Consider the following 111,479-nt stretch of genomic DNA (forward strand, 5'->3'; position numbering starts at 1 on the left):
GCCCCGCGCCGCCGCCGCCCGCGCCCGGCTGGGGGCCGCCCAGGCCCTGCCCGCCGCCCTGGCCGCCGCCGATACCGAAGCGCCCCTGCCGCCCCGCGCCCGCGAAGACCAGCGGGGCCAGCTCACGCTGCTGCTCCACCACGCCCGCGCCGAATGGGACGAGCGCAGCGGCCCCGTTCCCCTGGCGCTGCTCCGGGCCCGACTGGCCGGTTTATTGGTCGAAATTGAAGCATTGACCGTTGAGCTTGCAAAAATTACCGACGAACGCGTTTATTAGTAATAATCTCATACCTTGCCGGCTCACTAGTCAACCCCACTTTTTCTTACGATTATGGCCGGAACCTACTCCCTCACCGCCCTCGAAACCAAGGCCGACTGTGCCGCGGCCCTCACCCCGCTGCGCCTGCGCCGCGACGAAGCCGCCGCCGAAACCAGCGCCCTCGCCTTCGCCCTGCAAACCTACGGCGACCCCGCCGCCCGCAAGGCCGAAATCACCCGCCTCAACGCCAAGCTCACCGCCGTGCAGGCCGACCTGGGCACCCTGCCCGAAGGCAAGGAAAAGCGCGACTCCGAAAACGAGATGGCCAGCTACCTGCGCCGCCGCAACCAGCTGGTAGGGCAGAGCGAAACCCACGGCGGCGACGACAAAATCGTGCTCGAATTCAAGCTCGAAATGGCCCGCCAAACCAACACCGAGGCCACGGCCCTGGTCGCAGCCATCGAAACCCACGCCGACACGCTGGCCAGCTAAAGCAGCGGCCCTGCGCGCCAAAACGCCCCGACTGCCTTGCGCGGCCGGGGCGTTTTTTTTAAAAGAAACGGGAATACGGCCGGCGCTGCCCCCGCCCCTACCCGGCCGTGGGCTGGGCGCCGGGAGCCAGCATCACCCACAGGTGCAGGCGCACGAGGTCGCCCATCGAGTCGCAGCCGTCGAAGGCCCGGGTGTGGTGGTAGCGGTTGAGCTCGGCTTTGAGCTGCGCCACCTTGTCGGGCGGGGCCAGCTCGTGGGCGCGCATCACGTCGAGCAGGGCCTTGAGGCGGTGGCGCTCGGCGCGGGCGCGGCCGGCCATGAGGGCGCGCTCCTCGGTTTGGTACTGGCGCACGGTTTCGGGCTTGAGCAGGTGGGCGCACATCTCCACCACCGGGGCGTTGTCCTTGAAGGAGCGGGGCAGGTACATGCTGCGGCGGCCCTCGTAGCTCTGCTGGTCGAAGTCGATGGCCCGGACGCGGTACTGCTCGTCCTCGAAGTCGGGCGTGACGGCGATGACGTAGTTGTAGGCGCGCATGTCGCCGAGCAGCCGCACGAAGCAGCGCTCGTTGAACTTCACGAACTCCTTGGCAATGCGCACCTGATTCAGGTGCGGCCGGGTGAGGTGCCGGGCAATGAAATCGTCGCCGGGAATGCCCACGATGTGCTCCTCAATGAGCGTGTCGCCGCTCACCAGAAAGTTGATGGAATTCGGCGACAGCAGGTGCTCCAGCTCCAGCCCGTAGAGGCGCGAGGCATCGGCCTGCTTCACGTAGAAGTAGTCGTAGTTGTCGTTGAAGCGGTTGACGATGCGCACCCGAAACGGCTGCGAGTTGCCGAACTCGCAGTAGTCGATGCGGTCGGCCACCAGGTGCTTCGTAAACGACAAGTCCCCGGCCGTTTTCAGCTGCGCGTACACCTCCGTGAGGCCCGTGCCGAGCTCCTGCATCTCGGGGCCCTCGAAGTAGACGGTTTGCCAGAGGGTGTCCTTGCCGGTGCGGTCAATCAGCGGAAAGGCGTTGCTGTAGCGGCGCAGGTCGGCGTAGGCCACGGGCAGGTCCACGGCGCGGTCGTAGGCGCGCAGGTACTCGCGCAGGGCCGGCGTGAGCGGGTAGGCGGGCTTTTTGCGGGAGATGTCCATGGCACGAGTGGCTGAGTAAACTGAGAAAAAAGAACGTCATGCAGAGCGGAGCGAAGCATCTTTACCGCAGTAGCAATTCTTTTTCTTGACGATTGAGTTAGTATCGAGGTAAAGATGCTTCGCTGCGCTCGGCATGACGGTCTTCTTTACACCTGTCCTTACCCCGCCAGCTCGTTCACCAGCTCCACGTACTGCTGGCGGGCGGCGTCTTTGCTGGTGCCCTTCAGGCCGTTCCAGGCGTCGTACTTGGCAATGGCTTTGAAATCGAAGCCGCCGGGGCGGTCGCCGCTGAGGTCGCCTTCGGTGGCTTGCTTGTAGAGGGCGTAGAGCTGGAGCAGCACCATGTTGGAGGGCTTGGCGGGCAGCTGCTGGGCGCGCTGGCTGGCGGCCTCGAATTCTTCTTGCGTGGTCATGTGTGGTGGGTTGGTGGAGTGGTGGGTTGGTGAAATGGTCAGAACGATGCAAAGAACGTCATGCCGAGCGCAGCGAAGCAGCTTTACCGCAGCAGTAATCAATTTCACTATTGCGGTAAAGATGCTTCGCTGCGCTCGGCATGACGGTTCCTGCTTCCTGGCCAGGCGCTGCGGAAGTAAGCTCGGCCGCAACCCCGGCCGCGGGCCGCGGCGTATGCGGAGCCCCCCTTCTCCCCTTTCCACGCCATGAAAAAACCCAATGTCGAAGCCCTCGTGCAGGAGTTTCTGAAACACAAGCTCACCCTGGCCCTGGCCGAAAGCTGCACCTGCGGGCTGGCCGCCGCGCAGCTGGCCCCGGCCACCGGCGTGAGCGAGGTGCTGCTGGGCTCGGTGGTCACCTACCACACCGACGCCAAGCAGAAGCTGCTGGGCGTGAAAAAGGAAACCCTGGCCACCTACTCGGCCGAAAGCCAGCAAACCACCAACGAAATGGCCCTGGGCCTGCAAAAGCACCTGCCCGGCGCCGACGTGTACGTGGCCGTGACGGGCCTGTGCGGCCCCGGCGCCTCGGCCACCCCCGACAAGCCGGTGGGCACCACCTTCGTGACGATACTGCTCGACGGCCACGCCCACGAGTACCGCGCCGAACTCACGGGCACCTCCGACGAGCTTCGCCAGCAAGCAGCCGCCCTCATCTACGCCAAGCTGCTGGAGCTACTGGAGCGCCGGCAGATTGGGGCCGTGGCGGCCCAGCCCAGCACCACGCGCCCCGGCCAGAAGGCCGCTTAGCGCCCGCCCGCCGCGCGGTAGAGCGTAGTGATGCGGAAAAGCCCGGTTTTGCGGTCGAAATCGGTCAGGCTTTGGTCGGCGCGCAGCTTGCTCAAAGACGACACAAAAACGGGGTTGCTGGCCGCGTAGGCTTCGCGCAGGTAGCGCGGCGTGAGCGGAAAGATAAGCCCGGTGAGGCCCCGGCTGAAAAAATAGCGCGGGGCCGAGTACGGCCCCAGGGCATTGGCCCCGGGCGTGAGCGCCGCTGGGCCATTGCCTCCGCCCCCACCACCCGGCAAGGTGCTGCTGGTGTAGATGGCCAGGGTGTCGGCGGCTTCGAGTTGATATTCCCCTCCTTGGTACAGCCGGCGGGTGCGGCCCTTGCTCGACACGTAACCCCACAGGCTGTCGGGGTCCACGCGCAGCTTCACGGTTTGGGGGCCGCGCGGCACCACTACCACCACCATGCCGTGCTTGTCGGGGTAGAAGGCATCAACGCCTGCGGGCTGGGCCACGCGGCGGTGGAAAGCGGCGGCCGTGCGGTAGGCCCCCGGCTGAATGCTGAACACCTGCGCCCCGGCCGGCCCCGCCAAAAGCGCCCCCCACACGACCAACGACCAACGAATAGATTGCATAAACGAACGAAAAAGCAGCCACTGAAGAAGCCAAAGATACACGGCTGCGCAGGCCCGGGTTCCCGGCCCGGGGCCCCGGGCCTGCGCGGCCGCAATCGTTTGAGACGCCGCTGCTGCCGCCTGGCAGGCTTCTCCAGCGGTAGAAAACCCGGCTTAAAGGGGCCTTGCTGCAAATGTGCCGGGTATTGCCGAACTTTGGGCGGGGCCCGGATGCCCGGTGCCGACATCTTTCCCTTTTCCATGAAAAAAACCATCTTGCCGCTGCTGCTTGCGGCCCTTCTGCTCGCCCACGGCACTGCCGGCGCCTGGGGTTTCTTTGGTCACCGCACCATCACGCAGGTGGCGGTCTACGAGGTGCCGTCGTCGCTGCAGGCCTTTTACTTCCGGCACATGGCCGAACTGGTGCGCCAGAGCACCGCCCCCGACGAGCGCCGCAACGACGACCCCACCGAGGCGCCCAAGCACTTCATCGACCTGGACCATTTTTCGGAAGACAACCCCTTCGGCAAAATGCCCCGGCAGTACGACAAGGCCACGGAAAAATTCACGGCCGACACGCTCAAGAAGTACGGCACCGTGCCGTGGGTGGTGATGGAAACCAAGGACAACCTCACCGAGGCCTTCCGGCAGCGCGACACGCTGGGCATCATCAAGTACTCGGCCGAGCTGAGCCACTACGTGGCCGACGCCTTTGTGCCGCTGCACACCACCATCAACTACGACGGCCAGCTCACCGACCAGAAAGGCCTGCACGGCCTCTGGGAAAGCCAATTGCCGGAGCGGTTCATCAACGACTACAAGCTGGACGGGCAGCCGGCCAAGTACGTGAAAGACCCGCTGGCCGCCATCTGGGAGGTGCTGCAGCAGAGCTACGGCTTCCTGGGCGAAACCTTCGACCGGGCTACCAAGATTGAGAAAACGATGAAGCCGGAGGTGCGCTTCACGTTCTCGCACCGCTACGGCAAAACCTCGCGCCGCTACTCCGACGCCTTCGCCGATGCCTACGAGAAGGAAGTGGGCGGCATGGTGGACTACCGCCTCAAGGGCGCGCCCACGCTGGTGTCGTCGCTCTGGCTCACGGCCTGGCAGGATGCCGGCAAGCCCGACCTCAACGCCCTGATGACGCCCAGCAAGCCCACCAAGGAAGAAAAAGAAAAGCTGAACACCGAGCTGGCGGCCTGGAAAAAAAATACCCTGGCCCAGGACCAGCTCCTGCTGGCCCAGCAAAAAGTGAAACGGGTGGAAGCCGCCGACGAAATCAAGTCGGCCAAGGAAATGGCCGACCCGGCCGCCACCGACGCCGCCCCGGCCCCCGAAACTCCGGTGGCGGCCCCGGCCGCCGCGCCCGCCACCGACAAGGTGAAAATCAAGACCAAGGACAAGGATGGCAGCGAAAAAGTTAAGCTGAAGGGCGACGCGCCCAAGTAGGCAAGGCGCTTGGCAGTTGGGGCCAAAAAGGCCTTTTGCTACGGTTCAGGCAATAAAAAAGAGCTTGGCTTTCCTTAAAAAGCGGCCGTACTTAAAGCCGATTCCGCACGCCGCGGGGTCGGCTTTTTCCTTTCCACCACTTTTTAGTACTGCTTATGATACTGCGCCTCGATGAGCTGGCCCTCGACCTGCCGAAGCCCAAAAACCCCTCCGCCAACGACGCCGCCGCGGTGCAGGAACTGCTGGGCGGCAAGTTTGGCGAAATGAGCACCCTGATGAACTACACGTTCCAGTCGTTCAACTTCCGGGGGCGCGACCGGCTTCGGCCGTTTTACTCCCTCACGGCGGCCATTGCGGCCGAAGAGTACTCGCACATCGAAGCCGTGAGCTACGCCATCAACCTGCTGCTGACCGGCGTGAGCAAGCGCAACCCCGACCCGGTGTCGGCCCCGCTGGCCGGCGCCGCCGACGCCCGCAACACCCACCACTTCATTGCCAGCGGCCAGGCCGCCCTGCCGCAAGACTCGCTGGGCCGCCCCTGGACCGGCGACAACGTGTTCAGCTCTGGCAACCTGCGCCTGGACTTGCTGCACAACTTTTTCCTGGAATGCGGCGCCCGCGCCAACAAGATGCGGGTATACGAAATGGTATCGGACCCCTGCGCCCGCACTATGGTGGGCTACCTGCTGGTGCGCGGCGGCCTGCACGTGTACGCCTACGCCCTGGCCCTGGAAAAGCTCACCGGCGTGGACGTGAAGAAGCTCATGCCCGTGCCCAACCTCTCGAACAAGATGTTCCCGGAGGCCCGCGAGTTCATGAAGCACGGCTTGCACCGCGAACTGTACACCTTCTCGCCGAATGCTTACATGGAAGCCGGCGTGATTTGGAACGGCAAGCACCCCGAGGACGGCTCCGAGCTGCAAGTCATTCAGGGCGCGAAAAAAGGCGTCCCCTACCCCGTACTCGAAGAAGAGCCGCAGCTCAACTCGCCCGGCGAGGACAACTTCGACCCCGAGATGTTTGCCGACATCGCCAAGAAGCTGGGCCTGGGCAAAGACCTGCAATCGTACCGGCCGTCGTAGAGACGCAATATGTTGCGTCTCATCGTTGAACGACCCCGCCTGCACCGCACTTCCCCAACGGCGCGGAGTAGAGACGCAAAATGTTGCGTCTCTACTCCGTTTCAGCCCGGCTCCGCCATTGCGCGTGGCCGGGCTTATTTTGTGCCATGAACCGCTTCCTTTTCGCCGGGCTGGTGCTGCTGGCCGCCTGCAACCAGACGCCGCCTCCCACGGCCGCGCCCAAAGCCAAGCCCGTCATCCCCGGCCCCGACCTGGCCACCCTGGCCGACAGCACCGCGCCGGCCGCGCTACTGGCTTATGGCAAGCAGTACCCCGGCTCCGAAGTGCTGATTAAGACGCGCCTGGGCAACATTCGGGTGAAGCTCTACGACGACACGCCCATTCACAAGGCCAACTTCCTGCTGCTGGCCCGCAAGGGCGTGTTCGACGAAACCATGTTCAACCGCGTGGTGAAGGACTTTGCCGTGCAGGGCGGCCAGACCTATAACGCCCGCACCATCCGGCTGAAGCGCTACCGCCTGCCGCCCGAGTTTCGGGCAGAGCATTTCCACCGCAAAGGCGCCCTGGGCATGGCCCGCTACGACGACGAGCAGAACCCCGGCCACCTGTCTTCCAACACTGACTTCTACTTCGTGGTGGGCGAAAAAATGGCGCCGTTTCAGTCGCAGGCCATGGCCGGCCGCAAGCTCACGCCCGCGCAGGTAAACGCCTACGCCACCGTGGGCGGCGTGCCCTCGCTCGATGGCAAGTACACGGTTTTCGGCGAAGTCATCGAAGGCCAGGACGTGGTGGATAAAATTGCCAACGAGCCCGTGGAGTCGGATAAATGGCCGGTGACGGACATTCCGATGAAGGTGGAAGTGGTGAAGTAAGGGGCCGTTGCAATCGGGCAATAAAGCCCGTCATGTCGAGCTTGTCGAGGATTCTCGCGTGGGGGAGTGTTTATTACTGCTGCACGCGAGATGTCTCGACAAGCTCGACATGACGGCCTGGTAAGCTCAACATATCCAAATAAAAAGGCCCGCCCCCAGCGGGAGCGGACCTTCTCGTATCGGGAGGGAGAACAGTTTCTCACTCTCGGTTCAGGAACACCTTTGCAAAGAGCTTACCAAATTTTGGCGCGCACGGCCGCGGGGCGCACCATGGCGTCGCCGTCCTTGCAGCCAAAGGCCTGGTGAAACTCCGGCATGTTTTGCAGCGGGCCGTTGGTGCGGTACTGCTCGGGCGAGTGCGGGTCGGTCTGGATTTGCTGGCGCAACGCCTCTGGGCGCTTGTGGCCGCGCCAGATTTGGGCGTAGCCCAAGAAAAAGCGCTGCTGGGGCGTGAAGCCGTCAATCGACTTGCCGGCCTTGGCCTGCGGCGTTTTCATAAAGGCCTGGTAGGCAATGGTAAGACCGCCGAGGTCGGCCAGGTTTTCGCCCATGGTCAGGGCGCCGTTCACGTGCACCGAATCCAGGGGCGAGAAGGCGTCGAACTGCTTGCCCACCACCGCGGCGCGCTGCGTGAACTTCTCAGCATCTTCCTTGGTCCACCAGTCGCGCAGGTTGCCCTGTGAGTCCGATTTGCGGCCCTGGTCGTCGAAGCCGTGGGTCATTTCGTGGCCAATCACGGCGCCGATGCCGCCGTAGTTCACCGCGTCGTCGGCCTTGGGGTCGTAGAACGGCGGCTGCAGAATGCCGGCCGGGAACACAATCTCGTTCAGGCTCGAATTGTAGTAGGCGTTCACCGTGGGCGGCGTCATGCCCCACTCGCCCCGGTCAATGGGCTTGCCGAACCGGCTCAGGTTGTCCTTCGATTCCCATTCGGCCGTGGCAAACAAGTTGTTCAGCGCGCTTTCGCGGCTGATTTTCAGGTCCGAATAATCCTTCCACTTGTCGGGGTAGCCAATTTTCACGGTGAAGGCGTTCAGCTTCTTGGTGGCCTCGGCCTTGGTGGCGGCGCTCATCCAGTCGGTGGCCTGAATGCGCTCGGCGTAGGCCTGGCGCAGGTTTTCCACCATCACCTTGGCGCGGGCCTTGGCTTCGGGCGAGAAAGCCTCGTCCACGTACAGCTGGCCAAAGGCTTCGCCCAGGGCGCCGTCGGTGGCGCGCAGGGCGCGCTTCCAGCGGGGCTGCTGCTGCTTGGCGCCACTGGTCACCTGCGAGAATTTGAAGGCTTCGTCGCCGTAGGCCTTGGGCAGGGCCGAGGTTACGGCCGACACCAGGTGCCAGCGCAGGTACTGCTTCTGGTCGGCCAGCGGCTCTTCCTTGAACATGGTGCTCACTTCCTTCAGGAATTCGGGCTGGCCCACGATGACTTCCTTGGCCGCGCCCAAGCCGCCGGCCTTGAGCACCAGCGGCAGGTTCAGGTTGGGGTAGTCGGCCGCGGCTTGCGTCACGGTCATCTTGTTGTAGTTTTTCTCGCGGTCGCGCAGGTCCACGCGGCTGCGGCTGGCTTTGGCCAGGCGCGTTTCGATGCGCGTGACGGTGGCGGCGTTTTTCTCGGCCGTGGCCAGGTCGTCGCCCAGCATCTTAAACAGGTTCACCTGGTAGGTCTGGTAGGCGGCCCGAATGGTTTTCGAGCGGGCGTCGTCCTTCAGATAGTAGTCGCGGTCCGACAGCGAAAGGCCGCCCTGGCCCATGCGCACCACGTACTGCGTGCTGTTTTTGGGGTCCTGGCTCACGCCGAAGCCGTACCAGCCCGTGGCAAACGACTTGGGGTCGGCCAGGTACTGCTGCATTTCGCCCAGGTCTTTGATGGCGGCAATGCGGTCGAGGCGCGGCTGCAGGTACTTGAGGCCGGCTTTCTCGATGGCCACGCTGTCCATGGAAGCGGCGTAGAAGTCGCCCACTTTCTGCAGGTTCGAGCCGGGCTTGGCCGAACGGTCGGCGGCGGCTTTCTCCAGAATGCGGCGCTCCACGTCCTGGTTGTGGTTGATGAGCTGGTTGAAGGCACCCCAGCGGGTTTCAGCCGGCGGAATGGGGTTGTTTTTCAGCCAGGAGCCCGACGCGAATTGGAAGAAGTCGGTGCAGGGCGCCACCGAGCGGTCCAGGCTGGCCAGCGAGATGCCGGTGCCGCCTTGGGCCGTGCCAGCGGGCACAGTCGTTTTCACCTTGCCCGCGCCGGACTTGGTTTTAATCTTGGTGTCCTGGGCCTGAACGGCGCCGGCCGCCAGTCCCAGCACCGCCGCGGAAACGGCCGCGCGTCGCAATAAAGAGAAATGAGTCATGTTGAAAATTTTTGGGCAAAACGTTAGAAAGTGCAAGGTATGAAGGCGGCCTGGCGTTGAAAAATTCAAAAAATTAAAACAACAGGTAAAGGATTGGCAATGACGTCTTCTACCAAAAAGGGCCGCCATGCCGAACGAAGTCGAAGCATGACGGCCCTTTTTTAAACTGCTGGCTTACGCCTTAACCGATTACCAGATTTTGGAGCGTTCGGCGGCGGGGCGCATCATCTTGTTGCCGTCCTGGCAGCCGAAGGCCTTGTAGAACTCCGGCATGTTCATCAGCGGGCCGTTGGTGCGGTACATGGCCGGCGAGTGCGGGTCGGTCTGCACCTGCTGGCGGATGTACTCGTCGCGGGTGTTGGTGCGCCAGATTTGGGCGTAGGCCAAGAAAAAGCGCTGCTCCGGCGTGAAGCCGTCAATCTTGGCCTGGGCCTTGGCCTGCGGGGTTTTTTCGAAGGCCTGGTAGGCGATGGTGAGCCCGCCGAGGTCGGCCAGATTCTCGCCCATCGTGAGCTTGCCGTTCACGTGCACCGAGTCCAGGGGCGAGAAGGCGTCGAACTGCTTGCCCACGATGTCGGCTTTGGCGTTGAATTTGTCGGCGTCTTCCTTGGTCCACCAGTCTTTCAGGTTGCCTTCGGCGTTGTACTGCCGGCCCTGGTCGTCGAAGCCGTGGGTCATTTCGTGGCCAATCACGGCGCCCACGCCGCCGTAGTTCACCGCGTCGTCGGCCTTGGGGTCGTAGAACGGCGGCTGCAGAATGCCGGCCGGGAACACAATCTCGTTCATCGGCGGGTTGTAGTAGGCGTTCACCGTGGGCGGCGTCATGCCCCACTCGTTGCGGTCAATCGGCTTGCCGAAGTGGCTCACTTCCTCTTTGTTGGCCCACTCCTGGGCGGCAAACAGGTTGTTCAGGTAGCTCTCGCGCGAGATGCTCAGGGCCGAATAGTCCTTCCACTTGTCGGGGTAGCCGATTTTCACGGTGAAGGCGTTGAGCTTTTTCAGGGCCTCGGCTTTGGTGGCGGCGCTCATCCAGTCGGTGGCCTTGATGCGTTCGGCGTAGGCCACGCGCAGGTTTTCAATCATCTGCTTCACCTTGGCTTTGGAAGCGGCCGAGAAGGCTTTGTCCACATACAGCTGGCCGAAGGCTTCGCCCAGGGCGCGGTCCGTCGAGCCCAGCATGCGCTTCCAGCGCGGCTGCTGCTTCTTGGCGCCGCTGGTCACCTGCGAAAACTTGAAGGCTTCGTCGCCATACGCTTTGGGCAGGGCCGAGGTAACCGACGAGACGAGGTGCCAGCGCAGGTACTGCTTCTGGTCGGCGATGGGCTCCTCCTTCAGCATGGCGCTCACTTCTTTCATGAAGTCCGGCTGGCCCACGATGACTTCCTTGGCGGCGCCCAGGCCATTCTCTTTCAGCGTGAGGGGCAGGGCCAGGCTGGGGTAGGCGGCGTCGGCCTGCGCCACGGTCATCTTGTTGTAGTTGGCGTAGGGGTCGCGCAGGTCCACGCGGCTTTTGCTGGCCTTGGCCAGGCGCGTTTCGATGCGCTGCACGGCGGCGGCGTTGGCTTTGGCCGTGGCCTCGTTGTCGCCCAGCATCTTAAAGATGTTCACCATGTAGGTCTGGTACGCCGCCCGAATGGTTTTCGAGCGCGAGTCGTCCTTCAGGTAGTAGTCGCGGTCGGCGAGGGTGAGGCCGCCCTGGCCAAACTGCACGGCGTACTGCGAGCTGATTTTTTCGTCTGGCCCCACGTACGAGCCGTACCACACGCCGCCCGCGTGGGCTTTGGGGTCGGCCAGAAAGCGCTGCATTTCGCCCAGGTCCTTGATGGCCGCAATGCGGTTGAGGTGGGGCTGCAGGTACTTGAGGCCAGCCGCTTCGATGGCCGCCGAGTCCATGGCCGAGGCGTAGAAGTCGCCCACTTTCTGCAGGTTCGAGCCTTTGGGGGCCTTCGCCGCGTTTTTGGCCGCATCGTTGAGGATGGTGCGCAGGGTGGCGTTGTTGTTGTTGGCCAGCTCCTGGAACGAGCCCCAGCGCGTTTCGGCCGGCGGAATGGGATTGTTTTTCAGCCAGTTGCCCGAAGCGTAGTGAAAGAAGTCCTCGCAGGGCTTCACCGACGGGTCGATGTTGGCGATGTTGATGCCGACGCCTTTCTGGGGCGGCGTGGTGGGCGGGCCAGCGGCCACGGCGGCAGCCAGGCCGCCGAGTCCGAGCACGGCCAGGCCAAGCCGGCGTGCAATCGAAGTTGAAATCATGAAAAAAAGATTGGAATGGGAATGATGCCGTGAAGGTAAAGACTGGCAAGCGTTAGCTGGGTTGCCTCAACACGCCGGATTTTGTTCCGGGTTCCGCGGGGCGGCCCGCCGGAACCGCTGATTAACCCGGAAAAGCCGGCTGCTTTCGCATTTGGGGCCCCGGGGCCCCGTAACTTGCGCCCATGCCGCTCTACAACCGCCGCCCCGAACTTCCGCCCATTTTGCCCCCGCCCCCGCTGGGGCTGGCCGATTTGCTGGCCCGGGTGCGGCAGGCCCTGCAGCAGCAGCTGGCCGACTCGTACTGGGTGGTGGCCGAAGTGGCCGAGCTCACCGCGCCGCGCTTCGTGGGCGCGCACTGCTACCTCACCCTCACCGAGCAAACCACCGACGGCCGCGGCACACCCCTGAAGGCCCAGGCCCGCGCCACGCTCTGGAGCCAGCGCTACCAGCAGCTGGCGCCCGCCTTCGAGCGCGCCACCGGCCAGCCCCTGCGGCCCGGCCTCAAGCTGCTGCTGCGGGTGCAGGTGCGCTTTCACGAGCAGTACGGCCTCAGCCTCGACGTGGTGGCCATCGACCCGAGCTACACCGTGGGCGAGCTGGCCCTGCTGCGCCTGAAAACCCTGCGCCAGCTGGAGGAAAAAGGCCTGCTGGAGCGCCAGAAACTGCTGGCACTGCCCCTGGCGCCGCAGCGGCTGGCGGTCATCTCCTCGCCCACCGCTGCCGGCTTTCAGGACTTTGTGCAGCAGCTGCGGGAAGCACCTTACGATTTTGCCCTCACCCTGTTCCCGGCCGCCATGCAGGGCGACGAGGCCCCGGCCAGCATCCGGGCGGCGCTGGACGGGGTGCGGGCGCGGCGCGGCCAGTTCGACGCTGTGGTCATCATCCGGGGCGGCGGCAGCCGGACAGATTTGCTGGCCTTTGACGAATACGGCCTGGCGGCGGCCATTGGCGCGTTTCCGCTGCCGGTGCTCACGGGCATTGGCCACGAGCGCGACGAAGCCGTGGCGGACCTCGCCGCCCACCGCGCCCTGAAAACGCCCACCGCCGTGGCCGCCTTCCTGGTAGACCGCCTGGCCCGCCTCGAAGCCGCGCTGCTGGGCTACGGCGAGCAGGTGGTGGCGCTGGCCCGGCACCAGCTCAGCCAGCGCCACGCCCGCCTCGACCACCTCGGCGGGCGCAGCCGCTACGCGGCCCACCGCCAACTCGACGCGGCCCGCGATGCCCTGCGCGAGCGCGCCCGCCAAGCCACCCTAGGCCCGCGCGAGCAGCTGCGGCAGCTAGGCACGAGTCTGGCGCGCTTCCGGCACCAGCTGCCACGGGCGGCGCGCCGGCGGCTGGCCCGCGAGCAGCGCGGCCTGCGCCAGCGCGGCCGGGCCCTGCTCAGCCGTTTCATTCGCCACCACCGGCGGCGGCGCGAAGACGTGCTGCGCCGCCGCTTCCGGCTGCAGCTGGCCCTGGAGCGGCACCTGCACCGCGCCGAGCTGCGCCTGGCCCGCGCCGCGGCCGTGTCGGAATACCTCACTGCCCGCCCCGCCCCCCCCACCATTACGAACCCCTCCCCTGCCCCATGACTTACCGCGAAGCCATCGAAGAACTAGAAACCATATTACGTGCCCTCGAAACCGATGCCGTAGACGTCGACGACCTCACGGCCCGCGTCGAGCGGTCGGCCGAGCTTATCCGGCTGTGCCGCCACAAGCTGCGCCACGCCGAGGCGTCGCTCGACCGCGTGTTCGACACGCTGGACACCGAAGACGAAGCTGACGAAACCGCTGACGAAGAAGAGCTTGGCGACGAAGACGCCGAGAATGAGGACGACGACGACGACGACGAACACGACCACCTGGCCGGCGGCCCCGGCCGGGCGTGGTAAAGATTTTTTAATCTGGATATCGTTTACCACTAGTGCGTCCTATATTTGGCTCACACATCCAACCCAAACTTCTTTTTATTCAATTTTTTCCACAAAGTTTATGGCATTTGACGGCAGCGAAGGCACGGCCATTTCCGATTCCCAGGCAGCAGAGCTCACGGCGGCATACCGCGAGGCCAACCCCGGCCAGATTATTTCCTGCTTCTTCGGACGCACCATTTTGCAGAACCTGCTGAACCAGGGCGGCAAAGGGCTCCGGTTTTACTACGGCCTCAACGGCGGCACGCCGCACCTGGTAGTGGTGGGCGCCGACGAAAACGAAAACGACCAGTTGGGCGAAGGCTTTCTCATTGCCGACGACGGCATGCTGGGCCCGCCCCGCTCCGGCCGTCAAAATTTCCTGAACAGCTAACCGGCCCTCGCCGCCCCGCCCGATGATATCCAAAGAGCAACTCCACGTAATCAGCAGCTGGATGGTGGCCATCATGCAGGCCAGCATCGTGGTACCGATGCTGGTTGTGATTTGGCGCCGAAAACGTCATTTTTCGCCGGCCGTCAAGCTGCTGAGCAATTACGTGTACCTCTCGGCTATTTTCGTGGTGGCCGCGTGGATTTTGTACCCGGCCTATCTGCCGAGCAACATCTGGTTTCTGGCCGGGTTCAACTTCTGCAAAATCATCTTGTTCTGGGCGGTCTACAACAAAGTGCTGCAATCGGGGCAAACGCGCCGGGTGCTGGACATTGCGACGGTGGCGGCCCTGGTCAGCATCATCGGCGTGTATTGGTACGATGACCAGCTGGGCATTGCCTACTGCCGCATTATGCAGTGCGCCGTGCTGGCGGCTTTCGCCATGGCTTACATGGAACAAACCCTGAACGGGCCGCCGACGCAACGGGCCTTCCACGACCCGCTGTGGCTGGTGAGCGTGGGCCAGCTGGTGTATTCGGCGGGCACCGTCACGGCCTTCAGCCAGGACTACCTGTCGATTACCATCTACGACAAGAGCTGGAAGTACGTGATGGTGGCCTGCGCGGGCCTGGCGTTCAACTGGTTTCTGACGCTGGCCTTCCTGCGGGCGAAGCAGCAAAAGGTTGCGCCCGCACCGCCGGCTCCGGTCCCTTCCCACCTGGCTACTCCTACGCTGATTTGACCGGCCCGGCGACCGGGTTCACCCTTGCAATTCACCTTTCCCACTTGCGGCCGGCAACCCGCGCCGCGCCGCCTGCGCTACAACGCCAATGCCCTGAAGCTACCCGGCGATGAACCGGCTTTTTTTCTACTTCTTTGCGCCGCCCGCCCGTCGGGGGCCCTCATGTGAATAACCTCCTGCCGTTGTTTCTCCTCACGCCGACATTGCTCCTGCTTGTGCTTGGGCTGGTGTGGTTTGTGGTACGCTACCAACGGGGACAATTGCGCCAGCAGCAGGAGCTGGCGCAGCTGCAGGAGGCCGCCCAGCAGCAGGCCCTGGCCGCCGCCCTGGTGGCGCAGGAAGACGAGCGGCAGCGCATTGCCGCCGAGCTGCACGACGGTGTGGGCACCATTCTGGCCCTGGCCAAGCTGCACCTGTTTGCGCCGGGCAGCCCGCCCTCGCCCGAAGCCAGCGCCCTCATTGACCAGGCCGTGGCCGAGGTGCGGCGCATTTCGCGCAACCTGCAGCCGGCCACGCTGCAGCAGCTGGGCCTGACGCAGGCGCTGCGGGCGCTGGTGCAGGCCGTGCCCGCCGACCACGGCCCGGAGGTGCGCCTGGAACAGGAAGGTACCCTGGGCCGGCTCATTCCGCCGCACGAGCTCATGGTGTACCGCATTGCCCAGGAGCTGCTTACCAACGGGCTGTTGCACGCCCAGGCGCCGCACATCGTGCTGCGCCTGGGCGTGCAACAGCCCGGCCTGCTCACCCTCACCTATTCCGACGACGGCCAGGGCTTCGACCTGGCCGCGCTGGAGGAGCTGCCGCCCCCCGGCCCGCACGGCCAGCCCGTTGGCATGGGCCTCATCAACCTGCGCAGCCGGGTGGCCGTGCTGGGCGGCCAGCTGCATTACCAGTCCCAGCCCGGCGCGGGCACCCGCGTCGAAGCCATTTTGCCCGTTACGCTGTTGCCCGTGGGCACGCCTACTCCCACTTTCACGCTCAATTCATGACCTCTCCTTCCGCCTCTGCGGCCGCGGCTGTACCCGTGCGCCTGGCCATCGTCGACGACCACATTCTGTTCCGCAAAGGGCTGCGGGCCCTGCTCAGCGGCTACGCGGGCATTGAGGTGGTGTGCGAAGCCGGCAACGGCCAGGAGCTCCTCGAACTCCTCGACCAGGGCAGCCGACCCAACGTGATACTGATGGACATGCAAATGCCCATTCTCGACGGCCTGCAAACCACGCGTCTGCTGCGCACGCAGTTTCCCAACGTGCGCGTGGTCATCATTTCCATGCACGACGACCCTTCGCTGGTGACCACCGTGCTGGCCGAAGGCGCCCACAGCTACCTCGTGAAAAACACCTCGCCCGAGGAAATGCGCAGCGCCGTGCTGGCTGCCGCCGCCGCGGGGCAGCGGTAAGCCCGCCTCCGTGTGAGGGCTTGCTTCGCCCCGGTATCATTGCTCACAAAAAAGCCTCGGCTGCACGCAGCCGGGGCTTTTTTGTGAGTAAATCTGTGGCACTTAGAGGGTGGCTGATAGGCCCACGGTGAAAGTGCGGCCGCGGTTGTAGAACGCTTCGAGCAGGCCGGGATTGGTGTAGTTCACGCCGGAACGGGCGGGGACGTCGGTGATGTAGAACTCGTTCAGCACGTTGAGCAGGGAGCCTTTCACGCCGAGCTTCACCTTATCGTTGAAGAAACGGTTCGGCAGGTCGTAGCCCAGGTGCAGGTCGAGGTTGCGCGAAGTGGGCACGCGGTAGGAATCGAAGCTGCTGACCTGTTCGCGCAGGCTCAGGGGGTCGAAGCCGGCGTAGTACTTGGTAAAGAGCAGGAACGAAGGCCGCACGTACAAGCCGCGGACGGGCTCGTAGCGCAGGCCCAGCTGGAACTGGTTTTGGGCGGCGTCGCCCACGTGCACGCCGCTGAGGTAAATCGGCACGTCCAGGTTGTCGCCCACCACCTGGTTGCTCTCGTTCACCTGGGTGAGCAGGCCCTTGCCGGCCCAGCGCCAGTCGCCGATGCTGATGGCGGCGTTCAGTTGCAGCGAGCGGCTGATTTCCTGGGCCACGGCCAGCTCCACGCCCACGTGGCGGGCGTCCACGTTGCGCACGTTGTTGTACACCAGGTTGCCGTCGGGGTCGCGGCCGGTGCTGTTGCTGCTTTTGTTGGACCAGTAGGTATAGTAGGCGTTCAGGGTGGCCTTCAGGCCCGGGTAGTTGATGCCGTAGCCCACCTCAAACGAGCTGATGCCTTCGTTCTTCACGTCGCGGTAGCGAATGCCCGAAGGGTCGTACACCGAGTTGAAGAAGGGGACCTTGCTGTTGTAGCCGATGTTGGCAAACAGGTTGTCGTGCTCGGTGAAATTGTAGTTGGCGCCGGCTTTCACGCTGTAGCCAGTGAAATCGGCCCATTCGGTTTCCAAAAACTTATCCGCGGGCTTCACCACGTGGTCGTTCCAGTCAAAGTTGCCGGCCTGGCCGATGAGCTTGGGCTGGAAGTAGTCGATGCGCTTGTAGCGAATCTGGGAAACGGTGCCGCTGAGCACGGCCGACAGCAGCGGGGTCTTGTACTCCAGCTGGCCGTAGCCGCCCAGCCACTGGGTTTTGCCGTCGTAGTTGTACCCAATCTTGTCGCCTTCGCGCAGCAGGGTGTTGGGGTTGGCATTGCGGTCGGCGGTGGAGGTGGTGTAGGTGCCGCCCAGCAGGTCGCGGATTTCGCGGTAGTGCAGGCCGTAGTAGCTGCGGCCGTCCAGGCCGGCCGAGAGCGTGAGCTGGGGCGTGAGCAGGTAGTCGGCGCCGGTGATGAAGCCGTACCAGCGGTGGCTGTTCACGCTGTTGACCAGGTACTGCGAAGACAGCCGCTCGCCGTTGGCCTTCACGTTGGCGAAGTTGTTGTCGAACACCCGCTGGAAATCCTGCTGCTGGGTGGCGGTGTTCACCGGCAAGGTGCCCGACGAGCCCGCCGTGCCGCTGCCGCCGCCCTCGCCGCGCGAGCCGTACAGCACCGTGGAGATGAACAGTTTGTCGGAGGCGTTCCAGACGTGGTTGAGGCTGATTTGGGGCTTGTTGTAGTAGTTCACGCGCTCGTTCACCACTTCCTCGCCTTTGTACTGCCGCTGGCCGTTGCCGTCGAGGGTGTAGCGGTTCAGCACGCCCCAGTTGGGGTTGTAGCGGAAGCCCAGGTTGCCGTTGGCGATGGGGATGGCGCCCAGCTCGGCGGCCTTTTCGTTGGAGTAAATGCCCACGCGGCTGGCAAAGGTGCGCTGCCCGTGGCTTTGGGGCGAGCCCAGGGCGGTGAGCGAAAAGCTGTGGTGCCCGATGCGCTTGCTGATGTTGCCGAAATACGTCCAGGCATCGTCAAAAGTCTTGTCCACCCAGCCGTCCTGGCGGCGGCGCGAGCCGAACACGGTCACGGCCCAGTCGCCCTTCATCTGGCCCGTGCTGAGCATGAGCGACGACTTGAAATAGTTGTTGGAGCCGGTTTCGACGCGGGCCAGCGCGGCCTTCTTGTCGTCGAAGCCGCGGGTGAGCACGTTGATGGAGCCACCCACGGAGGGCACCGAGATTTTGGCCGCCGACAGGCCCCGCTGCACCTGCAGCGACTTGGTGACGTCGCCGAGGTCCCAGTTGGACCAATACACCTGGCCGGTTTCCATGTCGTTCACGGGCACGCCGTTGATGAGCACGGCCACGTTGCGCTGGTCGAAGCCGCGCACGTTGATGCGCGAGTCGCCGGTGCCGCCGCCGCCCTGGGTGGCGTACACGCCGGGCGTTTCGTTGAGAATCATCGGCAGGTCGCGGTTGGAGAGGGTTTCGCGCAGCTTCACCTCGTTCACGGCCGAAAAGGCCACCGGCGTGGAGCGCTCCTGGGCCTGGGCGGCCACCACCGTCACTTCCTCCAGGCTCGCGTTGTCGGAGTTCAGCGTGAAAGTGGCCACCACGCTTTGGGTGGTGATTTTCACGGTCTGGGTCAGCGGCTTGTAGCCAATGAAGCTGGCCTGCACGGTGTAGGTGCCGGCGGGCAGGTTCGGGATTTTGTAGCCGCCGTCGGCGTCGGCGCCGCTGCCGGTGTTCTGGCCGTTGCCCGAAACCTGAACGGTGGCGCCGGGCAGGGTCTCGCCCGTCACCTTGTCCAGCACGCGCCCGCGGATGGAAAACGTGGTTTGGGCCAGCGCCGGCAGGGAAAGCAACACGGCAAAAAGAGCAGTAACAAAGTGCTTCATACCAATATAAAATACCGCCGGCACACTCCGGGGACAACAAATATACGCCACAGCCGGGGCCGGCAAGGGCCGCGCGCACCGAAAAGAAATTGTGAAAATGTTACCGGCGGCTGCCGCTCTGTATTGGCGCCCGTTGCACCCGGCCCGACTACCAGAACCGTTTTTCCCCTTTTTTGGCGGGTTGGCAGTCAGTAGCTTTGGCATATGAACCGTTCGTTGCCCTGCTACGCCCTGCTGGGCGGGCTTTTGCTTTTTTCCTTTTCCGGCCACTCGCAGTCCCAGCCCTACCGCTTCACCTTGCAGGCCGAAAAGCTGGACGTGCCCCCCGGCCCCTGGCAGGTGACGCGCGTGCTGGACCTGCGCGCCGACCGCAGCCGGCTGGGCGCCGTGCGCCGGGGCCTGGGCAATGAGATGGCCTCGGCCGATTTCACGCAGCCCCTTTCGGCCGAAGTGCTGCAGCTGCTACGTACCCGGGTGCCGGCCCAGCCCGGAGCCCGGCCCGTGGTGATGCGCGTGTTCACGCTGGCCCTGGCCGAAGACCTGCGCGCCAACTCCGAGCACGCCGAAGCCGAGCTCATCGCCGATTTTCTGGCGCCGCAGCCCGACAGCACGTTTCAGGTAGTGCTGGCCGTGGGCGAAACCAACCGGCGCGGCGGGCTCGACGTCACCAAACTGCACCCCGCCAACCTGGCCCTGGTGCTGCAGCAGGCCCTGCGCCGGCTGGCGGCGGTGCCGGCTTCCAGCCAAATGCCCGAAACCCTCAGCCAGGCCGATGCCCTGGCGGGCCGGGGCGGCGCCATGACGCAGCGCTTCGCCATTCAGGGCGCAGCCGAGCCCGTGCGCGGCTTCTACCGCAACTATCAGGAGTTTCTCGACAACCGGCCCAGCGAGGCCGACTATCCGTTTGCCATCGCGCACGTGCCGCACACGGGCAAGCGCTGGGCCGGCACCGACGAAATCCAGGTTAGTTACCTCGGCACCGACGTGGACCACCCCAACCGGCCCCTGTACCCCGGCAACCTCTGGGGCCTGAGCGACGGCCGCGAAATGCTGATTGCTTACCGCAGCCGCTTCTATAAGCTGCTGCCCGCCGCCGATGGGCGCACCTACACCTTTATCGGCCCGCCAGTGTACGACGAGAAAGCCGCCACCAACGCGGCCGTGGCCGGTGGGCTGGTGGGCGGCGCCCTTGCCGGCGCGGTGGGGGGCGGCGCCGGCCCCATGGCGCCCTACGAGCTGCACCTGGCCAGCGGCCGCGTGGTGGCGGCCCAAAACGCCGGCCAGACCGACGCCGACGGCTTTGCTACCGCGCCCGATACGGCCAAGATATACGTGTACCGCCGCCCCGATTCCAATAAGGAATCGGTGACTTTTAACGCGACGGGCAAGCCGGCCCTGACGCTCCAGGCCCGGCAGTGGACGGCCCTCACCTGGCAGGACCGTCGCCAGGAGCTCCGGCTGTGCGTGCAAGCGGGCGCGGGGCCCGAGAGCTGCCAGGCGTTTGTGCCCGATTTCAGCCAGCCTACTTATCTGGAGTGCGTGGTGCCGTCGGGCGGCGGGGCCCCCACCCTGCGGCCGGTGTCGGCCAAAGAAGGCCTGTTTGAGCTGCGCCGCATTCAGCGGCTGGCCAAAGCCGCTAAATAGCGCCCTTTCCTAATTAACGACCTGAATTACCTGCTTGAATCATGGCCCCCTCGCGCCTTCTGAGTTGCTCTGCCCTTGTCGCCCGCTTCGTGCTCACGGTACTGCTGGCCGGTGGCACCCGCCACCTAGCAGCGCAGTCGCCCTTGTCGCCGCAGGGCAAGCCCTTCTACCTCGACCTGAGCGCCGAGGGCATTTCCACGCCCAAACGGCTTTTTTACGTGGAGAAAGTAATCGACGGGCGCGGCGGCCAGACTGCCATCGGGCTGATAAACCACGGGCTCAATAATAAACCGGCCGCCGTGCTCTTCCGCAACGGCCTGGAGCCGGAACTTACAGCCTGGCTTCAGCAGCAAATGCCCCCGCGGCCCACCGACCACCCCGTGGCCCTGTGCGTGCGCCAGTTGCGGGTGGGCGAAGCCATTACCCTTAAGGGGTTAGGCACCAAAGCCATGGCCACGGCCGACCTGGTGGCCGACGTGTACGAGCGCCAGCCCGACGGCTACCATTTTGTGTGCAACGTGGCCGACCGCATCAGCACCCGGGGCGTGAACGCGGACTACGACCACATTCGCCACTTGGCGAGCTTGCTGGAACGGTGCCTGGCGCAAGCCAGCGCCGCCAACTGGGAGGCGGCCGCCCGGCGCCCCGCCCGCACGCTGGCCCAGCTCCCCATTGACCGCCCGCAGGCCGGGCGCCCGGCCATTGTGCGGGCCGTCGCGCCACGGGCGGGCGTTTATTTCACAGTCGAAGATTTCCTGGCCAACCGACCCGATACCACGGCCGTGCTGCAGCTCGACACGGTGCGGGCCGGCTCTTTCTCCAACACCGCCGCGGACTGGGAAGGCACCTTGCTGCTGAAGGCGCAGGTGCGCACCGCCGGCGGCGACCGGGTGAACAAGAACAACGTGTGGGGCTTTTCGGACGGCCGGCAGGCCTACATGCGCCAGGTAAACCTGTACCGGCCCCTGACCAGGCAGGCAGAATTCTTCACCTTCGTCGGGGCCGCGCCCGTCGACGTGGACGCCATGAACCAGCAGGCCAAGCGGTTCGCCGAAAACCAGGGCTTTGGCGGAGGCGGGGCCCTTGGCGGGGCGCTCTTTTCCGGGGCCGGGCTCGGCACCACCGGCCAGCCCGTGGTGTACGGGCTCGACTGGCGCACCGGACTGGCCAGCCCGATGCTGGGGCCCGGCCTGCCGCCGCGCCACGACACGGCCTTTGTGTACGTGTACCGCCCCCTGGGCGGGCCGCGCGAGGCCCAGCGCCTGCTGCTCAACGACCACGAAGTGGGGCAGCTGCAGCCGGGCCAGTACCTGGAATTGATGTGGCCCCATTTTGGGCGGCCCATGCGCCTGAGCGTGGGCACGCCCGGCGGCCCCACGGTGCTGCTGGCGCCCAGCACCACGGCGGCCAACTACGTGCGCCTTGTGCCCAACGCCCCCCTCAGCCCCTGGCAGTGGATGCCCGCCCGCCAGGGCGAGGCCGAAGTGGACGCCCTGGAAAAGCAGCGCGCCCGCTAATGCCGGTGGCTTACGCCAGCTCGGTGCCGGGGTCCCAGAACAGCTTCTGAAAATCCACCACCCGGTCTTCCTCCACCCGGATGCCTTCGGCTTCGAGGGCTTCCTGCATGGCGAAGGGCGTGGCGTAGTGCAGGCGGCCGGTGAGGTGGCCCAGGCGGTTTACCACGCGGTGGGCGGGCACGTACTGGTCGGCGGTGTGGGCGGCCATCATGGCGTAACCCACGGTGCGGGCGCCGTGGCGGGCCCCCAGGTAGTGGGCAATGGCGCCGTAGGTGCTCACGCGGCCCCGCGGAATGAGGCGGGCCACTTCGTGCACGTCCTGGAAAAAATTGCGCGGCTCGGGTGGGTTTTGGTTGGTCGGCTTCATCGGGGCGAAGGTAGTCTCGGTCAGGCGGATGCCCTTCTACGTCTATTTTCGGCAATTTGGGGCAACCCTTTTGGCGAATTTTGCACTATACGGGTCCCCAAACACTGTTTCCTCTACCGTATTCCACCAGCGACGGCCGGCGCACCGAACATCGGCCGGCGCTTGTGCGTTCTTCCCTCCTATGCCCTTGGAAAACACCACCACTGCCCCACCCCAGACCTGGGACACCACCACTACTCCCGCGCCCACGGTGGCCCCGCCGCCCCCGGCCGGCCCCACCCCCGACACGCCCCCCAAGCGCAAGCGCGGCTGGCTGGGCTGGGTCATCGCGGCCCTGGTAATCGGCGGCATGGCCTGGGCTAAAATGCATTATTTCCCGAGCCCCACGGCCGGCGAAAAAGGCGGCAAAGGCGGCGCGGCCGGCGGGGGCAAAGGTGCCCCGGGCGGCAAAGGCGGCCCCGGCGGCGCGGGTGGGCCCGGCGCTAAAGTCCCGGTGCAGGTTTACGTGGTGGCCGCCACCAAGCTGTCCGACGAAGTGGCTTCCACCGGCTCGGTGATGGCCGATGAGTCGGTGACGATTCAAAGCGAAATCTCGGGCAAAATCACCAGCCTTAACATCCAGGAAGGCCAGCCGGTGCGCAAGGGCCAACTGCTATTTACTATCAACGCGGCCGACGTGCAGGCCCAGCTGCAAAAGCAGGAGTACAACATCAAGCTTTACCAAGACCAGGAAAAGCGCCAGCGCACCCTACTGGAGAAAGAGTACATCAGCCGCCAGGAATACGAGCAGTCCCAAAACGCCTTGCTCACGGCGCAGGCCGACTTGCAGGCCCTGCGCGTGAACCTGGCCAAAGCCTACGTGCGGGCGCCGTTCGACGGCATTCTGGGGCTGCGCAACACGTCGGTGGGCGCCTACGTGTCGCCGGGCACGGCCATCACCACGCTCTCGCGGGTGAAGCCGGTGAAGATTGATTTCAACGTGCCGAGCCGCTTTGCGCAGGCCGTGCGCGTCGGCGACCCCGTGGCCGTGACCGACGAGGCCACGACCAAGAAATTCCAGGCCAAAGTCTACGCCATCAACCCGCAGATTGACCCGGCTTCGCGCACGCTGCCGGTGCGCGCCATTTACAACAACGCCAACATGGAGCTGCGCCCCGGCGGCTTCGTGCGCGTGAACCTGGTGCTGGGCGAAACCGACGAGGCCCTGCAAATCCCCACCGAAGCGGTGGTGCCCGTGGCCAGCGGCTACACCGTCTTCACCGTGAAAAAAGGCAAAGCCGCCGTGCAGCCGGTAAACATCGGCGTGCGCTCGGACAAAGTCATTCAGATTACCAAGGGCCTGGCCGTGGGCGACACGGTTATCCGCACGGGCATTTTGCAGGTGAAAGCCGGCGACCGGGTGAGCATTCAGAAGTAATATCCTTTGGTTGCCATCTGTCATCCTGAGCACAGCGAAGGACCTTCTCACCGTTTTGACAGCAATGAATTACTGAAAAACGTTCTTCGGTGAGAAGGTCCTTCGCTGTGCTCAGGATGACAGCCGAAAAAAGATTTTCTACCAGTAGCCTAACCTAAAACATGAGCCTTTCCTCCGTCAGCATCAACCGGCCGGTCCTCGCTATCGTGATGAGCTTGCTCATTGTGATATTTGGGGCCATTGGGTTCCGCTCGCTCGCCATCCGCGAGTACCCGAGCGTCGACCCGCCCATCATCACGGTACAAACCAGCTACACCGGCGCCTCGGCCGACGTGATTCAGTCGCAAATCACCGAGCCGCTCGAAGAAGGCATCAACGGCATCGCGGGCATCAAAAACCTGTCGTCGACCAGCCGCGACGGGGCTTCTACGATTACGGTTGAGTTTGACCTGGATGTGGACCTGGAAGCGGCGGCCAACGACGTGCGCGACAAAGTGTCGAGTGCCCAGGGCCGCCTGCCGCGCGACGTGGACCCGCCCACCGTGAGCAAGGCCAACGCCGACTCCTCCCCCATCATCCTGAGCTACCTGAGCAGTTCGTCGCGCACGCTCTTGGAGCTCACCGACTACGCCAACAACGTGCTCAAAGAGCGCCTGCAGACCATTCCGGGCGTAAGCGAAATCCGGGTGTGGGGCGAACGTAAGTACTCGATGCGCCTTTGGCTCGACCCGGTGAAGATGGCCGCCCTCGGCATCTCGCCCGTGGACGTGCAGCAGGCCCTGGCCCGCGAAAATGTGGAGCTGCCCAGCGGCGCCGTGCAGGGCCAGAGCACCCAGCTCTCGCTGCGCACCATGGGCCGCCTGGCCACCGTCGACGACTTCAACAACCTGATTATCCGCAACGACCCCGCCTCGCTGGTGCGCCTGACGGACGTGGGCTACGCCGAGCTGTACCCCGAAAACGACCAGACCATCCTGCGCCGCAACGGCATTCCGATGGTGGGCATCATGGCCATTCCGCAGCCGGGCACCAACCAGATTGCCATCACCGATGAGTTTAACAAGCGGATGAAGCAATACCAGAACGACTTGCCCAAGGATTTGAAAGTCAGCACAGGTTTTGATAACTCGGTGTTTATCCGGGCGTCGATTGCGGAGGTGGAAGACACCATCCTCGAAGCCTTTGTGCTGGTGGTGGTCGTGATTTTTCTGTTTCTGCGCGACTGGCGCTCCACCATCATTCCGGTGGTGGCCATTCCGGTGTCGCTGATTGGCATTTTCTTCGTGATGGACCTCATGGGCTTCACCATCAACGTGCTGACGCTGCTGGCCATCGTGCTGGCCATCAGCCTGGTGGTGGACGATGCCATTGTGGTGCTGGAAAATATTTACAGCCGCATCGAGGAAGGAGAAACCCCGCTCGAAGCGGCCAAAAACGGCTCGCAGGAAATCCTGATGGCCGTGGTTTCGACCACCATTGTGCTGGCGGCGGTGTTTCTGCCGGTGGTTTTCCTGTCGGGCATCACGGGCAAGCTCTTCCGGGAGTTCGGCATCGTGCTGGCCGGCTCGGTGCTGATTTCGGCCTTCGTGTCGCTCACGCTCACGCCGATGATGTGCTCGAAGCTGCTCAAGCGGGAGGAAACCCACAACTGGTTTTACCGCAAGACCGAGCCCTTCTTCCAATACATCACCAACGCGTACCGCAGCTCGCTCGAAACTTTCCTCGGCCGCCGCTGGATGGCCTGGGGCCTGGTGGCCCTGACGGGCGTGGGCATCTGGTTTTTCATGAAAACGCTACCCTCGGAGCTGGCGCCCGTGGAAGACCGCAACCGCCTCAGCATCAATGCCACCGCTCCAGAAGGCGCGTCGTTCGAATACATGGACGACTACATGAACCAGCTGACCAAGGTGCTGACCGACAGCTCGGCCCGCGATGCGGATAACATCCTGACAGTGACCTCGCCCGGCGGCGGCAGCAGCGGCGGCGCGGCCAACTCGGCCATTGCCCGCGTATTGCTCAAAGACCCCGACCAGCGCCCCCACACGCAGCAACAGCTGGCTGATATTCTGACGGCGGCCGTGAAAAAATACACCGGCGCCCGCGTGTCGGTGTCGCAGGACCAGAGCATTAGCTCCGGCGGGGGGGGCGGCCGGGGCGGTAGCTTGCCGGTGGGCTTTGTGGTGCAAACCCAGGATTTTGAGAAGCTGACCGCCGCCGTGCCGAAGTTTCTGGAAGCCGCGCTGGCCGACAAAACTTTCAGCTTTGTGGACGTGAACCTGAAGTTCAACAAGCCCGAATTGCGCGTGGTGATTGACCGCGAAAAGGCGCAGAGTCTCGGCGTGAGCGTGCAGGACATCAGCCAGACCCTGCAGGCGGGCCTCAGCGGGCAGCGCTACGGCTACTTCATCCGCAACGGCAAGCAGTACCAGATTATCGGCCAGGTGGCCCGCGAAGACCGCAACCAGCCGCTCGACGTGCGCACCCTGAACGTAAAAAGCCGCGACGGCAAACTCGTGCAGCTCGACAACGTGATTCGCCTCGAAGAAAAAAGCACGCCGCCCCAGCTCTACCGCTTCAACCGCTACAACGCGGCCACGTTCTCGGCCTCATTGGCCAAGGGCAAAACCCTGGGCGAAGGCATTGCGGCCATGCAGGCCATTGCCGACAAGCAGCTTGACGAATCATTTTCCACGGCCCTCACGGGGCAGTCGCGCGACTTTGCCGAAAGCTCTTCGTCGGTGCTCTTCGCCTTCGGCCTGGCGCTGGTGCTGATTTATCTGATTCTGGCGGCGCAGTTTGAGAGCTTCCGCGACCCCGGCATCATCATGGTGACGGTGCCGCTGGCTTTGTCGGGCGCCTTGTTCAGCCTCTGGTATTTCAACCAGACCATGAACCTGTTTTCGCAAATCGGCATCATCATGCTGGTGGGCCTGGTGACGAAAAACGGCATTCTCATCGTGGAATTCGCCAACCAGAGCGTGGAGAAAGGCGCTGATTACATGACCGGCCTGATTGAGGGCGCCACGGCCCGCTTCCGCCCCATTCTGATGACGAGCCTGTGCGCCGTGCTGGGCATTTTGCCCATTGCCATGGCGCAGGGCGCGGGCGCGCTGGGCCGCCGGGCCATGGGCATTGGCGTGGTGGGCGGCCTGCTGTTTGCCACGGGCCTCACGCTGTACGTAGTGCCGGTGATGTATTCCTACTTCGCCACGGCCAAGAACCACAAACCCAAAACGGCTGAGAAGAAACCCGAAGCGGTGACGGCTTAAAGTTGAACGACCAACTCCCCTCCTTTTTTAAGGAGGGATGTTCGAGCCGCAGGCTCGAACGGGGGTGGTTGAGTCGTTGAACGATAATGGCACTACGCAGTAATTCATCGTTCAACGACATTCACCGCCCCAGTTGTCGCAGGCGCGGCAACGTCCCCTCCTTAAAAAAGGAGGGGAGTTTGATGTTCTGAATTCCTTCCATGAAATTCCCGATTCTCTTTTTCCTTGCCCTCCTCCCCTTCGCCGCGCTGGCGCAGCAGGTGCCCAAGGCGCGCCCAAACCAGCTGAAGCGGCCGGCATCGGTGGCCACGGCCCCGCCGCTGTCGCTGCAGCAGGCCATTGCGGAGGCCTTGCAGCACAACTACGGCATTCTGTTGGCGCGGCAGGACGAGCAGATTGCGCAGAACAACGTGACGCGCGGCAACGCCGGCCAGCTGCCCAGCCTCACCGGCAATTTCACCCGGACGTTCAACAACAACAACATTAATCAGCGCTTTGGCGAGGCCGACCCGCGCATCGTGAACGGGGCTACTTCCAACGCCTTGAATGCCAACGTGACGCTGGGCTGGACGATTTTTGACGGTTTCGGCATGTTCATCGCCTACGACCGGCTGAAAACCCTGCGCCAGCAGCAGCAGCAAATCACGCGCGCCAACGTGGAGGAAACCGTGGAAGCCGTGACCAACGCCTACTACGACGTGGTGCGGCAGGCCGGCAAAATCACCTCGCTGGAAGAAGCCCTGAAAATCGGCCAGGCCCGCATCGACCTCACCCAGGCGCAGGTGGACGTGGGCGTGAGCGCCAAAGTGGAAGTGCTGACGGCCCGGGTGGACTACAACGCCGACCGCAGCCTGTTTCTGCAGCAGCAGCAGGCCCTGGCCGCCGCCAAAATCACGCTCAACAACCTGCTGGGCCGCACCCCCAAGGTGGACTTTGAGCCGAGCGACAGCCTGGTAGTGACACGCGATTTGCGCGAGGACGCCGTTACCGAAGGCATCAAAACGCGGAACCCGCGGCTGGCGCAGGCCCGCCTGGGCACCGAAGTGGCCACCTACGACCGCCGCCTGGTGCGGGCCTCGCGCTTCCCCCAGATTGGGCTGGTGTCGGGCTACGGCCTCACCCGCAACATCAACAACGCCGCGTTTGCCGGCACCGTCCTCACCAGCAGCACCAACCAGGTGCAGGGCCTGAACTACGGCATCACGGCTTCGGTGCCCATTTTCGATGGATTCAACCTGCGCCGCCAGGAACAGAACGCCCGCGTGGTGGAAGAGCAAAGCAAGCTCAGCCTGGCCCAAACGGCCCTGCAGCTCGATGCTGACGCGTCCACGGCCTTTGCCCAATACCAGAACTTCCTGCAGCTGCTGGAGCTCGAAGAAACCAATATCCAGCTGGCCCGCCAAAACGTGGACATTGCCCTGGAGCGCTACCGGCTGGGCCTGCTCACGCCCCTGGCCCTGCGCGAAGCCCAGCGCAACCAGCTCGACGCCGAAACGCGCCTGCTGGACATCCGCTACTCGGCCAAGCAGGCCGAAACCCAGCTCCGTCGCTTGAGCGGCGACCTGGTGCAGGCCGGCAGTTGACCAATCTTCGGTCAATGCCAAAAAAGGCCGTCATGCTAAGCATGACGGCCTTTTTTGGCGCCGTACAACCACCCGCTACTCCTTCACAAACCGCTTGTTTTCGCTGCCTGATTTGGTGGTGATTTTGTAGAAATACGTGCCGGCGGGCAAGTCGTGCAAATCGAGCTGCTGGGTGTGCGCGCCTGTTGAAGCCTGGGCTTCGCTGAAGAGCGTGCGCAGCTTGTTGCCGTTTTTGTCGAGCAAGTCAACGGTCACGGGGCCGGCTTTGCGCACGTCGTACTCCATTTGGGTGGTGGCCGCGGCCGGGTTGGGGTAGAAGCTGGTGGCGCCCAGCGCGGGCTCGGCGGGGGCGGCCGTGGCGTTGGGGTCCATCAGCAAAAACTTGGCAGGCCGAAAGAAGCCGTGGTGCCTGCCGCCGCGGTGGCCGCGCCCCTCGCGCCCGGCGAAGCGGGCCATCTGCTCCGGCTGCCCGGGCGCGGCGTTTTTAACCGCAATGGCGCGCAGGTCGGTGGTCCATTTTTCTCGCTGGGGCTGCACTTCCTCGGCCAGCTTTGCGATGGCGCCGTCGTATTTCTGGGCCATTTCAGCCACTTTCAGCATGATGCTGCGGCTTTCGCTGCGCAGTTGGTGCAACTGCTCGCGCTGGGCTTCGGTGAGTTCGGGGCGCTGGCCCGGCGCCGACGTGCCGGCAGGGCGGAAACTTTGGCGCAGGGCCTTGCCTTTGGCCTCAAGCACCTTGAGCTGGGTGCGGTAGGCGGCCAGCTGGGTGCGGTCTTCGGCAGCGAGCTGGGGCTCCAGCTTCTGGCGCTGCTGCCGCAGCACGGGCAGCACATTGGCTTGGGCGTAGGCCTTCATTTCGGCGTGGCCGGGGCGGCCGTCGCGCGGGTGCTGGGGCTGGGCCAGGCCTGCCCCGCTGGCGGCCAGCGCCAGCAGGAGCGCCAAGCCCGCGGCCTTTAGTGCGTTTCTTTTCATAAGATTTCGGAATAAGTGGTGGAGGGTCAAGAGCTGTTGCATAGACGTGGCCAGTGGCCCAGGGTTTAAGCCCGCGCCCGGATTTTACGCCCTCCCCCTTCCTCCCACCACCGCGCCTGGGGCGGCGCCTACAGGCACTCCCGAAACACAATCGGCGGCGTTCGGGCGATGACCGTGCTGCGGCCGGGCGCCGTGTTGCGGTGCAGGTAGAAGTAGCAGGTGAGCGGGCGCTTTAGCCGCGGGTTGGCCCATATTTTGGCCAGCGGATATTCCACCGTGAGGGTATCGTGGCGGCTGGTGACCGGAATGACGCCCTGCATGCCGCTGGAAAACGTCATGCGCGGGTCGGTGCTCTGAAATTTAATGGAAACCTCGAAGCCATAGTCCGACTGCTCCTGCGCGGCAATGACGTAAGCCACCTTGGCTTTGAAAACGGATTGAGAGGTGGGCACCGTGCAGGGCGGCTGGTTGAGGACCAGCAGCGCGATGCTGCTGCCGGGAGCCGGCGCCTGCTGCGCCACCCGGTTTGGCACCGCCCCGACGAAGGCGAAGGCCATCAGGGCAACAAACCCAATGGAAAGTGTTTTTTTCATAGACAGCGCGAAGTCAGGCCAGAACCAGCGGTTGTGCCGGGATGGCCACCCCGGTCTTTTGTTCCAGTGTTAATATTAAGGCAGTAAAGCTACTTTGCGTCGTCCGGCATGCTGTCCCGGCATTAAATGCTCGCTGCACGCCACGCCTGGCCGCCACGCCATCAGCCAGCGCGGGCCACGTGCGGGCCGGCGCAGCCTTCTGTTTACTTTCGACTCCATGACCACCGCCCAGGACCTTATTCAGCAGCTGCACCTGCAGCCCCACCCCGAAGGCGGCTTCTACCGCGAAACTTACCGGGCCGGCCTCCAGACAACCGCCGAGAGCGGCGCGCGGCGCAACGCAAGCACGGCCATCTACTACCTGCTGGAAAACGACAACCGCTCGCATTTCCACCGGATACAATCGGATGAGCTGTGGTTTTTTCATCAGGGGCAGCCCCTGGAGCTGCTGCTGTTGCAAGACGGGGGCCTCACCACCATTACCCTGGGCCAGGACGTGGCGCAGGGCGAGTTGCCCCAAGCCGTTGTGCCGGCCCATACGTGGTTCGGGGCCCGGGTTAAGGCCGGAACCGGCTTTTCACTGGTCAGCTGCACGGTGGCCCCCGGCTTCGATTTTGCTGATTTTGAGCTGGCCGACCGGGCCCGGCTAACCGCAGAGCTCCCGGCTCTGGCCGCAGTTATCGCGCAATTCACCTGAAACGCTTGGTATGAGCTGCCGAACCTGACAGAGACACCCCGCTCCGACTGCTTCCGGTTTTCCTGCTGATTTCAGCCCAGTAGCTTCAGTCCAAAAGCAAAAAAGGCCGGCCCCGCAGCGGGACCAGCCTTTTTACTTGAAGTTGGCAGAGAGCTTATTGCACCACCACCTTACGCACCACAGGCGTACCGTTGAGGCTCAGGCGCAGGGTATAAACGCCGGCCGCCAGGCCGCGCACGTCAAACTCCGCATCAAGGGCCTGACCGGCCGGGGCGCTGAGCGTGCGGCTCCGCACGGTCTGGCCCAGGGCATTCACCAGCGTCGCCGGCACGGCAACTTTGCTGCTCAGCACCGGCAGTTGCAGGCGGAAGGCGCCGCTGGCCGGGTTGGGGAACAGCTGCACCTGCGCGGCCAGCACCTGCGCGGCGGTAGCCAGCGGGGCCGCGGCCGGGCCAAACTCCAGGGTGAAGCGGCCCGCGGCCGTGGTGCTGGCCAGCGTGAAGGCGTAGCGGCTGCCCGTGCTCAGCGCCGTGCGCGTGCCGGTGAGGGCGTCGTGCAGGGTAGCCGTCATCGAACCAAAGTTGTCGAGGGTCGGCACCGTGAGGGTGTAAGTACCCGCCGCGGGCACGCCCACGAACAACGGCACCATTGTGGCCACCGTGGGCAGCGGGCGGCCGTCGATGGCCAGCATTTCGGTACCGGTCAGCGAGGCCAGGTTCAGGCCGTTGGGATTGGTCAGCTTGGTGGCGTCGAAGGCAGCATCGACGCCGCTGGTGGCTTGGTTATCAAAGTACAGGAAAGCATCATCGGCGAAGCCGGCGCCGGCCAGCTGCAGGCGCAGCAGCGGGCGGGTGCTGGCCGCCGCCCGCCCAAAGGCCGGCTGAGTGCCGAAAGTTTTCACGCGGTTGGCGTTGCTCAGGGTGAAGGCGCCGGTGCCGGGAGTGCTCACCCGCACGAAGAAGCCCGCGCCCGCATCGATGATGGGGCTGCCGGTGCCGCTGCCGCCCGTGCCCGTCCCGTTGGGCAGGTAGGTGGTGTAGGAACCCACGTACTGGCCCGAAGAATGGTAGATGTACATGGCCGCGTCGAGGTTGGTGAGCTGCGCGGTGGTCACCGTGCTCCAGTCGAGCGGGGCCGGGTACGGGTTGCCCACCAGCTGCCAGCCGGCGGCGGCATCGGTGCCGCGGGTCAGGTTGTTGATGTTGTAGCCGCCGTTGTTGAACGTGCCCACAAAATCCACCAGCGTGGCATTGGGGGCATTCACGGTGTAGCCTTTGCCCACGCTCATGGGGTCGGTCAGGTCGTTGGGAGAAAACCAGCCTTTGTCGAAGTCGATGAGGTCGGTGGCGATGCTGCTGGCGCCGGTGCCGGCGGTCACGCGGGCTTCGTTGTAGCCATACACCGTGGGGAAGGGGTTCACCTGCTTGGCCAGCCTGGCCGAGTTATAAACCGAATTCACCACCGGCGTGAAGCCGGGGGCAGCCAAATCGGCCACGGTGGTGTTGCTCACCGGCGCCGAGTAGTGGTGGTAGCCGATGTTGGCGGCCGTGCTCACGTCGATGGCGCGCTGCAGGGTGCCGGTACCGTTCACCACGCCGCCGGTGTTGTCAAGCAGGGCCGTGCCCTGGCCAGCCACCGACAACAGCGTGAATGCGTTGCCGTTGGTGAGCAGGTTGCCGCTTTGCAGACGGGCCAGCTGGGCCACGCCCACGGCCCGGCTCAGTGTCAGGGTGCGGTCGGCGGCCAGGGGGGCGGTGTTGTTAACGGTCAGGTTGCGCACGGTGGCGGGCAGGCCGTTGCCGCTGGTTTGGGCCACGGTGCCGTTGTAAGTGTAGCTGGCATCGGGGCTGAACGTGCGGGCTCCGGTGTTGCGCACGGCACCCGTGGCACCGCTGGCCGAAATGCCGGCCGCATCGGCAATGCGCAGTTCGCTGCCCGCGGCTATGGTCACGCTGCCGCCCCCAAGCAGGGCCTGGGCGTTGGTGTTGAGCATGGCGCCGGTGGCGGTGGTCAGGGCGGTGTTCACGGTCACGGGCAGCATCAGGGTGGCCTGGGCGCCGCTGGCCACGGTCACGGTGTTGTAGGCACCGGTGAGGGTGCGGCCGTCGGTGATGGTCACGTCGCCCACGGTAGCGGCCTGGGCGTCGCCTTTGATGCGGAAGTTTTTCAGCATGCCGTAGCGCGGCGTGCCGGTGCTGCCGCAAGCGAAGTACAGGCGCACCGTCAGAGTCTGGCCGCCCGCCACGGTCACGCCGCCGGTGGGGTTGCCGGCGCTGGGGCCGCTCAGGGCCACGCGGTAGAGGGCGGTGGTGGCGGCCGTCTGGTTCAGCAGCGGGAAGGAATTATTGAAATTGCCGCTGGCCGAGAAAGCCAGCGCACCGCTGGGCCCGCGGCCGCCGGTGATTTCCGTGGAGTCGGCGGGGGCGGCAAAGCCGTTCAGCGAGTACACCACGGCCATTTTCGTGTTCGAACTGGTGTTGTAGAATGCCGAGTTGAACAGCAGCGAGTCCACGCGCACGGTCGAGCCCGCGGCCACGGTCATCGTGAACTGCTCGTAGTATTTGCGGTTCAGGGTGCCGCCCACCACGGTCCAGGTGCCGTCGCCGTTGGCCGTAGGCCCGAAGGCCTGGCCGAACAAGTTAGAATAGGCTGGCACGGAGGGCAGCGTGGTGCCGTTGGAAAGGTACAGGCGCTTGAGCGTGGGCACCGTGGCCGCCAGACGGGCGTTGCGGGCGAAGGTGCTGTCGGCGCTGTTGGCGCGCAGGGGCCACTGCTGCAGCACCACCGAGAACGTGGTGGGCGCCACGATGGCCGTGCCACTCACGGCCAATATTACCGACGTGGCATTGGTGCTGGCCAGGGTCACGTTGCCGGCATAGCTGTTGGCCGTGGCCGCGTTCAGGCGAATGTAAACCGGCGTGCCGGCCAGCGTGCCGCCGGTGGGCGCCAGGCTCACGCTGCTGCTGTACGTGCCGCCCGAAGTCAGCGACACTTCGTAGTTGGCCGGTGCAGTCACGCTCACCGCCGAGGTCAGGTCGGTGCCCGAAACCGTCACGCTCTGCGCCGACGAAGGCGAGCCCAGTTGCTGCGTGAAGCCCCCCAAGGTACCCGTCACCACAATAGTGGGCGCGCTGCTGATGGTCACCGTATCCGAGGAAATCTGGGCCGGCGTAGCGCTGCCGCGCACGAAGTACTTGGAGAGGCTGCCCGAGGTGGGCACCGCATCCGAGAAAGTGTAGTTGAAAATCGTGTCGCTGGGCTCGGTTTGGCTGCCCACCACGGCGAAGGCGCCGAGGGCGGCGGGCGGCGTGGCCGTGGCGCGGTACACGCTCAGCACGTCGCCGGCATTGGGCCAGCTCGTGTTCCAGGTAAAAGCCGTGGGCACCGCGGGCGAGGCCGTGCCTTTCACGCCCTTGAAGTTGTTCACGATGACGGTTTTGGTGAAGGGCGTGGCGCAGTCAATCAGCGTGCAGGGGTCCCAGCCGCTCAGGATGTTGGCTTTGGTATAGGTGGCGGCTTCGGTGGCCGTGAGCTGCGACGACGGCTGCGCGGGCGTCAGGTTCTGGCCCGACAGCACCCGGCTGGCGGTGTTGATGGGCTTGCCGTTGAAGTGGGTGTTCTGGTACTCCACAAAGTAGGAATCGGCGATGGTGGCCGTGCCGGCCGAGCTGGTCGGCGACCAACCTTCGTCCAGAATCAGGGGCGTCGAGAGGTTGCAGTTCAGGAAGGCGGCCTTGGGGTTGGCCTGCCAGGGCCGGCCGAGGTCGTAGCGGGTGTTCGTGCCGTTGGCCACGGGGTTGCCGGTCACGTTGCAGTTCTTAAACACCAGCCCAAAAGCCTGTCCGGCCGGCGTGTTGGGCACCGCGATGTAGGACGTGGTGGCCGTGGCTTTCACCTTGGCGTAGAGGTTGCACTGCTCAAACAGGGCAATGGAGCTGCCGAAAATGAAGTCCGTGTTGCCCTCGATGTAGCAGTTGAGGAAGTAGTGGCGCGGCGTGCCCGAGCCCTTCACGTAGAGCGTGTCCTGGTTGCCCAGGAAACGGCAGTTGCGGAAGGCGGCCCGGTCGTTGTTCACCAGCACGGCCACCGCCTGACCGTTGGAGGAAGCTTCGCCAAACGAGTTTTCAAACGTGATGTTCACCGCCGAAAAGTCGGTGGCGTTGATGGTGACCGAGGCCGAGTTCTGGGTGCCCAGGGCCACGCCGCCCACCAGCGTGCCGGCCGAGTTGTTGTAGGTGATGACGGTGTTGCCCACGCTCTCGCCCACCAACTGGATGAACGGCTTGTTGGAAGGCACGGTCACGACTTCTTTGTACTTGCCGTTTTTGATAAAAATGGTGTACACGCTGGTCCGGCCGGTCGGGGCCGCGTCGATGGCGGCCTGCACGGTGGTGTAGTTGCCGCTGCCGTCTTTGGCCACGGTCAGGTCGTAGGCGTGCAACTGTGGGCTTAGCACCAGTAGCAGCAGCGTGAGCAAGCTGGCCAGACCAGCTCGAAGCGTAAAAAGTGGGAGCATGAATAAAAAATTGAGTGGGAGTTCTAAAAAAGGCAAAGAAATTTTTACCTAAGAAAGGTACACTCCTCGCCTATCCACCCCAACATCTTTAGTCTTTTATATCTCCGCAATCGATGCCGGGAACGTTGCCAAAAGCTTCTCAGAAGCTTTCTGTCGCGTTACTGTCGCGCTAATAGGCGCTGCATGGTCACCAATACTGCCAATTCCACTTGAAAACGCAGGTCCTTCCAAACAAAGAAAGCCGGTCCCTGCGGGACCGGCCTTTTTAATTGCAGTTGGCAGAGAGCTTATTGCACCACCACCTTGCGCACCACGGGCGTGCCGTCGAGGCTCAGGCGCAGGGTATAAACGCCGGCCGCCAGGCCGCGCACGTCAAACTCCGCATCAAGGGCCTGACCGGCCGGGGCGCTGAGCGTGCGGCTCCGCACGGTCTGGCCCAGGGCATTCACCAGCGTCGCCGGCACGGCAACTTTGCTGCTCAGCACCGGCAGTTGCAGGCGGAAGGCGCCGCTGGCCGGGTTGGGGAACAGCTGCACCTGCGCGGCCAGCACCTGCGCGGCGGTAGCCAACGGGGCCGCGGCGGGGCCAACCTCCAGCGTGAAGCGGCCCGCGGCCGTGGGGCTGGCCAGCGCGAAGGCGTAGCGGCTGCCCGTGCTCAGCGCCGTGCGCGTGCCGGTGAGGCCGTCAATCAGCGTCACGGTGCCGGTGAAATTGGCCACGGAGCTAGCCGTGAGCGAGTAGCTGCCGGCCTGGGGAGCGGCTACGTGCAGGGGCACCAGCACCGTGGCGGCACCCAGGGCGGGCAAGCCGTTGATGGCCAGCGCTTCGCCGCCGGCCAGCGAGGAGAGGTTCAGGCCGTGGGAGTTGGGCAGCTTGGTGGCGTCAAACTCCACGTCCTTACCGGCCGTGGCGCCAGCCTCGAAGTACACGTACGCGGCATCGGCCACCGAGGCGCCTTGCAGCGTCAGGGCCACTTGGGGCCGGATGTCGGTGGTGCCGCGGCCGAAGCTGGGCTGCGGGCCAAATGTGTTTACCCGGTTCAAATTGGTGAGGTTTACCTGGCCGCTGGTCTGGCCCGCGCTAACCCGCACAAAGTACCCCTGGCCCGCCACCACAATCGGCTGCGAGCTGTTGGCGTTGCCGCCCACGCCGTTCACGCTGGCGCGGTACGAGCCGCCGTACTGGCCGGCGCTTTCAAACACGTAGATGGCGGCGTCCATGCCGGGGCGCTGGGCCGGCGTCACGGTGTTCCAGTCGAGGGGGCTCGGGTAGGGGTTGCCCAGCAGGTGCCAGCCAGCAGCGGCATCGGTGCCGCGGGCCAGGACGCCGGAGTTCTGCGCCCCGTTGTTCAGCGTGCCCACGAAATCGACCAGGGCCGTGTTGGGGGCATTCACCGTGTAGCCTTTGCCCACCACCATGGCATCGGTGGGGCCGCTGGGCGAGAACCAACCTTTGTCGAAGCTGCCGTAGTTGGAGTTAACCGTGGCAATCCGGCTCTGGTCGTAGCCAAATACCGTGGGGAAGGTCGTCAACGTGCTCGGCGTGGGGCTGCTGTTATAGATAACGTTAAACACCGGCGAGAAGCCCGTGGTGGCCAAATCACCGAACGTCGTGTTGCTCACCGGAGCCGAATAATGGCGGTAGCCGATGGCATTGGCGCTGTTGATGTAGCGCTGCACCGTGGCCGTGCCCACTACCACGCCGCCGCCATTCACCACGCCGGCAGTGCCGGCCGCCGACGACAGCAGCGTGAACGTCCGGCCGTTGGTAATCAGGTTGCCCAGGCCCAGGTTCAGGCCCTGCGTCAGGCTCAGGGCCTGGCTCAGGGTCACGCCGGCAACGTTTTGCACGCCCAACGCCTGCACCGTCGAGGGCAGGCCCGTACCCGTGACCTGCGCTGCGTTCCCGGTGTAGATGTAGTTGGCCAGGGGGCTATACGTGCGGGTGCCCGTCAGCAACACGGCGCCCGTGGGCACGCCCGTGGGCGAAATGCCGAGCGGGTCGCAGATGGCCAGGGTGCCGTCGGCCTGCAGCACGAAGCTGCCGGTGCCGGTCAGCGGTTGGCAGGCCTGGCCCAGGCCGCCTTGGGCCAGGCCGCCCCCATTCTGGATGGTGAGCGTACCGGCCACCGTGAGCGGGCCGGCCAGCGCGGCGTAGCCGCCGGGCGCGATGGTCACGTCGTTGTAATTGCCCGCAATGGGCGTGGGTGCCAGCGGAGTGCCCGTGGTCACCGTCAAGTTGGGCAGCGTTGCCGCCGTGGCGTTGCCGCTCAGGTTGATGACGTAGGTAGCTTCGTCGGCGTCGTTGTTGGTGAGCGTCACCGAGCCGGTGCGCGTGCCGGGTGCCGTCGGGCCGAAAATAAAGCTGAGCGCCAAGGAGCCGCCCCCCGGAATCACATAAGGCGGATTGCCACTGGACGCAATGCTGAAATCGCCGGACGGAACGGTGCTGCTAATGGTCAGCGGCGCCGTGCCCGTGTTCAGCACCGTGAAGGCAACCGGGCTGAAGCTGCCCACCGTGGTAGTGGGGAAGCCGCTGAACGTGCTGCCGCTGGCGTAGCTGGTGCCGGTGCTGGTTTGCTGCACGTCAATTTCCGGCGTTGGGACGGCCGTGCCGGTGCCCGTCAGGTTCACCGTGTAGGCGGCGGCGTTGCTGGCGTTGGAATTGATGACCAGGGTGCCGGTGCGGGCGCCCAACGCCGTGGGCGTAAACGTCACACTTACCACGGCCGTGTCGCCGGCCGCTACGGTGGTGGGGGGCGGGCCGCTCACCGCAAAGTTGCCGGTGGTGGTAATGCTGCTGATGGTGAGCGCCCCGGTGCCATTGTTGGCCAACGTGAAGCTAACCGGCGCGCTGCTGGTAGCCAGCGTCTGGTTGCCAAAATCGTAGGCAGCACCATTATTGGGGTAGCCGACGTTGTTTCGGCGCACAAACAAGCTGGCCGTGGGCGCTGCAGGCGTGGTGAGCGGGGTAGCGGCCGAAGTCGCGCTGGGGCTGCTGAAGCCCGCGTTGCAGGTCGAAGTAGCCGTCACCGAATAGCTGGTGCCGGGCGTGAGGCCCGTCAGGCTCACCGGCGAGGTGCCCGTAGCGGTAACGGGCGTGCCCCCTCCGGCGGGCGTGGCCGTCACCGTGAAGGTGGTGCCGCCGTCGGGGCCGGGGGTGAGGGTCACGCTGGCCGTGGTGGGCGCGGTGCTGACGCCGGCAATGGTGGGCGCGCCGCACGGCACCACGGGGTTGGCGGTCAGTGAGAAGTTATCGATGGCCAAGCCGTCGTCGTTGCCGGTGATATCCGGGTCAACCCAGCGGATGAAGAAGGTGGCGCCAGGCGCAATGTTCAGGCCCGAAATGGTGCCCGTAACCGCCGTTTGGTTCGCGGCAGCGTTTCCGTTTCGCGCCCCGACCGCCGCAGTCAGGTCGGCCGTTGCAGGCGTCGAAAAGTTGAGGGCCGAAAAAGGCGTGTAAGTAGCCGTGGTGAATGTGCCGCCACCCGTGCTGTAGCTAAAGTCGAGCCGGTCGAGCCGTCCGCTCAGGACGGCCAAGCGCCAAAGCTCGCCGGTGTAATTGATGAGCAGCGAGGTAATGGGCACGCCGGTGTTGTTGGTGTAAGCCGCGCCGATGGTGGACTGCAGGCTGCCGCTAGCTAGTGTACCCAACGCCCGGTCCGTAGTGGTGCCCGTGCCGTAGCTGAAGGTGTCGCCCGTGGCAGAACCGCCGTCATCGGCCCGGTAGTTTGTGTTGGCGTTGGTATCTGCTTCATCAAAAGTCCAACCCAGCGGCAGCGTGCCGATAGCGTTGGCACTGCCAGCCGTGGCCAGGGTGTTGAAGTTCTCGCTGTAGGCCGTATTGACCGCCGCAATGCTAATGGACGGCACCGGCGGAGTAGCGGTGGTGAAAGTGGTGGTGGCCGCCGTGGCCGTGGCACCGCCGGCGCAATTGCTCACGATGCTTACGGTGTAGGCCGTGCCGGGCGTCAGGCTCACGAAGCTCACGCTGGTCGCATTGGCCGGCAGCGTTTGCGTGGTGGTCGTCGGCGAAGTCGTCACGGTGTAGCCGGTAGCCGAGCCGCTGCCCGTGAACGTTACGTCTGCACTCGTCGTCGTCACGTTTGCCGCCGCCAGCCCCGTGGGCGCGGCGCACACCGAAGTGGTGGTAAAAGTAGCCGTGGCCGGACTGGATGCACCACCGGCGCCGCAGTTGCTCACAATGTTCACCGTGTAGGCCGTGCCCGCCGTCAGGCCGGTCAGGTTGGCCAACGTGGCACCGGCCGGCAGAGTCTGCGACGAAGTAGCTGGCGTGGTCGTCAGGGTGTAGCCGCCGGTGGCGGTGGCACTGCCCGTAAACGAGACCGTGGCGGTGCTGTTGGTGACGGCGCTGACGCCAAGGGCCGTGGGCGCGTCGCAGGGCGTGCTGGCCGCCGACGTGGTGAAGGTGACGGTGGCCGCGCTGGAAACTGCGCCGCCGGCGCAATTGCTCACGATGCTCGCGGTGTAGGCCGTATTCGGCGTCAGCCCGCTCAAGCCCACCGACGTAGCGCCGGCCGCCCCGGTTTGCGTAGCCGAAGCCGGCGAAGTCGTCACGGTGTAGCCGCCGGTGGCCGACGCGCTGCCGGTGAAGGTGACGTCGGCCGTGGTGGAGGTGATGTTGGCCGTGCCCAGGCCCGTGGGCGCGTTGCAGGGGGCGGCCGTGGTGGCCGTTATCGTAAAGTCATCAATGGCGAGGGCGTCGTCGGCCCCCGGGGCATCGAAGTCGTTCCAGCGAATGTAGAAAGTAGCGCCATCGGCAATGTTCAGGCCGGTGATGGTGCCGGAAATGGCCGCGCGGTTCGCCGTGGCGTTGCCGTCGTAGCCGGTGCTGCTGGTGTTGGTATTCACGGGCCCCACGTAGTCCAGGGCATCCACATCGACGAACGTGCCTGCGTTCAGGGAGGTAGCGTTGAGGCTATACTGAAAGTCCAGTCGGTCGGAGGCATTGCGCGGCGTCGAGGAACCCGCTAAGCGATACAGCTCGCCCGTGTAGCCCACGCTCAGGCTGGTGATGGTGCTGCCAGTGTTGTTGGTAAAAGCAAAGCCGAATTGGGCGGCCAGCGAGCCGCTGCGCACGGAGCCAAAAGCCCGGTCTGTGGTGGTGGTGCTGCCAAAACCGAAGCTATAGGTGTCGCCGGTGCTGGGGCTGCTGCTGGCCGTGACGGTCACCGCGGTGTAGGTGTTGTTGGCGCTGGTGCCCGTGCCCACGTTGGTTTCCGAAAAGCCAAAACCAGCGGGCACCGTCGAGCTGGTGCTGCTAGCAGCCAACGTATTGAAGTTCTGCGTGTAGGCCGCAGCTCCCAAGCTGATGGGCGCAATGGTGGTAGGCGTCTGCGTTTGGGCCCAGGCGCCTAAAGGGCCCCAAAGCAGCAAAAACAAAAGCAGCCGGGCTCCAAAAGCTGGCTGCTGCACAGTAATTGATTGTTTCATAAAACGCGGGAATGAGAGATGAGAAACAGAAACCTGTAACCGTGGAAAAAAGCAAGAAAACTCAGGGGCACGAATGCCGGTAAGGACTGCGCAAAGCTAGTACCTGTAGTACTATTCCACGTTTTATCTTTCTATTACCGGCAAACATGGCCGCCCAAGGCGGGCTGAGCACCTATCAAACCTACGAATAAATCTGCTGGATATAGCTATACCTCAACCAATCGGGGCGTCAGTGTTCCGACAATCCCAAAACCCGCATTTGTTTTCTTCGATGCGCACCTTTTCCGTGCTGCGCTCCGCATGGGTCAGCGCAGTTCCCGCAGTTGGGCCAGCGCTTCCTGGGTTTCTTTTTGCTTGTCGCCTTCCTTCTCTTCTTTGGAAGCCGGGCTTTTGGGCACCGTGCCGTAGAACGCCAGGATGTTTTGGCGCGCCACGGGGCTCAGGCCGTCAAACTTGTTCCGGGCCAGCTTGCGCAGCCAGTCGCCGTAGGTTTCGTCGGCCAGGCCGTACTCGCCGGCGCGGGTGGGGTGGCCGGTGTCGAAGTCGGCGTTGGCCAGGGTGAGGGGCGCGGCGGCCGTGTCGGCGGGCTGGCGGGCAATGTTGGCGCAGTAGCTGGCCATGGTTTTGCGGAAGCTGGCCCGGAAGAGCTTTTCGGCCTCGGGCGTGGGCAGCTTGAAGGCAAAGGGCTTGAGCGGCCCGATTTTGGGCAGCACCCGAATGAAATACGACAGGATGCGCGCGCCGAAGCCGGGCTTCTCGTAGTCGTTGCCGTATTCCTTGCGAAACGCCTTGGGGTGGTTGCGGGCCATGTAGTCGCGGCGCCGGGCGCCGGGGCTCAGCTTCATGATGTCCTTGCGCTTGTAGTGCCAGGCCGCCCGCGCCGCCTGCGGAATGAGCTGGCTCACGGCAAAGCGGAAGCTGGCAATGCTCAGGTCCACGTTCACGATGACCTGGCCCAGCTCCAGGCCGTAAGTTTTCAGAAAAGCCCGCTCCAGAGGCGCCTTGCTCACCTGGAAGCCGATTTTCTGGTGGTAGTCCTGGCTGTGGTACTTGCCGCTGGCCAGCTGCACCACGTCAAAGGAAAACTCCAGCTGCCCGTGCTGCACCTTGCCCTGCTCGTAGGTCACCACGTCGCCGTACTTGGCCTTGAGGTCGGGGTACACCAGGGGCACGGCGCGGTTGGTGCCTTCGGAGTGGCCGTTGAGGTCGGCCGCGTAGTGGGCCAGCGCGCCCAGGGCAAAGGCGTAGTCGTTGCGGTCCCGTGCTTCCATCAGCAGGTTGCGCACGAAATCGCCGGAGCGCACGTAGTGCGTCAGGTTGGTAAACAGCACCGAGCCAAAGGGATAGTAGCCCATGTCCTGAATGATGGCCCCGCCGTAGGCGTAGGCCTTGGCCGCAATCAGTTCCTCGGGCGTGGTGGTGGGGTAGCGCTTCAGAATGGCCGGCACCAGGCAGCGCTCCCAGGTCGAGTCGATGTTGGCTTCGTGGGTGAGCACGGCATAGCCCGCCGCCGGGCGGGCCGCAAAGGCCAGCAACGCGGCCAGCAGCAGAAAAGTAAAGCGGGGCATGGAGAAAAGTTAAGCGCAACGTTAGGCGCTTGCAACGACAAACGGCCCCGCGCCGTTGCCTCGCCCGGCGCGGCCCCTACCCCAGCCCGCTGCACCCCGCCGCGGCCAGGGCCCCGGCCAGCGTGTTGAGCAGGTTCACGGCGTTGTTGGAAAGCACCCCGCGCCGCTCCAGCGTGGCCCCCAGCACCGAGTCCACCACGTTGCCCACGGTGCCGGCCACCAGCAGCCACCCAAACGCCGGGCCCCAGCCGTGGCCCAAGCAATAGGCCGCCGCCACCACGGCGCTGCCCGCCAGGCCCAGCAAGGTGCCCTCGGCGCTCACCACGCCGTTTTCGCCCCGCACGTCGGGCCGGAAGGTGAGGATGTTGTAGTAGCGCCGGCCGTACACGTTGCCCAGCTCCGAGGCCAGCGTGTCGGCGGTGGCCGCCGCGAAGCTGCCCGCCAGCATCAGCCCGCCCAGCGGGGCAAAGGTGGGGAAGCCCGCGCTCAGCAAACCCAGCGCGGCGGCCACGCCGGCATTGGCCAGCACTTGCCCGGCCGTGCGGCGGCCTTTGTTTTCCTCGGCCAGGCCCAGGCGGCGCTTGTCGGCCACCCGCCAGGAAGACGCGGCCGAGCCCAGCGCGAAAAACAACGCCAGCAGCCCCAGCCCGGCCCACCCCGCGCCCCAGTAAATGGCCAGGCCGAGAGCCCCGCCCAGCCACACGCCAGCGGTGGTGAGCTTGCCCGCCCGGGCCGCGTAGGCCATGCCCGCCCCCAGGAGCAGAACCACAAGCCCCAGCTGAAGCGACGGCGTCACGGCGTGTTAATATTTATGCTAAAGCAGGCCGGCCAGGCCCTTCACGTTCAGCCGGGCGAACTTCTGCACCCGCGCGAAGCGGGCTGTGGTTTCGGCCAGTTCCTCGTCAGGCGGCAGGGCCGTGGGCACGTCGGTGTGCAGGCGGGCAAACACGGTGGCGGCGATGTCGATGTAGCCGAGTAGCAGCAGGTAGAGCTGCTTTTTCTCGTCTTCGGCGTAGCCCTTCACCCGAATGGCTTTGGTGAGGGTGTCAAGCTGGTTGGTTTCGTCGGTAAACAAGTCGCGCAGGGCCCGGCGCTGCCGCCCGTAGTCGTCGAGCTGCTCGGCGGTGGCCGCCGAGGCGGCGAATGGGAAGGCACCGTCGGCAAAAGCCACGGCCCGGGCAAAGGCCGTTTCGGCGGCATACACCGTGGCCAGGTGTTTCTGCAGGCTGGTCCACAACCCCGTGCGGGCTTTGTCGAAAGAGGTAAGGTCGCTCATAAGCGGCAAGAAAGTAGGCGCCAAAGGTACCACCCGCGCGGCCCCAATGCCCTCAGAAACCGGGCCCCGTCGGCGTTAAAACTGAAAGTAAATAAAGGGCTGAATCTCGGCCGATTTCACTTGAATCACCAGCCAGATGACGGCGGCCAGCAGCACGGCCTGCGCCAGCACCGAGCGCCGCGCCACCGCGCCCTCCACCCGCAGGGTGAGCCCGTCGGGCAGGAAATGCAGCGCGTAGCCCAGCGCCACCAGCCCGAACACCGGCCGGAAACTGCCCACCACCGGGACCAGCAAATCGGGCCGCAGGTTGTGGGTAATCTGGTGCAGCACCTGCCGGGCCACTTCAAACGAGCCGGCCCGGAAAAACACCCAGCCGAAGCACACAAAATGAAAGGTAATGAGCCAGCCCAGCAGCTTGTTCAGCCCGGTAGCGCGCGGCTTAACTACTTGTTGAAACAGCTTATCCACGGCCAGGCCCAGGCCGTGCAGCGCGCCCCAGGCCACAAAGGTGAGCGCCGCCCCGTGCCACAGCCCGCCCAGCAGCATGGTCAGGAACAGATTGATATACTGCCGCACTGCGCCCTTGCGGTTGCCGCCCAGCGGAATGTAGAGGTAGTCGCGCAGCCAAGATGACAGCGAAATGTGCCAGCGCCGCCAGAATTCGGTGATGCTTGTGCTTTGGTAGGGAGACAAAAAGTTGATGGGCAGCCGGTAGCCCAGCAGCAGCGCAATGCCGATGGCAATGTCGGAATAGCCCGAAAAGTCGCAGTAAATCTGCAGGGCGTAGCCGTACACGCCCAGCAGGTTTTCGATGCCACTGTAGAGCGTCGGGTTGTCGAAGATGCGCTCGACGTAGTTCAGGCTGATGTAGTCGGAAATGACGGCCTTCTTGAACAAGCCAGCCGCAATGAGCACCACGGCCCGGCCCAGGTCCTGGCGCGAAAGGAATGGCTCGTTCTCAATCTGCGGCAGAAAAACCGAAGCCCGCACGATGGGCCCGGCCACGAGCTGCGGAAAAAACGTGACGAAAAACGCGAAGTCGCCGATGTTGCGCAGGGGCTTTATCTGGCCCCGGTACACGTCGATGGTGTAGCTCAGGGTTTGGAAGGTGTAGAAGGAAATGCCCACCGGCAGCAGCACGTACAGCACCGGAACGGCGTTGCCGGTAAGGGCCTGGTAGCCCGCCAGAAAGAAGTTGGTGTACTTGAAATAAAACAGCATGCCCAGGTTCACGGCCAGGCTGAGCAGCAGTAGCTGCTTGCGGCGCGCCGGACTGCCGGAATCGGCAATCCAGCGGGCAAAGTGGTACTCGACCACCGTCGAAAACACGAGCAGCAGGAAATACCAGCCGCTGGACTTGTAGTAGAAAAACAGCGAGAACGCCGTCACGTACAGCAGCCGCGCCCGGTGCCGGTGGCGCAGCAGCTCGTAGCCGCCCAGAAACGCCAGAAACAGCAGCAAAAAGAACCCCGTGTTGAAAATCAGCGGGCTGCGGGGGTGGTACACGAACTGGTCCAGCAGCCGCGCCGGGTCCAGTCTATTAAAAACGTTGGCTAGCAAATCCATCCTGCAAGGCAAGGTAAAGCAAAAGACCCTGCACCCGGTAGCCGGCGGCCGTGAAGTGCACCCCGTCGGGCTGGGCCAGGCCGTGGGCCTGCCAGGCGCGCATGGCCCTCGCGCCGCCCTGCACCGCCGCAAAATCCCAGTACGCCAGCTTATTGGCCTGGCAATACGCCCGCAGGGCCGCGCGCAGCCGGGGCAGGTCGGGGTTGGCCGCGCCGTGGGCCCGCAACGACTCCGGCGGCGCCGTCAGCAGCACGTCGGCCCCGGTGCAGCGGCGCCGCAGCCGGCTCACCAGGGTGTCAAGCTGCCGGATAAAAAGCGCGGGGTGAAAGCCGGGCTTATAAGCGTCATTGGTGCCCAGCGAGACGATAATCAGGTCGGGCTCCAACAGCGGCAGCTGGGCAAAAAACAGCGGCGCCTGGAGGTAGTCGCGCACCGCGGCGCCGTTCACGCCGCTGGTGTGGTACACCACGCCGGGTTGGCCGTTGTCGAGCAGCAGGCCGTGGAGCACGGCGCGGGTCTGGCCTGGGCTGGTGCGGGCGGCCCGCAGCTCCACCGCGCTACGCACTGAATCGAGCGTCAGCGTCGGGCTGCCGTTACCGGGCACAATACCCAGCAGCCGGTCCTGGCGGGTCAGCACCTGCCAGTCGAAGGCGCGGGGCCCGGCGCTGCGTATCAGCGTTATTTTGGAAAAGCCGTCCGGCGGTCGTACTGTCAGCCCAAACCGGGCCGCCGTGTCGGCGGTGGCCAGGGCGAAGCCGCTCAGGCCGATGGGCAGCGTGGGGTCTGGCGCGGCCCGCAGGCTGCGCGCCCGCCAGTGGCCGGCCAGTTCCCGCGTGCGCACCGCGCCCGCGCCGACGGTGCGGGCCAGCCGGTAGGGAAACACGAGGCCCCGGCCGGCATGGCCGTAAGCGCGCTGCAGCTCCTGCCGCACCTGGCCCGGAAATAGGTCGGCCTGCACGTGCGAGTCGCCTAGGTGCAACACGCTCACCCGCGCCGGTCCTGACGGCACCCCGGCCAGCCGCTGGTAAAAGCGCGGCAATCCCTCCCGGGCCTGCTCAATCCGGTTGGCCGAGGTGTGCAGAAACGGGTACGCCGCCTGCAGGCTGTCGAGGCGGGAAGGCGCCTGGGCCGGCGCCGGCAGGCCCGGCCCGAGCAGCAATGCTCCCACCGAGCACAAACGAACAAAAGGCCAGGTTCCGGGCATGGCCGCTTATCGGGCTGCTGCCGTTGCCGCGGCTGGTTCCGTAGCTCCCGTTTTGCCGGCTCGCTGATACTCGCTCAGCAAATAGGCGTGCAGCAGCTCGGCCATGCGCCGCCCGCCCAGGGCGTTGACGTGGGTGTAGTCGTTATGGGCCAGCGGCGGGGCCTGCTCCACCCAGCGGGTCATCGTGTTTTCGCCGCCCATGGCCGCAAACAGGTTCCAGAAAGCCACGTGGGTGCGCAGGGCCACGCGCTGCTGGGCCGCCAGCAGGAGCGGTACCTGCGGGTCGGTCACGAATTCGCCGTCCAGGCGGGTGCTTTTGTCGCTCATGCCCACCAGTAGGATGCTGGCCTCGGGAAACGCCTGCTTCATTTGCCCCACCACGCGGGCCATGGCCTGCTCGTACGACGCGTAGGTGCGGTCGCGCGGCACGTTCACGCCGTAGTGCAGGATGATGAGCTGGTAGCGCAACGCCCGCCCAAAGGCGGCCAGCTGCGCGGCCGGCAGCCGCTGCAGCAGCACGCCGCTGTTGCTGCGAAAAGAAAAATTATCCAGCGTAATGCCCTGCGCGCCCTCGAAGCTGACGCCGTACACCGGGCGCGGGCCGTGGGTGGCAAAAGCCAGCCGCAACGCCCGCCCGCCCCGTGGAAACGGCAGCGCCAACTCGTTCAGCGCCTCCGCGCCATTCAGCGGCCGGGTTTCGCGGTGGCCGTCGGTGGTCACCAGCACTTGGTCGCGCCGGCTGCCGGGACCATAAAACAGCCGCGCCTGCGCAAAGCGCCGCGTGGGCCCAAAACGCTGCCCCGGCCGAAACGCCACCCAGCTGGTGTCGGCCACGATGCCCGTGCTGTCGGCATTCGACACCACGCGCGGCAAAAACGCGTGCCCCGACACACCCAGCGGACAAGTAGCGGGCAGGTGGTCCGACATGAGGTTGTACTCGTACCAATCAGCCGAAAACGTTTGCCGAATGGTTTCCCGAAAGTCGGCCGTGAGCGAATTGATGGGCACAAATCCCACGCCCGCGCCCCCAAAGTCGGCTTGCAGCAGGTTGCGCAAGTCGCCCGTGAGCAGGTCGCCCTCAATCATGGAATCACCAAAGTAGGCCACGCGGACCTTGCCGCCCCTGGCCTGGGCCTGCCGCAGGGCCGCCACAAAGTGGCTCAGGCCGGGCACGTTGGCCACTGCCGGCGCTGTGGGAGCGGCCGCCGCAGCCGGGGATGGCACCGCGGCCGCCAGCACGGCGCGTCGGCCCGGGAGCGTGTCGGCGGCCGGCGGCCGGGGTGGCGCTGGCGTTCCGTTGGGGGGCGGCAGGGCCAGTCCGTGCGTGCGGCCCACCGGCTGGACGGGGGGCCGCAGCACATCGGCCAGCAGGCGCACCGGGCGCAGCGGCACCCCGGCTACGGTGGGCGCGTGGGCGGGCTGCAGCCAGGAAAGCAGGCCCAGCACGCTCACCGTGAGCAGCCCCAGCACAAACGGATTCTGCGAGCGTAAGCGGTTCATGGAATGGCAGTTTTGCCGGCGACCGTGCCCTACAAAAAGGGCGCTTCCCCACGGAGAAGCGCCCTTTTTAATCAGGCATTGGGGCCTTACGCGTTTTTCTTGGGCCGGCCGGGCTTCTTGGCACCGGGCTCGCCGGGAGCCCGCGGCGTGCGCGGCTTGCGGGTGCGCGGCGCCGACACGTAGTCCTCGGCCAGCACGGTTTCCATCTCGCCCAGAGCAGCTTGCAGGGCGCCCAAGGTGGTGGTCACCTTGCGCAAAGCGCGTTTCAAATCGGCTTTTACCGCGTCGGCTTGCTGCGCCGTTTCCACGACTTTTTGGAATTCATCAAAGTTGAGAGCCATATGTAGCTTATTATGAAGTGTGGCCAAAGATAGAAACGCCACGATTTATCCCGCTACTTCACGCTTTTTTCGCCCCCAAACAGGCCAGTCCCCAGGCCGCCCGCGTAGCCACGTGGCGGCCGCGCATGCTTCAAGGCCAGGGCCTGCAGGAGTAGGGCTTTTGCCACTAGCTGGCTGACCGGGTCGCAGCCCTGGGAGGGCCCCCAAAAAAGCCCCATTTCCAGATTGGAAATGGGGCTTTTCAGTAGAGAGCGAGGGATTCGAACCCCCGGAGGTTTAACCCTCAACGGTTTTCAAGACCGCCGCAATCGACCACTCTGCCAGCTCTCTGAGTCAGTTATGCTACGCGCTGTTGGGTATCCGCTTAACAAAAAAGGCTTTTCCCAGCGCAGAAAAAGCCTTTTAGTAGAGAAGGGGGGATTCGAACCCCCGATACCGTTGCCGGTATAACGGTTTTCGAAACCGTCGCATTCGACCACTCTGCCACCTCTCTAACAGGCTCCCCGAGTGATTGGGGAGTGCAAAAGTAGAAAAGAATGAGGAATGAAAAACGCGGAATGAAAAAATTTTCTCGCAGTTTTTTTTATCGCCTTCACAATCAACTTCTCACCGCTCGTTTTTCAGGCGCAGCTGCTCGCGCATCATTTGCCGGCGGCGGCCGGTGATGGCGTCCATGCTCACGTTCACTTCAAAGCCGATAATGAGCGTCATGCACACAAATTCCAGCCACACCATGAAGCCCACCAGCGCGCCGATGGAGCCGTAGAACGTGTTGTAAGAGTTGAAGATGCGCACGTAGAGCGTGAACAGAAACGACACCAGAAAGATGAGCAGCGTGGCCACCACGGCCCCGGCCGAGAGCAGCGGCCACTTGTCGTGCACGGGCGGCACGAAGTAATAAATGACGCAGGTGGTGCTCAAAAACAGGCCCACCAGCGAGCCGTAGCGAATGAGCGTAAGTACCAAATCGGTGAACCGTTCGGGCACAATTTCATAGAACACCAGCCCGTCAATCAAATAAGTACCGAAGAAGATGCCCGCAATGGCCAGCACCAGAATGAGGGACAGCACGAAGGTAAGGACCGTGGCAATCATGCGCTTGCGCAGGTAGCTGCGGTGCTTAAACCAGGGATACTTCTTCTCGAAGGCATCGAGCAGCGCCATGATGCCGTTGGAGCTGAGCACCAGCGCCGTGCCGAAACCGAACGAGAGCAGGCCCCCGTGCGGAATGTTCACGATGTCCTCGATGGTGGAAGCCGTGGCGGCGTACAGCTCGCGGGGCATGAAGTCGGCCAGGAACTGCAGGATGTCCACGTTCAGGTTCGGCACGGGGATGTACGGAATGAGCGTGAACAGGAAAATAATGGTCGGAAACAGCGCCACCGTGAGGTTGAAGGCCATGTAGGCGGCGCGCTTCTCCAGCGAGTCGAGCCGCAGCTCGTGCAGGATGCGGTCGAGAATGTCATACACCGAAGCCTGCCCGCCGGGCAGCCGCAGCCGCTTCAACCCCACAATCAGCCGCCGGTAGGTGCGCTGGCGGCGCACATCCGGGAAGCGGGCTCGGCTGATGGCGGCGGGGGCTTTCATGGGCGGTTTACTTCCGAAAGGCCGCCGGCGCGGGCGCGTCCGGCGGAATGGCGCCGGGCACGGGCAGCACGGGGCTGTCGACTTCGTCTTCGCTAAAATACGGCGCCAGCCGCTCCTGAATGCGGGCGGGCATGGGCACCGGCCGGCCGGTGCTGGTGGCCACAAACACCATCAGCGTGTGGCCTTCGGTGAGCAGCTGATTGGCTTCGTTGTAAATCTCATACTCAAACAGCACCCGCGCGCCTTCAGGCGGCTGGCGCAGCAGCAGGCGCACGGTCAGCAGGTCGTCGTAGCGCGCCGGGCGGCGGAAACGGGTGCGCAGCTCCCCTACCGGCATGCCCACGCCATCGGCCTCCAGCTCCTTATAGCTGATGCCGAGCCTGCGGAACGCCTCGGTGCGCGCCACCTCGAAGTAGGCCGCGTAGTTGCCGTGATAGACGTAGCCCATCTGGTCGGTTTCGGCGTAGCGCACGCGAATTTGGATGTCGAAAGAGTACAAGCTGCTGTTTTAAAGTGATTTACCAAAAGATGTATGCCCCGAAAAACCAAAGAATGCTTGTACTTATAAGCGTTAGCAATGCCAAAGGCACCATCCTTTTAATCGGCCGCCAGTGAGCCGCACTGAATGTAACGCCAACCAATATAGCCACTGGGATAACCGACGTACCAAAGAACACCACCCAGCCCATAGCTTCTTTCAGCAAATGCATCCACTGAGGCGCATCCATAGGCAGATTACCGAAACCATCGCCATGATATTGGGCATTCTGAAAGAAGCAAAACCAAACTATTGCCACATCCGTGACAATAAGCGCCCATATGGACCATCGGCTTAGGCGCAATGCTTTCGCATTCAAGCTGTTCATCACGGCTCAACTAGGCCTATTTAATTCCAGCTCTATTCAACGCTGCTTGATATCGCCGCGCGTTGGCAATGTGCTCGGTTTCGTTGGTGGCGAAGGCGTGGTAGCCGCTGAAATCTTCTTTGGCGCAGAAGTACAGGTAGTTGTTGCTCTCCGGTTGCAGCACTGCGTCGATGCTGGCAATGCTGGGCAGGTTGATGGGACCAGGCGGCAGGCCGCCATACTTATAGGTGTTGTAGGGCGAGTCTTTCTGCAGGTGTACGTTGAGCACGCGCTTGATGGTGAAGTCGCGGTTGGCGTACACCACGGTGGGGTCGGCCTGCAGCTTCATGCCGCGCTTGAGGCGGTTGAGGTACACGCCCGCAATGCGGGGCCGTTCGTCGGCGTGCTGCTGCTGCTCGGCTTCCACAATGCTGGCCAGGGTGCTCACCTGGGCGCGGGTCAGCTTGAGCTTTTCGCGCTGGGCGTCGCGCTCGGGCGTCCAGAACTGCTCGTAGGCGGTTTTCATGCGCTGCATCAGGCGCTTGGCCGAAGTGTTCCAGTACGTGTCATAGGTATTGGGGATGAACATGGTGAGCACCGTGGTGGTGTCGAAGCCCAGGCTCTTGGTGTAGGCCGGGTCGCGCAGCAGCGAGTCGAGCCGGGCGGCGGGCACGTCGACCTGGGCGGCCAGCTTGGTCACCAGCTCGTTGCGCAGGCGCACGGTGTTGAAGGTGAGCTTCACCGGCGACTGCGAGCCGCTTTTGAGCACGTTGATGAGCTGGCGGTTGGTGAAGCCGTCCTTCAATTCGTAGTTGCCGGGCTTCACGGCGCCGGGCTGGTCGTACTTCATGAGCCGGGCCACGAAGTGCAGCGAGAGCTTGTCCACCACGGCGCCGGTTTTGTCGATGGCGCCCAGGGCCGTCTTCCAGTCGGCGCCGCGCGGGATTACCACGTAGGTCGGCTTTCCCTTGGTTTCGATGTTGGCGGTGAAAAACACCTGGTAGAAATAATACGAAAAGCACACCAGTGCCAGCGTGAAAACGATGCTGACGACGCCCCAGCGGCGGCGGCGCTTCAGGGCTTGGTTGCGGTATTCGAGGGCCGTCTTTTTGGCAGGCTGGGACATGGGGCGGGCGTAGGATTTCGAGGGGGCGGCGCCAAAAGTACGAAAGCCGGCAACCCGAACGCGCGGGCCGCGCGTAGTTGTTTCGTTTCGGCCGGGCGTAGTACCTTGCCCGCCCCTTCGGCTTGGCCGGCTCTGCGCCGCCGCCCGGGGCTGTCCATCGCCGGCCGCGGCTGGCCTTCACGCCTTCATTCCCCCACCATACCTCATGCCCGCCACCCTTCTTCGCATTCACCCCGAAAATCCGCCGCAAAGCCGTATCCAGCAAGCCGTTGAGGTACTGCGCAAAGGGGGAGTCATTATTTACCCCACCGATACCGTGTACGGCATCGGCTGCGACGTAACCAATGCCAAAGCCGTGGAACGCGTGTGCCGCATCAAAGGCATTCACCCCGAAAAGGCCAACCTGAGCTTCATCTGCTACGACCTGTCGCACATCTCCGACTACGCCCACGGCATCAGCACGGCCACCTACAAAGTCATCAAGAAGGCCCTCCCCGGCCCCTTCACCTTCCTCTTCGAAGCCAGCGCCAACGCCCCCCGTTTCGGCGGCGTGAAGCGCAAAACCGTCGGCATCCGCGTGCCGGACAATCAAATTATTCGCCAGCTGGTGAAAGAACTGGGTAACCCCATCGTGAGCACCTCGGTGCGCGAAAGCGAGGAAACGCTGGAAGAGTACGTCACTGACCCCGACCTGATTTACGAAAAGTACCGCCTGCTCGTGGACCTGGTCATCGACGGCGGTTTTGGCGGCAATACCCCCAGCACCATCGTCGACTGCGTGAACGACGAGTTCGAAATCGTGCGCGAAGGCGCCGGCGACATCGAGCAGTATTTGTAAGAAGCTGCTTTCCCAAGCAAAAAGGCCGTTCTGCTCGCAGAATGGCTTTTTTGCTTTAACTCCGCTTGTGTTTCCAGCGTCGGTGCGTCCACAGATACTGCTCCGGCGACGCCCGCATGTCCTTTTCCAACTGCCGCGCAAATGCCTCCGTGACCGGAAACGTGCCCGCTACTTCCTTTGCAGCTTCCCGCCCATCGGGCAGTTCCGTGAACGTGACTTCGTAATACCCACGCCGCACCCGCCGGATGCCCACGTACAGCACGGCGCAATCAAGCTGCACGGCCAGCCGGTCGGCGCTGGTGTAGAAGCTGGTGTCCTGATTCAGGAACTCGGTCCAGTAGGGTCGGTCTTCGGGCCCGGCCGCCTGGTCGGTCAACAGGCTCAGCGTATGACCCTGCCCCTTGTGAGCTACCAGATACCGCAGCGTCGCCAGCATCGGCACCGCATCGGCACCCAGGCGGGTGCGTAGGCGCCGCATGAAGCTTTCGAAAAACAAATTGTTCAGCGGCTTATACACGCCCGCCGCCCGGCCTGGAAACTCCAGCGCCGCGCCGCTGAGTATCCACTCCCAGTTGCCCATGTGCGAGCCCAGCGACAGCACCAGCCGCTTCTCGGCAAAGTGGCGCGTCATCAGTTCGGGGTTGGTGAAGCGCATGCGCTGGGCCAGTTCTTCGGGCGAAATGGCCGCTAGCTTCAGAATCTCCACCACCACTTGCGAGAAGTGCCGGTAAAAGTCCTTGCCCGTGCGCTCAATACCAGCGGAGCTTTTTTCGGGAAATGAGTTGCGCAGGTTTTCCGTCACCACGCGCCAGCGGTAGCGCACCACGTAGGCCAGCAGTCCATAAATGCCCTCAGCCAACACGTAAAGCACGGGCAGCGGCAGGTGCGCTAAGCCGAGCAGCAGCCAGCGCAGCGGCTCGAAGTACCAGGCATAAGGCCGTGCAGAATTGGCAATGGTGCCTTTGGTCGCCATGCTTAGCGGGGCACTGCGGCCCCGCCGGGCGCAAATTCAGCCGAAGCCCGTTCGCCAATGGCGCGGTGGCCGGCCAGCAGCTTCTTGTTGCCGGGTCCGCCGTACACTTCGATGAAGAGCGTGAACGGACCATCCGGCAGCGGCCCCAGCGGCAGTTGGCCCGCAATAGGTGTGGGCCGGCCACCCTGTGGCGTGAGCGTCGCGTCGGCATCAGCAGCCGAGCCGTCGGGCGTGGTAAGGTGGTAGTGCACGCGCAGCGGCTGGCCCACCGGCGCGTTGTGCAGTTCGGTGTAGAAAAAGATGTTATCGGCGCCCCGGCCGTAGGTACCGCCGGGGCTGCGGGCAAGGCGGTAGCCGCCCCGAGCAAAATTGTCGTCTCCCCCACTCTTGGCGGCCGGGCGCGATAGCAGCACCACATCGGACAGGAAAGGGCCCGCCGGCGCTTCCAGCACCAATGGCTTCTCCAGGGTGGTTTCACCGCCTGCGGTTCGGTATTGGTCTTTCACGGTGCCGCGCAGGGTGTATTTGCCATCGGGCAGGTAAATTCTTTTCAAAAAGCTTTGCGGGTTTTTGATGGCAATAGTGGTATCGTTAAGCACTGGCGGTTTTAAGGTCACAACTTCGTGGTAGGCTGACGAACCGTCAGCTTTCAGCACATCTAGCGTGACGACCGCCGACGACTGAAACGAGCGTGGCGCGCGCTGCCGATACGTCAGCGACTGCGTGGGCACCGTCACGTAGATTTCGACTTCGGCGCCTTTCTGCACCTTGTCAATATTGCGGAAGCGCGCGACATCGAGCAAAAGCTGCGGCGGGCCGGCCTGAACTGAAAAGGCGGCTGAGAAGGAAAGCAGCAGAAAGAGCAGAAAACGCATAATCTTTAGAATCCAAGATGTGAAAAGTTACGCCACACCACGCCGCTTCCAATCAAGCAGCGGCAGGCGAAGACGGGTTTCCGGGTCGCCGTTCCATTCAACAACTAAACCAACTTCCTGAAACGCTGCCCGAACCGTTTCACCCACGGCAATTTTGTGCGTGGCTTCGTCGTCGAAACTACCAAAGGCCAGCATCAAACCTTGGCCACTTACCGCCCGCGCCAGGTCCTGCCCGTGGTAGAAGCAGTAGCCGCGAATGCCTTCGGCTCCGCTGTTCGCCCGCACTTCGGATACATCGTCCAATCCATCGGACATGGTGTAGCCAGCGTTTTGCAGCGCAATGATGCCCTGAGCCCACAAGCCGCCAAAAGCCTGGTCGAGCTGGTCGCAGTCGGTCACTTGCGGCCAAGTGGACTCTGCGGCTTTTTTATCAGCAAACTCTTTCTGCAAGGCTGCTGCTAATGCCGCTTCGTCAGGCTCGCCTTCAGCATCTTCTACCCACTCTTCCAGCATTTCCGCTACCTCTTCTTTGGTATAAAAGCCCGACCACACGGCGTTTCGGACCTCATCGAATAAGTACTTGGTTGCTTCGTCCATGGTGGCGGTTCGGTAAAATGAGCCAGATTTGATGCAAAAGTAGCCCGCTGACTGCCCTCACCCCGCCCCATGATTCTGCTCACCGAACTGCACTACTTCCCGCCGGCTGCCCTCTTTGCTGAGTTGCAGCGGGCCGACGGCCTACTCATCGAAGCCCACGAGCACTACCGCAAGCAAACCTTCCGCAACCGCTGCCTCATCCGCACGGCGCAGGGCGTGCAGCCGCTCACGGTGCCGGTAATTGACGGCAATCGGGCCGAGAAAGTGAGCGTGTCAGAAATCGAAATCGATTACCGGCAGAACTGGATTCACCGACACTCGCGCACCCTGCAAACTGCGTACGGGAATAGTCCGTATTTTGAGTATTACACCGACTACCTGCATGATATTTACGTACGTAAGCCTATCTTGCTTTTCGACCTGAACCTGCAATTTCTGCAGCTTCTGTTGCGCTGCTTTCGACTGACCCTGCCCCTCCACCTCACCGCCGAATACCACGCCTACTACTCCGCGCAACCTTCTTCCGAACATTTTGGTCTTGTAAATGGCCCGTCCGCCGCCGTCATCACCGACCGGCGCGACTGGCTGACACCCAAAGCGGCCTCCCGGCCCCCCGAACCTGACAGACCGGCAGCCCACACCCTGGTGCGGCCCTATCCGCAGGTGTTTGGCCCAGGTTTTGAGCCGGGCTTGAGTGTGCTGGACCTCCTGTTTTCGCAGGGCCCGGCCGCCGGTGGTTTTTTACAATAAGTTGTTGCGAAAGGCGGCAACCTGTAAATTTCCCCCGACGTTAAGATTAATGCTTGCGGGCCGGCTCCGGTCCGAACCTTCGCCCGAACCGGCTTGTTTTCAAGCTACATCGGCCCAACCCGTTATTCGTGTATTTGCCCGACGCGGGGCTGTCTGATTTTTCACTACGTTTATTGGCATGGAAGCTAAATTCTCAAACCGCGTCAAAGAGGTTATTTCCCTTAGTCGGGAAGAGGCCATCCGTCTCGGCCACGACTATATCGGTACCGAACACCTGCTCCTGGGCATGATTCGCGAAGCCGAAGGCACGGCCCTCGGGCTGCTGCGCAAGCTGGGCGTGAGCATCGACGAGCTCAAGTTCTCGCTGGAGCAGGCCACCCGCAACACCGCCACGCAGGGCACCAGCATTACCGGCTCGATTCCGCTCACCAAGCAGACCGAGAAGGTGTTGAAAATAACCTACTTGGAGGCCAAAATCTTCAAGTCCGAAATCATCGGTACCGAACACCTTCTGTTGTCTATCCTGCGGGACGAAGACAACATATCTTCCCAAATTCTTTCCAAGTTTAACGTGAACTACGAAACTGTGCGCGACTCGCTGGATTACCACGGTAATGCCGGCTCTGCTCCGCAAAACCGTACGCCCGACACCGACGACGACGACAACGACAAACTGTTTGGCTCGTCGGGCCCCGGCGGCCGGGGCGGTTCGGGCAGCGCAGCGGCCAAGAAGCCGGGCGAAAAATCGCGCACCCCGGTGCTCGACAACTTCGGCCGCGACCTCACCAAGCTCGCTGAGGAAGACAAGCTCGACCCCATCGTGGGTCGTGAAAAAGAAATTGAGCGCGTGGCCCAAATCCTGAGCCGCCGCAAGAAAAACAACCCGATTCTCATCGGTGAGCCCGGCGTGGGCAAAACCGCCATCGCCGAAGGCCTCGCCCTGCGCATCATCCAGAAAAAAGTATCGCGCGTGCTGTTTAATAAGCGCGTCGTGACCCTCGACCTGGCTTCGCTGGTGGCCGGCACCAAGTACCGCGGCCAGTTTGAAGAGCGCATGAAGGCCGTGATGAACGAGCTGGAGAAGTCGCCCGACGTGATTCTGTTCATTGACGAGTTGCACACCATCGTGGGCGCTGGCGGTGCTTCGGGCTCGCTCGACGCTTCCAACATGTTCAAGCCGGCCTTGGCCCGCGGCGAGATTCAATGCATCGGCGCCACCACGCTGGATGAGTACCGTCAGTACATCGAAAAGGACGGCGCGTTGGCCCGTCGTTTCCAGATGGTGATGGTGGACCCCACCACGCCCGAGGAGACCATCGAAATCCTGCACAACATCAAGGACAAGTACCAGGACCACCACCACGTGGTGTACACCGACAAGGCCATTGAGCAGTGCGTGATGCTGAGCGACCGTTACATGTCGGACCGTTTCCTGCCGGACAAGGCCATCGACATTCTCGACGAAGCCGGTGCTCGCGTACACATCAACAACATCGTGGTGCCCGAAGATATTCTCTCGCTCGAAGAGCAGATTGAGAACATCAAGGGCGAGAAAAACCGCGTGGTGAAATCGCAGAAATACGAGGAAGCCGCCAAGCTCCGCGACACGGAGAAGAAACTGCTCGACCAACTTGAAGGCGCTAAAAAGAGCTGGGAAGAGGAGACCAAGAAGAAGCGCTACACGGTGAAAGAGGAAAACGTGGCCGAGGTTATCGCTATGATGACCGGCATCCCCGTTTCGCGCGTGGCCCAGAACGAAAGCCAGAAACTCCTCAACATGAACGAGGAGCTACAAGGCAAAGTGATTGGCCAGGACAAAGCCATTAAGCAGCTAGTGAAAGCCATCCAGCGCACCCGCGTTGGTTTGAAGGACCCCAAGAAGCCCATTGGTTCGTTCGTATTCCTCGGCCCGACGGGCGTGGGTAAGACGGAGCTGGCCAAGGTGCTCGCTACTTACCTCTTCGACAAGGAAGATGCGCTGGTGCGCGTCGACATGTCGGAATACATGGAGAAATTCAGCGTATCGCGCTTGGTGGGCGCGCCTCCCGGCTACGTGGGCTACGAAGAGGGTGGCCAGCTGACGGAGAAAATCCGCCGCAAGCCGTACTCGGTTATCCTGCTCGACGAGATTGAGAAGGCGCACCCGGACGTGTACAACCTGCTCCTGCAGGTGCTGGACGACGGCATTCTGACCGACGGCCTCGGCCGCAAGGTGGACTTCCGGAACACCATCATCATCATGACCTCGAACATCGGGGCGCGTGACCTGCAGGACTTCGGCGCCGGCATCGGCTTCGGCACGAAGGCCCGTCAGGAGAACATGGACGAGATTACGAAGGGCACCATCACCAACGCCCTGAAGAAGACCTTCTCGCCCGAGTTCCTGAACCGCTTGGACGACGTGATTGTCTTCAACTCGCTGGAGAAAAAAGACATCCACAAAATCATCGACATCAGCCTTAGCAAGCTCCTCTCGCGGGTGCAGGCCCTGGGCTACCGTGTCGAGCTGACCGAAGCCGCCAAGGACTTCGTGGCCGACAAAGGATATGACCCCAAGTACGGTGCCCGTCCGTTGAACCGCGCCATCCAGAAGTACATCGAAGACCCGATTGCCGAGGAAATCCTCAAGGCCCAGGTGGTGCACGGCGACGTGATTACCGCCGACTACGAGGACGGTAAGGACGAACTCATCTTCAGCGTAAGCAAGAGCGGCGAAGCCCAGAACCTTGCCAGCGACGAGCGCCCGGCCGAAACGCCGGAAGCGCCCGATGCTGACGACAAGAAGAAGTAAGCACGTAGCATAGGTTCTAGCCTGTGCCAATTAGAAGAAGCCGGCCCCAGCAACGGGGCCGGCTTTTTTTATTCCTGCGCCTCTATATTCGACGTTGATTTTGACTGCTTTAGCCATTTATTGCACTCTTATTTCTCTTATTATGAATTTTCTACGCAGAGCGGCGCTAACCGGCGCTGGCGCGGCAATCACCGGTGCGGCCCTGGCGCAATCGGCTCCCGTGGCGCCCATCAAGCCTAAGGTGTTCACCGATTTTGGCCTCACGCGCACCGACAACTACTATTGGCTCAATCAGCCCACCGACCCAGCGGTGATTAAATACCTGAACGCCGAAAACGCCTATTACGACCAGCAGATGGCCGGCGCCAAGGAAAACCAGAAAAAGCTGGCCCAGGAAATCAAAAACCGCATCAAGCAGGAAGACTCTTCCGAACCTTACCGCGATAACGATTACTATTATTACACACGCTATGAATTCGCGTCGGAATACCCCATTTACTGCCGCAAAAAAGGCAGCCTGATTGCCACCGAAGAAGTGCTGCTGAACGGCGACGAAATGGGCACCGGCCGGCCCTACTTTCAGATTGGCGACTGGGCCGTGAGCGACAACAACCAGCTACTGGCCTTCTCGGTCGATACCGTGAGCCGGCGCCTCTACACGTTGCGGTTCAAGAACCTGGCCACGGGCAAAGACTACCCCGAACGCATCGCCAATACCAGCGGCGAAGTGGTGTGGGCAGCTGACAATAAGACTGTGTTTTACGTGCGCAAGGACGTGAAAACGCTCCTGCCTTACCAGGTGTACCGGCACACGCTGGGCACCGACCCCAAGTCTGACTCCTTTGTGTACGAGGAGAAGGACAACACTTTCAACGTGGCCATCAACCGGTCGAAGTCGCGGAAATACATCGGCATTGAGCTGCACAGCTCGCTTTCGTCCGAGTACCGCTATCTGGAAGCTAACGCACCCACGGCGCAGCCCAAGGTGTTTCAGAAGCGTGAGCCCGACCACCTCTACCAAGTGGAGCACTTGGGCGATAAGTTCTACGTCCGCACCAACTGGCAGGCTCCGAACTACCGCCTGATGGTGACGCCCGTGGCCACGACCAGCAAGGCTACCTGGACCGACGCCCTGCCCCGCAACCCCGTCATTTTCCTCGACAACTTCGAAGTTTTCAAGGAATACCTCGTACTGAACGAGCGCAAAGGCGGCCTGCGCCAGTTGCGAGTGGTGAGCCTTAAGGACAAGCAGGAGCATTATATACCCTTCGACGAAGCCGCCTACACTGCCACCGTTGGCATAAATCGCGAAATTGATACGCCCCTGCTGCGCTACAATTACACCTCGCTCACTACGCCGCCGTCCATTTTTGAATACGACATGAGCACGCGCAGCGGCACGCTGCTGAAAGAGCAGCCCGTGCTGGGCAACTACAACAAATTCGACTACGCGACGGAGCGCGTATTCGTGAAGTCGCGCGACAACAAGTTCATTCCCATGTCCATCGTGTACAAGAAAGGCACGAAGCTGGACGGGAGCGCGCCGCTGCTGCAATACGCCTACGGCTCTTACGGCTACTCGCAGGACCCCACCTTCAGCGCGGCCCGGCTAAGCCTGCTCAACCGCGGTTTTGTGTATGCGCTGTGCAACATCCGCGGCGGGCAGGAAATGGGCCGGCAATGGTTTGAGGACGGCCGGATGGCACACAAACTCAACAGCTTCAACGACTTCATCGACTGCTCCGAATACCTCACCAAGCCGCGCGAGGTGCAGGTGGGCGCCACCAAACTGAAGCAGCAGTTTACTTCGCCGGCCACGCTGTTTGCGATGGGCGGCAGCGCCGGCGGCCTGCTAATGGGCGCCGTGGTGAACATGCGGCCCGACCTATACAAAGGCGTCATCGCAGCCGTGCCGTTCGTAGACGTGGTCACGACCATGTCGGACCCCAGCATTCCGCTCACCACCAGCGAGTACGACCAGTGGGGCAACCCGGCTAACGAGGACGAGTTCAGGTACATGCTGTCGTACTCGCCCTACGACAACGTGAAAAATCAGGCTTACCCCAACATGCTGGTCACCACCGGCCTGCACGACTCGCAGGTGCAGTACTACGAGCCCGCCAAGTGGGTGGCCAAGCTGCGCGCCATGAAAACCGACAAAAACCTGCTGCTGTTGCACACCGATATGGCTGCTGGCCACGGTGGCGCGTCGGGCCGTTTCAAGTCGATTGACGACACGGCCCGACAGTACGCCTTTATGCTGATGCTACTGGGGAAGAATTTATAGAGACGGTAAAGAAAGTAGAACGTCATGCTTCGGCTGCGCTCAGCATGACGTTCTACTTTCTGCCTGTCGTAATCTGCCCGTAACCTACCTTTGGCATCCCGTTCCCGCGCACCCTTCCCACCCGCGCGCTTAGCCTCACTCATGCCCGACCCGCACGCCCACGCCCATCTCTCGAAAACCGAACTGCTGGCCCGAAAAAACGAAGAAGCCCTGCTTGGCGGTGGCCAGGCCCGCCTCGACGCCCAGCACAAAAAAGGCAAGCTTAGCGCTCGTGAGCGCATCGATTTGCTGATGGACGAGGGCTCGTTTGAAGAGATTGGCAAGTTTGTGATGCACCGGTCCAAAGACTTTGGCCTCGACAAAGAATACTACCTCGGCGACGGCGTGGTGACGGGCTACGGCACCGTGAACGGCCGCCTGGTGTACGTTTTTTCGCAGGATTTCACGGTGTTTGGCGGCTCGCTGAGCGAAACCCACGCCGAGAAAATCGTCAAAATCATGGACCTGGCCATGAAGAACGGCGCGCCCGTCATCGGCCTCAACGACTCGGGCGGCGCGCGCATTCAGGAAGGCGTGGTGAGCCTCGGCGGCTACGCCGACATTTTCTACAAGAACACCCTCGCCTCGGGCGTGGTGCCGCAGCTTTCGGCCATTATGGGGCCGTGCGCGGGCGGCGCGGTGTATTCGCCGGCCATTACCGACTTCATTTTGATGGTGGAAAACACGAGCTACATGTTCGTGACCGGCCCCAACGTGGTGAAGACCGTGACCCACGAAAACGTGACCAGCGAAGAACTGGGGGGCGCCAGCACGCACTCGGCCAAGAGCGGCGTCACGCACTTCAGCTGCGCCAACGAAGTGGTGTGCATCAACCACCTCAAGCAGCTGCTGAGTTACATGCCGCAGAACTGTGAGGAAACCGCGCCCGCGCAGTCCTACGAAGCCGCCGGCGACGAAAGCCGCCCGGTGCTCGACGGCATCGTGCCCGAAAACGCCAACCAGCCCTACGACATCCGCGAGGTAATTGAGGGCATTATCGATGAAAACTCCTTCCTCGAAGTGCACCAGAATTTTGCGGAGAACATTGTGGTAGGCTTTGCCCGCCTGGCCGGCCGCAGCATCGGCATCGTGGGCAACCAGCCGGCCGTGCTGGCCGGCGTGCTCGACATCAACGCCAGCACCAAAGCCGCGCGCTTCGTGCGCTTCTGCGACTCGTTCAACATCCCGCTCCTAGTGCTGGAGGACGTGCCCGGCTTCCTGCCCGGCACCGACCAGGAGTGGCGCGGCATCATCACCAACGGCGCCAAGCTGCTCTACGCTTTCTGCGAAGCCACCGTGCCGCGCATCACCGTCATCACCCGCAAGGCTTATGGTGGGGCGTATGACGTGATGAACTCCAAGCACATCGGCGCCGATATGAACTACGCCTGGCCCACCGCCGAAATTGCCGTGATGGGCGCCAAGGGCGCGGCCGAAATCATTTTCAAGCGCGAAATTGCGGCGGCCGAAAACCCTGAAGCCAAGCTACAGGAAAAGGTGGACGAGTACCAGGAAAAATTTGCCACGCCCTACCGCGCCGCGCACCGCGGCTTTGTGGATGAAGTGATTTTGCCCTCGCAAACCCGGCAGAAATTGATTCGCGCCTTCAAGATGCTGGAAAACAAAGTGGACACCATGCCGCGTAAGAAGCACGGCAACATTCCGCTGTAATTCGTTTGTCATGCTGACGCAGGAAGCATCTTATCACGGCTGCCTTCGTCACCTTTTCTACCCAGCCGCGCGGACGTGACAAGATTCTTCGCTGCGCTCAGAATGACAGTACCCATGCGTTCCGAATCGTTCGAATTCCTCCAGACCTACCTCAACAATCCCTCCCCCACCGGCTTTGAGAAAGAAGGCCAGAAGCTGTGGCTGGAATACATCAAGCCGTTTATCGACGAGTATTTCGTGGATACCTATGGCACGGTGGTAGGCGTAATTAATCCCGAAGCGAAATACAAAGTTGTCATCGAAGCGCACGCCGATGAAATTTCATATTTCGTGAACTACATCACGAAGGAAGGCTACCTGTATCTGCGCCGCAACGGTGGCTCCGACCCGTTGGTAGCTCCAAGCAAGCGCGTGAATATTTTCGGCGAGAAAGGCATCGTGAAAGCCGTGTTTGGCTGGCCGGCTATTCACGTGCGCAAGGTGGAGCAGGACAAGGCCCCGACCATCGAAACCGTGTTTCTGGACTGTGGCGCTACTTCCAAGGAAGAAGTGGAGGAAATGGGCGTGCACGTGGGCTCGGTGGTGACGTTTGAGGACGAATTCACGGTGCTCAACGACAAGTTTTACGTAGGCCGCGCACTCGACAACCGCGTGGGCGGGTTCATGATTGCCGAGGTGGCGCGCATGCTGAAAGAAAACGACAAAAAGCTGCCCTTCGGCCTCTACATCGTCAACGCGGTGCAGGAAGAAATAGGATTGCGCGGCGCCGAAATGGTGGCCCATCGCATCAATCCCGACGTGGCCATCATCACGGACGTGACGCACGACAGCCAGTCGCCGATGTACGAGAAAAAGACGGCCGGCGACATTTCCTGCGGCAAAGGCCCGGTGATTACCTACGGCCCGGCCGTGCAAAACAACCTGCGCGACCTCATCATTGAGACGGCCAAGCAGGCCGATATTCCCTTTCAGCGCGCCGCCGCCACCCGCGCCACCGGCACCGATACCGATGCTTTTGCTTATTCCGGTTCCGGCGTCGCTTCGGCCCTGATTTCGCTGCCCTTAAAATATATGCACACGACCGTGGAAACGGTGCACAAAGACGACGTGGAAAGCGTGACGCACCTGATTTACGAGACGCTCCTGCGCATTGAGGACGGGCACGATTTCCGGTATTTCAATTAAGTAGAAAACTAGAATCGTTTGTCATCCTGAGCGTAGCAGAGGACCTTCTCACCAAAAAACATTTTGATGTGAGAAGGTCCTTCGCTGCGCTCAGGATGACTTTTTTTTATTTATGGAACTGCCCAAAATCCCTTCGCTTCCGCTCAACGTTACCGACCAAATGAGCCGGCGCGTGGCCGTGCCGTTTCCGCCGCGCCGCATTGTGTCGCTGGTGCCTTCGCAAACGGAATTATTATTTGATTTGGGCTTGGGCGACAAAGTAGTGGGTGTAACAAAATTCTGCATTCACCCGGCCGAGGCGCGCACCAACGCCACGGTAATTGGCGGCACTAAGAATTTTGATTTCGAAAAAATAGCGGCTTTAAAACCAGAGGTAATTATTGGAAATAAGGAAGAGAACTATCAGGCGGGCATCGAACAATTAGCCGCCAATTATCCGGTGTGGTTGAGTGACATCAGCAGCTTGCCGGAAGCGCTGGACATGATTCGTCGCGTTGGGTTAATCACCGGCGCCAAGGAAAAAGCCGATGCGCTGGCCAGCGAAATAGCCGCCTCTTTTGCAGCCCTGGAAACTGCGCCAACTACTGCCACCAAGGTACCCGTTTCCGCTGCTTATTTCATTTGGCGCAAGCCGTACATGGTGGCCGCGTCGGGCACTTTCATCGATGGCATGTTGCATCGGGCGGGCTTCCGCAACGTCTTCGCCGACCAAACCCGCTACCTGGAAATAAACGCCGACCAATTGGCCGCCGCAGCCCCGCAACGCATCTTGCTTTCCTCTGAGCCCTACCCGTTTGGCGAAAAGCACGTCGCTGAATTCCAAGCCATATGTCCCAACGCTAAAATTGAAATAGTCGACGGCGAATTATTTAGCTGGTATGGCAGCCGGCTCCGGAAATCGGCGGCTTATTTCAGTCAGCTTCGTTAATCACAAAGCCGATTTGCGCCAATTCTTTCCAGAATTGCGGATACGATTTTTTTACCACCGCAGGCGATTCTATCCGCAGCGGGCCGCGCAGGGCCAGCGGCGCGAAGGCCATAGCCATGCGGTGGTCGTGGTAGGTAGCCACCGATTGATGGGCTACCGAAAAACCGTTAGATTCGGACCGGAAGCGGCCGGCACCGAGGTCACGTAAGCTGCCCCCAAATTTGGCTAGTTCTGTTTGCAAGGCTGTAATGCGGTCGGTTTCCTTAATGCGCAGGCTTTCCAGACCGGTAAGGTCGACGGGCCGGTTTAAGGCGGCGGCTACCACCGCTACCGTCTGGGCCAGGTCGGGACAGTCGGTAAAATCCAGCGTGAGGGCATCCTGTTGCGGCGCGAGCGGCTGTTGTTGCAACTGAACTCCGTCGGACAAAAAAGTCGTTTTCACCCCAAAATGTGCCATGATGCCCGCAATGGCTTGGTCACCTTGGAACGACTGTTGCCGCAAGCCCAGCAGCGTGATTTCGGAGCCAGCCGGGGCCAGCGCCACCAGTGCATACCAGTAACTGGCGGCCGACCAATCGGCTTCCACCACGTAGTCGGTGGGCCGGTATGCGCCGGGCTGCACGGTCAGCACCTCGCCATCAATGGCGCAGTCGGCCCCAAAAAGCCGCATCAGGGCCACGGTCATGTGGATGTAGGGCCGTGAGCCCACGTGGCCCGTGAGGCGCAGGCGCAAGCCACCGGGCAGGCACGGCCCCACCATGAGCAAGGCCGAAATGTACTGGCTGCTGATGTCGCCGCGCACGGTCAACTCCGTGGGTTGGGTGGCTTCGGCGGCCGCAAAACCGCTTATGTCCAACGGCGGGTAGCCCTCTTGGTTTAGATAGGAAATGCGGGCGCCCGCCTGCCGCAGAGCCTCCACGAGCACGCCGATGGGCCGCTCCTGCATGCGTGCCGTGCCCGTTAGGGTGCCGCGCCAATTGGTAACCGCCAGGTAAGCCGTGAGGAAACGCATGACGGTGCCGGCATCCTCGGCGTCGAGCATGTCGGCGCCAGGCGCGGCAGCCAGCAGGCGGTTCATGAGCTGCGTGTCGTGGGCGTCGGAGAGGTTGCTGATGGTGCCGCCGCCAGCCAGGGCCCGCAGGATGAGGGCGCGGTTGGCTTCGCTTTTGGAAGCCGGGAGGTGAGCGGTGCCGCGCAGCGGGCCGCCGGGCCAGGATAGGTGCATATTGGGCGCGCAGGCCGTGCCTGCGCTGTTGGTTCTGAAAGGTAATGGCCGAAAAAGCGGCAACTGCTACGACTACAACCGGTGGTAATAGCGCAACGACTCGGCAATTTCCGCCACCGTCACTGACTGGTCGAACACGCCGTTTCCGATGCCATTGAGCAAGGTGCAATTGATGGTGGCGCCGGAATTCTTCTTGTCCTGCAGCGCAAACTCGGCGATGGCCGTCGTTTCCATCAGCACGAAATTCAGCTTGTCATAGATTGAGAACACGAAGGTTTCGATTTTGTCCAGCTCTTCGGGACTCAGCAGGCCGCGCTGCACCGAGAGCCAGCTTTCGCACACCAGGCCGGCGGCCACGGCCTCGCCGTGCAGGGCCTCGCGGCCGGGCTGCAGCAGCAGGTAGCTTTCCAGGGCATGGCCCACGGTGTGGCCGAAGTTGAGCAGCTTGCGCGGGCCGGCTTCCAGGGGGTCCTGGGCCACGATGCGCTGCTTGAGCGCCACCGATTCCTGAATAATATCGGTCCAGTCTTCCGTGAGCCAGCCCAGGCGGCGGTGTTTATTGAAAGCGTCCGCATCGGCAATGAGCCAGTGCTTGATGACTTCGGCGTAGCCGGATTTCAGTTGGCGCGGGTCGAGGGTTTGCAGAAAACGGGGCTCAACAAACACGGCCGACGGGGCCTGAAAGACGCCTAATTGGTTTTTGAAGCCTTGAAAGTCGACGCCGGTTTTGCCGCCTACGCTGGCGTCTACCTGCGCCAGCAAGGTGGTGGGTACCTGCACAAACCGGATGCCGCGCTTGTAGAGCGCCGCCGCGAAGCCGCCCAAATCCGTGACTACGCCGCCGCCCAGGTTCACCAGCACGGCGTGTCGGTCGGCACGCTGGGCGGTGAGCTGTCCCCACACGGCATCGCAGCTGCCCAGAGTTTTGTATTCTTCGCCGGCCGGCATTTCGATGAGGCAATAATTGGCTGGCAAGTGCGGTTCGAGCAGCGGCAGGCACAGCCGAGCCGTGTTACTGTCGGCCAGCACAAACACCCGGCTCACGGCCGGCCGGTACAGAAACTCGGCCAAAGCCGGCAGGGCGGCGGGCCCGATGATGACGGAACTATCCATGGGGCAAAAGTCAGAATAAATTATTCAGGGAATTTGACCGGCGCGGAGCAACCATTCGGCGCATGGGCCGGTCAGAAGGGCAAAAGCGGGAGCAGTGGTCAACCCGTTCTTCCCTCGGTCCCGGCTTTTTGCTTCTCTCACCTTTCTGCTGTTTTGCTATGAAACGAATTTCTCACACTAACTGGCTGGCCTTTTTGCTGCTCGTCGGCGTGCTGGCTGGCTGCTCCAAGGGCTCGGTTTCGCCCCAGGAGGCGCAGGCCGACTTGCTGGTGGGCCACTGGGTACTCGCCCAAACCGACGGCGGCTTGTCGGGCCGCGTGATGCCGGCCGACCCGGCTCACCGCCAGGAGGTCGTCTTCGCGGCCGATAAGCAGGTCACGTTCCTGCTCAACGGCGCAGTGACGGGCAAAACCACTTACTCGCTTTTCCAGGCCAACTCCTACGTCAACCGCCGGCCCCAAACCTTCGTGGCGTACGGCGCCCGGACCGGCTCGGAAAAGGAGTTCATCGAGCGCGTGACCGCCACTCAATTGGTCATCGTGGAAGACTACGCCGACGGCCGCGGCTACTACTACACACGCCGTTTGTAATCCCACTCTAGCTTCAATCTAAACTGATTATGAAAAGATTTGCCTTAAATCCCCTGCTTCTCGCAGCCCTGGCCAGCGCTGGCCTGCTGGGCTGCGCCAAATCCGGCGATGCCGAGCCCGCCATTGTAGGCACGGGCATGGCCGGCACCTGGCAGCTGGTGAAAATGGAATGCGAGTGCCTGCCCGGCGTCCCCAACGAAACGGCCGTGTTCACGGACAGCACCTTTTCCGTTTCCACCAACGGCCACCTGACGGCCCAGGGCACTTACACCAGCGTGGCCGCGGTCAACACCTGCGGCATCGGCAACTCTGCCACGCCCGGCCTGCGCTTCATCGACAAGCTGCCCACGCCTGCTTACCAGCACGACGCCCAGGTTTCGCTTCAGAGCAATACGCTGGTGCTGGACTACGGTCTGCCGTGCGATGTGCCGCGCAAAACTTACCAACGCATTCAAGCCCAGCTATAGAGCTACAGCCCGGGCCCGAGGTGCTGCGTGCCGTCCACCTGCGGGCGGCCGTTGAGCACCTCGGTTTGCTTGCGGATGCTTTCGAGGTGAATGAGCTTGTAGAGTTCGGCCACAAATTTTTCGTTCACGTTGAGCTTGCCGGCCCAATGCTGGCGGGTGCTAAAAATCTCCTGCCAGCGGTCGAATTGCAGGATTTTTACGTCGTTTTCCTTCTTATACTCGGCCAATTCCTCCACCAGGGCCATGCGGCGGGCCAAGGCCTCCACGATTTCGCGGTCGGCCACGTCCATTTTCAGGCGCAGCTCTTCGGCTTTGTTGAGGTATTCGGCGTTGTTGGAAGAGCGGTAGCGGTATTTTAGCTCGTTGAGGATTTCGCCCAGGCGCGCGGGCGTCACCTGCTGCTCGGCGTCGCTCAGGGCGTGGTCCGGGTCGGGGTGGGTTTCGATGATGAGCCCGTCGTAGTCCAGGTCCAGGGCTTTTTGGGCGATGGGCAGCAGCAAGTCGCGCCGCCCGCCAATGTGGCTGGGGTCGCAAATCAGCGGGATGTGCGGGAAGCGGGTTTTCAGCTCGATGGGCAAAATCCAGGTGGGCGCGTTGCGGTAGCGGCTGGGCGCAAACGTGCTGAACCCCCGGTGGATGGCCGCCAAATCGGTGATGCCGGCCCGCTCCATGCGCTCCAGCGCGCCGGCCCAGAGGGCCACGTCGGGGTTCACGGGGTTTTTCACCATCACGGGCACGCCGGTGCCGGCCAGCGCGTCGGCCAGTTCCTGCACCGCGAAGGGGTTGACGGTGGTGCGGGCGCCCACCCACAGCACGTCGATGCCGTGGGCCAGGGCTTCTTCCACGTGGCGCGGGGTGGCCACCTCAATGGCCGTGGGGATGCCGGTTTCGGCCTTCACGCGCTGCAGCCAGGGCAGCGCCACGCTGCCCATGCCCTCAAACGAGCCCGGCCGGGTGCGCGGCTTCCAGATGCCGGCCCGGAACAGGTCGATTTTGCCCAATGCCTGGAGGCCGTGCGCCGTGGCCATCACCTGCGCCTCGGTTTCGGCCGAGCACGGGCCGGCAATGAGAATGGGCTGGCCTTTTTGGGCCAACAAGCGGGTGAAGAACGTATTAGGAGTGGGGGGCATCGGAAGGGGGCCAAATGAAAGCCGAAAGCCGGCCGGGCGTTGTAAAACCCAACAAACGTAACTCGTTTCCCCGGAACGTTGTTTAGCGTTTACCTTCGCCCGCCCTTGTCCTTTCCTTCCCAATTCCCACCACTTGACTCCCACTGCCATGTCGCCAGACGCCCCCACCCAAGCCCCGCCGATTTCCTTTGAAGACACCCGCGTGGCCTTCGCCTCGAAGTCCGATGCCCAGCTGCGCAAAGTCTACGCCCTGTTTGCGGCCATGAACAACGGCACGCTGGTCAAAACCGGCAGCGGCCTCATGAAAACGGCCCTGAAATGGGGCCTGCCCGGCACCAAGTTCCTCATCAAACACAGCATTTTTGAGCAGTTTTGCGGCGGCGAAACCATTGCCGAATGCCGCCCCGTCACGGCCGAGCTGGGCAAGTACAACATCGGCACCATCCTCGACTACTCGGTGGAGGGCGAAGGCAGCGACGCCAGCTACGACCGCACCCGCGACGAAATCCTGGCCACCATCGACGAGGCCCACCGCTCCCGCCACATTCCCTTCTCGGTGTTTAAAGTAACCGGCGTGGCCAACGTGGCCATTCTGGAGAAACTGCAGGCCGGCAAGCTGCTCACGCCCGATGAGGAAGCCGCCCACACCCGCGCCGTGGCCCGTGTGGAGGCCCTGTGCGCCCGTGCTCATCAGCACGGCGTGCGCCTGTTCGTCGACGCCGAGGAAAGCTGGTTTCAGCACACCATCGACCTGCTGACCTACGACATGATGGCCAAGTACAACCGCGAAACGGCCATCGTCTGGAACACCTACCAGCTCTACCGCCACGACCGCCTCGACGCCCTCAAAGCCGCCCACGACACCGCGGCCGAAGCGGGCTACTACATCGGGGCCAAGCTGGTGCGCGGCGCCTACATGGAAAAGGAAGCCCGCGTGGCCAAGCAGCGCGGCTACCAAAACCCCATCAACCCCACCAAAAACGCCACCGACGCGCTCTACGACGAGGCATTGCGTTATTGCATCGAACACGTCGACCGCATCAGTATTTGTGCCGGCACGCACAACGAGGCCAGTTCGCTGCTGCTCACCCAGCTCATGCAGCAGGCCGGCCTGGCGCCCAACGACCCGCGCGTCTGGTTTGCCCAGCTCTACGGCATGAGCGACAACCTCACCTATAACCTGGCCAACGCTGGCTACAACACCGCCAAGTATCTGCCCTACGGCCCCGTGGCCGCCGTGATGCCTTACCTGCTGCGCCGGGCCGACGAGAACACGGCCATCGCGGGCCAGAGCAGCCGCGAATTTCTACTAATTCAAAAGGAAATCCGGCGCCGCAAAGGGCAATAATTATGTACGACCGAAGCCCGGATTTTATACAATTACTGCTCTGAAATGGGCTGCAGCGGGTATTTATAAGGTCGACCGTAAATTTTAGGAACGATTGTGGTATGGGCAGCCGCCGCAGGGCTGGAAATTAGTAATGGCAGCATTGCAGAAATACGATGCCGCGCAGTTAAAAATTACTAATTTTCAGCCCCCAAAACGGTTTTTTGTTCATCTTATACCTTGCCATGATTGGTCGTATTCGCACGTATTTGATTCGCTATTCCCGGCTGCAAACCGGCACCGTGAGCTACCTCACGCTGGTGCAGGAAGCCGAATTGGGGCTAAATCTGGAAATTTCTCACGAAAAATCCCGGCTTAATGAAATGCTGGCCGAAATCTCCCTCACGGAGCACGAAGCCGGCCGCCCGCCGCTGAGTTGCCTGGTGAAAGTGCAAGGCTCGAAGGGCCAAGGCGATAACTTCTACAAGCTGTGTGAAAAGATGGGCATGGGCGAGTGGCGCAGCCTGAAACAGGACGAAGAATTCCTGAAAAATCTCATCAAAGACTGCCGCGAGTTCTGGCGCAACGAAGCCAACTTTCAGCAGTTTGCGCAGGGCGCGGCCGCAGATTAAAGACTGGAGCGTAGTGGCCGGAAGATGGGAAAAGTTGGAAAACTAGCGGGATGTAACCTCTACTGCGGTGGTCCCGTTAAGGTCCCCAACTAGCCGGGTAGGTTAGTTTTCTTTTCCACATTTTCAATTCCCTCCTAGCATGAATACCAACGATTCGAACAACCCGCAAAACACCGGCACCGGCGCAGGCTCCAACTACGGCACCCAGAACACGGGCACCGGCACGGGCAACAGCACCGGTCTGAGCAACGAAGGCACCAGCTACAACGCTGGCACGGGCTCTACTTCCGGTACCGGCACGTCGAGCACTTCCGGCGCTTCGCTGGGCAATACCAATAACACCACCGACGGCGACGACTTCAGCGCCACCGCTAAGGGTGCCGCCGTAGCGGGCACCGCCGGCGCCGTGGTAGGCCGCGCCATCGACGGCGTGCAGAACACGGCCGACGAAGCGGCTCACGCCGTGACCGGCCGTCCCTACGACGACACTCCCAGCTCGAACCTGACCGGCATGTTCCGCGACCGCAGCAGCGCTGAGAAGGCCTACCAGTCGCTTTCGTCGCGCGGCTACGGCAAAGACGACGTGAACCTGCTGATGTCGGATGAAACCCGCAAAACCCACTTCGGTGAAGACACCGCCCACACCGACCTTGGCGACAAAGCCATGGAAGGCGCGGGCGTGGGCTCGGCCATCGGCGGCACGGCCGGTGCCATCATTGGCGCCATCGCGGCCATTGGTACGTCGGTAGCTCTGCCCGGCCTGGGCCTGATTATTGCCGGCCCGCTGGCCGCTGCGCTGGCTGGTGCCGGTGCCGGTGGCCTCACGGGTGGTCTGGTGGGCGCCCTGGTGGGCTCGGGCATTCCCGAAGAGCACGCCGCCGAGTACGAAGAAGGCGTGAAGAACGGCGGCATTGTGATGGGCGTGAAGCCCCGCAACGCCGAAGACGCTCAGTACTTCGAAGAGGAATTCCGCCGCAACAACGGCGACAAGATTTACAAGTACTAAGTACGTCGCAGGTTCCGGCCTGCTCGTCCTGAAAAAAGCCTTTCCCGTCTGGGAAAGGCTTTTTTGTTGCAACCTTCGCCCCCCGGCCCAAGTTCTTATCGAGTGTGCAACTGGCCACTGCGGCCGCGGGCACTTATTACACCCCCGGCAGCGTTTTTGCCGTAAGAATAAGAGGCCCGTAGTTGCATAGCACCGGCCGTATATTTGAGTTTCAACCCCGCTTTATTTCGCTGCAAATGTCTTTTTCCCGCTTGAAGGTCGGGCTGTACGCCTTTTTGGTCGCGGCCGTGTTTGTTCTGGCATCATACCGGTTGTTCCGCCGGGCCGACTCGGCAGTGCCGAGCAAGGACCAAGTGCTCATTGGCCTTATGCTGAGTGGGCTGAACTCGCAGCATTACCAGCCCGAGAAAATCGACGACGTGTTCTCGAAGCGGGTGTTCGATTTATATCTCAAGCACCTCGACAACCGCAAGCAGTTCCTGCTGGCCACCGACGTAGAACAGCTGCGCCGCTACCAGACCCAGATTGACGATGAGGTGAAGCGCGGCACGCACGAGTTCCTGGACCTGAGCACCAAGCTCATGACCGAGCGCACCAAAGAAATGCAGGCCCTCTACCGCGAAATCCTGGCCAAGCCCTTCGATTTCTCGGCGGATGAAACCCTGCAAACCGACTTCGACAAAGCCAGCTTCCCCGCCGACAAAGCTGCCCAGCGCGAGTTATGGCGCAAGCTGCTGAAGTACGAAACCCTCAGCCGGGTATCGGAAATGATGGACGCCCAGGAAAAGGCCAAAGAAGCCAAACCCAGCGGCGCCACTGCCGCGCCCAAAGCCGCTGATGCCGACGCCCCTACCGCCGCCGAGCCCGTGCGCACGCCCGCCCAAATGGAGGCCGAAGCCCGCAAGCGCGTGCTGAAATCCTACGACGAGCAGTTTGAGGACCTCGCCGACATGGACGGCAACGAGCGCCTGGCCGAGTACGCCAACACCATTGCCAATACCTACGACCCCCATACCGAATACTTTGCTCCGAAGGCCAAGGAAGATTTCGACTACGAAATGACCGGCCGCTTTGAGGGCATCGGCGCCACGCTGCGCGAGAAGGACGGCCTGATTTACGTGGACGAAATCATCCCCGGCTCGGCCTCGGCCCGGCAGGGCGACTTGAAAAAGGGCGATGCCCTACTGCGCGTGGCCCAGGGCGCCGCTGAGCCGGTGAGCATTGAAGGCTGGCGCACGGCGAAGGCCGTGACATTGATTCGGGGCAAAAAAGGTTCAGAAGTGCGCCTGACGGTGCGCAAGCCCGACGGCAGCACCAAGATTATTCCCATCATTCGCGACGTAGTGGTGGTGGATGATAAGTACGCGCAGTCGTCGGTCATCACCGATAAGGGCCAGAAAATCGGTTACCTGCGCCTGCCGGGCTTCTACGCCGACTTCAACGACAACGGCGGCCGGAGCTCGTCCGACGACGTGAAGAAGGAGCTGGCCAAGCTCAACGCCGAGGGAGTGAAGGGCGTGGTGATGGACCTGCGCTTCAACGGCGGCGGCTCGCTCACCGATGCCGTGTCGATGGCTGGCCTTTTTATGGACAGCGGCCCCATGGTGCAGGTGCGCGACGGCCAGGGCCGCACGCAGGTGCTCACCGACAACGACCCGCGCGTGCAGTACAGCGGCCCGCTCGTGATACTGGTGAACAAGTACAGCGCTTCGGCCTCCGAAATTCTGGCGGCCGCCATTCAGGACTACCACCGTGGCGTCATCATGGGCTCAACCAGCACGTACGGCAAGGGCACGGTGCAACGCATTTTCGACTTGGATGAAGCTTTGCCGGCGGAGTTGAACAGCGTGAAGCCCATCGGCTCGCTCAAGCTCACGACCCAGAAATTTTACCGCGTGAACGGTGGCTCAACCCAGTTCAAAGGCGTGGTGTCGGACATTGTGGTGCCCGACCTGTACTCTTACCTTGACCAGGGCGAAAAAGAGTCGGACTACCCGCTGAAGTGGGACGAAATTCAGCCCGCCCGCTACAAGCCCTGGGGCGACTCGCCTAACCTGGAGAAGCTGCGCGCCAACAGCAAAGCCCGCGTGGCCACCAACCCCAGCTTCAAGGTGATGGACGACATGGTGAAGAGCATGCGCAAGCGCAAGGATGAAAGCGTGGTTTCGCTCAAGCTGAGCAACTTCCGCGCCGAGCAGCAGGAATCGAAGCTGATTTCGGACCGCTACGAGGCTGCGCAAAAAACCACCACTGCCCTGGCCTTCTCGCCTCTGGCAGCCGATGTGCGGGCCGTGGGCGGCGACACTGTGAAGGTGAACCGCGCCGCCCGTTTCACCAAAGGCCTGAAAAAGGACATCACCATCGCTGAGGCCGTGGCCGTGATTCAGGATGAATTGAAGTAAGTCCGGTTCATCAAACCAGTCCACTTAGTAAAAGCCCCCGTGCCTGCTGGCGCGGGGGCTTTTTTGGCAATTACGGGGGTTGTTAACCTCCTTAGCAAACAGCCAATGAATGTTTGCAGCAAGATTTTTCACATCAGTTGTGTAACTCATTGTTTTATAAGCGAATACTTTTAGTAAATCCACCTAATTAAATTAGTAAAAAGGCAACTAAAAAGGTGGCTCCTGCTGTTTACCTGACATGAAGACTCAAGAGGAAACCCGCATCATTCCGCTCATTCCCCAGGTAGACCAAGTAGACGCTGCCGTGGATGAGCAACAGCAAAAGTTGGCTGATGAAAACTGGCGTAAATCAATTCCAGCGCAGGTTTTTCTCAACTACTTCTTTGCCATCAACTACCACATTCAGGAGAACGACGACGTGCTCGGCGGCATCCAGAACCTGCCTTTCTTCCGCAGCCACACGGCGGAGCTGAACGACGCCGACGTAGCGACGCTCACCAAGCTGCTGCACACCAGCTGGAGCACGGAATACGCCCTGCGCGCCACCGCGGAGCTGGGCGACGAGAACTTCCTGCGCAACGCCCTGCACTGGACGTTCCCGCAGGCTTACCACGCCATCCTGTCGGGCTTGCAGGCTTTCCTGTACACCACGGGGGTGCGCTCGAACAACGGCCAGCTCATCCGCCGCGAGGTGGGGCGGCTGGTGGTGAAGAATGCCTACCCGCGGCCGGTGTCGTTCTACGCGGCCGGTGCCTATGGCGACTTCAGCATTCACCGCTTGCCGTTGGCGGGCTACAAGGCCGGGCTGCACATTGCCAGCAAAGAGATTGACGCCCAGGCCCAGATTGGCCAGTTTCTGCGCACCACGCGCAAGATGAAGGCGCAGTGGACCCGCGCGCAGGTGCAAGCCAACCCCAACACGGCCATCCGCAGCCAGAAAACGGGCCGCCCGCTTGATAAGTGGACGGCGGCGCACTGGCAGCAAATTACCTGGCGCCTGGGCTACACCACCATTTTCGATTTGCTGGGCCGCCTGCGCATCTCGGAGAGCACGCGCGAGATTGAGCGCTACGTGGAGGCCGACATTGACTTCAGCTTGTTCCACGCCTCGCTGCTGAACATTGTGAGCTACCTCAACGGCATCCACGAGACTTACGTGGCCAAGGCCCTGGGCCTGGAGCGCTACCGCCAACTAGTGGCCGAGCTGCCGGTGCACTTGCAGTCGGGCTTCGTGCAGGAGCGGCTGCGCACCCGCGTCGAACCGGTGCTGGCGCCCACGCCACCCACGGCCCCGGCCATTGCCGCCGAAGGCCAGCAGTTCCGCTTGGCCGCCTAATCTGAACCACGGATTCGTGCGGATTTTTCGGATTCCACGGATTTTGTGAACGTAAATAGTTGCGGAAAGCCGCTCCGGTTTCGGAGCGGCTTTTTTCGTGCCGTACTTTTGCGGTTCACTTCTCACTTACCGCGTTGCGCTTGTTTTGGCAAGTGCACGATTCTTTCGGCTGAATCAAACGTCCACGAAATCCGTGGAATCCGAGAAATCCGCACGAATCCGTGGTTCAGACAACTATGCAGCACCTCAGCGAACAGGAACTACAGCGCCGCCACAAACTCGAAGAATTGGAAAAGCTGGGCATCGAAGCGTACCCGTCGGAACTGTTCGACGTGACGTTTTACGCAAAGGAGATTCACGATAACTACCACCCCGAGCTGAACAACTTCCAGGAAGTGGCGCTGGCGGGCCGGCTGATGTCGCAGCGCGTGATGGGCAAGGCCTCGTTTGCGGAGCTGATGGACACTTCGGGCCGCATTCAGCTGTACGTGAACCGGGATGAAATCTGTCCCAGCGAAGACAAGGAGTTGTACAACACCGTATTCAAGAAGCTGCTCGATTTGGGCGACTTTATTGGGGTGAAAGGCCGCGTGTTCAAGACGCAGGTGGGCGAAACGTCCATCCACGTCACGGAGCTGAAGCTGCTCGCGAAAGCCCTGCGCCCGCTGCCCGTGGTGAAAGAAAAGGTAGATGAGGCCACCGGCGAGAAGGTGACCTACGACGCCTTCACCGACCCCGAGCAGCGCTACCGCCAGCGCTACGTGGACCTGGCCGTCAACCCGCAGGTGCGCGACACCTTCATCAAGCGCACGCAGCTGGTGCAGTCGATGCGGAATTTCCTCAACGACAAAGGCTACCTGGAGGTGGAAACTCCGATTCTGCAGCCGTTGTACGGTGGCGCGGCGGCGCGTCCCTTCACCACGCACCACAACACGCTGGACATGACGCTGTACCTGCGCATTGCCAACGAGCTGTACCTGAAGCGTCTGATTGTGGGCGGCTTCGATGGCGTGTACGAGTTCAGCAAGGACTTCCGCAACGAAGGCATGAGCCGGTTCCACAACCCCGAGTTCACGCAGATGGAGCTCTACGTGGCCTACAAGGACTACGCCTGGATGATGGACCTGGTGGAAGAAATGGTGGAGCGCGTGGCACTGGCCCTGCACGGCCAGACGGAAGTGCAGGTGGGCGAAAACCGCATCAACTTCCAGCGGCCCTGGCAGCGCTACACCATGTTCGAGGCCATTGAGAAGTACACCGGCGTGGCCATTGGCGAGATGGACGAGGCTGCTCTGCGCGAAACCGCCGAGAAGCTGAACGTACACCTCAACCCCAGCATGGGCAAGGCCAAAATCATCGATGAAATTTTCGGTGAGCACGTGGAGCCCAAACTCATCCAGCCCACGTTCATCACCGATTACCCGGTGGAAATGTCGCCGCTGGCCAAGAAGCACCGCGACCGGCCCGGCATGGTGGAGCGGTTCGAGGCTATTTGCAACGGCAAGGAAATCTGCAACGCTTTCTCCGAACTCAACGACCCCATCGACCAGCGCAAGCGCTTCGAGGACCAGTTGGAGCTGGGCAAGCGCGGCGACACCGAAGCCATGGTGCTCGACGAAGATTTCCTGCGCGCCCTGGAGTACGGCATGCCGCCCACGGCCGGCCTGGGCATCGGCATCGACCGCCTGAGCATGATTATGACCAACTCGCACTCCATTCAGGACGTGCTGTTTTTCCCGCAGATGAAGCCGGAAGCAGTGCAGAAAGAGAAGCCGGAAAAGGAGTAGAACGTCATGCCGAGCGCCAGCGAAGCATCTTTACCGCAATAGTAAATGAATTACTTACGCGGTAAAGATGCTTCGCTGTGCTCTGCATGACGTTCTCATTATGCTTGATACGATGCCCTGAAAGTCGAAAGGCCCCACACGAAATGTCGTGCGGGGCCTTTCTTTTTTACAACCTTCTTACCCTTCAAACCGCTGTTTTCATCAGAAGCTTGCGATGGATTCGTCTGATTTTACTGCTGAGTTGTTTGACCAATTTCAGCAGAAGCTCCTACGACCGGCAATTTTACTGATACTACGTTTCGGCCTTCTTTCAAGTCGGTTGTGAGGGATTTTACGGGACAGTTACCAGCAGGTTACGCCAAGCCCGAAATTGCCATAATTATGTTACCCAGCCGGACCTACTGTTCGGTCAGGTGTTCGCGGGCATCGGTGTTGCCACCCACGGAACTGCCGTTGCCGGTGGCCAGAGTAGAGAGGTCGCCGGGCTGCACGGCGGCGTCTTCGGCCCCGGCGTCCAAGCCTTGCAGGAGGCGGTCGGCGGCTTGCTTGTCTTCGCTCACGCGGGCATTGGGGTTGGTGTGGCCGGCGGCTTCGCCACCCTGCGCTTTGGCGAGGGTGCTTTTGAGGAGCTTGCTGAGATCCCCGCCCCACTTTTTCGCCGATTCACGCAGATTGGAACGGGCGGCGTCGCCGGTTTCGGGAGCCAGCAGCAGGCCGGCCACGATGCCGGCGGTGGCGCCGGCCAGCAGCGAGAGAATGACTTTGCCTTTGTCGTCTTTCATGATTTTGCAGGAAAAGAGAAATAACTATTGATGGCCTAACGGGAAAACCAGCCCACTGGTTGGGGCAACAAAAAGCCCCGCACCTGGCGGCGCGGGGCTTTTGTAGCAAGTGGCCGGGGCGACTTACAGGTCGTTCAGCATTTTGGTGATTTCGGCTTTGCCTTTGCCGAGCTTCTCTTGCAGGCGGCCCACCAGCTGGTCGCCTTCGCCTTCGGCGTAGGTCAGGTCTTCGTCGGTGAGCTGAGCGTACTGCGATTTCAGCTTGCCTTTGGCCTCGTCCCAGTTGCCTTTGATTTTGAGGCTGCTGCCGGGCAGGGTCACGCCGAGGTCTTCGAGCTTGCCGGCGTATTCTTTGAATTTAGCTTCGAGGTCGGAGCCCAGCTTTGAGGCTTGCTCGCCGAGCTGGCCGCTGTATTTGGAGGCAACGCCTTTCCAGTTTTCGCGGGTGGCCGAGCCTTTGTCCGGGGCCAGCAGCATACCGGCGATGATGCCAGCGCCGGCACCAGCGAGGGCGGCTAAAAGTACTTTACCGGCGTTGTTGTCTTCTTCGTGGTACGACATGGTAATGGGTAATGAAGGGTGATGGGGTGAAAGATAGGCCAGTGGAACCGCGGGCCCGAACACAAAACGGTATATTTTGTTTTAGGGCCGCGAATGGTCTGGCTGCCTATACGAAGGCCAACGCTAGGGGTTGAGCTTGCCGCTAAATTTTTCCACCCCGACACGGCGGAAAAGTGCCTCTGAACCGGACGTATTGACGGTTTCGGCCCGGCCGGCGTAGATTCGCCCCCTCCCCTGCCCGGCCCGATGAAAAACGCCCTGTTTCTGTACGCTGCCCTGCTGCTGGCTGCCGCCTGCCAGCGCGCCACCCCGCCCAAAAGCGCCGCCGAGGCGTGCATCGACCCCAGCAAGGTGAAGCCCGAGGGCATCTGCACCATGCAGTATGACCCCGTGTGCGGCTGCGACGGCAAAACCTACTCCAACGCCTGCGTGGCCGGCAACGCCGGCGTGCGCACCTTCACCAAAGGCCCCTGCCCGGGGGCACCGGCCAAATAACCACCCGTCCCGCGTTGCAACCTGCCCAAGACCGTTACCGCGACTTCTGCCGCACCGCGCCCGACGTGCCGGTGTTTGCGCAGCCGTGGTATCTGGACGCGTGCCGCGAAGGCGGCGCCTGGGACGTAGCGCTGGCCGAAGAAAATGGCCGCGTGGTGGCGGCGCTGCCGTATTTCTACAAGCAAAAGGGGCCGTTTCGCTACGCGACCATGCCGCCGTTTGTGAAGTGGCTGGGGCCTTACGTGCTGCCCGAGTTTCGGGGCGTGCTGAAGAAGGAGCATTTGCTGCTGGAGGAGCTGATTAAGCAATTGCCGCCGCTGGCCGCTTTCAAGCAGAACTTCTACCCCAGCAGCACCAACTGGCTGCCGTTTTACTGGCAGAAATTCCGCCAGACCACCTATTATACCTACCGCCTCAACGGGCTGCACAACCTAGCGCAGGTGGAGGCAGGCATTAATCGCAACATCCGGCGCAACCTGCACAAGGCGCGGGAGCAGGTGACGGTAGTGCACCACTTGGGGCCCGAGCGGTTTTACGAGGTGAATAAAATGAGCTTCGACCGGCAGGGCTTGCCCATGCCCTACTCCTGGGCGCAGTTTCAGCGGCACGATGCGGCGCTGGCGGCCAACGGCGCCCGGCAGCTGTTCTTCGCCGTGGACGCGCAGGCGCGCATTCATTCGGCCGCGTATCTAATCTGGGACCAGCAGGCCGCGTATTATCACCTCTCCGGCGACGACCCGGCGCTGCGCGACAGCGGCGCGGGCATTCTGCTGATTTGGGAGGCCATTCGCTACGCCAGCGAGGTACTGGGGCTGGCTTGCTTTGATTTTGAAGGGAGCATGCTGCCGGCGGTGGAGCGCATCCGGGTGCAGTTTGGGGCGGTGCAGACGCCGTATTTCTTTGTGTGGAAGTATAATTCGCGTGCTTTTGAGCTACTGGAGAAGCTTCGACCGTAATAGCACGGTCATGTCGAGCCTGTCGAGACATCTCGCGTGAGGTAGTAAATCTTACGAGTGGATTAGTATTTCACGCGAGATGTCTCGACAGGCTCGACATGACCGTGCTATTACCTGTTTTCCTTATCACCAACTATGCAGACATGTCCGAAAAACGCTACATCCTCAACCCCACCCCTTTCATCGTACCCACCACCGACGGCAAGCTCATCGAAGAGCACGTGGGCGGGGCCAGCACCGGCACCGCGGCCTACAGCCTGGCCCACATGGTGGCCCCGCCGCACTGGAGCGAGCCCCACCAGACGCCCAGCTTCGACGAAATTACTATTGTGGTGCGGGGCCGGAAGCGGTTTGAAATCGACGGTGATGTGGTAGAGCTGCAGGCCGGGCAGGCGCTGCTGATAAAGGGCGGCGCGCGGGTGCGCTACTCCAACCCGTTTGAGGAGGAGTGCGAGTACTGGTCGATATGCGTGCCGGCGTTCAGCCCCGACACGGTGAACCGCGAGGCCGAATAACCGCCGCATTTCTCACTGCACCAGTACCTTTCGTCTCATGGACCAACGCATCATCGACCTTTTCGACGAATACACCCACGCCCCGCTGTCCCGCAAGGACTTCATGGAGCGGCTGGTGAAACTGGCCGGCGGTACGGCCCTGGCGTTTTCGGCGCTCTCGGTGCTGGAACCGGGCTACGCGGCCGCCGCCACGGTGGCGCCGGAAGCCGATGACCTCGAAACCGAAGACGTGAGCTGGCCCGGCGACGGGGCCACTGTGCGCGGCTACCTGGTGCACCCCAAGGGCAAAAAGAAGCGCGGCGCCGTGGTGGTCATTCACGAAAACCGCGGCCTGACGCCCCACATCAAGGACGTGACCCGGCGGGTGGCCCAGGCCGGCTACCTGGCCCTGGGCGTGGACGCGCTGAGCGTGGTGGGCGGCACCCCGGCTGATGAGGACAAGGGCCGGGAGCTCATTGGGCAGCTCGACCCGCTGAAGAACCTGAACAACTACTTGGCCGCCCTCACTTACCTGCGCGCCCGGCCCGACTGCAACGGCCGCACCGGCGCCGTGGGTTTCTGCTGGGGCGGCGGGCTGGTGAACCAGCTGGCGGTGCACGACCCCAAACTCGACGCCGGCGTGGCCTACTACGGCGCCCAGCCCAAGGCCGAGGACGTGCCCAACATCAAAGCCGCCCTGCTGCTGCACTACGGCGGGCTCGACCAGCGAATCAACGCCGGCATTCCGGCCTATGAGGCGGCGCTGAAGACGGCCGGCACCAGGTACGAGCTGTTCGTGTACGAGGGCGCCAACCACGCCTTCAACAACAACACCTCGCCGGCCCGCTACAACGCCGAAGCCGCCAAGCTGGCCTGGGACCGCACCCTGAAACTATTCCGGGAGAAACTGGGGTAGCCGGGCAACCGCGCCGTTTTTAGCGGCATCTTTGCGGTATCGTCCCCGCACCGATGTCGCGCAAGAAGCTACCTCTTCTTTTGGTTGCGCTGGCTTTTAAAGCCACCAGCAGCTTGGCCCAAAGCCAGCCCACGCCGGCCCGGCCGCCAGCGCCCGACCCTGACTATGAGCAGGTGACGGTGCCCGTGCCGCGCGCCGTGTCGCTGGTGACGGACGTGGCGGCGGCGCTGTTTTCGCGCAACCCCGAGGGCAAGAGCAAGGTGGAGGACATCATGGACCGGCGCCGCAAACGCTCGGAAACCGGCGACCAGAACGTGCGGCTCAGCATTCCCAGAAACGGGCTGACGCGCACGCTGGGGCTGGTGGAGTAAGAATAAACGGTCATGTCGAGCTTGTCGAGACATCTCGCGTGCCGCTACTCATCAAGTAGTTACTGCTCCGAGCGAGATGTCTTGACAAGCTCGACATGACCGTTTGTTGATTTTAATAGGCGCGCCCTACTGCGGCTTAGCCGGCGCGGGCAGGGGCTTGCGGGGCAGCTTCTGGTCGCGCATGGCGGCGTCGTACACAAAGCTGGCCACCACCACGGAAGCCTGTTTCAGGTCGTCGGCGATGAGGCGGTCGTAGGTGTCCTGGTTGGTGTGGTGGGTGGTGGGGAAATAGTCGAGGCCGTCCTGAATGAACTGGAAGCCGGGCATGCCCACGGCGTCGAAGGCGATGTGGTCGGTGCTGCCGGTGTTGCGCAGCGTCACGGTGCTGGCCCCGAGGTCGGCAAAGGGCGCGAGCCACTGCTGGAAAATGGGCGCCGCGGTTTCGTTGCCCTGCGCGTAGATGCCGCGGATTTTGCCGGCCCCGTTGTCGAGGTTGAAGTAGGCGGCCAGCTTCTCGTGCTCGGGCTTGAGCTGCATGGTGGCGGGGTCGGCAAAGTGGTTTTTCACGTAGCCGCGCGAGCCGTACAGGCCCTCTTCCTCCTCGCCCCAGAGCGCAATGCGGATGGTGCGGCGCGGTTTCAGGCCGGTGGCTTTGAGGATGCGGACGGCTTCCATCATCACGGCGCAGCCGGCGGCGTTGTCCGTGGCGCCGGTGGCGGCGTGCCACGAATCGAGGTGGCCGCCGAGCATCACCACCTCGCTTTTGAGCTTTTTATCAGTGCCCGGGATTTCGGCTACCACGTTGTAGCCCTTCAAATCCTGGGTTTGGAAGCGGGTTTTGGTTTCCATTTCCACTTCCACGGGCACGCCGGCTTCCACCAGCCGAATGAGGCGCAGCTGGTCTTCGGGCGCGGTTTCGATTTCGGGGAGCGCGGGCTTGGCATCGGCGGCGTAGGGGGCGCCGTTGCTGGTGTTGAAGGTGCCGTAGATGCCGCCGCGGGCGCTAAGCACGCCGGCGGCGCCTTCGCTTACCAGCATATCGGTCATGGCGGCGCGCAGGGCGGCCAGGATTTTGCGGCCGTCCTGCGCTACGGCGGTGCCGGGGGGCGGGGGCGGTACGGGCGCGGCCAGCTTTTTCAGGTCCTCGTCGGAGTAGCGGCGGATGGCGCCTTCGGTAGCGGGCTTGAGGGACGCGGCTACGCTCATCACCACAATTTTGTCGCGCAGCTGGCCTTTGTACTTCGCCAGGTCGGCTTCGGTGTTGGCTTTCACTACTACTATCTGCTTGCGCACGAGGCCGGGCGTGCTGGGCGTCCAGGCTTTGGGAATGCCCACGAGGGCGTGGTAGTAGGGCGCCGTCATGGCCACGTAGGATTTCTCGATGTCCCAGCCGCGGCCGAAGTCGCCCCAGGCTTCGATGTTGGCGTTCGCGAGGCCAAATTTGGTGAGTTGGGCTTTGGTCCATTCGTTGGCGCGCTTCAGGCCGTCGGAGTTGGCGAGGCGCGGGCCGTTCACGTCGGTGAGGTAGAAGGCGGTTTCCATCACCTTGGAGCGGTTCAGGCCTTCATCGCGGATTTTGGCCAGGGCCGCCGCGTCGAGCTTTTCGGTGGTTTGGGCCGCGGCGGGCGCTGCACCGGCCAACGTGCCGGCCAGGGTCAGGAGCACAAGTTTGTTCATGGCAAAGAGCGTTTGGGGAGTTTTCGCTGCCTAAGGTAAGCCAAATAGGGCGGGCCTGGGCGTGGGTATTGGACCAAAATGCCGTTGGAAAACGGCTTTTCGGCGAATGGCCGGCGATGCTTTGCGCGGCTCGGTCTGGCAATTGGGCCGGTTGGTCGGTGCCCGGCGCCTGCCGGTCCAGCCCGGGGTTTTTGGCCGCGTTTCGGCCGGTGGTTTGCAAATACCCTGGCAGGAAGAGTCGATTCCCAATCCGGAGCCCGCTGCCTGCAGCAACCGAGCCCAGCCTTTTTCACCTCCATTCCTCACCTCCTTCGCTCAGAAATCATGAAAGCTTCCTTGTTTTCCCTGCTCGCCGCCGCGGCCCTGTTCACTTCCACCGTTTCCTTCGCCGCCGAAGGGCCTTTCGACCGCCGCTACGATGGCCGCGACGACCGCAACAGCAAAGACTTCAACTACGGCTACGACCGTAACCACCGCGTCACGAATGCCGAAAAAGCCCGCTGGGAAGCCGCCCACCGCAACGACGACCGCCGCGACGACGACCACTTCGACCGCAACACCAACTACGGCTTCGACCGCAACCACCGCGTGACGGCCCCGGAGCGGGCCCGCTGGGAAGCCCAGCAGCGCGCCCAGCGCGAAGCCCAGGAACGTGCCCAGCGGGAAGCCCAAATTCGGGCCCAGCGCGAAGCCCAGGAGCGCGCCCGCTGGGAAGCTTCCCACCGCCAGTACAGCCGCCGCTAAGCCCGCGCTAGCCTAACCCCGACGTTAAAGTCCCGTTCTATTCGTTGGAACGGGGCTTTTTCGCGAGTAAACCCAAAGTCCCACTTTTTTCCAATCCCTCACCCCCAATTTCCCCTTCAATGAAAAAGTACCTGTTGCCCCTGTTCGCCGCGTTTGCCTTCACCGTAGGCACCGCCGCCGCCCAAACCACCCCCACCGGCACCGATGCGGCCGGCATGCAAGGCCCGGGCCGCGGCTACGGCCGCATGCAAGGCTCGCCCGAAGAAATGGCCAAGCGCCAGACCGAGCGCATGACCCAGGAGCTGGGCCTCAGCGCCGACCAGGCCGCTAAAGTGCAGCAAATCATGATTGCCCGCGGCCAGGAAATGCAGGCCATGCGCGGCCAGGGCCAGGGCGGCGACCGCGAAGCCATGCGCACCCAAATGCAGGCCAACCGCGAGAAGTACGACGGCCAGTTTAAAGAAGTGCTGACCCCGGAGCAGTACACCAAATACACCGCCATGCAGGCCGAGCGCATGAACCGCGGCGGTGGCCGGGGCATGGACGGTCCCGGCATCGAAAAGATGAAAGCCAAGGCCGACGGCGGCGATAAAGTCAAAATGAAAGACGACAAGCTCAAGCTGAAATCCGCCAAATCCGAAGACAAGGACGGCAAGTTGAAAGTGAAAGCCGATAACTAAGTCATTCCGCACGCCTGCCACCAAAAAAGCCCCGCTCGGTTTGAGTGGGGCTTTTTTGGTTAGCTAAATAAATCAAGTTCCCTATAGCTGCTTCTGAAATAACAGCCCCAGAATGCGCGGCACGGTGGTTTTGTCGTCGTCATCGAACCACTCGCGCAGCTCCACGCAGCGGAAACCGTGCTGCCGGGCGGCGGCCAGGTAGTCGGACACGTGGTGCGTGAAGCAGGGCAGCTCCACCACGCCGGTGCCGGTTTCAAACCGGGCCTTGCTGCCGAGGTACTGCTTGAAGGGGTGCAGCTCGCCCAGGTAGAAAAATCCGTTGGGCTTGAGGGCCGCGTGGCCTTGCCCGAACACAAAACCCAGGTCCTCGATGTGCTCCAGCATCAGGCTGCAGGCCACCACGTCGGCCGGCTGCCGGGTCCAACTCCAGGGCTGGGTGATGTCGGCCTGCCGAAAGCGCACGGAGCCGCCGGCCAGCTTGGCCTGGGCGCGGGCCAGCATTTCGGCCGAAAAGTCCACGGCCGTGACCTGAGTGGCTTTCGCGGCCAGCCATTCGGTGTTTTTGCCCGTGCCGCAACCCAGTTCGATGACGTTACCTAGCGGAATATCGGCCAGCAGTTGGCGGATGGCCACGGCTTCGAGGTCGCGGGTTTTGTTGGGGACGGTATCGTAGGTATCGGACCAGGAATTGTAGGCGGTTTGCACGTTCATGGCCGAAATTTATCTAAAATCACGCTTTCGTGGCAGCGGGCAGCAGCTTATCGGGCGTGATGGGCAGCTCGCGCACGCGCTTGCCGGTGGCGTGGTACACGGCGTTGGCCACGGCCGCCGCAAAGCCAACCAGGCCGATTTCGCCCAGGCCTTTGGCGCCGATGGGGTCGAGCAGCAGGTCCGGCTCGTTGATAAATTCAACTTCGATGCTGGGAATGTCGGCGTTCACGGGCACGTGGTAGTCGGCCAGGTCGTGGTTCACCACGCGGCCGTAGCGGTGGTCGAGGCGGGCTTCTTCCATCAGGGCCAGCCCGATGCCCCACACCACCGAGCCCAGCACCTGGCTGCGGGCCGTTTTGGCGTTGAGCACCCGGCCGGCGTCTACTACCGACACCACCCGGCTCACCCGCACCTCGCAGGTGAGTGGGTGCACCTGCACTTCCACGAAGTTGGCGCAAAACGACTTGCCCGAATAGCTCTCCATCTCGGGCACCTTCTCGGCTTTTTGCGTCACTTCCAGCGCCGGCAGCCCGTGCTGCTTCAGCACCTCACCAAAACTCAGGCGGCGCCCGCTCTGCTTATTCGAAATTACGAAGCCATTTTCCGCGGTCAACTCCTCGGGCTTAACACTGCCTAAGGCTTTGCTGGGCACGCTGGCGGCCAAATCCAGCAGCTGCTTTTTCAGCGCCGCGCACGCCTCGTGCACCGCCGAGCCCACCGAGGCCGCCGTGTGCGAGCCGGCCTGCAAGGGCGCTTCCGGGTAAGCCGCGTCGCCCAGGTCGAAGCGGATGTTGGCCGGGGCCACGCCGCTGGCGTCGGCCGCCAACTGGGTCATGATGGTGGCGGTGCCGGGCCCCGTGTCGGCGGTGGCGCTTTGGATGACGAGGGAGCCGTCGGGCAGCAGGCGGGCGCGGGCGGTGGCGGCTTGGCGCTCGGCTTTGTAGATGCCGGTGCTCATGCCCCAGCCCAGCAGCCACTCGCCGTGTTTCATGGAGCGCGGCGCGGGCGGGCGCTTGCTCCAGCCGAAGAGGGCGGCGCCGCGCTCGTAGCATTTGCCCAGGCCTTTGCTGCTCCAGGGCTTGTCGGTTTCGGGGTCGCGGTCGGCGTAGTTTTTCAGGCGCAGGGCCAGCGGGTCCATATTCAAGGCCACGGCCAGTTCGTCCATCGCCGACTCCAGGGCGAAGGAACCGCTGGTTTCGCCGGGGCCACGCGTCCAGGCGGGCGTGCTCAGGTCGAGCGGCACGAGGCGGTAATTCGTGTTCAGGTTGGGCGTTTTGTACGCCGATTTGGTGGGGTGCACGATGCGCTCGGCAAACTGCTCGTAGCGCGAGGTATTGCCGTAGGCCCGGTGCGTGATGCCCACCAGCGTGCCATCGGGGGTGGCGCCCAGGCCCATTTGCTGAATGGAAAGCGGCCGGTAGCCCACTAGGTTGAATTCGTGCTCGCGCCGGTTCATGAGCTTCACCGGCCGGCCCACCTTTTTGGCGCCTAGTATGGCCGCCACTTCCGGCGGCCAGATGCGCGACGAGCCCCCAAAGGCCCCACCCACGAACTGCGAATGCACCCGCACGCTCTCGGCCGGCAGCTGAAACATCCGCATCAAATCCTGCTGGGCCAGTTTCGGGCCCTGGGTTTTGGTGTACACCGTCAGTTTTTCGCCTTCCCAACTTGCAATCACGGCATGCATTTCCAGGGGGTTGTGCACCTGCATGGGGGTACGGTATTCGGCTTCAATGCGCACCGGCGCGGTTTTGTAGGCGTCGGGCTGGCCGCGCAGGTGGTCTTTTTCTTTCTTCGGCGCCTCGCTTCTCCCAAGGTTCGCGGCCAGGTCGGTTTGGGGCGGTGCGGCCTCGTATTCCACCCGCACCAGGGAGGCGGCGTAGCGCGCCTGCTCCAGGGTTGCGGCCACGGCCAGCGCCACGGGCTGGTTGCTGAAATGCAGCTGGTCGTCGTAGAAAACCTTTATTTCCTGGCCTTCCACGCGCGGGTTTTGGCTGGCTTTGGCGTCCTGGTAGCCGGGCACTTTGGGCGCGTTCAGGTGCGAGACGATGCTGAGCACGCCGGGGGCCTGCTCGGCCGCGGCCACGTCGAGCCGCTTGATGCGGCCACGGGCCACGGCGCTGGTTACCAGCACGCCGTGCACGCAGTCTTTCACGGAGTGCTCGGCGGCGTAGCGGGCCTGGCCCGTCACTTTCAGGCGGCCGTCCACGCGGCTCAGCGGGGCGCCGGTGGCGGAAATTGGGAGTACGGGATTTTCCATGGTAGTCAGGCCGAAGGGAGTCTGGCTGTGGCTGTACGATGGTCAGAGGCCGACGTTTCGCCGGCGCCGGGTGGCCGACACGCGGGGCGCGCCAGGCAAAGCGCGGCTTCCTCACTAGATTTAGCCACCAATCCCAACCGCTTGGCCGCCATGAATCCTGCCTCCTCCGACCCCAAACCCGTGCCCACGCTTTACGAATGGGCCGGCGGCATGCCCGCTTTTGAAAACCTGACGGCCGCGTTCTACCAAAAAGTGTTGCGGGACGAGCTGCTGGAGCCCATTTTCCGGCACATGGCGCCCAGCCATTCAGTGCACGTGGCGCATTTTCTGGCCGAAGTGTTTGGCGGGCCGGCGCAGTACAGCGCCCACGAGGGCAGCCACTTCCAGATGATTCAGAAGCACTTTTCGCGGCACCTCACCGAGCAGCACCGGCGGCGCTGGGTGCACCTGCTGCTGGAAACGGCCGACGAGCTACAACTGCCCGACGACCCCGAATTCCGCTCGGCCTTCGTGGCCTACCTCGAATGGGGCACCCGCATTGCCGTCCTCAACTCCAACACCACCGCCGAAACCGGCGTGGCGCCCGACGCGCCCATGCCGCGCTGGGGCTGGGGCGAGCCCGGCGGCCCCTACCAGGGCTAACATCAGCCAATTACGCGGCGACTCGGCCCATCCGCTCACGGGCCTCGGCAATGGCGGGCGCGTGGGCGGCGGCCCAGTTGCCCAGCTCAATCACGGCGGCCAGCAGGCTTTGGCCCAGCCCGGTGAGGGCGTATTCCACGCGGGGCGGCACCTCAGCGTACACGGTGCGCGCCACCAGCCCGTCGGTTTCCAGAGCCCGGAGCGTGACGGTGAGCATGCGCTGCGAAATGCCGGTGATGCGCTTGCGCAACTCGTTGAAGCGCAGGCTGTCGGTGCTGCCCAGGTGCAGAATGGAAAGCAAGGACCATTTGTCGCCGATGCGGTCCAGGATGTCGCGCACGGGGCAGAGGGCGAAGCTGTCGGGCGGCACGGTGATAATTTTTTTGGCCGCTTCGCGAATTTCTGTGGCCTGAGTGTCAGCAGTGGTTACTTCCATGTGCCTTGGGCAGAATTAAATGCCTTCTTGCGCCGGGGCAAAAGGGCCAAATACCTTTGAGTTACCAAAAGTAACCATAGGCCCTTTAACCTCCAACTCCATGATTGCCATTACCGGCGCCACCGGCCACCTCGGCCGCGCCACTATCCAGGCCCTGCTGGGCAAAGTACCCGCTTCCGAAATCGTGGCCGTGGTGCGCGACCCGCAAAAAGCCGCCAGCACCCTCCCGCAGGGCGTCACCGTCCGCATCGGCGACTACCACGACCCGGCCGCGCTGTTCGCCGCCTTCCAGGGCGTCGAAACGGCCGTGCTCATCTCCTCCAGCGAACTGGAATACGAAGCCCGGAAGCGCGAGCACGAAAACGTAATCGACGCCGCCCGGCAAGCCGGCGTGCGCCGCCTGGTGTACACGAGCGTGGTCAATCCGTCGCCGGACTCGCCCTTCAGCGCCTCGCCCAGCCACTTTGCCACCGAGGAATACCTGCGGGCCTCGGGCCTGGCCTACACCATGCTGCGCAATACGCTCTACCTCGACATTGTGCCGATGCTGGTGGGCGAAGGCACGCTGCCCAGCGGGCAGCTGTATTCCTCAGCCGGCGATGGCCGGGTAAGCTTCGGCCTGCGCGCCGAAATGGGCGAGATTCTGGCGAACGTGCTGAGCACGGAAGGCCACGAAAACCAGACGTACGACCTCGCCCCCGCCCCGGCCTATTCCTTCCAGGATTTGGCCGCCACGCTGGGCGAGGTGACCGGACAGCCGGTGGCTTACGTGCCCGTTTCGGGCGAAGACATTGCGGCTGCCATGCGCCAGCACCAGGTGCCCGAGCCCTTCATCAACCTGCTGCTGGGCATGAACCAAGCCATGAAAAACGGTGAGTTCAACGCCGCCAGCCCCACGTTTGAGCAGTTGCTGGGCCGCCGGCCCACGGATTTGAAAACCTACCTGGCGGGCGTGTACGGCAAGTAAGCGGGTCGGTAAATCCTTCGTAAAAGCCCTCCGGCAGGCAGCAAACCGGCTGTTCGCCGGAGGGCTTTTATTTTCTGGGCCATTCAACTTAATAAATGCCCGGACCGTAGGCAAGGTGTTCACCAACACCGGCCTTAGGGCTACTTGCCGTATGAAAATGCTTCCGCTCGTGCTCAGTGCCGCGTTGGTGCTGAGTGCCGTTTCCCAAGGCCGCAGCCAGGACATCGGCCCGGCCCTCGACATGTCGCTGATGGCTGGCTGGACCGGCAACGCGGCCATGCACTACGACCTGGAAAAACGCGCGGCCGCCGCCAAGGGTGGCCGCACCGCCACCAAAACGGCCGCCCCCAGCTATGCCTACCGCCCTTCGCCGGCCATGCGCGAGCAAACGGTGGCGCGCGCCGTGGAGAAACTGAAACCGACCAATCCCGCCGGAGCCAGCGCGCTGGCGTCGGTTTTTGGGCCCGGCAAGAACGACTACGAGCAGACCTACGCCGACATCATCAAGGGGACGGGCCTGCGCGCCACCGATGCCGCCGATGCCCTGGCCTGCTACCTGCTGATGGGCTACGCCATCGTGCACAACGTTCAGGACGATAAAGCCATCGGCCCATCCCTGGCGCAGGGCGTGCGCGCACAGGTGGCGGGCATTCTGGCCCAAAACCCCAGCCTCAAGCCCGACGACCCGGTGGCCGCCGCCCGCTTCGGCGAGGAGCTGAAGCTGCAATCGGTCATCTTGCAAGCCGGCTGGCAGGCGGCCGTGAAGCAAAACACTCTGGCGGCTTATCAGAATACCGTCGGCCAGAGCTTTCGCACCAGCTACGGCATCGATTTCAACCAGCTGAAACTCACGACGCAGGGATTTGCCAAACGGTAGTGCCAGCATTGCTGGGTAAAAAACACCGTTTTTTGCTGCCGCTCAACTTCCTGCCTTTGCCGTGGCTACTCTTGCCGAAGCCCAACGCCCGATAAACGATTTGCTGGTGGCCCGCCTGCGCGCGGCCGGGTGCGTGCGCGGCCGCTTTGTGGTGAGCGGTGCGGCGGCCCAGTTCAGCCTCAGCGGCGAGCGGGCCGACGGCAAGTCCATGCTCTTCTGGGACTTTGAGGACCGAATTTTCAATCGCCTCGTGGCCGACTACCTCGAAGCCGGCTATCCGCCCGGCACCGCTGGCCTCGCCGTGGAGGTGGACGTGCCCACCAGCCGCTGCACCTACCAGCTCACCACCGAAACCCAGCAGGCCGCCCTCGTTTCGGCGGAGCAGGACCGGGAGCTGCGCGCCAAACGAAACCGCCGCCGCTCCCGCACGCCCTACGGCCCCGAGCTGGCCGGGCAGGTGGCCGACGTCCTGCTGCGCGGCGCGCGCCTGGCCCATGCCCACCGCGACTACTGCGGCATGGGGCTCGAATACCGCAACCACGAATTTTACTACGGCGAAGTGTGGGACGGCTACTACGTGGAGGCCCCCAAAGCCGCACTGGCCACCCGCGACGCCTTTGTGCAGTGGCTGGCGCGGCAGTCGGACCACAGCCTCTCGCGGGTGGAAGAAACCGACCCCTGGTACTGGGACAACCAAACCATTACCCGGGCGCGGCTCGAAGAATTTGTGCGATGAACCAGCCAAGCTTCACCCCCACCCAGGCCCGCCTCAACGACGCGCTGACGCAGCTTTTCACCGACTCGGAGTGCTGGGGCGGGTATTTTCGAATGGAAGCCACCCCCGGGGAGGTACGCTACGATGCCCGGGGCCACCACCAAAGCGGCAAAGACATTGTCGTTTACCCATTCACCTTGCCTCAGCAGGCCCTGCTACAAACGCTGCTGCGCCAATACGCCGACGAAACCCCCGGCGGCATCGGCTTCCTCACCATTCAAGTGGACCTGCGCCGGCCCCTTTTTGCCTACCATTCCACCACCGTGGCCGAAGAAGCGCAGGGCGCCGCTGCCGAAGCTGCCGCCCGGGCCCAGCACAACCAGCAGCACCGCAAGCACCTGCGCCAAACCCTCTCGCCCGCTCCCTACGGCCCCGCGCTGGCTGCCCAAGTGGCTGAGGCGCTGGCGCAGGGCCATTGGTTCAACTACGGCCACCCGGCTTACTGCGGCATGGGTTTCGACCTCGTGGACGGCCGCTTCCGCTACGGCCGCGTGTGGGAAGGTGGGCTGGAGCCCGAGCGGGTTTTTGTCGACAAAAACGATTTCACGGCTTGGCTGGCCCAGCAGTCGGACCTGAGTCTGGCGCTGCTGGAATCGGAAGACCCGCTGCTCTGGCATAATCAGACCGTGACCCGCGCCCGGCTGTTGGAGCTGGTGGGCAAAGCGACTACCTTGTGAGCATCAATAGGTGCCGCTATGTTTGACCACGCCCTTTTTGAGCCCATTCGCCGGGCCGCGCTGGCCTTTCCCGGCACCGAGGACAGCCTGTCGCACAACGCCACGCCCAGCATCAAGGTGCGGGGCAAGCTGCTGTGCCGGCTGCACGAGAGCGGCGAGTTCATCCCGATTCACGTGGGGTTTGAGCGCCGCGACTATTTTCTGGAAACCTACCCGGAGACGTTTCACCTGCCCGAGCACTTCCGAAAATACCCCTACGTGGCCCTGTGGCTGCAACACTACCGCCCACGGGTGTTGCGCGAGGTGCTGGAAACCGGCTGGCGCGGCCTGGCTTCGCAACGGCAGCTGCGCGAATGGGAGCAACAACAGGCTGCCGGCCCGACCGGCCGCTAGCCTAACGCCGCGCCTTAATACTCGAACGTTTCGCAGTGCAACACGGTGGGCTCGAAGTCCAGCAGGTACCGGGCGTCTTCGGGATAATAACGGGCTTGCTCGTACTGCTCGCCCGCGAAGCCTTTGATGCTCTCGTAGCTGTCCCAGCGCGTCACCGTCCAGAAGTGGCACCGGTCGCCCTCAAGGCGGCGCAGCACTTGCACGCCGAGGTTGCCAGCGGTGCGTTTGTAGTCGGCCAGGCCGGATTTTTCCAGGTAGCGCAGGTAAGTTTCGGCGTGTTCGGCGCGCGTGATGCCGTGCCAGATGCGGGTAATAACAATGGCCATAAGGTGCAATGGGAAACTCAGCAAGCAATGAGGACGAAAGGCATCCCGTCAGGAATACACCTTCAGCACCTTGCCGGTTACGGCGCCCAGCACGCTGAGGAGGTAGGCGTTCACCAATTTGGGCATGGGCACTAGGTTGTAGCCCGGAAACCGGTCGCCGTACCGCTCCCGGCTGTCTTCCACCAAGCCGGGGCTCACCGCGTTGATGCGCTGGCCGTGCCGCAGCTCCTGCGCGGCGGCCAGCACAAAGCTGTTCACGGCCCCGTTGAGCATGGCCACGCAGGCGCCGTTGCGGGCCGGGTGCTCGGCCGCGATGCCGGAAGTGAGAGTAAAGGAGCCGCCGGCCGTGAGGTAGCGCTGCCCAATGAGTACCAGATTGACCTGCCCGAACAGCTTGCCCGCAACGCCGGCCATCATGTCGGCCTGGCGCATGGCGTGAAAGTCGCCGTAGTGCCCGGTACCGGCCGTGCAGATGCAGGCATCCACGGTCCCGAGCTGCTGAAACATGGTTTCGATGGAAGCTTCCGAGGCCAGGTCCACCCGAACGTCGCCGCTGCTGCGGCCGGCCGTGATGAGTTCGTGCCCGTCAGCGAAGGCCGCGGCCACGCGCCGGCCGATGGTGCCGTGGCCGCCAATGAGTAAGATTTTCATGCGAAATACTTTTGTGGTTGAGCCAGCAAAAGTATCTGGCCCCGCCACGGCCCGAATAGCCCAAACGGCTCAATCTATCGTCGTTTTGGCTCGCAGGTCCTGCGGGGTGTGGCCGTACTGCCTCTTAAAAATCCGGATGAAATAGGAGGTGTTTTCGAAGCCACATTCTTCGGCGACCTCGGCCACCCGCCGGTGCCCGTTCTGCAGCAGCAGCCGGGCGTGGGCCAGGCGCTGCTGGTTCAGCCACTGCCGGGGCGGGCACTGGTACTGGCGCTGGAAATCCCGCTTAAACGAAGCCAGGCTCCGGTTCGAGAGCTGTGCCAGGTCGGCCACCGTGACGGGCTGCAGCAAGTGGGCGCGCACGAGGAAGTCGAGGTCGCCGGGCGCCGTGCTCAGGGCTTCGGCCACAAAATCGGCCACCTGCTGCCGGTGGTGGCCGGCGCCGAGCAGCAGCAGCAGCTCCTGCTGCTTCAGGGGCATGAGGTGGTCCAGGGCCAGCGGCGGGTGGTCGAAGTAGCGCCGCAGCTGCGCCTTGAAGCCCTGCACCAACTCGTCGGCGGGCAAAAGCAGATAAGGCGGCGCATCGGCTGGCGGGCGCTTGCACCCCGTGGGCAGCGGCAGGGCTTTTAAGAGCCGGACGGGCAGAAACAGCAGCAGCGCTTCAAAGCCCACCCCCTCTTCAAGGTACTCGGCCATCACGTAGATGCCCTTTTTCAGCAGCACCGCTTGGCTCGGCCCCACTTCCAGCGTATGCCCCGAAAAGTGCAGCAGCTTCACCCCCTGGTTCACCAAAATAACGGTGTGCGCGGTCAGGAAAACCGTGCGCTTGCCCGCCTTAGACTCCACTTTAAGCTTGGCAAAAAATTCCGTTTTGCTGGCGAGAAAAGATGAATCTTGGGCTGAAACGGCGGGTGGAGGGAAGCGAAAAAACATGAAAGGGCCAGCCGAACGGTATACTTTTTCCAGAAATGTACGCATAAGTCTACAACTGTGTAGGCTTATGCGTACATTTCTGGAAAAAGTATACTTCTATTCTTCGTCCTCATGCCCCGCCAACGTATTTCCACCGAAACCCTCATTGGGGCCGTGCGCCGTCATTTTGGCCTCAGCCAGCAGGAACTGTCTATGATTCTGGACGTGAGCAAGGCCCTCATCGGCCACATTGAAGCCGGCCGCCGCGACCTCACCTCCGCCCTGCACGTCCGGCTGTTTCCCCTGGCCCGCCACCTGCCCGCCCCGCCGCTCCTGCCGCCCGACACCGAGCCGCTGCCCGCCACGGCGCCCGCCCCGGAGGCCGCCCCGCTGGAATTTCGCCGCAAGCTCTGCCTGCACCGGGCCGCCGGGCTTCGCCTCGAACTTGGCAAGCTCACGGCGCGGGCCGTGTACGCCAGCCGCTGGCAGCAGGCCCTGCCCACCATCCTGGCCGACCTCGAAGCCGCGGCTGCCCTCCTGCCGCCCGTGCCGGAAGAACAGGACCTGGGCGCCAGCATTCGCCGGTGGCTACCAAGTTTCGCCCGCCGCTTCAAGCCCAGCCACGCCGCCCAGTACCACCTGCTCCGCCTGCAAGCTGAAGCTTATGAAACCGAAGCCGCTGCCCTGGCCGAACTGCTGGCGCGGGTGTAGCGCCGCGTAGCTTGCACCAATTCAGCAATACAGTTAACCACCCACCACAGCAACGCAAATGGCTATTGACCGCGCAGACTGGCACCACGGCGGGGATTTTCCGTCAGGCCTTCCGGATGAAAACGGGGGCACCCACATCGGCATGTACCTCGCCTGGGTAATTAATAACCAGCTGGAAGGTGAAATTCACCACGAGGACGAAGATTCGGAGCAGCTGCTGGCGCAAGTCAGAAACCGGGAAATAACGGGCCGCGACTTTTTATTTCAAGCCTGCGATGAAAAGTTTTGGGAAAGCAACCTGAACGCGGAAGGATTGGCTTTCACGCAGCAGTATTACGTCACGACGGGCAGCGGCCCCACTTATTTCGAAGATTACATAGCTGCCCTCGCCGAGGAATTACCCAGCATCTACCACGTTGAAGACACCTGGGAAAACTACGATATTCTCAGTAAGCGTTTGGACCAGCGGTTTCGGGGGTGGAAGGCTGAGCGGAGCAAATCAATAAATAATTAATATGAATGCTTCTTTAGAGTCTGTGGTAGATATGTTTCGCAAAATGGAAGCGAACGGATGGGATATAAATTCTGCTTTAAAATGGGGCTTTTTCTTTTTTGACAAAGACAAGGATAAACTGCTAGATGTATTCTCTGAATTAGAAGACAGTCAATACAAGATTGAAGAACTGCATCAGGCGGATGCTGGCGATTGGGTACTTCAAGTTTCTAAAATAGATACTCTCACTCCCGAAAAACTTCACAGGCGCAATCTTGCGTTTAATGAATTAGCCGCTCATTGCGGCGTTGAATTATATGATGGCTGGGACGTAGGAAAAGTAGAGTAGCCCAAACAACCCCGCCCCCGCTCCCCGCGTCTAACCGGCTCCACTCCTTCCCCGCTTAGATGAGTCTCTGGCAAATTATTAAACGCCTGCTGCCCTTCGTGCGGCCCTACCGTCCTCTCGTCATTGCCACGCTGCTGCTCACGCTGGTGGGCTCGCTGGCCGCGCAGGTCAACCCCTTCGTGCTGCGCTACACCGTGGACACCGTGCAGGGCCTGCTCGACCGGCACCAGGCCCTGGCCGAGGGCTGGAACCTGCTGGCTTGGGTGAGTGGCATCCTGCTGGGCAAGGAAATCATCAACACCTTCATCACCTTCGGGCAGAAGTACTACGGCGAGAAAATTCGCATTAACGTGAGCAGCACCCTCTCGCAGCAGGCCGTGAGCCGGATTCTGAGCTACGAGCTGGGCTTTTTCTCCGACGAGGGCAACCAGACCGGCAAGCTCCAGACCCGCATCGACCGCGGCGTGGAGAGCCTCATGAAGCTGGTCCAAAACTTCTTCATCGACATCCTGCCGCTGTTTGCCAACGCCCTTGTGGCCCTGGTGGTCATGTTCGTAGCCAACAAATGGGTGGGGCTGGTGGCGCTGGCCATCCTGCCGGTGTACTTCTGGCTGAGCTTCCGGCAGGCCGACCGCCTGCAGGGCGTGCGCCGCGGCCTGCAAAAGCTGCGCGAGGAGAAAAACCACGGCATCATCAGCATCATCGACTCGATTGTGGTCATCAAAAGCTTTGTGCGCGAAGAGTTTGAAGCCAAAAAGCAGGCCGACACCCAAGCCAAGCTGGTGAACGCCCAGCTGGTGACGCGCAAAACCAACTTCCGCTACGACGGCCTCAAAACCTTCGTCGAGCAGATTGGCGTGGTCGTCATCATCGTCCTCACGGCCTACCTCGTGCTCGGCCGCCAGATTTCCATCGGCGCCATCATGTTCCACATCCTGCTCTTCAACAACGTGTCGGCGCCCATCCGGCAGCTCCACCGCATCTACGACGAGATGAACGAGGCCCTCACCTACTCCGAAGGCTTCTTCGCCATCCTCGACGCCGACGCGGCCATCGAGGAAACCGGCCCCCTGCAGCCCGCCCAGGTGCGCGGCACCTTCGACATCTGCAACGTCGATTTCACCTACCCCAGCGGCACCCAGGCCCTGCACGACGTCTGCCTCACCATCGAAGAAGGCAAAACCACCGCCCTCGTGGGCCTCAGCGGCGCCGGCAAAAGCACCATCATCAACCTGCTCTGCAAGTTCTACGCCCCCGATTCCGGCAAAATGCTCCTCGACGGCCGCCCCCTGGCCGACTACGACACCCACGCCCTGCGCCAGCGCATCGGCCTGGTGCTCCAGAAAAACCACATTTTCAAGGGCACCATCGAAGAAAACATCCGCTACGGCGACTTCACCTCCACGCAGGCCCAAATCGAAGCCGCCGCCCGGCAAGCCTACCTGCACGACCAGATTCTGGACCTGCCCCGCCAGTACCAGTCCGATGCCCAGCAGCTCAGCGGCGGCCAGCAGCAGCGCATCGCCATCGCCCGGCTCTTCCTCAAAAACCCGCCCATCATCTTCCTCGACGAGCCCACCGCCAGCCTCGACGCCATCGCCACCGAGCAAATCAAAAACTCGCTCGACGCCATCAAGCAGGGCCGCACGGTGGTCATCATCTCCCACAGCCTCGCCCAAATCGTGGATTCGGACTGCATCCACGTCATGAAAAAAGGCCGCCTCGTGGAAAGCGGCACCCACGACGAGCTCTACGCCCGCCACGGCACCTACCGCGAAATTTTCGACGCCTCCGCCCGGAGTTTAAATATTGAGAAGCTGGCGAAGACGATGGCTGATGACGGGGACGAAGTGCTGGATACGGCTTCGTGAGTTATAGTATATTTGGCCGTATTAAACATCTTAAACACAAAATAATGTCATCTAACCGAGACCTTTGGCTCAATGCCTCTTTTACAAAAACAGCTTGTCCTGAATGGAACTGCCCAACCTGCAAAACAGGTAAACTTACCGTTGCACCTGCTAATGTCTATTCAACCGAAACAAGGGATTCTATTCAACACCGCGATGACCCAGATTGGGAAGCATACTGGATAAGTTACAAATTCAGCGCGTCATTGAAATGCGATAATGCAAAGTGTGCCGATGTAGTTGTTACTTCTGGGTGGGGCTCTGTAGAAGAAGGTTACATAGAAACAGACAACGATTGGTATAGTGAGTACTATGATTCATTCAGGCCAGAATTTTTCACTCCACATTTGAACTACTTTACTATTGAAAGTGCGTGTCCAAAAATTATCCAGGATGAGATAAATAAATCATTCTCTCTGTTTTTCTTAGATGCTCATTCTTGCGCAAACAAAATAAGGATTGCAATTGAGTTATTAATGAATGAGTTTAAAATTCCATCCTCCAGAATAAATAAAGGAAAAAGAATTGGCTTATCTCTTCATGCGAGAATTATAAAATTCGGACTCAAGTATCCCAAAATCACGAATGCACTACTAGCAATTAAATGGATTGGTAACGCTGGAAGTCATACATCACCAATTGAAAAGAAAGACATAATAGATGCATATGACATTTTAGAACATTCACTAACTGAAATCTTCAGCACGAAGACTAAGGAGACTGAGAAAATTGTAAAAGAGATAAATAAGAAGAAAGCTCCTAGGTCAAAGGGCAAGCAGCATTAACAATTCCTTTTCGATGACCATCGAAGCCCTGCAAGCCCTTTGCCTGCGCCTGCCCGGCACCACCGAGGACCTGAAATGGGGCGTGCACCTGTGCTTCAGCGTGGGCGGCAAAATGTACCTCGGCACCTCGCCCGATGCCCTGCCCGGCACCACCGCCTCGTTCATCGCCCCGCCCCTGCATGTGCGGGCAGGTTTGTAAATTCGCTGGCTATGTCCCCGAACCAACCGCTCACCAACCTGCAACAGGAACTCCTGAAACTGTACGCCCAGCAAGTCAGCGAAACGGACCTGCTCAACATCCGCACGCTGATTGGCCAGTACTTCGCCCAGCGCCTCACCAAGCTGGCCGACCACGCCTGGGAGCAGCAAGGCTGGACCGCGCAAACCATGCACGACTGGCTGAAAAAGTAGCATAAAGACCTCGTTGCCCCGCCCATTCTCCTCTCACCATGCTTACGACCCTCACCATTCCGCTTGACGACGAAGCGCTAACCCGCGCCGAAGCCTCCGCCCGGGCAAAAGGCCGCAGCCTGGCCGAGTTGATTCAGGAATACATTGGGCAGCTGGCGGCCGAAAAGAGCAAGCCAGCCCTTGTTATTTCGCCCGATATCCTGGCGCTGCAAGGCTCCGTGACGCTGCCCGAAGGGATGGATTGGGAGCAGGCGCGCCAAGCGTATTTGGCCAACAAATACTTGCCATGAAACACTGGTTTCTCGATACCAACGTGCTGGTCGATTTTCTCATCAACCGGCAGCCGTTTGCGTTGGAGGCGGCGGCGTTGTTTGAGTTGGGTCGGCAGCAACGGGTGGTACTGTACGCCGCCAGCCTGTCGTTTGCTACGGTTTACTACCTGGTCCGGCAAGGTCGGTCGCACGAACAGGCGCTCGCCTTAGTGGCGCAATTGGAACGGCTGGTGCAGGTTGTCGCCGTGGATGGCCCAACCGTTCGGGCAGCGCTCAGTGGTGAATTTCGCGACTTTGAAGACGGCTTGCAGTATTTCTCGGCCCGCTCGATGCCGCTGGTCGAAGCCATTGTAACCCGCAATGCGAAAGATTTTCGCACGGGCTCGCTGCCAACCTATCTGCCGGCGGAAGCTGTCGGTATCCTGCTCGCATGACCATCGACCTTACCCACATCGACACCAAAGCCGCCTTTCATATGCTGATGAAGCGCGAGCTGCACTTCCCCGACTGGTACGGCGTGAGCTGGGACGCCTTCTGGGATGCCATCGTCGCCGTGGTCGAAATGCCGGACGTGGTGGTGCTGACGCACTGGCAAGCCTTCGCCGCCGCCTGCCCCCAGGACATGCTCATCCTGCGCGACATCATCGCCCACTACCCGCTCGAAAAGTCCGGCAAGCAGTTGCTACTCGCTCCGTAAGACGCTGCGAAACCGTAGTCACACCCCGCAAAACCGTTCGTAGGCCCCGCAAACCGCCGGTAGCACCCCGCAAACCCGTTCATAGTGCCTGCAAACCGCCGCAACACCCCGCGCAACCGTTCATAGGCCCTGCAAACCCGCGCATAGGCCCTGCAAATCGGTACATAGGCCTTGTTTCTGCCCAAACACCCTGCGCAGGCCCCTATAGGCTGCGCGGGCCCAAACCTGCTGTTTCGCGTATTGGCTGGGTTTCACCATTTCGGCGTTTTTGGCCGAAACCGCCAATAGTCCTCCCCCACCTGCTTCACCAGCGCCTCCATCACCTGCCGGATGCGGGCCAGCGCGAGGGTAGCGGCCTGCTGCAGCCGGGCGCGGTCGGTGTGGATGGCGGTGTGGGGCTTGCCGGTTTCGCCGCCTTGCAGGAAATACACTTTGTCGGCGGTGGCGTAGGCGCCGAAGCGCCAGCCCTGGTCCATGTCGGTGTTGAGGAGGCCTTCCGGCAGGGGGTCAAGCAGGCTTTGAAGCAGGCCGGCGCTTTCGGGGTACGAGTCGTACCACGGAAACGTGAGCCGCACCTCGCCGCGGCTCAGCAGCACGGGCCGCATCCAGAAGTAAAAATCCAGCTCGCGCAGCTGCTTGCGGTGCTTGGCCGCCGCCTGCACCACGGAGGTGTAGTAGCGCGCCAACTCGTTTTCGTGGCCCAGCGCGGCGGCGCTGAGCACCAGGTGGCCGCTGCGCGTCTGGCGGGGCTGGTAAAGCTTCACCACTTTGTCGCGCATATCATTCGGCTCGGGCTTGTTGAAGTTGCCGTAGAAAAAGTCCGGCTTTATCAGGAACGCCACGTCGGGCGCCAAATCGGGCAGGTACTTGGAATTGCGGGTAAACTCGTCCAGGTTCTCGAAAAGCATAGGAACTGAGCCGCCAGAAATAGCACTTGGCCGCGCGGCTAAATATAGCGCAGCATGCTGCCGCGCCTACATTTGTGGCATCTCGCCCTTCTTTTTTCCTGATGAAGCACCTTTTTTACCCCCTGGCTTCCGGCCTGTTCCTATTAGCCGCCTGTAACAAAGACGCGCCCGAAGCCGACCGCATGGTGCTGACGGGCGACTACCAGGCCGGCGCCACCCTCGCCGCCGGCCCCATCACCCTCTACACCCAAAACGGCCCCGTGACCACCCCCGCGGTGGTCGACCGCTACCTGGCCCGGCAGCCCTGGGCCGCGTCCACCTTCTCGCGCACCGACGCCCCCATTTCCCCGACCAACACCCTCACCGTCCTCATCCGGCCCAATAACCAGGTCTACCTCATCAGCACCAAAACCGCGTCCGGGCGCCGCGACACCATCAAGCACGACCTCACGGCCCAGAACAGCGCCTACGCCGTCCTTGCCGGGCGCGATTCTGTGTCCACGCTCACCACCTCGTCGTCCACCGCCGTGAGCCGTTGCGCCCTGCTGGCCGGGCAAATGGAAAAAGAGCTGCCCGTGAAGCGTTGCGTGGCCGTGCCCATCGCCACGGGGTTTTCGCAGCAATGCAAATTCCGCCCCATTCGCCTCCTCAAAATCGACGCGGGCCAGCTGGCCATCCCGCAGCTGGGCTGGCTGGCCCAATCCGGCCAGCCGCTGGCCGGCACCTGCGGCCGCGCGGCGGGCGGCGCCTGGAACGTGTTCAACACCGCCGTACTCAACCAACTCACCGCCGGCGACACCCTCGTGGTGCAGGAGCGCACCATCGCGCTAACCAAAAAATAGACTGCCCTCCGCACTGCTACCGTTCAGGCTACTGCCCGGCCGCCGCCGGGCCAGCACTTTATGCCTCTAAAGCATAACCAGGGGCTGTTTGGCTACGTTAGGAAAGCTTCCACTTTCCACACATTCCTTCCTTTTATGGCAACCCAAACCGCCCTCATCACCGGCGCCACCAGCGGCATAGGCCGCGAGTTGGCCAACTGCTTCGCGCAGGACCAGTACAACCTCGTCATCGTGGCCCGCGACCAGCAGGAGCTCGACCAAACCGCCGCCGAAATCCGGCAGCAGTACGGCGTGGAGGTCCTGACCATCAGCAAAGACCTGTTCAAGCGCGACGCACCCTTCGAGGTCTACAACGAAGTGAAGCTGCAAGGCATTCAGATTGACGCGCTGGTGAACGACGCCGGCCAGGGCCAGTACGGCACCTTCGACACCACCGACATCAACCGGGAGCTCGACATCATTCAGCTCAACATCGGGGCCTACGTGGTTTTTGCTAAGCTCTACCTGCAGGAATTCAAGGCCCGCAACGAGGGCAAAATCCTGTTTGTGGGCAGCATTGCCGGCGAGCTGCCCGGCCCGCTGCAAGCCGTGTACCACGGCACCAAAGCTTTCGTAAACTCCTTTGTCGAATCCATCCAGGAAGAAAACAAGGACTCGAGCGTGACCATCACCAACCTGCTGCCGGGCCTCACCAAAACGGACTTCTTCAACAAAGCCCACATGACGCAGGCCAAAAACGTGGCCGAAGGCCAGGGCATGGAACCCGCTGACGTGGCCAAAGAAGGCTACAAAGCCCTGATGAAAGGTGAAAGCCGCATCATTGCCGGCGTCATGAACAACGTGCAGGTAGGCTTCAGCAAAGTAATGCCCGACCCGCTGGTGGCTGCGCAAGTGCACAAGCAGAGCGAGCCCGTCGACGGCGACGAAAGCGCCCGCTAACGGCAGCAGGCCGTTTAAGTCGGTCACATTTCCCGTAGACGTCATGCGGAGCACAGCCGAAGCATCTCGCCCGGGACAGTAATTCAATCGTCACAACGAAAGGTTTACCGTCCCGAGCGAGATGCTTCGGCTGTGCTCCGCATGACGTTTTGTTTAAAGACCAATTCCTTCACCCGAAATGCGCTTTCAGCGCCGCACCTTTGCTGAAACTCGCGTATTGCCCACCACCCGTCTGTTTTTTGCCGTCACCCCGGCCCCTCGCTCATGCGCCTTTTCGTTTATTCTCCCCTCAGCGCCTCGGCCCGCGCACACTTGCAAAAGCTGGCGCCGGCCGGGCTGGAAATCATTTTTTGCAATGACCTGCCCACCGAGCAGCAGTTTCCCGCCTTCCAGGAAGCCGATTTTTTGATGGGCAACCCGCCGCCGGCCTGGTTCACGGCCGGTGCCCCGCCCCTGCTGCAGTTCTGGCAAATCGACTCGGCCGGCTTCGAACGCTACCGCGCAGTACACCTGTCCATTCCGGTAGCCAACATGGGCGACTTTTTCGCCTGGCCCTGCGCCGAAACCATGGTGGGCGGCCTGCTGGCCCTCTACCGCCACCTGCCGGAGCTGGCTGTACTGCAGTCGCAGAAGAAATGGGTGGGCGGCGCGTTCGTGCGCAACCGCGCGGGCCTGCTGCGCGGCAAGCGCGTGGTGGTGCTGGGCGCCGGCGCCATCGGCGTGGCCGTGCGCCAGCAGCTCAGCGGCTTCGAGTGCCAGGTGCAGCTGCTGGCCCGCACCGACCCCTCGGCCCAGCTCCACACCAAAGAAGAGCTGAAAGCCGCCCTGCCCGATACCGACATCGTAATAAACACCCTGCCCGGCAGCGCCGTGGGCTTTTTCTCGGCCGATTTGGTGGAAGCCATGCGGCCCGGCAGCATCTACGCCAGCGTGGGCCGCGGCAACACCACCGACGAGCCCGCGCTCATCAAGCGGCTCCAATCTGGCCACCTCGGCGGTGCCGTGCTCGACGTGACGGCCATCGAGCCCCTGCCCGCCGACAACCCACTCTGGGCCTTGCCCAACGTGCTGCTCACCCAGCACACCGGCGGCGGCCAGGCCCTCGAAGACGAAAGCAAAGTCGACGTGCTGCTCCACAACCTGGAGCTGCTCCGCAACGGCCAGCCACTGGAGAATCTGGTGGAGCTGAGCCGGGGGTATTAGGTGGGACGGCACGGTGCTCACAAGCCCGTCATGTCGAGCTTGTCGAGACATCTCGCGTGCTTTAATTGATTCCGGCGATTGGGTTACTTCGCCACGCGAGATGTCTCGACAAGCTCGACATGACGGACGTTACCGCCCCGGCAGCCACGGCTCACTGGCCGCAAAAATGGCCTTCAACGTGTATTGCTTGGCCTCTTTGCTCGTAAGTTGGTGCGACCAGCCCACGCGCCCCGCCGGGTTGGCGCCCGGCCCGGCCGACTCATACTCGGCGAAATAGGCCGTCTTCTCGTTTTCCGGGTTCTTCCAATTTTCCCAACCGACGGGGGTGATGTGGCGGCCCATTTCCGTGCGCAGGTACACCACGCGGGCGTTGGGGCGCCAGGGCCGGCCGAGGTATACCTTTTTGGCCAGGGCGGTGTCGGCCATTAGGGTGCAATCCATAAACACGAACCCAAACGCCTGCTGCGCCGGCGTGGAAGCGGCGGTGATGAAGGAGTTTTTCTTGCTCTTGATGGTGCAATGGTCGAAGACGGCCGTGCTGGCGCCGAAAATAAAATCCGTGGTGCCCTCGATGTAGCAGCTCTTGAAATACTGGCGGGTGTGGTCGGTGGCCAGGAACAGCACGTCCTGGTTGCCCACCATGCGGCAGTTGGCGAAGGTGCAGCGGTCGGCTTCCACGTGCAGGGCCACGGCTTGGCCGGCGGTGTAGCCGGCGTTGTTTTCAAAGGTCAGGTTTTCGGCCGCGAAGTCGTTGCCCTGCACCAGCACCGAGTGCGAAGTGTAGGTGTTGTGCCCCGCGGCGTCGCCGGTGTGGTCGTTGAAGGTGAGAACGGTATTGTCCGCGCTTTCGCCTACCAGACGGATGTGCGTTTTGAGCGTGGGCACCACCAGCTTTTCGCGGTAGGTGCCTGGCTTGATGCGGATGGTGACCGGTTGCTGCGACTGGTTGGGCACGGCGTCCACGGCTTCCTGCACGGTGCGGTAGGTGCCGGTGCCGTCCTGCGCCACGGTGATGGGGCCGGCTTTGGGAGTGGTCTGGGCGTGGGCGGCGCAGGCCAGCAGGAAGGCGGCCAGGGTCAGGAATTTCATTTGGGAAAGAAATGCAGCGTGGACTCTGCGAGTCCGCGCGTGGCAGTTGTCATTGTTGTTCAGGCGCGGACTCGCAGAGTCCACGCTACGTTATTTCGCTTCCGGGTTCCAGCCGTGCAGCACGTTTTCGCGCGTGTAAGTGCTGACTTCGGCCTCGGTGAGCTGGTGCGACCATGGCGCGCGCCGGGTGGGCGCGGCGCCGGGACCCGTCGATTTATACTCGGCGTAATAAGCCGTTTTTTTGTTCGATTCCTGCCCCCAGGGGTCCCAGCCTTCGGGCCGAATTACGGCGCTGAGCTCACAGTTGAGGTACACGGTTTTGGCGTAGGGCCGCCAGGGCCGGCCCAGCCCGAAGCTGCCCGCCGGGGCATCGCCCGCAATGCGGCAGCGGCTGAACACGTAGCCAAACCGCGCCGTGTCGGGCGTGCTGGCGGCTGTGACGTAGCCGCTTTTTTTGCAGAAAATCTCGCAGTCCTCAAACCACGCCGTGCTGGAGCCGAAGATGAAATCGACCGTGCCTTCGATGTAGCAACTCTTGTAAAACTGCCGGCTGCCGCGCCCATACGTGTACAGCGTGTCCTGAAACCCCAGAAACCGGCAGTTCACAAACGAAGCCTTATCGCCGTCGACCCACACGGCCACGGCCTGCCCCACCGGCCCCGATGAGTTCTGAAACGTCAGGTTTTCGGCCGAGAACCCGGAGCCGTAGACGTAGCAGCTCGCTGAGCCGGATGTGCCTTTCTCCTCCCCAAAAATGTTCTTCTTCTGATTGTAGTCGTCGTAGGTCAGAATGGTGCGGTCCCGGTCTTCGCCGATGAGCTTCACCAGCTGCTTCGAACCGGCCAGCACCAGTTTCTCCTTGTAAGTGCCTTTTTTAATGAAGATGGTCGTGACCTTCTTCCGGAAATCGGGCACGGCGTTGAAGGCCTCCTGCACGGTACGGTACTGGCCGCTGCCATCCTGGGCCACCACAAAATCGTAGCCGAAAGCCCGGCCCAGCGCAAGGCCGCTCAGCAGCACAAGCAACAACAAATGCTTCATGGAAATGTAGATAAGGAAGCCACAAACCTAGCAGGCGCCGCGTCCAAAACCGCCGTTTTTCTGCGTAATCGTTGCCGACTGCCGGTTCGGGCTTTCTTCGCGGGTGTGCACTCGGGCCGCTGGCGGCATCAGCCAGCTACCACCTCCAACGTTCCCGATGCGCCTGCTCTTACTGCTCTGCTCCTGCCTGCTTCCCGCCTTTGCCTTTGCCCAAACCACCGTTTCCGGCCGGGTGCTGGATGCCAAATCCGGTGTCGGCCTGCCCGGCGTCACGGTGCTGCAAACCGGCACCACCAACGGCGTTTCTACCGGCGCGACGGGCTATTTCACGCTCACCGTTGCCGGACAGCCCGATAGTGTAGCGCTCACGGTTTCCAGCGTTGGCTATGCAACCGTGCAGCGCGTGGTGGCACCCGGCGGCAATTTGCTTTTCCGGCTCGTGCTGGCTTCTGACCAATTCTGCGACCTTCCGGTGTACAGCAGGTTCGGAGTGAGGCTTATCAGCGGCCTGCGCTACACGCCGGTCGGCGGTAGCCTGACGCTCACGCATCCGCGCATACTGGGTAGTCAACTTTCGACCACTGCGAGCTACCGAACCGATTTCTCGCGCAACTACGTGTGGGGAGTGTCAATGGGCCTTCCCTCCATTCACCGGTACCGGCGCACTAGCTTTTCCGAAAGCGTTTCGTACGCCAAATCATCTATACCCTCCGCCACTATTTCCTTTGAAAGCGCCGGGGTGCTGGTAGGCATACACTCCCGGAATGACCACCGGCCTGCCGTGTACGGCGGCATTGGGGTTGGCCGGCTGCACACCTTCTCGCCTGATGGTTTTGCCAGCAGCACGGGGCCAATTATGCTCTGGGGCTCGGCCACAAGCTGCCACTCAGCTTCTATGCCTCTGCCCAAGCCACGCGCTGGGCCAATGCCTGGCAATGGCAGGGTGGCTTGCACCGGGACTTACCCGCTGGCCTGAGTGCTTCCCTGTTGCTGAACTACTTGCGTAGCTACCACGAAATTTCTGTTTCGCTGAGTCGCTCCTTTCTTTAAATACCGGGCTTCAGACAGGACTACTCAGTTCAAAACGCAACAAGCCCGACCAACCGGCCGGGCTTGTTGCGTTTTGAACGAGGCAAGTTTACTCCTGCATGCCCGACACTTTGGTCAGCACGTCCACAATCTCGGCCGAGATGCCGGTGGTGCTGAAGCCGCCGTCGTGCATCAGGTTTTGCATGGTCACGTAGCGCGTCAGGTCCGAAAAGAGCGAGATGCAGTAGTCGGCGCAGGCCTCGGCCGGGGCATTTCCCAGCGGCGACATCATGTCGGCGAAATTGTAAAACGCATCAAAGCCGGTGATGCCGGTGCCGGCCGTGGTTTTGGTGGGCGACTGCGACACCGTGTTCACGCGCACTTTCTTGAGCTTGCCGAAGCGCTGGCCGTAGCTGCGGGCAATGCTTTCGAGCATGGCCTTGGCCTGGGTCATGTCGGTGTAGTCGAGGAAGGCGCGCTGGGCGGCGATGTAGCTCAGGGCCACAATGCTGCCCCACTCGTTCATGGCGTCCTGCTTCTCGGCCACGGCCATCATCTTGTGAAACGACATGGCCGACACGTCAATCGTTTGCTGGAAGAATTTGTAGTCCAGCTCGCCGTAGTGCTTCTTTTTGCGGATGTTGGCGCTCATGCCAATACTGTGCAGCACGAAGTCAATCTTGCCGCCCAGCTGCTCCTGCGCGCCCGAAAATAGCGCCTCCAGCTCCTCCGTCGACGTGGCATCGGCCGGAATAATCGGGGCGTTACACTCCTCGCTCAGCTTGTTGATTTCGCCCATGCGCATGGCCAGCGGCGCGTTGGTGAGCACAAATCGGGCGCCCTCGGCGTGAGCGCGCTGGGCCACTTTCCAGGCAATGGATTGGTCGTTGAGGGCGCCGGAAATGATGCCGACTTTGCCGGCGAGGAGGTTGTTAGCCATGATTTTTAAATGGTGTAATGGAAACGCCTGTCATTGCGAGCATTCCGCGCATCAAGCGGCGACGAAGCAATCCGTCCTGTTCTCAGCGATTAGCTCTAAGATTTAACAAACCCACCCGTTGGATTTGAGCCGGCAAGTTAGCGGGCTTAGCCCAATTGGTTTATCACAACACAAGGCTAGTCGCTGAGAACAGGACGGATTGCTTCGTCGCCGCTTGATGCGCGGAATGCTCGCAACGACAGATGCTACGCCGCCACTTCGCCCCGCAGCGCCAGCAACTCGCGGGCGCTCTGGAAGGCATTTTGGCTGGGCTTGGCGCCCGCAATCATGTGCGCAATTTCCTTGATGCGGTCCTCCTGGTTCAGCTCGCGGATGCGGCTCACGGTGCGGTCGGCGCGGTCTTCTTTGTACACGAAGTAGTGCACGTCGCCGGCCGCGGCCATCTGCGGCAGGTGCGAAATGGCCACCAGCTGGTGCTTCTGCGCCATCTGCTGCATCATGCGGCCCACCTTCACGGCAATTTCACCGCTGATGCCGGTGTCAATTTCGTCGAATACTATCGTGGGCAAAGCCGTCTTGTCGGCCAGCATGTACTTGATGCACAACATCAAGCGCGAAAATTCGCCGCCCGACGCGGCCTTGCTCAGCGTCTGCGGCTGAGCGCCCTTGTTGGCGGTGAAGAGGATGCTGACCACGTCGATGCCGCTGGCGGCCGGCGCGCCGGTGCTGTGCTGCACCACAATGCGCGCGTGCGGCATGCCCAAGTCGGCCAGCAGCAACCCAAGCTGCTTCTCAAAGTTCGGGAACGACTTGCGGCGGCTTTCCGACAGCTTGGCGCCCTGCTTGGTCACGGCCGCCAGGGCCGCGTCCGAGTCTTTGCGCAGGCGGCTGATTTCCTTGTCCAGGTTCAGCACCGAGCTCACTTTCTGGCGCAGCGCGTCGCGCACGGCCATCAGGGCGGGCAGGTCGCGGGCCTGGTGCTTGCGCTGCAAGGTGTAGAGCACGTTGAGGCGGTCCTGCAATTCTTCGGCGCGGGCGGGGTCGCCCTCGGTGCGGCGCTCGGCGGTTTCCACCTCGTCGGCGATGTCGTGCAGCTCAATCAGGCAGCTTTCCAGGCGCTCGCGCAGCTCCTTGAAGTTGTCGGCGTAGCTGGCCACCTGGCCCAGCAGCACGGAGGCTTCCTTCATGGTGCCGGTGGCACAACTTTCGCTGTCGCGCAGGCCGTGCAGCGCCTGGCTGAGCTTGTACTTGATTTCCTCGGCGTGCTCCAGCTGCTTCACTTCCTGCTCCAGGGCGTCCTGGTCTTCGTTGTCGAGGCGCGCTTCTTCGAGCTCGTTCAGCAAGAAGCTGTTGTAATCCAGCTCCTTGCTTGCCTGGGCGGCCTGGCTTTCCAAAGCCTGCAGGTCAACTTCCAGCTTGCGGTAGGTTCGGAAGGCGCTGCTGTACATGGTGCGCTGCGGTACCAGTCCGGCGTATAAATCCAGCAGGTTGAGCTGAAAGACGCCATCGCCCAGCAGCAGCGTGTCGTGCTGCGAGTGAATGTCCATCAGGTTGGCGCCAATTTTCCGTAGGGCTTCCAGCGTCACCGGCGTGTCGTTTACAAAGGCGCGCGACTTGCCATTCGGGCTGATTTCGCGCCGCAGAATGCAGTGCGTGTCATAGTCCAAATCTTCGGACTCGAAGATGTCCTGCAGCTGGTAATTGGCAATGTCAAACTGGCCTTCAATCACACATTTGCGCTCGGTATCGAACAGCATACGCGAGTCGGCGCGGTTGCCCAGCAGCAGACCAATGGCGCCGAGCATGATGGATTTGCCGGCCCCGGTTTCGCCCGTAATGATGTTCAGCAGCGGGGAAGGGCGCAGCTCCAGCTGCTCAATCAGCGCATAATTCTTAATTCGTAAATCGACAAGCATAACCAAAAAGAGTCGTCTGATAGCTAATTGTCACACTGAGCTTGGCGAAGCATCTCCACCGCAGTGGAATTGATTTTACTCTCACAGTAGAGATGCCTCAGCAAGCTCAGCAAGACGTTTTTTTATTCGGATTATTCTGAATTTCAGCCCTTATTTCAGCACCAATTGGTATTTGGCCGAATTGCCGGGGTCTACTTCGGTGAGCATGGCCACGAGCTGCTGCTTTTGGGCCTGGTCCTGACTGGTGCGGAAAATATTGGAAATCTCCTCGGCTTTGGCATCGAAGAAGGCTCGGAAAATGAATGCCCCGGTCCGCGTGATGGCAACTTTTTGAATGCCGGTGAGGGCGGTCATTATCGAGGTACGGGCTTCCTCGGGCTTTTCGATGAACACATCCATGCCCTGGCGGTAATAATTATACAAGCCCGTACGCAGGGGTTCAAACTGCGGGTCGGTCAGGTTGTCGAGCAAGACGTGTCGCTCGCGCGAACCCGTGCCGCGCCATCCTTCGTCGGGCTCATTGGTATTGGTTTGGTTGGCCGAGTAGTTGACGATGTTGCGGGCCAGCTCGTAGTACGGCGTGCCGCCGAGCTTGCTGAACGTGTCGTGGTCCATGCCGATGACGAGGTAGGCGTAGTATCCCAGCAACGACGCCAGGTTGGAGTCGAAGCTGTTGGGCGAAAAGCGCAGCGACATCTGCGGCGAGTAATTAAAGTTAAAGCCTTTGTCGTTGATGCTGACCACGTTGGTTTC

The 111,479-nt window shown here is 62.4% G+C and carries 102 protein-coding genes and 2 tRNA genes (1 of these 104 running past the window's edge); 60 read left to right on the forward strand and 44 right to left on the reverse strand.

All coding sequences use genetic code 11. The features are described 5' to 3' along the window. Positions 1 to 277 (forward strand): hypothetical protein (locus I2H31_RS12910; protein WP_196293460.1); only part of this gene is annotated, 277 nt, incomplete at its 5' end. Positions 278 to 331: 54 nt separating this feature from the next. Then, positions 332 to 751 carry a hypothetical protein gene (locus I2H31_RS12915; protein ID WP_196293461.1) on the forward strand — a complete coding sequence of 140 codons (420 nt, stop codon included), beginning with the start codon at positions 332 to 334 and terminating at the stop codon, positions 749 to 751. A gap of 97 nt (positions 752 to 848) precedes the next feature. Here I2H31_RS12915 and I2H31_RS12920 read toward each other — a convergent pair whose 3' ends face one another. Both I2H31_RS12920 and I2H31_RS12925 read right to left on the reverse strand, forming a co-directional pair. Next, positions 849 to 1,889, reverse strand: a complete 1,041-nt coding sequence (locus tag I2H31_RS12920) for a hypothetical protein (RefSeq protein WP_196293462.1) — start codon at positions 1,887 to 1,889, stop codon at positions 849 to 851. Positions 1,890 to 2,047: 158 nt separating this feature from the next. After that, positions 2,048 to 2,302: an acyl-CoA-binding protein gene (locus tag I2H31_RS12925; RefSeq protein WP_196293463.1), complete on the reverse strand. Its 255-nt coding sequence runs from the start codon at positions 2,300 to 2,302 to the stop codon at positions 2,048 to 2,050. Positions 2,303 to 2,548: 246 nt separating this feature from the next. On the opposite strand from I2H31_RS12925, the gene I2H31_RS12930 reads away from it, so the two are divergent. Next, entirely contained in the window at positions 2,549 to 3,091 is a 543-nt protein-coding gene (locus I2H31_RS12930; RefSeq protein ID WP_196293464.1) for a CinA family protein, read from the forward strand. Here the strand turns inward: I2H31_RS12930 and I2H31_RS12935 are convergent. After that, complete coding sequence (locus tag I2H31_RS12935) at positions 3,088 to 3,705, reverse strand: hypothetical protein (protein ID WP_196293465.1); 618 nt, start codon at positions 3,703 to 3,705, stop codon at positions 3,088 to 3,090. The two genes, I2H31_RS12930 and I2H31_RS12935, sit on opposite strands and share 4 nt — an antisense overlap. Positions 3,706 to 3,945: 240 nt before the next feature. On the opposite strand from I2H31_RS12935, the gene I2H31_RS12940 reads away from it, so the two are divergent. From I2H31_RS12940 to I2H31_RS12950, 3 genes are all read left to right on the forward strand, one after another. Then, a complete protein-coding gene (locus tag I2H31_RS12940; protein WP_196293466.1) occupies positions 3,946 to 5,133 on the forward strand; it encodes a zinc dependent phospholipase C family protein in 1,188 nt (395 codons plus the stop codon). 155 nt (positions 5,134 to 5,288) lie between these two features. Next, on the forward strand, positions 5,289 to 6,215 hold the full coding sequence (locus tag I2H31_RS12945) for a manganese catalase family protein (RefSeq protein ID WP_196293467.1): 927 nt from the start codon (positions 5,289 to 5,291) through the stop codon (positions 6,213 to 6,215). Positions 6,216 to 6,361: 146 nt separating this feature from the next. Further along, positions 6,362 to 7,087 (forward strand): peptidylprolyl isomerase, encoded by a 726-nt coding sequence (locus I2H31_RS12950; RefSeq protein WP_196293468.1) that lies wholly within the window; start codon positions 6,362 to 6,364, stop codon positions 7,085 to 7,087. Between the two features lie 233 nt (positions 7,088 to 7,320). Here the strand turns inward: I2H31_RS12950 and I2H31_RS12955 are convergent, their stop codons facing one another. Both I2H31_RS12955 and I2H31_RS12960 read right to left on the reverse strand, forming a co-directional pair. Continuing rightward, on the reverse strand, positions 7,321 to 9,423 hold the full coding sequence (locus tag I2H31_RS12955) for a M13 family metallopeptidase (protein ID WP_196293469.1): 2,103 nt from the start codon (positions 9,421 to 9,423) through the stop codon (positions 7,321 to 7,323). Between the two features lie 189 nt (positions 9,424 to 9,612). Continuing rightward, the gene (locus tag I2H31_RS12960; RefSeq protein WP_196293470.1) at positions 9,613 to 11,673 is read right to left on the reverse strand and encodes a M13 family metallopeptidase; all 2,061 of its coding nucleotides are present in this window, start codon (positions 11,671 to 11,673) and stop codon (positions 9,613 to 9,615) included. Between the two features lie 182 nt (positions 11,674 to 11,855). Here I2H31_RS12960 and xseA point away from each other — a divergent pair, with 182 nt between their 5' ends. From xseA to I2H31_RS12990, 6 genes are all read left to right on the forward strand, one after another. Continuing rightward, entirely contained in the window at positions 11,856 to 13,244 is a 1,389-nt protein-coding gene (gene xseA, locus I2H31_RS12965; protein ID WP_196293471.1) for an exodeoxyribonuclease VII large subunit, read from the forward strand. Then, complete coding sequence (gene xseB, locus I2H31_RS12970) at positions 13,241 to 13,546, forward strand: exodeoxyribonuclease VII small subunit (protein WP_196293472.1); 306 nt, start codon at positions 13,241 to 13,243, stop codon at positions 13,544 to 13,546. Before xseA ends, xseB begins: the two co-directional genes overlap by 4 nt. A gap of 100 nt (positions 13,547 to 13,646) precedes the next feature. Further along, a complete protein-coding gene (locus tag I2H31_RS12975; RefSeq protein WP_196293473.1) occupies positions 13,647 to 13,958 on the forward strand; it encodes a hypothetical protein in 312 nt (103 codons plus the stop codon). A gap of 22 nt (positions 13,959 to 13,980) precedes the next feature. Then, on the forward strand, positions 13,981 to 14,697 hold the full coding sequence (locus I2H31_RS12980; protein ID WP_196293474.1) for a hypothetical protein: 717 nt from the start codon (positions 13,981 to 13,983) through the stop codon (positions 14,695 to 14,697). Positions 14,698 to 14,900: 203 nt separating this feature from the next. Then, a complete protein-coding gene (locus tag I2H31_RS12985; protein WP_196293475.1) occupies positions 14,901 to 15,686 on the forward strand; it encodes a sensor histidine kinase in 786 nt (261 codons plus the stop codon). After that, the gene (locus tag I2H31_RS12990) at positions 15,683 to 16,096 is read left to right on the forward strand and encodes a response regulator (protein ID WP_196293476.1); all 414 of its coding nucleotides are present in this window, start codon (positions 15,683 to 15,685) and stop codon (positions 16,094 to 16,096) included. The genes I2H31_RS12985 and I2H31_RS12990 overlap by 4 nt, the downstream gene beginning before the upstream one ends. 102 nt (positions 16,097 to 16,198) lie before the next feature. Here the strand turns inward: I2H31_RS12990 and I2H31_RS12995 are convergent, their stop codons facing one another. Continuing rightward, on the reverse strand, positions 16,199 to 18,898 hold the full coding sequence (locus tag I2H31_RS12995) for a TonB-dependent receptor (RefSeq protein ID WP_196293477.1): 2,700 nt from the start codon (positions 18,896 to 18,898) through the stop codon (positions 16,199 to 16,201). Between the two features lie 204 nt (positions 18,899 to 19,102). On the opposite strand from I2H31_RS12995, the gene I2H31_RS13000 reads away from it, so the two are divergent. Further along, on the forward strand, positions 19,103 to 20,542 hold the full coding sequence (locus tag I2H31_RS13000; protein WP_196293478.1) for a hypothetical protein: 1,440 nt from the start codon (positions 19,103 to 19,105) through the stop codon (positions 20,540 to 20,542). A gap of 41 nt (positions 20,543 to 20,583) precedes the next feature. Continuing rightward, positions 20,584 to 22,059 carry a hypothetical protein gene (locus I2H31_RS13005; protein ID WP_196293479.1) on the forward strand — a complete coding sequence of 492 codons (1,476 nt, stop codon included), beginning with the start codon at positions 20,584 to 20,586 and terminating at the stop codon, positions 22,057 to 22,059. A gap of 10 nt (positions 22,060 to 22,069) precedes the next feature. On the opposite strand, the gene I2H31_RS13010 is transcribed toward I2H31_RS13005, so the two are convergent. After that, complete coding sequence (locus I2H31_RS13010) at positions 22,070 to 22,426, reverse strand: MGMT family protein (protein WP_196293480.1); 357 nt, start codon at positions 22,424 to 22,426, stop codon at positions 22,070 to 22,072. A gap of 181 nt (positions 22,427 to 22,607) precedes the next feature. On the opposite strand from I2H31_RS13010, the gene I2H31_RS13015 reads away from it, so the two are divergent. The 3 genes from I2H31_RS13015 to I2H31_RS13025 all read left to right on the forward strand — a co-directional run bounded on the left by I2H31_RS13015 (position 22,608) and on the right by I2H31_RS13025 (position 28,695). Next, on the forward strand, positions 22,608 to 23,843 hold the full coding sequence (locus tag I2H31_RS13015; protein WP_196293481.1) for an efflux RND transporter periplasmic adaptor subunit: 1,236 nt from the start codon (positions 22,608 to 22,610) through the stop codon (positions 23,841 to 23,843). A 161-nt stretch (positions 23,844 to 24,004) separates the two neighbouring features. Then, positions 24,005 to 27,112: an efflux RND transporter permease subunit gene (locus I2H31_RS13020; protein ID WP_196293482.1), complete on the forward strand. Its 3,108-nt coding sequence runs from the start codon at positions 24,005 to 24,007 to the stop codon at positions 27,110 to 27,112. A 200-nt stretch (positions 27,113 to 27,312) separates the two neighbouring features. Then, positions 27,313 to 28,695: a TolC family protein gene (locus I2H31_RS13025; RefSeq protein ID WP_196293483.1), complete on the forward strand. Its 1,383-nt coding sequence runs from the start codon at positions 27,313 to 27,315 to the stop codon at positions 28,693 to 28,695. A 75-nt stretch (positions 28,696 to 28,770) separates the two neighbouring features. Here the strand turns inward: I2H31_RS13025 and I2H31_RS13030 are convergent, their stop codons facing one another. Together I2H31_RS13030 and I2H31_RS13035 are read right to left on the reverse strand one after the other, a co-directional pair. Continuing rightward, on the reverse strand, positions 28,771 to 29,667 hold the full coding sequence (locus tag I2H31_RS13030; protein WP_196293484.1) for a T9SS type A sorting domain-containing protein: 897 nt from the start codon (positions 29,665 to 29,667) through the stop codon (positions 28,771 to 28,773). A 128-nt stretch (positions 29,668 to 29,795) separates the two neighbouring features. Beyond that, positions 29,796 to 30,260: a hypothetical protein gene (locus I2H31_RS13035; protein ID WP_196293485.1), complete on the reverse strand. Its 465-nt coding sequence runs from the start codon at positions 30,258 to 30,260 to the stop codon at positions 29,796 to 29,798. Positions 30,261 to 30,477: 217 nt separating this feature from the next. Here I2H31_RS13035 and I2H31_RS13040 point away from each other — a divergent pair, with 217 nt between their 5' ends. Beyond that, positions 30,478 to 30,957 (forward strand): cupin domain-containing protein, encoded by a 480-nt coding sequence (locus I2H31_RS13040; protein WP_196293486.1) that lies wholly within the window; start codon positions 30,478 to 30,480, stop codon positions 30,955 to 30,957. A 154-nt stretch (positions 30,958 to 31,111) separates the two neighbouring features. On the opposite strand, the gene I2H31_RS13045 is transcribed toward I2H31_RS13040, so the two are convergent. The 14 genes from I2H31_RS13045 to mltG form a co-directional block, all read right to left on the reverse strand. Then, positions 31,112 to 35,473: a pectinesterase family protein gene (locus tag I2H31_RS13045; RefSeq protein WP_196293487.1), complete on the reverse strand. Its 4,362-nt coding sequence runs from the start codon at positions 35,471 to 35,473 to the stop codon at positions 31,112 to 31,114. Positions 35,474 to 35,760: 287 nt separating this feature from the next. Further along, positions 35,761 to 40,926 (reverse strand): fibronectin type III domain-containing protein, encoded by a 5,166-nt coding sequence (locus tag I2H31_RS13050; RefSeq protein ID WP_196293488.1) that lies wholly within the window; start codon positions 40,924 to 40,926, stop codon positions 35,761 to 35,763. A gap of 305 nt (positions 40,927 to 41,231) precedes the next feature. After that, a complete protein-coding gene (locus I2H31_RS13055) occupies positions 41,232 to 42,494 on the reverse strand; it encodes a zinc dependent phospholipase C family protein (protein WP_196293489.1) in 1,263 nt (420 codons plus the stop codon). Positions 42,495 to 42,570: 76 nt separating this feature from the next. Further along, positions 42,571 to 43,263: a DUF92 domain-containing protein gene (locus I2H31_RS13060; RefSeq protein WP_317192227.1), complete on the reverse strand. Its 693-nt coding sequence runs from the start codon at positions 43,261 to 43,263 to the stop codon at positions 42,571 to 42,573. A 45-nt stretch (positions 43,264 to 43,308) separates the two neighbouring features. Beyond that, complete coding sequence (locus I2H31_RS13065) at positions 43,309 to 43,770, reverse strand: hypothetical protein (protein WP_196293490.1); 462 nt, start codon at positions 43,768 to 43,770, stop codon at positions 43,309 to 43,311. Positions 43,771 to 43,845: 75 nt separating this feature from the next. Next, positions 43,846 to 45,336, reverse strand: coding sequence for an MBOAT family O-acyltransferase (locus tag I2H31_RS13070; RefSeq protein WP_196293491.1), 1,491 nt, complete (start codon positions 45,334 to 45,336; stop codon positions 43,846 to 43,848). Continuing rightward, positions 45,311 to 46,540, reverse strand: coding sequence for a GDSL-type esterase/lipase family protein (locus I2H31_RS13075; RefSeq protein ID WP_196293492.1), 1,230 nt, complete (start codon positions 46,538 to 46,540; stop codon positions 45,311 to 45,313). Before I2H31_RS13075 ends, I2H31_RS13070 begins: the two co-directional genes overlap by 26 nt. A 6-nt stretch (positions 46,541 to 46,546) precedes the next feature. Further along, entirely contained in the window at positions 46,547 to 48,040 is a 1,494-nt protein-coding gene (locus tag I2H31_RS13080; RefSeq protein ID WP_196293493.1) for an SGNH/GDSL hydrolase family protein, read from the reverse strand. A gap of 86 nt (positions 48,041 to 48,126) precedes the next feature. Then, positions 48,127 to 48,381, reverse strand: coding sequence for a hypothetical protein (locus tag I2H31_RS13085; protein WP_196293494.1), 255 nt, complete (start codon positions 48,379 to 48,381; stop codon positions 48,127 to 48,129). Positions 48,382 to 48,626: 245 nt separating this feature from the next. Further along, positions 48,627 to 48,711, reverse strand: a tRNA-Ser gene (locus I2H31_RS13090). A 76-nt stretch (positions 48,712 to 48,787) separates the two neighbouring features. Further along, positions 48,788 to 48,874: transfer RNA gene (locus I2H31_RS13095), tRNA-Ser, on the reverse strand. 113 nt (positions 48,875 to 48,987) lie between these two features. Further along, complete coding sequence (locus I2H31_RS13100) at positions 48,988 to 49,968, reverse strand: YihY/virulence factor BrkB family protein (RefSeq protein ID WP_196293495.1); 981 nt, start codon at positions 49,966 to 49,968, stop codon at positions 48,988 to 48,990. A gap of 7 nt (positions 49,969 to 49,975) precedes the next feature. Continuing rightward, positions 49,976 to 50,467 carry an acyl-CoA thioesterase gene (locus I2H31_RS13105; protein ID WP_196293496.1) on the reverse strand — a complete coding sequence of 164 codons (492 nt, stop codon included), beginning with the start codon at positions 50,465 to 50,467 and terminating at the stop codon, positions 49,976 to 49,978. 383 nt (positions 50,468 to 50,850) lie between these two features. After that, positions 50,851 to 51,939 carry an endolytic transglycosylase MltG gene (gene mltG / locus I2H31_RS13110; protein WP_196293497.1) on the reverse strand — a complete coding sequence of 363 codons (1,089 nt, stop codon included), beginning with the start codon at positions 51,937 to 51,939 and terminating at the stop codon, positions 50,851 to 50,853. 205 nt (positions 51,940 to 52,144) lie between these two features. Between mltG and I2H31_RS13115 the strand changes: the two genes are divergently transcribed. Next, positions 52,145 to 52,777, forward strand: coding sequence for an L-threonylcarbamoyladenylate synthase (locus tag I2H31_RS13115; protein ID WP_196293498.1), 633 nt, complete (start codon positions 52,145 to 52,147; stop codon positions 52,775 to 52,777). Between the two features lie 55 nt (positions 52,778 to 52,832). On the opposite strand, the gene I2H31_RS13120 is transcribed toward I2H31_RS13115, so the two are convergent. The 3 genes from I2H31_RS13120 to I2H31_RS13130 are packed head-to-tail and all read right to left on the reverse strand — an operon-like array spanning position 52,833 to position 55,222. Next, positions 52,833 to 53,750 (reverse strand): lysophospholipid acyltransferase family protein, encoded by a 918-nt coding sequence (locus tag I2H31_RS13120; protein ID WP_230687765.1) that lies wholly within the window; start codon positions 53,748 to 53,750, stop codon positions 52,833 to 52,835. Between the two features lie 2 nt (positions 53,751 to 53,752). Beyond that, a complete protein-coding gene (locus I2H31_RS13125; protein WP_196293499.1) occupies positions 53,753 to 54,625 on the reverse strand; it encodes a hypothetical protein in 873 nt (290 codons plus the stop codon). Positions 54,626 to 54,652: 27 nt separating this feature from the next. Then, positions 54,653 to 55,222, reverse strand: coding sequence for a DUF6891 domain-containing protein (locus I2H31_RS13130; RefSeq protein ID WP_196293500.1), 570 nt, complete (start codon positions 55,220 to 55,222; stop codon positions 54,653 to 54,655). 69 nt (positions 55,223 to 55,291) lie between these two features. Here I2H31_RS13130 and I2H31_RS13135 point away from each other — a divergent pair, with 69 nt between their 5' ends. From I2H31_RS13135 to I2H31_RS13160, 6 genes are all read left to right on the forward strand, one after another. Beyond that, positions 55,292 to 55,972: a WbqC family protein gene (locus I2H31_RS13135; protein WP_196293501.1), complete on the forward strand. Its 681-nt coding sequence runs from the start codon at positions 55,292 to 55,294 to the stop codon at positions 55,970 to 55,972. Positions 55,973 to 56,150: 178 nt separating this feature from the next. Then, positions 56,151 to 58,763: an ATP-dependent Clp protease ATP-binding subunit gene (locus I2H31_RS13140; RefSeq protein ID WP_196293502.1), complete on the forward strand. Its 2,613-nt coding sequence runs from the start codon at positions 56,151 to 56,153 to the stop codon at positions 58,761 to 58,763. Positions 58,764 to 58,905: 142 nt separating this feature from the next. Then, the gene (locus tag I2H31_RS13145) at positions 58,906 to 61,050 is read left to right on the forward strand and encodes a S9 family peptidase (RefSeq protein WP_196293503.1); all 2,145 of its coding nucleotides are present in this window, start codon (positions 58,906 to 58,908) and stop codon (positions 61,048 to 61,050) included. A 141-nt stretch (positions 61,051 to 61,191) separates the two neighbouring features. Beyond that, on the forward strand, positions 61,192 to 62,760 hold the full coding sequence (locus I2H31_RS13150; protein WP_196293504.1) for an acyl-CoA carboxylase subunit beta: 1,569 nt from the start codon (positions 61,192 to 61,194) through the stop codon (positions 62,758 to 62,760). Positions 62,761 to 62,874: 114 nt separating this feature from the next. Beyond that, positions 62,875 to 63,945 (forward strand): M42 family metallopeptidase, encoded by a 1,071-nt coding sequence (locus I2H31_RS13155; protein ID WP_196293505.1) that lies wholly within the window; start codon positions 62,875 to 62,877, stop codon positions 63,943 to 63,945. Between the two features lie 112 nt (positions 63,946 to 64,057). Beyond that, positions 64,058 to 64,873 (forward strand): ABC transporter substrate-binding protein, encoded by an 816-nt coding sequence (locus I2H31_RS13160; protein WP_230687766.1) that lies wholly within the window; start codon positions 64,058 to 64,060, stop codon positions 64,871 to 64,873. Here the strand turns inward: I2H31_RS13160 and I2H31_RS13165 are convergent. Beyond that, the gene (locus I2H31_RS13165) at positions 64,857 to 66,098 is read right to left on the reverse strand and encodes a 3-phosphoshikimate 1-carboxyvinyltransferase (protein WP_196293506.1); all 1,242 of its coding nucleotides are present in this window, start codon (positions 66,096 to 66,098) and stop codon (positions 64,857 to 64,859) included. The two genes, I2H31_RS13160 and I2H31_RS13165, sit on opposite strands and share 17 nt — an antisense overlap. A 72-nt stretch (positions 66,099 to 66,170) precedes the next feature. Then, positions 66,171 to 67,211: a 3-dehydroquinate synthase gene (aroB, locus tag I2H31_RS13170; RefSeq protein ID WP_196293507.1), complete on the reverse strand. Its 1,041-nt coding sequence runs from the start codon at positions 67,209 to 67,211 to the stop codon at positions 66,171 to 66,173. A gap of 158 nt (positions 67,212 to 67,369) precedes the next feature. Between aroB and I2H31_RS13175 the strand changes: the two genes are divergently transcribed. Next, positions 67,370 to 67,801, forward strand: a complete 432-nt coding sequence (locus I2H31_RS13175; protein ID WP_196293508.1) for a hypothetical protein — start codon at positions 67,370 to 67,372, stop codon at positions 67,799 to 67,801. Between the two features lie 29 nt (positions 67,802 to 67,830). Next, the gene (locus I2H31_RS13180; protein WP_196293509.1) at positions 67,831 to 68,268 is read left to right on the forward strand and encodes a hypothetical protein; all 438 of its coding nucleotides are present in this window, start codon (positions 67,831 to 67,833) and stop codon (positions 68,266 to 68,268) included. Positions 68,269 to 68,270: 2 nt separating this feature from the next. Here I2H31_RS13180 and I2H31_RS13185 read toward each other — a convergent pair whose 3' ends face one another. Continuing rightward, positions 68,271 to 69,398 carry a chorismate mutase gene (locus tag I2H31_RS13185; protein WP_196293510.1) on the reverse strand — a complete coding sequence of 376 codons (1,128 nt, stop codon included), beginning with the start codon at positions 69,396 to 69,398 and terminating at the stop codon, positions 68,271 to 68,273. A gap of 148 nt (positions 69,399 to 69,546) precedes the next feature. Here I2H31_RS13185 and I2H31_RS13190 point away from each other — a divergent pair, with 148 nt between their 5' ends. The 6 genes from I2H31_RS13190 (at position 69,547) to lysS (ending at position 77,888) form a co-directional block, all read left to right on the forward strand. Next, positions 69,547 to 70,746, forward strand: a complete 1,200-nt coding sequence (locus tag I2H31_RS13190) for a proline dehydrogenase family protein (protein ID WP_196293511.1) — start codon at positions 69,547 to 69,549, stop codon at positions 70,744 to 70,746. Between the two features lie 224 nt (positions 70,747 to 70,970). After that, positions 70,971 to 71,357 (forward strand): hypothetical protein, encoded by a 387-nt coding sequence (locus tag I2H31_RS13195; protein ID WP_196293512.1) that lies wholly within the window; start codon positions 70,971 to 70,973, stop codon positions 71,355 to 71,357. Between the two features lie 139 nt (positions 71,358 to 71,496). Further along, positions 71,497 to 72,363, forward strand: a complete 867-nt coding sequence (locus I2H31_RS25805; protein ID WP_394368962.1) for a hypothetical protein — start codon at positions 71,497 to 71,499, stop codon at positions 72,361 to 72,363. Between the two features lie 236 nt (positions 72,364 to 72,599). Then, the gene (locus I2H31_RS13205) at positions 72,600 to 74,765 is read left to right on the forward strand and encodes a carboxy terminal-processing peptidase (RefSeq protein ID WP_196293513.1); all 2,166 of its coding nucleotides are present in this window, start codon (positions 72,600 to 72,602) and stop codon (positions 74,763 to 74,765) included. Between the two features lie 238 nt (positions 74,766 to 75,003). Continuing rightward, entirely contained in the window at positions 75,004 to 76,101 is a 1,098-nt protein-coding gene (locus I2H31_RS13210) for a hypothetical protein (protein ID WP_230687767.1), read from the forward strand. Positions 76,102 to 76,337: 236 nt separating this feature from the next. Further along, entirely contained in the window at positions 76,338 to 77,888 is a 1,551-nt protein-coding gene (lysS, locus tag I2H31_RS13215; protein ID WP_196293514.1) for a lysine--tRNA ligase, read from the forward strand. Positions 77,889 to 78,286: 398 nt separating this feature from the next. Here lysS and I2H31_RS13220 read toward each other — a convergent pair whose 3' ends face one another. Then, entirely contained in the window at positions 78,287 to 78,670 is a 384-nt protein-coding gene (locus I2H31_RS13220; protein WP_196293515.1) for a YtxH domain-containing protein, read from the reverse strand. 123 nt (positions 78,671 to 78,793) lie between these two features. After that, positions 78,794 to 79,231 (reverse strand): CsbD family protein, encoded by a 438-nt coding sequence (locus I2H31_RS25640; RefSeq protein ID WP_196293516.1) that lies wholly within the window; start codon positions 79,229 to 79,231, stop codon positions 78,794 to 78,796. Between the two features lie 246 nt (positions 79,232 to 79,477). Between I2H31_RS25640 and I2H31_RS13230 the strand changes: the two genes are divergently transcribed. The 5 genes from I2H31_RS13230 (at position 79,478) to I2H31_RS13250 (ending at position 82,463) form a co-directional block, all read left to right on the forward strand. Next, positions 79,478 to 79,726 carry a Kazal-type serine protease inhibitor domain-containing protein gene (locus I2H31_RS13230; RefSeq protein ID WP_196293517.1) on the forward strand — a complete coding sequence of 83 codons (249 nt, stop codon included), beginning with the start codon at positions 79,478 to 79,480 and terminating at the stop codon, positions 79,724 to 79,726. Between the two features lie 14 nt (positions 79,727 to 79,740). After that, positions 79,741 to 80,682: a GNAT family N-acetyltransferase gene (locus tag I2H31_RS13235; protein WP_196293518.1), complete on the forward strand. Its 942-nt coding sequence runs from the start codon at positions 79,741 to 79,743 to the stop codon at positions 80,680 to 80,682. A 143-nt stretch (positions 80,683 to 80,825) separates the two neighbouring features. Beyond that, complete coding sequence (locus I2H31_RS13240; RefSeq protein WP_196293519.1) at positions 80,826 to 81,197, forward strand: cupin domain-containing protein; 372 nt, start codon at positions 80,826 to 80,828, stop codon at positions 81,195 to 81,197. A gap of 37 nt (positions 81,198 to 81,234) precedes the next feature. Further along, positions 81,235 to 82,092 (forward strand): dienelactone hydrolase family protein, encoded by an 858-nt coding sequence (locus tag I2H31_RS13245; RefSeq protein ID WP_196293520.1) that lies wholly within the window; start codon positions 81,235 to 81,237, stop codon positions 82,090 to 82,092. A 53-nt stretch (positions 82,093 to 82,145) separates the two neighbouring features. Further along, positions 82,146 to 82,463 carry a hypothetical protein gene (locus tag I2H31_RS13250; protein WP_196293521.1) on the forward strand — a complete coding sequence of 106 codons (318 nt, stop codon included), beginning with the start codon at positions 82,146 to 82,148 and terminating at the stop codon, positions 82,461 to 82,463. A 126-nt stretch (positions 82,464 to 82,589) separates the two neighbouring features. Here I2H31_RS13250 and I2H31_RS13255 read toward each other — a convergent pair whose 3' ends face one another. Next, on the reverse strand, positions 82,590 to 84,140 hold the full coding sequence (locus tag I2H31_RS13255) for a M28 family metallopeptidase (protein WP_196293522.1): 1,551 nt from the start codon (positions 84,138 to 84,140) through the stop codon (positions 82,590 to 82,592). 324 nt (positions 84,141 to 84,464) lie between these two features. Here I2H31_RS13255 and I2H31_RS13260 point away from each other — a divergent pair, with 324 nt between their 5' ends. Together I2H31_RS13260 and I2H31_RS13265 are read left to right on the forward strand one after the other, a co-directional pair. Continuing rightward, a complete protein-coding gene (locus I2H31_RS13260; RefSeq protein WP_196293523.1) occupies positions 84,465 to 84,884 on the forward strand; it encodes a hypothetical protein in 420 nt (139 codons plus the stop codon). Positions 84,885 to 85,003: 119 nt separating this feature from the next. Beyond that, positions 85,004 to 85,564 carry a Spy/CpxP family protein refolding chaperone gene (locus tag I2H31_RS13265; RefSeq protein WP_196293524.1) on the forward strand — a complete coding sequence of 187 codons (561 nt, stop codon included), beginning with the start codon at positions 85,004 to 85,006 and terminating at the stop codon, positions 85,562 to 85,564. 81 nt (positions 85,565 to 85,645) lie between these two features. On the opposite strand, the gene I2H31_RS13270 is transcribed toward I2H31_RS13265, so the two are convergent. Both I2H31_RS13270 and I2H31_RS13275 read right to left on the reverse strand, forming a co-directional pair. Next, positions 85,646 to 86,275: a class I SAM-dependent DNA methyltransferase gene (locus tag I2H31_RS13270; RefSeq protein WP_196293525.1), complete on the reverse strand. Its 630-nt coding sequence runs from the start codon at positions 86,273 to 86,275 to the stop codon at positions 85,646 to 85,648. Positions 86,276 to 86,294: 19 nt separating this feature from the next. After that, on the reverse strand, positions 86,295 to 88,535 hold the full coding sequence (locus I2H31_RS13275) for a xanthine dehydrogenase family protein molybdopterin-binding subunit (RefSeq protein WP_196293526.1): 2,241 nt from the start codon (positions 88,533 to 88,535) through the stop codon (positions 86,295 to 86,297). 150 nt (positions 88,536 to 88,685) lie between these two features. On the opposite strand from I2H31_RS13275, the gene I2H31_RS13280 reads away from it, so the two are divergent. Then, positions 88,686 to 89,177, forward strand: a complete 492-nt coding sequence (locus I2H31_RS13280) for a group II truncated hemoglobin (protein WP_196293527.1) — start codon at positions 88,686 to 88,688, stop codon at positions 89,175 to 89,177. Between the two features lie 10 nt (positions 89,178 to 89,187). On the opposite strand, the gene I2H31_RS13285 is transcribed toward I2H31_RS13280, so the two are convergent. Continuing rightward, positions 89,188 to 89,613 (reverse strand): winged helix-turn-helix transcriptional regulator, encoded by a 426-nt coding sequence (locus tag I2H31_RS13285; RefSeq protein ID WP_196293528.1) that lies wholly within the window; start codon positions 89,611 to 89,613, stop codon positions 89,188 to 89,190. A 100-nt stretch (positions 89,614 to 89,713) separates the two neighbouring features. On the opposite strand from I2H31_RS13285, the gene I2H31_RS13290 reads away from it, so the two are divergent. The 5 genes from I2H31_RS13290 to I2H31_RS13310 all read left to right on the forward strand — a co-directional run bounded on the left by I2H31_RS13290 (position 89,714) and on the right by I2H31_RS13310 (position 93,302). Beyond that, positions 89,714 to 90,580 carry an SDR family oxidoreductase gene (locus tag I2H31_RS13290; RefSeq protein WP_196293529.1) on the forward strand — a complete coding sequence of 289 codons (867 nt, stop codon included), beginning with the start codon at positions 89,714 to 89,716 and terminating at the stop codon, positions 90,578 to 90,580. Between the two features lie 151 nt (positions 90,581 to 90,731). Continuing rightward, positions 90,732 to 91,457 carry a DUF6683 family protein gene (locus I2H31_RS13295; RefSeq protein WP_196293530.1) on the forward strand — a complete coding sequence of 242 codons (726 nt, stop codon included), beginning with the start codon at positions 90,732 to 90,734 and terminating at the stop codon, positions 91,455 to 91,457. 61 nt (positions 91,458 to 91,518) lie between these two features. Next, a complete protein-coding gene (locus I2H31_RS13300; RefSeq protein WP_196293531.1) occupies positions 91,519 to 92,193 on the forward strand; it encodes a hypothetical protein in 675 nt (224 codons plus the stop codon). Further along, positions 92,190 to 92,909, forward strand: coding sequence for a hypothetical protein (locus tag I2H31_RS13305; RefSeq protein ID WP_196293532.1), 720 nt, complete (start codon positions 92,190 to 92,192; stop codon positions 92,907 to 92,909). The genes I2H31_RS13300 and I2H31_RS13305 overlap by 4 nt, the downstream gene beginning before the upstream one ends. A gap of 18 nt (positions 92,910 to 92,927) precedes the next feature. Then, on the forward strand, positions 92,928 to 93,302 hold the full coding sequence (locus tag I2H31_RS13310) for an MmcQ/YjbR family DNA-binding protein (RefSeq protein WP_196293533.1): 375 nt from the start codon (positions 92,928 to 92,930) through the stop codon (positions 93,300 to 93,302). 14 nt (positions 93,303 to 93,316) lie between these two features. On the opposite strand, the gene I2H31_RS13315 is transcribed toward I2H31_RS13310, so the two are convergent. The 3 genes from I2H31_RS13315 to I2H31_RS25645 form a co-directional block, all read right to left on the reverse strand. Next, a complete protein-coding gene (locus I2H31_RS13315) occupies positions 93,317 to 93,628 on the reverse strand; it encodes an antibiotic biosynthesis monooxygenase (RefSeq protein WP_196293534.1) in 312 nt (103 codons plus the stop codon). A 48-nt stretch (positions 93,629 to 93,676) separates the two neighbouring features. Continuing rightward, a complete protein-coding gene (locus I2H31_RS13320) occupies positions 93,677 to 94,279 on the reverse strand; it encodes a short chain dehydrogenase (protein ID WP_196293535.1) in 603 nt (200 codons plus the stop codon). Between the two features lie 69 nt (positions 94,280 to 94,348). Beyond that, the gene (locus I2H31_RS25645) at positions 94,349 to 95,125 is read right to left on the reverse strand and encodes a helix-turn-helix transcriptional regulator (RefSeq protein ID WP_196293536.1); all 777 of its coding nucleotides are present in this window, start codon (positions 95,123 to 95,125) and stop codon (positions 94,349 to 94,351) included. 198 nt (positions 95,126 to 95,323) lie between these two features. Between I2H31_RS25645 and I2H31_RS13330 the strand changes: the two genes are divergently transcribed. The 10 genes from I2H31_RS13330 to I2H31_RS13375 are packed head-to-tail and all read left to right on the forward strand — an operon-like array spanning position 95,324 to position 100,819. Continuing rightward, positions 95,324 to 95,902, forward strand: a complete 579-nt coding sequence (locus I2H31_RS13330; RefSeq protein ID WP_196293537.1) for a helix-turn-helix domain-containing protein — start codon at positions 95,324 to 95,326, stop codon at positions 95,900 to 95,902. 58 nt (positions 95,903 to 95,960) lie between these two features. Then, positions 95,961 to 96,416, forward strand: a complete 456-nt coding sequence (locus I2H31_RS13335) for a DUF7832 domain-containing protein (protein WP_196293538.1) — start codon at positions 95,961 to 95,963, stop codon at positions 96,414 to 96,416. Between the two features lies 1 nt (position 96,417). Beyond that, complete coding sequence (locus I2H31_RS13340) at positions 96,418 to 96,744, forward strand: ribonuclease E inhibitor RraB (protein ID WP_196293539.1); 327 nt, start codon at positions 96,418 to 96,420, stop codon at positions 96,742 to 96,744. Between the two features lie 59 nt (positions 96,745 to 96,803). Beyond that, positions 96,804 to 98,615 (forward strand): ABC transporter ATP-binding protein, encoded by a 1,812-nt coding sequence (locus tag I2H31_RS13345; RefSeq protein WP_196293540.1) that lies wholly within the window; start codon positions 96,804 to 96,806, stop codon positions 98,613 to 98,615. A gap of 44 nt (positions 98,616 to 98,659) precedes the next feature. Beyond that, positions 98,660 to 99,439: a DUF4145 domain-containing protein gene (locus I2H31_RS13350; RefSeq protein ID WP_196293541.1), complete on the forward strand. Its 780-nt coding sequence runs from the start codon at positions 98,660 to 98,662 to the stop codon at positions 99,437 to 99,439. Between the two features lie 13 nt (positions 99,440 to 99,452). Beyond that, positions 99,453 to 99,638, forward strand: coding sequence for an MmcQ/YjbR family DNA-binding protein (locus I2H31_RS13355; protein WP_196293542.1), 186 nt, complete (start codon positions 99,453 to 99,455; stop codon positions 99,636 to 99,638). An 11-nt stretch (positions 99,639 to 99,649) separates the two neighbouring features. After that, positions 99,650 to 99,850, forward strand: a complete 201-nt coding sequence (locus I2H31_RS13360) for a hypothetical protein (protein WP_196293543.1) — start codon at positions 99,650 to 99,652, stop codon at positions 99,848 to 99,850. Positions 99,851 to 99,888: 38 nt separating this feature from the next. Next, positions 99,889 to 100,140, forward strand: a complete 252-nt coding sequence (locus I2H31_RS13365; RefSeq protein ID WP_196293544.1) for a DUF6364 family protein — start codon at positions 99,889 to 99,891, stop codon at positions 100,138 to 100,140. Continuing rightward, a complete protein-coding gene (locus I2H31_RS13370) occupies positions 100,137 to 100,556 on the forward strand; it encodes a type II toxin-antitoxin system VapC family toxin (RefSeq protein WP_196293545.1) in 420 nt (139 codons plus the stop codon). The genes I2H31_RS13365 and I2H31_RS13370 overlap by 4 nt, the downstream gene beginning before the upstream one ends. Next, positions 100,553 to 100,819, forward strand: a complete 267-nt coding sequence (locus I2H31_RS13375; RefSeq protein WP_196293546.1) for a barstar family protein — start codon at positions 100,553 to 100,555, stop codon at positions 100,817 to 100,819. Before I2H31_RS13370 ends, I2H31_RS13375 begins: the two co-directional genes overlap by 4 nt. Positions 100,820 to 101,070: 251 nt before the next feature. Here the strand turns inward: I2H31_RS13375 and I2H31_RS13380 are convergent, their stop codons facing one another. Next, positions 101,071 to 101,727, reverse strand: a complete 657-nt coding sequence (locus tag I2H31_RS13380; RefSeq protein ID WP_196293547.1) for a hypothetical protein — start codon at positions 101,725 to 101,727, stop codon at positions 101,071 to 101,073. Between the two features lie 101 nt (positions 101,728 to 101,828). Between I2H31_RS13380 and I2H31_RS13385 the strand changes: the two genes are divergently transcribed. The 3 genes from I2H31_RS13385 to I2H31_RS13395 all read left to right on the forward strand — a co-directional run bounded on the left by I2H31_RS13385 (position 101,829) and on the right by I2H31_RS13395 (position 104,711). Beyond that, on the forward strand, positions 101,829 to 102,569 hold the full coding sequence (locus tag I2H31_RS13385; protein WP_196293548.1) for a hypothetical protein: 741 nt from the start codon (positions 101,829 to 101,831) through the stop codon (positions 102,567 to 102,569). 135 nt (positions 102,570 to 102,704) lie between these two features. Further along, the gene (locus I2H31_RS13390) at positions 102,705 to 103,508 is read left to right on the forward strand and encodes an SDR family NAD(P)-dependent oxidoreductase (RefSeq protein WP_196293549.1); all 804 of its coding nucleotides are present in this window, start codon (positions 102,705 to 102,707) and stop codon (positions 103,506 to 103,508) included. Between the two features lie 264 nt (positions 103,509 to 103,772). Next, positions 103,773 to 104,711 carry a D-2-hydroxyacid dehydrogenase gene (locus I2H31_RS13395; RefSeq protein WP_196293550.1) on the forward strand — a complete coding sequence of 313 codons (939 nt, stop codon included), beginning with the start codon at positions 103,773 to 103,775 and terminating at the stop codon, positions 104,709 to 104,711. 129 nt (positions 104,712 to 104,840) lie between these two features. On the opposite strand, the gene I2H31_RS13400 is transcribed toward I2H31_RS13395, so the two are convergent. Both I2H31_RS13400 and I2H31_RS13405 read right to left on the reverse strand, forming a co-directional pair. Further along, the gene (locus I2H31_RS13400) at positions 104,841 to 105,800 is read right to left on the reverse strand and encodes a pectinesterase family protein (protein WP_196293551.1); all 960 of its coding nucleotides are present in this window, start codon (positions 105,798 to 105,800) and stop codon (positions 104,841 to 104,843) included. A 90-nt stretch (positions 105,801 to 105,890) separates the two neighbouring features. Beyond that, positions 105,891 to 106,841, reverse strand: a complete 951-nt coding sequence (locus I2H31_RS13405) for a pectinesterase family protein (RefSeq protein WP_196293552.1) — start codon at positions 106,839 to 106,841, stop codon at positions 105,891 to 105,893. A 157-nt stretch (positions 106,842 to 106,998) separates the two neighbouring features. Between I2H31_RS13405 and I2H31_RS13410 the strand changes: the two genes are divergently transcribed. Beyond that, on the forward strand, positions 106,999 to 107,817 hold the full coding sequence (locus tag I2H31_RS13410; protein ID WP_196293553.1) for a carboxypeptidase-like regulatory domain-containing protein: 819 nt from the start codon (positions 106,999 to 107,001) through the stop codon (positions 107,815 to 107,817). A gap of 162 nt (positions 107,818 to 107,979) precedes the next feature. On the opposite strand, the gene I2H31_RS13415 is transcribed toward I2H31_RS13410, so the two are convergent. The 3 genes from I2H31_RS13415 to porD form a co-directional block, all read right to left on the reverse strand. After that, positions 107,980 to 108,810 (reverse strand): enoyl-ACP reductase FabI, encoded by an 831-nt coding sequence (locus tag I2H31_RS13415; RefSeq protein ID WP_196293554.1) that lies wholly within the window; start codon positions 108,808 to 108,810, stop codon positions 107,980 to 107,982. A gap of 245 nt (positions 108,811 to 109,055) precedes the next feature. Beyond that, positions 109,056 to 110,726, reverse strand: a complete 1,671-nt coding sequence (gene recN, locus I2H31_RS13420; RefSeq protein ID WP_196293555.1) for a DNA repair protein RecN — start codon at positions 110,724 to 110,726, stop codon at positions 109,056 to 109,058. A gap of 150 nt (positions 110,727 to 110,876) precedes the next feature. Further along, a protein-coding gene (gene porD, locus I2H31_RS13425; protein ID WP_196293556.1) for a type IX secretion system protein PorD crosses the window boundary here: on the reverse strand, positions 110,877 to 111,479 show its 3' portion. 318 nt of this gene lie beyond the right edge of the window; only the last 603 of its 921 coding nucleotides appear in the window; the start codon falls outside the window, past its right edge — the gene reads right to left on this strand; it ends in the stop codon at positions 110,877 to 110,879.

The organism is Hymenobacter ruricola (genome assembly GCF_015694525.1).
Classification (GTDB): domain Bacteria; phylum Bacteroidota; class Bacteroidia; order Cytophagales; family Hymenobacteraceae; genus Hymenobacter; species Hymenobacter ruricola.

What these genes read in the sequence shown, in the direction of transcription:
- I2H31_RS13405 (WP_196293552.1), bottom strand. Translation starts at nt 106,841, where the DNA reads ATGAAGCATTTGTTGTTGCTTGTGCTGCTGAGCGGCCTTGCGCTGGGC.
- I2H31_RS13100 (WP_196293495.1), bottom strand. Translation starts at nt 49,968, where the DNA reads ATGAAAGCCCCCGCCGCCATCAGCCGAGCCCGCTTCCCGGATGTGCGC.
- I2H31_RS25805 (WP_394368962.1), top strand. Translation starts at nt 71,497, where the DNA reads ATGAATACCAACGATTCGAACAACCCGCAAAACACCGGCACCGGCGCA.
- I2H31_RS13130 (WP_196293500.1), bottom strand. Translation starts at nt 55,222, where the DNA reads ATGGACGAAGCAACCAAGTACTTATTCGATGAGGTCCGAAACGCCGTG.
- I2H31_RS13295 (WP_196293530.1), top strand. Translation starts at nt 90,732, where the DNA reads ATGAAAATGCTTCCGCTCGTGCTCAGTGCCGCGTTGGTGCTGAGTGCC.
- I2H31_RS13275 (WP_196293526.1), bottom strand. Translation starts at nt 88,535, where the DNA reads ATGGAAAATCCCGTACTCCCAATTTCCGCCACCGGCGCCCCGCTGAGC.
- I2H31_RS13335 (WP_196293538.1), top strand. Translation starts at nt 95,961, where the DNA reads ATGGCTATTGACCGCGCAGACTGGCACCACGGCGGGGATTTTCCGTCA.
- I2H31_RS13050 (WP_196293488.1), bottom strand. Translation starts at nt 40,926, where the DNA reads ATGAAACAATCAATTACTGTGCAGCAGCCAGCTTTTGGAGCCCGGCTG.
- I2H31_RS13220 (WP_196293515.1), bottom strand. Translation starts at nt 78,670, where the DNA reads ATGAAAGACGACAAAGGCAAAGTCATTCTCTCGCTGCTGGCCGGCGCC.
- I2H31_RS13005 (WP_196293479.1), top strand. Translation starts at nt 20,584, where the DNA reads ATGGCCCCCTCGCGCCTTCTGAGTTGCTCTGCCCTTGTCGCCCGCTTC.
- I2H31_RS13390 (WP_196293549.1), top strand. Translation starts at nt 102,705, where the DNA reads ATGGCAACCCAAACCGCCCTCATCACCGGCGCCACCAGCGGCATAGGC.
- I2H31_RS13140 (WP_196293502.1), top strand. Translation starts at nt 56,151, where the DNA reads ATGGAAGCTAAATTCTCAAACCGCGTCAAAGAGGTTATTTCCCTTAGT.
- I2H31_RS13120 (WP_230687765.1), bottom strand. Translation starts at nt 53,750, where the DNA reads ATGGCGACCAAAGGCACCATTGCCAATTCTGCACGGCCTTATGCCTGG.
- I2H31_RS13330 (WP_196293537.1), top strand. Translation starts at nt 95,324, where the DNA reads ATGCCCCGCCAACGTATTTCCACCGAAACCCTCATTGGGGCCGTGCGC.
- I2H31_RS13410 (WP_196293553.1), top strand. Translation starts at nt 106,999, where the DNA reads ATGCGCCTGCTCTTACTGCTCTGCTCCTGCCTGCTTCCCGCCTTTGCC.
- I2H31_RS13010 (WP_196293480.1), bottom strand. Translation starts at nt 22,426, where the DNA reads ATGAAGCCGACCAACCAAAACCCACCCGAGCCGCGCAATTTTTTCCAG.
- I2H31_RS13025 (WP_196293483.1), top strand. Translation starts at nt 27,313, where the DNA reads ATGAAATTCCCGATTCTCTTTTTCCTTGCCCTCCTCCCCTTCGCCGCG.
- I2H31_RS12945 (WP_196293467.1), top strand. Translation starts at nt 5,289, where the DNA reads ATGATACTGCGCCTCGATGAGCTGGCCCTCGACCTGCCGAAGCCCAAA.
- xseB (WP_196293472.1), top strand. Translation starts at nt 13,241, where the DNA reads ATGACTTACCGCGAAGCCATCGAAGAACTAGAAACCATATTACGTGCC.
- I2H31_RS13115 (WP_196293498.1), top strand. Translation starts at nt 52,145, where the DNA reads ATGCCCGCCACCCTTCTTCGCATTCACCCCGAAAATCCGCCGCAAAGC.
- I2H31_RS12960 (WP_196293470.1), bottom strand. Translation starts at nt 11,673, where the DNA reads ATGATTTCAACTTCGATTGCACGCCGGCTTGGCCTGGCCGTGCTCGGA.
- I2H31_RS13340 (WP_196293539.1), top strand. Translation starts at nt 96,418, where the DNA reads ATGAATGCTTCTTTAGAGTCTGTGGTAGATATGTTTCGCAAAATGGAA.
- I2H31_RS25640 (WP_196293516.1), bottom strand. Translation starts at nt 79,231, where the DNA reads ATGTCGTACCACGAAGAAGACAACAACGCCGGTAAAGTACTTTTAGCC.
- I2H31_RS13315 (WP_196293534.1), bottom strand. Translation starts at nt 93,628, where the DNA reads ATGGCCATTGTTATTACCCGCATCTGGCACGGCATCACGCGCGCCGAA.
- I2H31_RS13150 (WP_196293504.1), top strand. Translation starts at nt 61,192, where the DNA reads ATGCCCGACCCGCACGCCCACGCCCATCTCTCGAAAACCGAACTGCTG.
- I2H31_RS13190 (WP_196293511.1), top strand. Translation starts at nt 69,547, where the DNA reads ATGTCGCCAGACGCCCCCACCCAAGCCCCGCCGATTTCCTTTGAAGAC.
- I2H31_RS13260 (WP_196293523.1), top strand. Translation starts at nt 84,465, where the DNA reads ATGAAAGCTTCCTTGTTTTCCCTGCTCGCCGCCGCGGCCCTGTTCACT.
- I2H31_RS13145 (WP_196293503.1), top strand. Translation starts at nt 58,906, where the DNA reads ATGAATTTTCTACGCAGAGCGGCGCTAACCGGCGCTGGCGCGGCAATC.
- I2H31_RS13185 (WP_196293510.1), bottom strand. Translation starts at nt 69,398, where the DNA reads ATGCCCCCCACTCCTAATACGTTCTTCACCCGCTTGTTGGCCCAAAAA.
- I2H31_RS13000 (WP_196293478.1), top strand. Translation starts at nt 19,103, where the DNA reads ATGAACCGTTCGTTGCCCTGCTACGCCCTGCTGGGCGGGCTTTTGCTT.
- I2H31_RS13020 (WP_196293482.1), top strand. Translation starts at nt 24,005, where the DNA reads ATGAGCCTTTCCTCCGTCAGCATCAACCGGCCGGTCCTCGCTATCGTG.
- I2H31_RS13285 (WP_196293528.1), bottom strand. Translation starts at nt 89,613, where the DNA reads ATGGAAGTAACCACTGCTGACACTCAGGCCACAGAAATTCGCGAAGCG.
- I2H31_RS13270 (WP_196293525.1), bottom strand. Translation starts at nt 86,275, where the DNA reads ATGAACGTGCAAACCGCCTACAATTCCTGGTCCGATACCTACGATACC.
- I2H31_RS13305 (WP_196293532.1), top strand. Translation starts at nt 92,190, where the DNA reads ATGAACCAGCCAAGCTTCACCCCCACCCAGGCCCGCCTCAACGACGCG.
- I2H31_RS13365 (WP_196293544.1), top strand. Translation starts at nt 99,889, where the DNA reads ATGCTTACGACCCTCACCATTCCGCTTGACGACGAAGCGCTAACCCGC.
- I2H31_RS13125 (WP_196293499.1), bottom strand. Translation starts at nt 54,625, where the DNA reads ATGCGTTTTCTGCTCTTTCTGCTGCTTTCCTTCTCAGCCGCCTTTTCA.
- I2H31_RS13350 (WP_196293541.1), top strand. Translation starts at nt 98,660, where the DNA reads ATGTCATCTAACCGAGACCTTTGGCTCAATGCCTCTTTTACAAAAACA.
- I2H31_RS13205 (WP_196293513.1), top strand. Translation starts at nt 72,600, where the DNA reads ATGTCTTTTTCCCGCTTGAAGGTCGGGCTGTACGCCTTTTTGGTCGCG.
- I2H31_RS13180 (WP_196293509.1), top strand. Translation starts at nt 67,831, where the DNA reads ATGAAAAGATTTGCCTTAAATCCCCTGCTTCTCGCAGCCCTGGCCAGC.
- I2H31_RS13240 (WP_196293519.1), top strand. Translation starts at nt 80,826, where the DNA reads ATGTCCGAAAAACGCTACATCCTCAACCCCACCCCTTTCATCGTACCC.
- I2H31_RS13175 (WP_196293508.1), top strand. Translation starts at nt 67,370, where the DNA reads ATGAAACGAATTTCTCACACTAACTGGCTGGCCTTTTTGCTGCTCGTC.
- I2H31_RS13015 (WP_196293481.1), top strand. Translation starts at nt 22,608, where the DNA reads ATGCCCTTGGAAAACACCACCACTGCCCCACCCCAGACCTGGGACACC.
- I2H31_RS13195 (WP_196293512.1), top strand. Translation starts at nt 70,971, where the DNA reads ATGATTGGTCGTATTCGCACGTATTTGATTCGCTATTCCCGGCTGCAA.
- I2H31_RS13385 (WP_196293548.1), top strand. Translation starts at nt 101,829, where the DNA reads ATGAAGCACCTTTTTTACCCCCTGGCTTCCGGCCTGTTCCTATTAGCC.
- aroB (WP_196293507.1), bottom strand. Translation starts at nt 67,211, where the DNA reads ATGGATAGTTCCGTCATCATCGGGCCCGCCGCCCTGCCGGCTTTGGCC.
- I2H31_RS13230 (WP_196293517.1), top strand. Translation starts at nt 79,478, where the DNA reads ATGAAAAACGCCCTGTTTCTGTACGCTGCCCTGCTGCTGGCTGCCGCC.
- I2H31_RS13375 (WP_196293546.1), top strand. Translation starts at nt 100,553, where the DNA reads ATGACCATCGACCTTACCCACATCGACACCAAAGCCGCCTTTCATATG.
- mltG (WP_196293497.1), bottom strand. Translation starts at nt 51,939, where the DNA reads ATGTCCCAGCCTGCCAAAAAGACGGCCCTCGAATACCGCAACCAAGCC.
- I2H31_RS13255 (WP_196293522.1), bottom strand. Translation starts at nt 84,140, where the DNA reads ATGAACAAACTTGTGCTCCTGACCCTGGCCGGCACGTTGGCCGGTGCA.
- I2H31_RS13055 (WP_196293489.1), bottom strand. Translation starts at nt 42,494, where the DNA reads ATGCCCCGCTTTACTTTTCTGCTGCTGGCCGCGTTGCTGGCCTTTGCG.
- I2H31_RS13370 (WP_196293545.1), top strand. Translation starts at nt 100,137, where the DNA reads ATGAAACACTGGTTTCTCGATACCAACGTGCTGGTCGATTTTCTCATC.
- I2H31_RS13245 (WP_196293520.1), top strand. Translation starts at nt 81,235, where the DNA reads ATGGACCAACGCATCATCGACCTTTTCGACGAATACACCCACGCCCCG.
- I2H31_RS13040 (WP_196293486.1), top strand. Translation starts at nt 30,478, where the DNA reads ATGACCACCGCCCAGGACCTTATTCAGCAGCTGCACCTGCAGCCCCAC.
- I2H31_RS13345 (WP_196293540.1), top strand. Translation starts at nt 96,804, where the DNA reads ATGAGTCTCTGGCAAATTATTAAACGCCTGCTGCCCTTCGTGCGGCCC.
- I2H31_RS13360 (WP_196293543.1), top strand. Translation starts at nt 99,650, where the DNA reads ATGTCCCCGAACCAACCGCTCACCAACCTGCAACAGGAACTCCTGAAA.
- I2H31_RS13155 (WP_196293505.1), top strand. Translation starts at nt 62,875, where the DNA reads ATGCGTTCCGAATCGTTCGAATTCCTCCAGACCTACCTCAACAATCCC.
- I2H31_RS12975 (WP_196293473.1), top strand. Translation starts at nt 13,647, where the DNA reads ATGGCATTTGACGGCAGCGAAGGCACGGCCATTTCCGATTCCCAGGCA.
- I2H31_RS13210 (WP_230687767.1), top strand. Translation starts at nt 75,004, where the DNA reads ATGAAGACTCAAGAGGAAACCCGCATCATTCCGCTCATTCCCCAGGTA.
- I2H31_RS13265 (WP_196293524.1), top strand. Translation starts at nt 85,004, where the DNA reads ATGAAAAAGTACCTGTTGCCCCTGTTCGCCGCGTTTGCCTTCACCGTA.
- I2H31_RS13250 (WP_196293521.1), top strand. Translation starts at nt 82,146, where the DNA reads ATGTCGCGCAAGAAGCTACCTCTTCTTTTGGTTGCGCTGGCTTTTAAA.
- I2H31_RS13085 (WP_196293494.1), bottom strand. Translation starts at nt 48,381, where the DNA reads ATGGCTCTCAACTTTGATGAATTCCAAAAAGTCGTGGAAACGGCGCAG.
- I2H31_RS13080 (WP_196293493.1), bottom strand. Translation starts at nt 48,040, where the DNA reads ATGAACCGCTTACGCTCGCAGAATCCGTTTGTGCTGGGGCTGCTCACG.
- I2H31_RS13160 (WP_230687766.1), top strand. Translation starts at nt 64,058, where the DNA reads ATGGAACTGCCCAAAATCCCTTCGCTTCCGCTCAACGTTACCGACCAA.
- I2H31_RS13310 (WP_196293533.1), top strand. Translation starts at nt 92,928, where the DNA reads ATGTTTGACCACGCCCTTTTTGAGCCCATTCGCCGGGCCGCGCTGGCC.
- I2H31_RS13165 (WP_196293506.1), bottom strand. Translation starts at nt 66,098, where the DNA reads ATGCACCTATCCTGGCCCGGCGGCCCGCTGCGCGGCACCGCTCACCTC.
- I2H31_RS13320 (WP_196293535.1), bottom strand. Translation starts at nt 94,279, where the DNA reads ATGAAAATCTTACTCATTGGCGGCCACGGCACCATCGGCCGGCGCGTG.
- I2H31_RS12950 (WP_196293468.1), top strand. Translation starts at nt 6,362, where the DNA reads ATGAACCGCTTCCTTTTCGCCGGGCTGGTGCTGCTGGCCGCCTGCAAC.
- I2H31_RS13030 (WP_196293484.1), bottom strand. Translation starts at nt 29,667, where the DNA reads ATGAAAAGAAACGCACTAAAGGCCGCGGGCTTGGCGCTCCTGCTGGCG.
- I2H31_RS13070 (WP_196293491.1), bottom strand. Translation starts at nt 45,336, where the DNA reads ATGGATTTGCTAGCCAACGTTTTTAATAGACTGGACCCGGCGCGGCTG.
- I2H31_RS12940 (WP_196293466.1), top strand. Translation starts at nt 3,946, where the DNA reads ATGAAAAAAACCATCTTGCCGCTGCTGCTTGCGGCCCTTCTGCTCGCC.
- I2H31_RS13415 (WP_196293554.1), bottom strand. Translation starts at nt 108,810, where the DNA reads ATGGCTAACAACCTCCTCGCCGGCAAAGTCGGCATCATTTCCGGCGCC.
- I2H31_RS12915 (WP_196293461.1), top strand. Translation starts at nt 332, where the DNA reads ATGGCCGGAACCTACTCCCTCACCGCCCTCGAAACCAAGGCCGACTGT.
- I2H31_RS13355 (WP_196293542.1), top strand. Translation starts at nt 99,453, where the DNA reads ATGACCATCGAAGCCCTGCAAGCCCTTTGCCTGCGCCTGCCCGGCACC.
- I2H31_RS13135 (WP_196293501.1), top strand. Translation starts at nt 55,292, where the DNA reads ATGATTCTGCTCACCGAACTGCACTACTTCCCGCCGGCTGCCCTCTTT.
- I2H31_RS13290 (WP_196293529.1), top strand. Translation starts at nt 89,714, where the DNA reads ATGATTGCCATTACCGGCGCCACCGGCCACCTCGGCCGCGCCACTATC.
- I2H31_RS13280 (WP_196293527.1), top strand. Translation starts at nt 88,686, where the DNA reads ATGAATCCTGCCTCCTCCGACCCCAAACCCGTGCCCACGCTTTACGAA.
- I2H31_RS13380 (WP_196293547.1), bottom strand. Translation starts at nt 101,727, where the DNA reads ATGCTTTTCGAGAACCTGGACGAGTTTACCCGCAATTCCAAGTACCTG.
- I2H31_RS12995 (WP_196293477.1), bottom strand. Translation starts at nt 18,898, where the DNA reads ATGAAGCACTTTGTTACTGCTCTTTTTGCCGTGTTGCTTTCCCTGCCG.
- I2H31_RS12990 (WP_196293476.1), top strand. Translation starts at nt 15,683, where the DNA reads ATGACCTCTCCTTCCGCCTCTGCGGCCGCGGCTGTACCCGTGCGCCTG.
- I2H31_RS12955 (WP_196293469.1), bottom strand. Translation starts at nt 9,423, where the DNA reads ATGACTCATTTCTCTTTATTGCGACGCGCGGCCGTTTCCGCGGCGGTG.
- I2H31_RS13065 (WP_196293490.1), bottom strand. Translation starts at nt 43,770, where the DNA reads ATGAGCGACCTTACCTCTTTCGACAAAGCCCGCACGGGGTTGTGGACC.
- I2H31_RS12930 (WP_196293464.1), top strand. Translation starts at nt 2,549, where the DNA reads ATGAAAAAACCCAATGTCGAAGCCCTCGTGCAGGAGTTTCTGAAACAC.
- I2H31_RS12935 (WP_196293465.1), bottom strand. Translation starts at nt 3,705, where the DNA reads ATGCAATCTATTCGTTGGTCGTTGGTCGTGTGGGGGGCGCTTTTGGCG.
- I2H31_RS12920 (WP_196293462.1), bottom strand. Translation starts at nt 1,889, where the DNA reads ATGGACATCTCCCGCAAAAAGCCCGCCTACCCGCTCACGCCGGCCCTG.
- I2H31_RS13395 (WP_196293550.1), top strand. Translation starts at nt 103,773, where the DNA reads ATGCGCCTTTTCGTTTATTCTCCCCTCAGCGCCTCGGCCCGCGCACAC.
- I2H31_RS13400 (WP_196293551.1), bottom strand. Translation starts at nt 105,800, where the DNA reads ATGAAATTCCTGACCCTGGCCGCCTTCCTGCTGGCCTGCGCCGCCCAC.
- xseA (WP_196293471.1), top strand. Translation starts at nt 11,856, where the DNA reads ATGCCGCTCTACAACCGCCGCCCCGAACTTCCGCCCATTTTGCCCCCG.
- I2H31_RS12980 (WP_196293474.1), top strand. Translation starts at nt 13,981, where the DNA reads ATGATATCCAAAGAGCAACTCCACGTAATCAGCAGCTGGATGGTGGCC.
- I2H31_RS13045 (WP_196293487.1), bottom strand. Translation starts at nt 35,473, where the DNA reads ATGCTCCCACTTTTTACGCTTCGAGCTGGTCTGGCCAGCTTGCTCACG.
- recN (WP_196293555.1), bottom strand. Translation starts at nt 110,726, where the DNA reads ATGCTTGTCGATTTACGAATTAAGAATTATGCGCTGATTGAGCAGCTG.
- lysS (WP_196293514.1), top strand. Translation starts at nt 76,338, where the DNA reads ATGCAGCACCTCAGCGAACAGGAACTACAGCGCCGCCACAAACTCGAA.
- I2H31_RS13075 (WP_196293492.1), bottom strand. Translation starts at nt 46,540, where the DNA reads ATGCCCGGAACCTGGCCTTTTGTTCGTTTGTGCTCGGTGGGAGCATTG.
- I2H31_RS13035 (WP_196293485.1), bottom strand. Translation starts at nt 30,260, where the DNA reads ATGAAAAAAACACTTTCCATTGGGTTTGTTGCCCTGATGGCCTTCGCC.
- I2H31_RS12925 (WP_196293463.1), bottom strand. Translation starts at nt 2,302, where the DNA reads ATGACCACGCAAGAAGAATTCGAGGCCGCCAGCCAGCGCGCCCAGCAG.